This window comes from Kosakonia sp. YIM B13588, from assembly GCF_042788165.1.
Taxonomy (GTDB): Bacteria; Pseudomonadota; Gammaproteobacteria; order Enterobacterales; family Enterobacteriaceae; genus Kosakonia; species Kosakonia sacchari.
This window is the reverse complement of record NZ_JBHZPO010000009.1, coordinates 1-114263: the sequence shown is the minus strand read 5'-3', so window position 1 is coordinate 114263 and position 114263 is coordinate 1. Positions and strand designations below refer to the sequence as shown.

The following is a 114263-nucleotide window of genomic DNA, read 5'->3' as shown; positions in this document are numbered from 1 at the left end:
TTAAACGCCCGGAGCCCCGGTAGCTGGTTTCACCGTGATCCGGCACAGGTTTCATTTTGCTGGCAAGACCCGGTGCGGGCTGCGGTTGTTCGACAAACGGAGGAGTAGGATAGTGCGGTGCTAGCGTGGTTTTTGGGCTTTGCTCTGCCATGCTTTCTCCTTCAGACGTTGTTATACACGTCATTAAGCCTGGCATAGATGTGAGCGTTGTCACGCTATCAAGCGGCAAACCGGCATTGAGAATAGTCTGTAAACAGCGGGAAAAAGAGGGGCAACGACGAAATGTGTTGGTGTTGCCCCTCTTGTATAGCGCAGGGTTTAGTCGAGATCGGCCCCGTTGCTGGCGATCACTTTCTTGTACCACCAGAACGATTTTTTACGGCTGCGTGCCAGCGTACCGTTCCCGGCATCATCGCGGTCAACATAGACAAAGCCGTAGCGTTTGCTCATCTCGCCGGTTGATGCCGCCACCAGATCGATACAGCCCCAACTGGTGTAACCGATAACCGGAATACCGTCTTCAATGGCGTCGCCCATCGCACGGATATGCTCGCGCAGATAGCTGATGCGGTAATCATCTTCCACTTCGCCGTTGGCGTTCAGCTCATCTTTCGCGCCCAGACCGTTTTCCACCAGGAACAGCGGTTTCTGGTAGCGGTCGTACATCATGTTCATGGTGATGCGCAGACCCAGCGGATCGATGCCCCAGCCCCATTCACTGACCTCAATGTGCGGGTTGCGCAAGGATTTCACGATGTTGGCGGCGCTGGTGTTGTTGGCGTTCATATCCGCCGACGCACAGCGTGAAGCGTAATAACTGAAGGAGACAAAATCGACGGTGTTCTTCAGGATTTCGTCGTCACCGGCTTCTTTGACAATAGTGACGCTTTTTTCGCGGAACACGCGCGCGGAATAGGCCGGGTAGCTGCCGCGCGCCTGCACATCGATAAAGAACAGGTTTTCACGATCTTTTTCCAGCGCCGTCCACACATCGGCCGGTTTACAGGAGTAGGGGTAGAAATTCCCGCCCGCCAGCATGCAGCCCACCTGATTTTGCGGGTTCACTTGATGGGCGATTTTCGTTGCCAGCGCGCTGGCAATCAGCTCATGGTGCGCCGCCTGGTATTTCACCTGATCCTGATTCTCACCCTCTTCGAACACCAGTCCCGCGCCGGAGAACGGGCTGTGCAGCATGATGTTGATCTCATTGAAGGTCAGCCAGTATTTCACCAGCCCGTCAAACTCTTCAAAGCAGGTGCGCGCGTAACGGGTGAAAAACTCCACCATTTTGCGGTTACGCCATGAGCCATATTCAATGACCAGATGCATCGGCACATCGAAGTGGCACAGCGTGACCAGCGGTTCGATATTGTACTTTTTGCACTCTTCAAACACCGCGCGGTAGAAGGCGATCCCTTCCGGGTTCGGCGTCAGCTCATCGCCTTTCGGATACAGGCGGCTCCAGGCAATCGAGGTACGAAACACCGAAAAACCCATCTCCGCCATCAGCGCGATATCTTCTTTGTAGCGATGATAAAAATCGATCGCCTCGTGGCTTGGGTAGAATTCGTCATCACGTAGCGTAAAGCGTTTTTCCTGACCCAGTTTCACTGGCAGACGGTTCGCGCCGTGCGGGATCATATCCACGGTGGTCAGCCCTTTGCCGCCCTCCAGATAACCCCCTTCCGACTGGTTGGCGGCAAGCGCGCCGCCCCATAAAAATCCTTGCGGAAATACTGACATGCGTTACCTCGCTTTCTTAAATCAGGCTCGTGCTTCTTTTACAGTGGCCGGCCCGGCCGCTTGCGGTTTGTTCTCGGTTTCCACGGGAATATCTTCAAACCCGAGCAGCAGCGTCAACACAAATGACAACACTACCGCCAGCGCCATTACGCCGAATACCCACACAATGGACATCGGGTTAGCCGGATCGAAGAACTGCACGCTGGTAAATAACCCCGGTGCCGCCATCGAGTGGCTGGCCAGCCCGGCGATACCGGCGACCGCGCCGCAGACAAAACCACTAATTAAACTCGCAATCAGCGGGCGTTTCAGGCGCACCGCCACACCGTAGAGCGCCGGTTCTGAGATACCGGCCAGAATCGCGGAAGCTGCTGCCGCCATCGCGGTCTGGCGCAGTTCCGGGTTTTTGGTTTTCCATGCCACCGCCAGCGAAGAGCCGCCGAGCGACAGGTTCGCACCGATTTCCGACGGCATGACCATGCCCTCTTTGCCGGTTTCCGCGATGGTTTGAATAATGGTTGGGGTAAACACACGGTGCATACCGGTCATTACCAGCAGCGGCCACAGTGCGCCCATAATGGCAACCGAGAGCCAGCCGAGATAGCCGTGAATGGTATAGACCAGCGCGGAAATCGCACTACCGATCCAGATACCGAGCGGGCCAATCAGCACAATCGCCAGCGGCGCGGCAATCAGCACGATCAACATCGGTTTTAAGAAGTTTTTCGTCACCGCCGGTGTAATACGATCCACCCAGCGTTCGATATACGACAGACACCAGGTCATCACCAGCGCCGGGATCACCGTATAGGTGTATTTCACTGCCGTCACCGGGATCAGCGCGAACTCAACGTGCTCGCCCTGCGCGGCTTTCGCCATCAGATCGACAAAGCTCGGATGCACCAGCACACCGGCGATGGCGATCGCCAGCGACATATTGGTTTTGAATTTCACCGCCGCAGACGCTGCCACCATCAATGGCAGGAAGAAGAATGCGCCGTCGCCAATCACCGTCAAAATCGTCAGCGTGGAAGAACCTTTTGGCAGCACACCGGACATCTCCAGCACCATCGCCAGCAGTTTCACCATCGACCCGCCGATAATAGCCGGGATCAGCGGCGACATGGTGCCGATCAACGCATCAAGAATGCCCGCGCCAATGCGGCGCAACGTCAGTTTTTGCTTCGTCTGTACTTCAACCGGCTGCATATCTTGCGGCAGCAGGCTGACCACTTCGCGAAACGCCTGGGAAACGGTGTTGCCGATGATCACCTGGCACTGATTGTCGTTGCGTACCACACCCATTACGCCGCTGACGCTTTTAAGTGTTGGTGCGTCGATACGGGTTTCGTCTTTCACTACAAAACGCAGGCGTGTCATGCAGTGCGTGACGGCGGCGATATTCTCGGCTCCGCCCAGCGCGTCCACCACCGAGTGGGCCAGCGCGGCATAATTCTTTGCCATCAGATTTTATCCTGTTTTATCAATAAGGTACTGTTTCATCGCCACGCCCTGGCGGCCATGAAACATGAAATAGGTAACCGGTTCCACAAAATCATGATGAGTTTTATTGTGTGAAACAATATGTAAAACGCGGTTATTTTTATAATCGTGATGATGATCACTTAATGTCGTGCGTACGAAATGTTCATCTGTTGGGGTTAAGTGTTCCCATCATCGCAACGCCTGAAGTACACTTCGGGTCACGATTTTTGAGGGGTAGGATCGATGGCGACAATGCAGGAAGTAGCAAAGCGGGCCGGCGTGTCGAAAGCCACCGTTTCCCGCGTGCTGACAGGCAAAGGGTATGTCGGCGAAGAGACGAAAGCGCGCGTTTTTCAGGCCATTACCGAAAGCGGTTATCGCCCGAATTTGCTGGCGCGCAGCCTGGCTTCCAGCAAAACCCAGACCTTAGGGCTGGTGGTCACCAACACCCTCTATCACGGGGTTTACTTTAGCGAGCTGCTTTCGCACGCCGCGCGCATGACCGAAGATAAAGGCCGCCGATTGCTACTGGCAGATGGCAAACACAGCGCCGAAGAGGAGCGCCAGGCGATCCAGTACCTGCTCGATTTGCGCTGCGACGCGATCATTATTTATCCGCGCTTTCTTAGCGTCGATGAACTCGATGAGATTATCGATAACCACTCGCAGCCCATCGTGGTGCTCAACCGCCGTTTGCGTAAACACGCCAGCCACTGCGTTTACTCTGACCAGAAAGCCTCCAGCATGAACGTGGTGTCGCGGCTTATCTCCCGTGGTCACCGTGATATTGCGTTTATTACCGGTTCGCTGGATTCGCCCACCGGTATTGAACGCTTATCGGGCTATAAAGACGCGCTAGCGCAGCACGGGATTGATGTGCGTAATGAATTGATAGCCGAAGGAAAATGGACGCCAGCCAGCGGCGCGCAGGGCGTGGCGGAGCTGCTTTCCCGCAAGGCGACCTTCACCGCGCTGGTGGCGAGCAATGACGATATGGCCATCGGCGCGATTAAGCAGTTGCATGAAAGCCAGCTCGCGGTACCCCGGCAGGTGTCGGTGGTGGGGTTTGATGATATCGCCATTGCGCCATTTACCGTGCCGGCGCTCTCCAGCGTGAAAATCCCGGTCACGGAGATGATCAAAGAGACGATTAACCGCTTGATCTTTATGCTTGATGGCGGCGATTTTCACTACCAGCAAACCTTTCCCGGCGAGCTTATCACTCGCGATTCCATCATTAACGGCCCGCACGCCTGATCTCGTCAGCTGTCATCGTCACTTTTGTCGATGACAGCCCCTGATTTTATAAAATCCCTTTAATTACAATAAATTATAATTCTGGCACGCTTTGTGAATACTCCGGCAGGATATCGCCTTTTTCCGGAGGAATTCATGAACCGATTTATTATGGCTGACGCTGCAAAATGCATCGGCTGTCGCACCTGTGAGGTCGCCTGCGTGGTGTCTCATCAGGAAAACCAGGATTGCGCGGCGCTCACCCCTGAGACGTTTCTGCCGCGTATTCATGTCATCAAGGGTGTCAATGTGTCGACGGCGACATTGTGCCGTCAGTGCGAAGACGCGCCCTGCGCGAATGTCTGCCCGAACGGCGCCATCAGCCGCGACGAAGGGTTTGTACATGTGATGCAGGAGCGCTGCATTGGCTGCAAAACCTGCGTAGTCGCGTGCCCGTACGGCGCGATGGAAGTGGTAGTGCGCCCGGTTATTCGCCACAGCGGCGCAGGCCTGAATGTGCGCGCTGAGAAAGCCGAAGCCAACAAATGCGATTTGTGCCACCACCGCGAAAGCGGCCCCGCTTGTATGCAGGCCTGCCCGACCAACGCGCTGGTGTGTGTCGATCGCAACTTACTGGAACAGATGAGCGCGGAAAAACGTCGTCGCGCCGCGCTGGATGGCGCCGTTTCCCTGGTGTTCTAAACAATCTGAATTTCACTTTTAACAGGTCTGTTACTGATGAAAAAAATTACGAGCGTATGCCCTTACTGTGGCGCTGGCTGCAAACTGAAACTGGTCGTGGATAACGGAAAAATCATCCGTGCGGAAGCGGCCAACGGCCACACTAACCAGAACGAACTGTGCCTGAAAGGCTACTACGGCTGGGATTTCCTCAACGACACCAAACTGCTGACGCCGCGTCTGACCCAGCCGATGATCCGCTACGAAAAAGGTGGCAAACTTACGCCGGTCAGTTGGGATGAAGCGATCCGCTACACCGCCAAACGCCTTAGCGATATCAAAGCGAAATATGGCCCGCGCGCCATTATGACTACCGGCTCGTCACGCGGCACGGGCAATGAAACCAACTATGTCATGCAAAAATTTGCCCGCGGCGTGCTCAACACCAACAACGTCGACTGCTGCGCGCGTGTTTGCCACGGTCCGTCTGTTGCGGGTTTACAGGAAACGCTCGGCAACGGTGCGATGAGTAACTCTATCGGCGATATCGAAAACTCCAGTTGTTTGCTGGTGTTTGGCTATAACTGTGCCGATTCACACCCGATCGTCGCGCGCCGGGTGATCAAAGCCAAACAGAAAGGGGCGAAAATCATTGTTTGCGATCCGCGCCGCATCGAAACCGCGCGCATCGCCGACCAGCACCTGCAACTGAATAACGGCTGCAACATGGCGCTGGTCAACGCTTTTGGTTATGTGCTGCTCGAAGAAGAACTCTACGACAAAGATTATGTTGCCAGCTTTACCACCGGGCTTGAGGCGTATCGCGAAACGGTAAAAGATTACGCACCGGAAGCGGTGGAACACATTACCGGCGTGCCGGCAAAACAGGTACGCCAGGCGATGCGCACCTATGCCGCCGCGCCATCTGCCACCATTATGTGGGGCATGGGCGTAACGCAGTTCGGCCAGGCGGTGGACGTGGTGAAAGGGCTCTCCAGCCTGGCGCTGCTCACCGGTAATCTTGGTCGTGAACATGTTGGTGTTGGCCCGGTACGCGGGCAAAACAATGTGCAGGGCGCGTGCGATATGGGCGTGATCCCCAACCAGTTTCCTGGCTATCAGGATGTGGTCAACCCGGAAGTACGCGCTAAATTCGCCAAAGCCTGGGGCATCGACCCGGCGGTGATGGACGATAAAGTGGGCGTACGCATTACCGAAGTGCCGCACCTGGCGCTGGAAGGCAAAGTGAAAGCCTATTACATCATGGGCGAAGATCCATTGCAGACCGAAGCGGATTTGGGCCTGGTGCGTAAAGGCTTTGAAGCGCTCGATTTCGTGGTGGTGCAGGACATCTTTATGACCAAAACCGCCGAGCAAGCCGATGTGCTGCTGCCCGCCACCTCCTGGGGTGAGCATGGTGGCGTGTTTACCTGTGCCGATCGCGGTTTCCAGCGTTTTGAAAAAGCTATCGAGCCGAAGTACAACGTCAAGCGCGACTGGGAAATCATCAGCCTGATTGCCACGGCAATGGGCTACCCGATGCACTACGACAACAACCAGCAAATCTGGGATGAGCTGCGCGAGTTGTGCCCGCTGTTCTACGGGGTGACCTACGAAAAAATGGGTGATATGGGACACGTTCAGTGGCCTTGCCCGACGCTGGATCACCCCGGCACGCCATATCTGTATCAGAACAACAAATTCGATACGCCGGACGGCAAAGGTCATCTTTTTGCTGCCCAGTGGCGTGCGCCAGCGGAACGCCCGGATGATGAGTTCCCACTGGTGCTCTGCACGGTGCGTGAAGTCGGTCACTACTCATGCCGTTCAATGACCGGCAACTGTGCGGCGCTGCAAACCCTCGCCGATGAACCCGGTTTTGTGCAGATTAACCCGGACGATGCGGCGGCGCTGGGCGTGCAGGATCGTCAACTGGTGTGGGTTGAGTCGCGCCGTGGCAAGGTGATCACTCGTGCGGATGTCAGCGAGCGCATCAATCACGGCAGCGTGTATATGACTTATCAGTGGTGGATTGGTGCGTGTAACGAACTGACGCAGGATAATCTGGATCCGATTTCAAAAACGCCGGAGACCAAATATTGCGCAGTTCGGGTGAGTGCGATCAACGATCAGCGCTGGGCCGAAGAGTACACTCAGAGCACTTATCAACAGATGAAGAGTCGATTGCTCAATGCAGCAATGCAATGATGACACGGCCAACAGCAACGGTGTCTGTTTGCGCGTGTACGGAAAAGTACAAGGGGTGGGCTTCCGCCCCTTTGTCTGGCAACTGGCGCAACAGCTCGGGCTGAAAGGCGATGTCTGTAATGATGCGCAGGGCGTGGAGGTTCGCCTGCTCGGCAATGAGCGCGAATTTCTCGCCCTGTTGCAGCAACAGTGCCCGCCGCTGGCGCGCATTGATATGGTGACCAGTGCGCCGTTTTGCTGGTCCGTTTTACCGCTTGATTTCGCCATTCGCCACAGTGCGGGTGGCGCAATGAATACCCAAATTGTTCCCGACGCGGCAACCTGTCCGGCTTGCCTTGCGGAGATGAACGACCCTTCTGAACGCCGCTATCGCTACCCATTTATTAACTGCACCCACTGCGGGCCGCGCTTCACCATTATTCACGCTATGCCTTATGACCGGCCTAACACCGCGATGGCACGTTTTCCGTTGTGCCCGGTTTGCGAAGCCGAATACCGCGATCCGCTGGACCGGCGTTTTCACGCTCAGCCCGTCGCATGCCATGAATGCGGCCCCGCGCTTGAATGGCGCAGCGGCGAACAGCATGCACATGGGGAAGCGGCGCTACAGGCGGCAATCGCGCTGCTAACAAGCGGCGGCATTGTGGCGGTAAAAGGCATTGGTGGTTTTCATCTCGCCTGCGATGCAACGAACCAGGCGGCGGTGATGCATCTGCGCGCGCGAAAACATCGCCCGGCAAAACCGCTGGCGGTGATGTTACCCGGCGCGGAAGGCGTGACGGCGCAGGCGCAGCGCTTACTTGCGACGCCCGCCGCACCGATTGTGCTGGTGGACAAAAATAGCGTTTGCGAGCTGTGCGAGGCCATTGCGCCCGGTCTTGATGAAGTGGGCGTTATGCTGCCTGCTAATCCGCTGCAACACCTGCTGGCGCAAGAATTACAGCGCCCGCTGGTGATGACGTCCGGCAACCTCAGCGGCAAACCGCCTGCAATCAGCAATGACGAGGCGTTGAGCGATCTGGCGGAGATCGCCGATGGCTTTTTGCTGCACAACCGCGATATTGTTCAGCGCATGGATGACTCCGTGGTACGCGCGAGCGGGGAGATGCTGCGCCGTTCGCGCGGCTATGTGCCGGATGCGATATCGCTGCCGCCGGGGTTTAACGATCTTCCATCGCTGCTCTGCCTTGGCGCGGATCTGAAAAACACCTTTTGTCTGCTGCGCGGTAACAGTGCGGTGCCGGGTCAGCATTTTGGCGATCTCACCGATGAAGGCGTCGAAGCGCAGTGGCGCAGTGCGCTGCGCCTGATGCAGGATATTTATGACTTCCACCCGGAGCAGGTGGTGGTGGACGCTCATCCGGGTTATCGCACGCATCAATGGGCCAGCAGCTATGGCCTGCCGGTGCAGACGGTGCTGCATCACCACGCCCATGCCGCTGCCTGCCTTGGTGAACACGGCTGGCCGCTGGAAGGCGGCGATGTGATTGCGCTTACGCTTGATGGCATCGGGATGGGCGAAGGCGGTGAGCTGTGGGGCGGTGAATGTCTGCGGGTCAATTACCGCGAGTGCGAACACGTAGGCGGGCTACCGGCAGTGGCGCTTCCCGGTGGTGATTTAGCCGCGCAGCAGCCGTGGCGCAACCTGCTGGCGCAGATGCTGGAGTTTGTCCCTGACTGGCAGCGCTACCCGGAAACCGCCGATATCCAGCGGCAGAACTGGCCAATGCTGGCGCGCGCAATTGAACGCGGGGTTAATGCGCCTAAAGCCTCATCCTGCGGGCGTTTATTTGATGCCATCGCCTGTGCGCTAGGCTGTGCGCCGCTGCACCTCAGTTATGAAGGCGAAGCGGCCTGCCAACTGGAAGCGCTGGCGGCGAGTGTGGAGTCCGTTGAACATCCGGTTCAGATGCCGCTTTGCGGAACCATGCTGGATTTGGCGGCGTTCTGGCAAAGCTGGTTGAACTGGCAGGCCACACCCGCCGGGCGCGCATGGGCATTTCATGATGCGCTGGCGCAGGGCCTGGCAACGCTGGCGCGGCAGGAAGCGACATCGCGTGGGATTCATGTGCTGGTGTTCAGCGGCGGCGTAATGCATAACCGCCTGTTGAAAAAACGCTTACAGCACTATCTTGCGGAGTTTACTTTGCTGTTTGCGCACCAGCTCCCGGCCGGTGATGGCGGTATTGCCTTCGGCCAGGGTCTGGTAGCGGCAGCGCGGGCTATACCGCCAGCGCTTTAAGCAGGGCAAACGCCTCCTTCATTCTGTCTTCGCTGACCACAAACGCGCGCAGTTTATCTTCTGCGTCGAGCCCTTTTGCCACCATGCCATCGGCCTCGGTGGCAATGTGCCAGCGCAGATCGGTGCGGTGCGTTTCCCCGGCCAGATGCAGCGGCATCAGCGGCGTTTTCACCTTCACCAGCATCGCAGGCAGCACCAGTTGCGTGCTATTGCCGGTGAGGTTTTTCGCCAGCGTCATCGCGCTCAACTGGATTGGTTGTAGGAACGGCAGCACCTGACCGTTGATCTGCGCGCAATCGCCGAGTGCGAAGATGTGCGGATTGCTGGTTTGCAGCGTGCCGTCCACCACGATCCCGCGTCCAACCTTCAGCCCGGCGTTCTGCGCCAGCGACACCTGCGGCGACAGCCCGGTGGCGGCAACGACCACATCCGCATCGATGTAGCGATCGTCATCCAGTTGCGCACGCACCCCCTGTTCATGCTCGTCGAGTTGCATTAAACGCGATTGCAGCAGCAGGCGTACGCCCAGCGCCGTCAGGCAGTGTTGCAGGCGGCCACTCACTTCCGGCGGCATTAACGAAGGCAGAATGCTGGCGGCGTTATCCAGCACGGTCACGGTTTTGCCCGCGCGGCGAAAATCCATCGCCAGCTCGCAGCCAATCAGCCCGGCACCTACAATCAGCACGCGGCTGGCATCGCGCAGGGTGGTTTCACAAGCGTGATACTCCTGCAAGCTATTGAGCGTGAGCATTTTTTCGCGCCCCGGCAGCGGCGGAACGAACGCCTTTGCCCCGGTCGCCAGCACCAGTTTGTCGTATTGCCACTGTTTGTCGGCGCTTTTCACCACCCGCGCTTGCGTGTCGATGGCGCTGACGAAGGTGTACGGGAACAGCCGCAGATTATATTGCTCAGCGAACTCGCCCGCCGACTGGCGAATCAGATCCTCGGCGCGTTGCGCCTGGCTAATCACATGGCTGAGATCCGGCTTGTTGTACTCTTCCATGCCATCGGCGGCAATCAGCGTCAACGGTATGGTGCTGTCAAGTTTGCGAATGTTTTTCACCAGCGTCCGGGCGGCGAAGCCTGAACCGATAATGACAATACCTGCGCTCATTTTGCCTCCGTTGCCAGTTCGTCAAACACCTCTTTACCAAGGGAACATTCCGGGCAGAGGAAGTTGTCCGGCACCTCGCGCCACGGCGTACCTGGTGCGACATCCTGCATCGGCTCACCTTTTGCCGGATCATAAATCCACTGGCACACACTACACTGCATGGATGGGCCGAGATCCGCCGCGGCTGCGGCTGCGCAGGCACAGGTTTCTTGCGTGCTGGCGGCTGATGTGTTTACTGGTTCCGGCAGCGGCGACAGCGCCCACTGGCGGGCAATATCGCGCCCGTGCTGGCGGCACACTTCCAGCGCGTCGATATCCGGTCGCCATTTTGCTTTCAGGCTGACAGACATCTCAAAACCGGCGTCCTGTAAACGGGTTGACAGGCGGTCAACCGCGCCGCCGCTCCAGCCATGGGAGCCAAAAGCGCTGGCGCGTTTATTGCGAAAACGCAGGCCGGTAATCTCTTCAACCAGCCCGGCGATTTTCGGCATCATCACGTTGTTCATCGTCGAGGTGCCGACCAGCACGCCTTTGGAGCGGAACACATTGGTCAGAATGTCGTTTTTATCGCTGCGGGCGACGTTGAAGATTTTTACCGCCACGCGCGGGTCGACTTCATTAATGCCTTGCGCAATGGCGTCGGCCATCATGCGGGTGTTGTTGGACATGGTGTCGTAGAAAATCGTGATGCGATCTTCCTGGTAATCCGCCGCCCATTTCAGATACAACTCAACGATTTGCGTCGGGTTATCGCGCCATACCACGCCGTGTGAAGTGGCAATCATATCGACAGGCAGGTTGAAGCCGAGGATCTCGGTAATTTTCGGCGTCACCAGGCGGCTGAACGGTGTGAGGATGTTGGCGTAGTAGCGCTGGCACTGCTCAAACAGTTCCGTTTGATCCACTTCATCATTGAACAGACGTTCATCGCAGTAGTGCTGGCCAAAAGCGTCATTACTGAACAGCACGGCATCGCCGGTCAGGTAGGTCATCATGCTGTCCGGCCAGTGCAGCATCGGCGTTTCGACAAAAATAAGCTGTTTACCGTTGCCGATATCCAGCGTGTCGCCGGTTTTCACCACGTTGAAATTCCATTCAGGGTGGTGATGGTGGCCGTTAATCGAGTCGATGGCGTTATTGGTGCAGTAAATTGGGGTGTTGGGGATATACGACATCAGCTCGGTCAGCGCACCGGCGTGATCTTCCTCCGCATGGTTGATAACGATGTAGTCGATCATCTGCAGATCGATTTCGCTGCGCAGGTTCTGCACGAACTCACGGCTAAATTTATGATCAACGGTATCGATCAGCACGTTTTTGCCTTCGCGGATCAGATAGCTGTTGTAGCTGCTGCCGCGCAGGGTTTTATATTCGGTGCCGTGAAAGTCGCGAACTTCCCAGTCACGTTGTCCAACCCAGTGAATGTTGTTTTTTACATGAATAGCCATATCAGTTGTCCTGTGCAGTTTTCTCAATTCGATGTATGGCTAATATCAAGTTACGTGCCAACTTTTTATTGTATTGATTTATAAGTTTTTTATTGATTTCTTGAAAAAATAAATTGTCATTATGACTATGATAAGTACAGTCAATATGACACTATGAATTGTCAAAACGACAGTGAGGTAGGTATGAGTTTTTCGCTGAATGTACTGGCGGGGATCGCCATAGAATTGCAAAGCGGTATCGGCCATGCGGACCGTTTCCAGCGGCTGATCACCACTCTGCGTCAGGTGCTGGAGTGTGATGCTTCGGCATTGCTGCGCTACGACGCACGGCAGTTTATTCCACTGGCGATCGACGGACTGGCGCAGGATGTTTTAGGCAGGCGTTTTACGCTGGAAGGCCACCCACGGCTGGAAGCGATCGCCCGCGCCGGTGATGTAGTGCGTTTTCCCGCCGATAGCGATTTGCCCGATCCTTACGATGGCTTGATCCCCGGCCAGGAGAGCCTGAAAGTGCACGCCTGCGTTGGGCTGCCGTTGTTTGCCGGGCAAAACCTGATTGGCGCGCTGACGCTCGATGGCATGTCGCCGGATCAGTTCGACACCTTTAGCGATGAAGAGCTGCGGTTGATTGCCGCGCTGGCGGCAGGTGCGCTGAATAACGCGCTGCTGATAGAGCAACTGGAGAGTCAGAATATGCTGCCTGGCGCACCGGCGGCGTTCGAACAGGTAACGCGCAGCGAAATGATTGGCCTGTCGGCGGGCATGGAGCAGCTAAAAAAAGAGATCGAGATCGTTGCCGCTTCCGATCTGAACGTGTTGATCAGCGGTGAAACCGGCACCGGTAAAGAGCTGGTGGCGAAAGCTATCCATGAAGGTTCACCGCGCGCTATCAATCCGCTGGTCTATCTCAACTGCGCCGCGCTGCCGGAAAGCGTGGCGGAGAGCGAGCTGTTCGGCCATGTCAAAGGTGCCTTTACCGGCGCTATCAGCAACCGCAGTGGCAAATTCGAGATGGCCGACAACGGCACGCTGTTTCTGGATGAGATTGGCGAGCTGTCCTTGTCGTTGCAGGCGAAATTACTGCGCGTGCTGCAATACGGCGATATTCAGCGCGTCGGCGACGACCGCAGCCTGCGTGTGAATGTTCGCGTACTGGCCGCCACCAACCGCGACCTGCGCGAAGAGGTGCTGGCCGGGCGTTTTCGCGCCGATCTCTACCATCGGTTGAGCGTGTTTCCGCTTTCTGTACCGCCGCTGCGCGAGCGCGGGGAAGATGTTGTTCTGCTGGCGGGCTATTTTTGCGAACAGTGCCGTTTACGGCTGGGGCTGGGGAGAGTGGCGTTAAGCCCCGGCGCGCGCGCGCATTTGCTGAGTTATGGCTGGCCGGGCAATGTGCGCGAACTGGAACATGCCATTCACCGCGCGGTGGTGCTGGCGCGCGGTACGCGTAACCGTGATGACGTGGTGCTGGAAGCGCGGCATTTTGCGCTTAGTGATGAACCAGCGCAGCCATCCAGCCCGGTAACGCCGCTGCCCGTGGAGCAAAATCTGCGTGATGCGACAGAGGATTTTCAGCGGGCATTTATTACCCGCACGCTGGAAGAGCAGGGCGGTAACTGGGCGGCCTGCGCGCGCGGTCTGGAGATGGATGTCGCCAACCTGCACCGGCTGGCGAAACGTCTGGGGCTTAAGCGTTAAAGGATTTCTGCCTGCCAGAGATGGGTAAAGTGACGTCGCCAGCCTGCACTGGCTGACGAAGCACCTGGACGAAAGGACTAAACAATGCCTGCCAGAGATTTGCAGATTGGCGTCGCCAGCCTGCACCGGCTGACGGAGCACCTGGACGAAAGGATTAAAGAATGCCTGCCAGAGATTTGCAGATTGATGTTGTCAGCCTGCATTGGTTGGCGAAACGTCTGGGGCTTAAGCGTTAACGTATTCCCGCCTGCCAGCGATCGTGCCGCATGACGTCGCCAGCCTGCACCTGCTGGCGAAACGTCCGGGATTGAAGCGTTACAGAATGCCAGCCTGGTAGAAATCTTGCAGGTTGATGGCACCGACCAGTAAACCGGCGTCATCCACCACCGGGGCGGCGGCAATTTTGCGCTGCATTAAGCGCTCTTTAGCGTCCACGGCGCGGCTGCCCGCTTCCAGCGTGATACCACCGGGCGTCATTGCTTTATCAACCTGCGCGGTTAGCGCTCCGCCTGACACCAGCCAGCGGCGAAGATCGCCATCGGTAAATACACCTTTTACATGGCGCTGGTTGTCGCAGACCGCTACCAGACCCAAACCGGTGCGGCTCAGTTCCAGCATCGCGTCCATCACGCTGGTGGTAAATTGCACCTGCGGGATCTGTTCCTCTTTGCGCATCAGATGATGCACTTTATTGAGCAACCGCGCGCCAAGCGCGCCTGCCGGATGAGAGCGGGCAAAATCCTCTTCATCAAACCCGCGCGCCTGCATCACCGCCATCGCCAGTGCGTCGCCCATCATCAGCGTGTTGACGGTGCTGGAAGTCGGCGCCAGGTGCATCGGGCAGGCTTCGCGTTCAACCGAGATATCCAGCACTGCCCGTGCGGCGAGCGCCAGCGGGGAGCGCGGTTTGCCGGTCATCGCCAGCAGGGCGACGGATTTCTCTTCAAGACGCGGCAGGATCAGATCCAGCTCTTTGGCCGAACCGGAGTAAGAGATAAACAACATCACGTCGCGGCTTTCGATCATGCCCAGATCGCCATGCAGTGCTTCCGCCGGATGGACGAAAAATGCCGGTGTGCCGGTGCTGGCAAGCGTCGCGGCAATCTTTTTGCCAATATGGCCGGATTTGCCGATCCCGGAGACGATGATTTTCCCCTCGCAGTGCAGCACGGTTTCGGCGGCGCGCACAAACGCCTCACCGAGGCGATCCGGCAGACGGCTGGCTTCCTGAAGCTCCAGCAGCAGGGTTTGCCGTCCGGCGTTAATTAATGACTCACTCATGTTTTTCTCCGGCAATGATCACTTCAACCCCTTTGGCTTCCAGCGCGGCGCGCACGTCGGCGGCGATCCCGGAATCGGTGATCAGCTTATCCACGCTCTCCAGGCTACAGACCACGTTCGGGCTTTTACGGCCAAATTTGGAGGAGTCCGCCATCAGGATCACTTCCCGCGCGGCGTTGCACATCGCTTTGCTGACGGTGAATACCTCGTTAAAAGTGGTGACGCCTGCGTTCAGATCGATGCCATCGGTGCCCATAAACAGCTTGTCGAAGCTGAAATGCTCAAAGGCGTTTTCCGCCAGTTGGCCGTGGAACGAGGCCGATTTCTTACGGAAGGTGCCGCCCGGCATCAGGATCGTTTGCTCGTTATCCAGCTCAGATAGGGCATTAACGATATGCAAACTATTGGTCATCACCGTGATGTTATTGAAGTGGCTGAGCAGCGGTACCATTTGCAGCACCGTACTGCCCGCATCAAGGATGATCGAATCGCCGTCGTGGATGTAGGTCACTGCCGTTTCGGCAATCAGCCCTTTTTGCACGGTGTTGATAAGCGTCTTGTGATCAATCGGGGGATCGGCTTCATCTTTGTTGAGCACCACGCCGCCATAAGTGCGGATCACCGCGCCGGAATGTTCCAGCGCGACGAGATCTTTACGTATGGTCGTCCCTGTGGTGTCGAAGTAAGCTGACAGCTCTTCAACAGAACACTTTCCCTGCTTTTGCAGATGCTCAAGAATAGCCGCCTGACGCTGACGTGGTTTCATAGGCGCTGATATCCTGCGTTACGTTGCGAAATGATAATTTCGCAAGCTATTAGCGTTCACAACGAAATTATCAATGTTTCATTTTAAGCGCTAATGATAGAGCATTCTGACAGCTCGGATCATGGGGAAAGATCACATCAGGCTCTAATTCCTCTCTTTTTATCCCCATTACGTGGTCGATTTTTGTTGGTCGGGCAAAAACGGTCAGGCCGCGCATCAGCAGGGTGTCGGTCACGCGGTCTTGTTGATCAAACGCGACGGCCAGCACCACGCGCGGTTTGAAGCGCCCGCCGGAGCGCCCAACGCCGACGCGCCCGCGCTGGCACAGCGTATCAAACGCTTTGTTAAACTGGCGGATTTGCCAGCCGCCAAGCGCCATCTGGCAAAGCCAGGCGATGGCGGCAACGGTAATCAGGGCTGAAACCATAGCGATCTCCTTTTAAATCAGGCCCCCGCGCGGAGGGCCATGCGGATCAGAACATCACCTGGCCGCCGGTGACATTAATTGACTGGCCGGTGCAGTAAGAGGCTTTGGGGCTGGCGTAAAACATCAGCACGTTCAGCACATCCTGGTAATCGCAGCCGCGCTTGAGCGGCACTTTGTCGACGTAATATTGCTCTACTTCGTCCGCCGCGATGCCCAGTTTGCTGGCATATTGCGGGATAAGTGACTGGAACATCGGCGATTTCAGCAAGTTACCCAGCATCAACGAATGCACGGTAATGCCGTACTCTGCCAGATCCAGCGCCAGTGATTGCGTTAAGCCCACGCCGCCGAACTTCGCCGCGCTGTAGCCGGAGTTGTGTTTGCTGCCCACTTTGCCGGATTTGGAGTTGATTTGGATGATGCGCCCCTGAATGCCGTCGCGAATCATCAATTTCGCGAACTCACGTGCGCAAAGGAAATAGCCCACCAGGTTCACCTGCAAAGAACGGTCGAAATCACCGAGCGCAAAATCGCTGATAAATGCCGCTTTGGCGATACCGGCGCTGTAGACCAGCAAATCCGCACGGCCAAAAATCTCATCCACGCCGCGCGCCAGCGCCAGCACGCTGTGCTCGCTGGTGGCGTCCGCGCCAAAGCCGTAGGCCATCCCTTCGCCAAACTCGCTGTTGATCTCCTGGGCGACATTTGCCGCTTTATCACTTTGAATATCCACTACCGCCACGCGGTAACCTTCTGCGGCAAGCCCACGGCTAAGGAACGCCCCAAGGGTTTGTCCTCCACCAATGACAACGGCAACCTGTTTCATACTCTTCTCCTTACGACTTAAGCGACAAATTTCAAAATGCAGCCGGGGGCGATACCGTCAGGCACCGGGCCTGCGACGTGTACCGTTCCGGGGTATTCCGCCTGCGTTTGTCCATCGAAACGCAGGGTGATATGACCCAGTTCACGCAAATTCTGCTCGGCCACGTCGCCTACAGCGGTGACCGGGTAGCGGCGTTCGCCCAGTTCAAACTGCGCACCGGGTAACAGCGCGCCCGAAAGCGCACCGTGGTTATGGATAAAGCAGAACTCGGCAACATCCGCAGGCGCGCCTTCGCGGAAGGTGATCAGCATGTTGTCGCTCAGCGCGTCCGGGGCGCTTTCACCGATGTGGGTAATGGTGGTTTGATAAATCACACTCATAAAACACCCCTTATTGATAAATGAAACCGGAGACAAACCAGGCGACTAACACCGTTGGCGCACCGGTTAAAAATCGGCTGACCAGCACGGAGGGGACGCCGACGCGCACCGTATCCTGACGCGCTTCCGCCAGTGACAAGCCCACCGGAATGAAGTCGCACGCCGCCTGGGCGTTAATGGCGAACAGCGCGGGCAGGGCAAGGTGCGGCGGAATATTGCCGAGGCCGATCTGTACACCAATCAGTACCCCGATAACTTGTGCAATCACCGCACCTGGGCCGAGGAAGGGTGACAGCAGCGGGAAGGAGCAGATGAGCGCCAGCGTCACCAGCCCAAGCGGATGGCTGGCAAGCGGCGCGAGCCCGTGGGCAATCCAGTCGCCAAGCCCGGAGGCCATGATGATGCCGATCAGCGCCGAGACGAAGGCCATAAACGGCAGAATGGTTTTCAGCACCGTGTCGATGGTGTCGCGCCCGGCCTGGAACAGCACCGCGACCGCCGAGCCCATGCCCATGCCGACTTTCGCCAGCAGGCCATCGCTCTGCTCGGTGATCTTTTTGCTGGTGTCGTAATCCTTTGTCACCGTGCGTTTTGGCGTGACGGTCGGCGCTTCACCGTGCAGATGGATATTTTCCTCTTTCACGCCAGAGACATAGATATCCTCCAGGATGTACTGCGCCAGCGGGCCGGATTTCCCGGTGGCGTGGATATTCACCGTTGGGATGCGGCGTTTCGGATAGATGCCGCAGCGCAGCGTGCCGCCACAGTCGATCACCGCGACGCCGATCTCCTCCGCTGGCGGTTCGCCCTCTTTAAAGCCGTCTACCGCCTGCCAGCCGGTGAGTTGCGCCAGCTTGTCGACAATTGCCGGACGGGTGCCTGCAGTGATATAGACGATTTTTTTCTCAGTGCTGGCGTCGATTTCCAGCGGGCCGCCCCAGCCGCTGGCGCCTTTTTCAATCACTATGCGCGTCATGATGTTGCTCCAGCGAGTTGGACTTTTTGTTCAAGCTGAATGCCCATTTTCTTCTCGAAAATGGACGTGGTCAGGTCGGTGACCCAGCCGCGGAAGAAGTTGGTCACCAGGCCGACCAGCAGGTAGCTCACCGCCAGCGGGCCGAGCGGCAAGCCCAGTGTTGTCAGACCGTTGGCAATCCCCAGATAAACAAACAACTCGCCAGGGTTGATATGCGGAAACAGGCCATTCATCGAGTGGCAACTGTAGGAGGCGGCAGCGTAATAACTGGGTTTGTACTTCTCTGGCATAAAGCGCCCGAGGCTCAGCGTCATAGGGTTGCAGAAGACAAACGTGCCGACGCAGGGCAGCAGTAAATAACGGGCAAGCGGATTGCCCGCGCAGCGCTGGGCAAATTTTTCGATACGGTGTTGGCCAATAAAATTAATCAGTGCGTTCATGATGACCAACAGGCTTATCAGTAGCGGCAAAATACCGGTCACCATGCCGGTGAACACTTCGCCGCCTTTCTGAAACAGCCCGATGAACCATTCGGCACCATGCGTAATGGTTTCCATTGTTCTCTCCTGTAGGGTTGTCGTTTTGTTGTTTAACCGTGCACTATCATAATCATTATGAAAGGTTGAAATGTGTTATTTAGGTCTCGTTATGAAAGAAAAAATGATCATTGTGAAAGTTTTTGCAAGGATGAGCGGAATTAAATGAACGCGTAATGGAAAGTGAAAAAGTGAAGTGAGATCGCGTGCGCAGGCGTTACGGCGCTTCCTTGTCGGTACGCAGATGCTTTACCATACTTGCTCCTGGCTGATTCGTTTAAAATGGAAGTCCCATGTTGAAGCGTTGTTACGCAGCATTACTGCCTGCGTTTGTTGTGCTCTGTGCCTGTAGCAGTAAACCCCCGCTTGCTGAAACCCCGCAAACCGCGTCGCCCGCGCCTTCCGGCGGTTTCCTGCTTGAGCCGCAGCACAATGTTCTGATGACCGGCGGTGACTTTGCCAATAACCCGGCGGCGGAGCAGTTCATCAATATGATGGTCAGCAAGCACGGTTTTGACCGCCAGCAACTGCATGAAATTCTCTCGCAGGCCAAACGCCTGGATTACGTGTTGCGCCTGATGGATAAGCAAGCGCCGACGACAGCGGGGCCAACCGGGCCGAATGGCGCCTGGCTGCGCTATCGCAAGCAGTTCATCACCCCGGACAATGTGCAAAATGGCGTGGCGTTCTGGAATCAGTATGAAGATGCGCTTAACCGCGCGTGGATGGTTTACGGCGTGCCGCCGGAAATTATCGTTGGCATTATCGGCGTGGAAACCCGCTGGGGCCGCGTGATGGGCAAAACGCGTATTCTGGACGGGTTAGCGACGCTGGCCTTCGCTTACCCGCGCCGCGCGGAGTATTTCGCCAGCGAGCTGGAGACGTTCCTGCTGATGGCGCGTGATGAGAGCGATGATCCGCTTGATCTAAAAGGTTCTTTCGCTGGCGCAATGGGTTATGGACAATTTATGCCCTCTTCATACAAGCAGTACGCCGTCGATTTCAACGGCGACGGGCATATCAACCTGTGGGATCCGGTGGATGCCATTGGCAGCGTGGCGAACTACTTCAAACAGCACGGCTGGGTGAAAGGCGATGTGGTGGCGATCCCGGCCAACGGCCAGGCGCCGGGGCTGGAAAATGGCTTTAAAACGAACTACAGCGTCGGGCAACTGGCTGCTGCGGGCTTAACGCCACAGCAGCCGCTGGGCGCGCACCAGCAGGCGAGCCTGCTGCGACTTGATGTCGGCACCGGCTATGAGTACTGGTACGGTCTGCCGAACTTCTTCACTATCACCCGTTATAACCACAGCACACACTACGCGATGGCGGTCTGGCAGCTCGGCCAGGCGGTTTCACTGGCGCGCGTTCGCTGATCTCTCTCCCCTCCTGCGGGAGGGGAACCTGAAACATTTCGATGCACTCCCGTTACGCATAGCGATTTACTTAATCATTCATACTGATTATTGTTACGTTATAACATATGAGGTATGTGAATGATTCCCGTAACGCTGTTTTCCCTTTCCGGCACCATCCGCTTAGTGCTGGCGGCCGCGCTATTAGCGGTGCTTTGGCTCCTGACAAGCTGGGCGGTTGCGCTGCCATGATTGAACTTGACCATTTGGTCGCAGGCTACGATCGCCTCGCGATCACGCCGGCGCTGTGCGGCACGCTGGCGCGCGGCAGCATGACGGCGATTGTTGGCGCGAACGGCTGCGGCAAATCGACACTGTTAAAAACGCTGGCCGGATTTTTACCGCCGGTGAGCGGCGTTCTGCGCTGGCAACCGGCGCGACCAGTCATCGGCTGGCTGGCGCAGCGCCACGCGCTGGAATCACAATTTCCGCTCACCGTGCAGGACGTAGTGAGTATGGGCTGCTGGCCGCGCGTTTCGCTGTTTCGCGGGTTGAACCGCGATGCCCGCAGCCGAATCGCTCAGGGACTGGAGCGCGTTGGGCTGGCGGCAATGGCGCACGAGACAATTGATACGCTTTCCGGCGGGCAGTTTCAGCGCATGCTGTTTGCCCGCGTCTGGGTGCAGAACGCGCCGCTGGTCATGCTCGACGAGCCGTTTACCGGTATTGATGAAGCCACATCGCAACTGTTGATGGAGCAGATTGTGGACATGCATCGCGGCGGGCAAACCATTCTTGCCGTGCTGCACGATAGCGAGCGCGTGTCTCGCTATTTCCCGCAAACATTACGCCTCGACGAACGCGTGGCGCAGTGGGGCACGACAGTGCATTTCGCGGCAAAAGATGAGGTGTGCAGCGCATGATCTGGCATCTCTTTTTTCAGCCGTTTATCGAATTTGGCTTTATGCGCCGCGCACTGGTGGTGTGTCTGGCGCTCTCCATCAGTACCACGGCGCTGGGCGTTTTTTTGCTGCTGCGGCGCATGAGCCTGATGGGTGATGCGCTGTCGCACGCCATTCTGCCTGGCGTGGCGGTGGGCTATTTGCTAAGCGGGATGTCGCTGCTGGCGATGAGTATCGGCGGTTTTGTCGCAGGTATCACCGTCGCGCTGGTGGCAGGCTGGGTAAGCCGCCGCACGCCGCTTAAAGAGGACGCCAGCTTTGCCGGTTTCTACCTCGGGTCGCTGGCGCTCGGCGTCACGCTGGTGTCGCTGCGCGGCTCCAGTGTCGATCTGCTGCATCTGCTGTTTGGCTCGATTCTGGCGGTCGATCGCGATTCGGCGCTGTTTGTCGCGGGTGTGGCCAGCCTGACGCTGCTGGTGCTGGCGTTTTGCTATCGCGGCATGGTCAGTGAAGCGTTCGACAGCGCGTTTTTGCAGGTTAACTCGCCGCGCGCGCCGGGCCTGCTGCACGGGCTGTTTCTGGCGTTACTGGTGCTCAATCTGGTGGCCGGGTTTCAGGTGCTCGGCACATTAATGGCAGTGGGCGTGATGATGCTCCCCGCTGTGGCAGCGCGTTGCTGGGCGCGGACATTACCCGGATTGTTGTTGCTGGCGGCCAGCATTGGCGCGCTGTGCGCCTGGCTTGGGTTAAGTCTGTCGTGGATGGCGGGGTTGCCCGCCGGACCGGCGATTGTGCTGACCGCCAGTATTGTCTTCTTTTTTTCCATTTTATTCGGCACGCGCAGTGGGCTGGCTCACAGCCTGCGCGCACTTTTAACGTAGCAAGGGGAAATGATGAAACGGACAGGGCTTATTCTGGCGCTGGCGCTCGGCCTGGTGGCGCAGGGCGCAATGGCAAAAACAGTAAATGTGGTCGCCAGCTTCTCGATTCTGGGCGATATCACCCAGCAGATTGGCGGCGATCACGTCAAGGTGACGACGCTGGTGGGGCCGGATGGCGATCCGCACACCTTTGAACCATCGGCGAAAGACAGCGCGCTGCTCAACAGCGCCGATGTGGTGGTGGTGAACGGCCTGGGGCTGGAAGGCTGGCTGGATCGTCTGGTGAAAGCCTCTGGCTTTAAAGGTCAGCTTGTCGTCGCATCAACCGGTGTTGCAACGCATACGCTGGAAGAAGATGGCGCAACAGTGACCGATCCCCACGCCTGGAACAGCGCCGCGAATGGCGCGCTGTACGCAAAGAATATTCTTGCCGCGCTGGTGAAAGCTGATCCGGCTGATGAAGCCGCGTTGAATGCTTCCGGTCAGCGTTATATCGATCAGTTAAACAAGCTGGATAGCTGGGCAAAAGAGCGCTTCAGCGCGGTGCCGCAGGCGAAACGTAAAGTGCTGACCAGCCACGATGCGTTTGGCTATTTTGCTCGCGCTTACGGCGTTGATTTCATGGCGCCGCAAGGCATCTCTTCTGAAAGTGAAGCCAGTGCCGCACAGGTGGCCTCGCTTATCAAACAGATTAAAGCCGATGGCGTGAAAGTGTGGTTTATGGAAAACCAGCTGGATCCACGGCTGGTGAAACAGATCGCCAGTGCAACCGGCGCGCAACCGGGTGGCGAGCTTTATCCGGAAGCGTTAAGCGCCAAAGGCGGGGTGGCAGATACCTATCAAAAAGCCTTTCGTCACAACGTCGACACTATCTATAACAGCATGAAGTAACAGGTAATAAGCCACGCAGGCCAGCGCTCGCTGGCCTTTTTTCGGAAGCCTCCTCGTAAATTCGCCATCCCGTCCCCATCTTTTCGCGGAAAGTGGTATCTTTTCCGCCACAGTTTTTAGACGCACGGGAGCCATCATGACGGACAATGAATTAATGCAGCTCAGCGAACGCATCGGGCTGGCGCTTAAGGCGCGCGGCGCGACGCTGACCACGGCAGAATCCTGTACCGGCGGCTGGGTGGCGAAGGTGGTAACCGATATCGCTGGCAGTTCCGCCTGGTTTGAACGCGGGTTTGTTACCTACAGTAATGAAGCGAAAGCCCAAATGATTGGCGTACAACCCGCCACGCTGGATGCGCACGGCGCGGTCAGCGAGCAGGTGGTGGTCGAGATGGCGATTGGTGCGCTGAAAGCGGCGCGCGCCGACTATGCGATTTCTATCAGCGGTATCGCCGGGCCGGATGGCGGCAGCGACGAGAAGCCGGTTGGCACCGTCTGGTTTGGCATTGCCAGCGTCAGCGGGGAAGGGATCACGCGGCGTGAATGCTTCTCAGGTGACCGTGAAGCGGTGCGCAGACAGGCTACCGCCTATGCCCTGCAAACCCTTTGGCAACATTTTCTACAAAATGCTTGATACTGTATGACCATACAGTATAATTGCGACAACAGAACAGTAATTCACCGCGGAGCGTAACGCGCTTCACTCTGCATGAAGGAGTAATCATGGCTATCGACGAAAACAAACAAAAGGCGCTTGCAGCCGCACTGGGTCAGATCGAAAAGCAATTCGGTAAAGGCTCCATCATGCGTCTGGGTGAAGACCGTTCCATGGATGTGGAAACCATCTCTACCGGTTCGCTCTCGCTGGATATCGCGCTGGGCGCTGGCGGTTTGCCGATGGGGCGTATTGTCGAAATTTACGGGCCTGAATCTTCAGGTAAAACGACGCTGACCCTGCAGGTCATTGCCGCTGCACAGCGCGAAGGTAAAACCTGTGCGTTTATCGATGCTGAACACGCGCTGGATCCGGTTTACGCTCGCAAGCTGGGCGTTGATATCGACAATTTGCTCTGTTCTCAGCCGGACACCGGTGAGCAGGCGCTGGAAATCTGTGACGCGCTGGCGCGCTCCGGTGCGGTTGACGTGCTGGTGGTCGACTCCGTTGCGGCGCTGACGCCGAAAGCGGAAATCGAAGGCGAAATCGGCGACTCTCACATGGGCCTTGCGGCGCGTATGATGAGCCAGGCGATGCGTAAACTGGCCGGTAACCTGAAACAGTCCAATACGCTGCTGATCTTTATCAACCAGATCCGTATGAAAATTGGCGTAATGTTCGGTAACCCGGAAACCACCACTGGCGGTAACGCGCTGAAATTCTACGCCTCTGTGCGTCTGGATATTCGCCGTATCGGTGCGGTGAAAGAGGGCGATAACGTGGTCGGCAGCGAAACCCGCGTAAAAGTGGTGAAAAACAAAATCGCTGCGCCGTTCAAACAAGCTGAATTCCAGATCCTCTACGGCGAAGGCATTAACTTCTACGGTGAGCTGGTCGATCTTGGCGTGAAAGAGAAACTGATTGAAAAAGCGGGTGCCTGGTATAGCTACAACGGCGACAAAATTGGTCAGGGTAAAGCGAACGCAACAACCTGGCTGAAAGAAAACCCGGCGGCGGCAAAAGAGATCGAGAAAAAGCTGCGCGAAATTCTGCTCAGCAACCAGAATTCTTCCGCTGAATTCACTGCCGATGGCAATGACGAAGGCGTTGAAGAGACCAACGAAGATTTCTGATAGTTTGAATGGTAATCAAGGGCTGCTGATGCAGCCCTTTTGCTTTTCTACGCACACAGGATCAAGCTATGTCTGAAAACCCTTCTCGCCGCTCCGCCGTTTCCCGCCTGCGTGACAGAGCTATACGGATTCTGGCGATGCGCGATCACAGCGAAAAAGAGTTTCGTCGCAAATTAACCGCGCCAGTAATGAGTAAAAACGGCCCGGAAGAACTGGATATCACGCCGGAAGAGGTCGAAGAGGTCGTTGCGTGGTGTCTGGAGCATAACTTTCTTGATGACATGCGCTTTGTGCGCCAGTTTATCGCCAGCCGTGCGCGTAAAGGTTATGGTCCGGCGCGCATTCGACAGGAATTAAACCAGAAAGGGATCTCGCGCGAAGACAGTGAAAGCGCGCTACGCGAATGCGATATCGACTGGGTGGAGAGTGCCCGTGCGCAGGCGCAGCGCAAATATGGTGAACCGCTACCGACTGAATATACGGCGAAAGTAAAAGTGCAGCGTTTTTTACTCTATCGCGGCTTTATGCAGGAAGATATTCAGGAAATATGGCGAAATTTTGCCGACTGAGCGCATACGGGATTTTACTTCGCAGTAAAGAAAACTTATCTTATTCCCACTTTTTCCAGTAGCTGGCGCGTTTTCCATGTATGGCAACCGCCGGTTACCACATTTCGTTAGCTTGATTTCAGGATAATTATGAGCAAGAGCACCGCTGAGATCCGTCAGGCGTTTCTCGATTTTTTCCATAGTAAGGGACATCAGGTAGTTGCCAGCAGCTCCCTGGTACCGAATAACGACCCGACTCTGCTGTTTACCAACGCCGGGATGAACCAGTTCAAGGATGTATTCCTTGGGCTCGACAAACGTAATTATTCCCGCGCTACCACAGCACAGCGTTGCGTTCGTGCTGGTGGTAAACACAACGACCTGGAAAACGTCGGTTACACCGCACGCCATCACACATTCTTTGAAATGCTGGGCAACTTTAGCTTCGGCGACTACTTCAAACATGATGCTATTCAGTACGCATGGGAACTGCTGACCGGTGAGAACTGGTTCAACCTGCCGAAAGAGCGTCTGTGGGTGACGGTATACGAAACGGACGACGAAGCGTACGAAATCTGGGAAAAAGAAGTGGGCGTGCCGCGCGAGCGCATTATCCGCATCGGCGATAACAAAGGTGCCGCTTACGCTTCTGACAACTTCTGGCAGATGGGCGATACCGGTCCGTGCGGCCCGTGCACCGAGATTTTCTACGATCACGGCGACCATATCTGGGGTGGCCCTCCGGGCAGCCCGGAAGAAGACGGCGATCGCTATATCGAAATCTGGAACATCGTTTTTATGCAGTTCAACCGCCAGGCCGATGGCACCATGGAACCGCTGCCGAAGCCGTCCGTGGATACCGGTATGGGCCTGGAACGCGTTGCCGCGGTGCTGCAACATGTGAATTCCAACTACGAAATCGACCTGTTCGCGAAGCTGATTCAGGCGGTAGCAAACGTGACCGGCGCGACCGATTTGGGTAACAAATCCCTGCGCGTAATCGCTGACCACATCCGTTCCTGTGCCTTCCTGATCGCCGATGGCGTTATTCCGTCGAACGAAAACCGTGGCTATGTGCTGCGTCGTATCATTCGTCGTGCGATTCGTCACGGCAACATGCTGGGCGCGAAGGACACCTTCTTCTATAAGCTGGTTGGCCCGCTGATCGAGGTGATGGGTTCCGCCGGGGAAGATCTGCAACGCCAGCAAGCTCAGGTTGAGCAGGTTCTGAAAACCGAAGAAGAGCAGTTTGCACGTACGCTGGAGCGCGGTCTGGCGCTGCTTGACGAAGAGCTGGCAAAACTGAAAGGCGACACGCTGGACGGCGAGACCGCTTTCCGCCTGTACGACACTTATGGCTTCCCGGTGGATTTAACCGCCGATGTCTGTCGTGAGCGTAACCTGAAAGTTGACGAAGCAGGTTTTGAAGCCGCGATGGAAGAGCAACGCCGCCGCGCACGCGAATCCAGCGGTTTCGGCGCAGATTACAACGCAATGATCCGCGTTGATGGCGCGTCAGAATTTAAAGGCTATGACCATCTGGAACTGAACGGCAAAGTGACAGCGCTGTTTGTCGACGGTAAGCCGGTGAATGCGATTGCCGCAGGTCAGGAAGCGGTGGTTGTTCTCGATGAGACGCCGTTCTACGCCGAGTCTGGCGGCCAGGTGGGCGACAAAGGCGAACTGAAAGGTAATGGCTTTGCCTTTGCCGTACAGGATACGCAGAAATACGGTCAGGCGATTGGTCATCTCGGTAAGCTGAATAGCGGTTCGTTGAAAGTCGGCGACGGTGTGAAAGCGGAAGTCGATGAAGCGCGCCGTGCGCGTATTCGTCTGAACCACTCTGCCACACACCTGATGCATGCCGCGCTGCGCGATGTGCTCGGTACGCACGTTGCGCAGAAAGGCTCGCTGGTAAACGACAAAGCGCTGCGTTTTGACTTCTCCCATTTTGAAGCCATGAAACCATCGGAAATCCGTGCGGTAGAAGATCTGGTGAACGCGCAAATTCGCCGTAACCTGCCAATCGAAACCAACATCATGGATCTGGAAGCGGCAAAAGCGAATGGTGCAATGGCGTTGTTTGGCGAGAAATACGAAGATCGCGTGCGCGTGCTGCGCATGGGGGATTTCTCGACTGAGCTCTGCGGCGGCACACATGCTTCCCGCACCGGTGATATTGGTCTGTTCCGTATTGTGTCTGAATCCGGCACGGCGGCGGGCGTGCGCCGTATTGAAGCGGTAACCGGTGAAGGCGCGATTGCCAGCCTGCATGCGCAAAGTGACCAGTTGCATGATGTCGCGCAGTTGCTGAAAGGCGATAGCCAGAACCTCGGTGATAAAGTGCGTACTGTTATTGAACGTACTCGCCAGCTGGAAAAAGAGTTGCAGCAGCTTAAAGAGCAGGCCGCGGCGCAGGAGAGCGCTAGCCTGTCCGGAAAAGCGATTGATCTTAACGGCGTCAAACTGCTGGTTAGCGAGCTCGCTGGCGTCGAGCCGAAGATGCTGCGTACCATGGTGGACGATCTGAAAAACCAACTGGGTGATTCAGTGATTGTGCTTGCCACCGTGGCGGAAGGAAAAGTTTCCCTGATTGCGGGTGTGTCGAAGGGTGTGACCGACCGTGTGAAGGCCGGGGAATTGATCGGTATGGTTGCCCAGCAGGTTGGGGGTAAAGGTGGCGGACGTCCGGATATGGCGCAAGCCGGCGGTACTGACGCAGCCGCACTGCCTGCCGCTCTCGCCAGTGTAAAAGACTGGGTAAGCGCTAAACTGTCATAATTACAAAGCGAAAGCAGACGCCATAACCTTGCGGTTATGGCGTTGTTGCCACTACGCTATTGATAACGATAAAGTCAGGTTAAAGTCTTGTATATCGGCTAAACTTAGGTTTAACAGAATGTAATGCCGTGACTGCTTACACTTAGGTGTTTGTCATCGCTTACTTTTTGGCGTTATATGATGGATAATGCCGGGATACAGAGAGACCCGACTCTTTTAATCTTTCAAGGAGCAAAGAATGCTGATTCTGACTCGTCGAGTTGGTGAAACCCTCATGATTGGGGATGAGGTCACTGTGACTGTATTAGGGGTTAAGGGTAACCAGGTTCGTATCGGCGTTAACGCCCCTAAAGAAGTTTCCGTTCACCGTGAAGAGATCTACCAGCGTATCCAGGCTGAAAAATCACAGCAGTCGAACTACTGATGCTATTATCGCGTCTCGCTGTTTCCCGGCGAGACGCAACACCTCCTCCTGATTTTCCCCTCGTTACGTTTCCTTTTTATTGCATACTCGCTGTTTTCCTCTGTTACGCGCTTTTGGGCCGTGCATGTGTTTGCAATTTTTCTGCAGCGGAACGGCAGAAATTTTGCTGATAAAACATCCTTTTTGGCCTTTTTGCAGGCTAATTGCCTGCGAAGTGTGCAAACGATTCAGGGGCTGGAAAAAGTGTTTGACTTATAAGTCCCAGAAAGTAATATGTGCGCCACGCAGCGACGATGAGCCCTTAACAAGTTCTTCGAAGCACTCGAAAGAGGCGCGTGTGGTGAGGTGGCCGAGAGGCTGAAGGCGCTCCCCTGCTAAGGGAGTATGCGGTCAAAAGCTGCATCCGGGGTTCGAATCCCCGCCTCACCGCCATTTTGCATCCGTAGCTCAGCTGGATAGAGTACTCGGCTACGAACCGAGCGGTCGGAGGTTCGAATCCTCCCGGATGCACCATCTTGCTCAGTGTGGCGAGGTAACGCAGCACTGAATCAGCGTTGTAAAGTAAGTTTCCCGATGCATCCGTAGCTCAGCTGGATAGAGTACTCGGCTACGAACCGAGCGGTCGGAGGTTCGAATCCTCCCGGATGCACCATTCTTGCTCAGTACGCCGATGATATGCAGATATGAATCAGCGTTGTAAATAGCATTTCCCGATGCATCCGTAGCTCAGCTGGATAGAGTACTCGGCTACGAACCGAGCGGTCGGAGGTTCGAATCCTCCCGGATGCACCATCTTCTTCAGTGTGGCGAGGTAACGCAGCACTGAATCAGCGTTGTAAAGTAAGTTTCCCGATGCATCCGTAGCTCAGCTGGATAGAGTACTCGGCTACGAACCGAGCGGTCGGAGGTTCGAATCCTCCCGGATGCACCATTTTTGCTCAGTACGCCGATGATATGCAGATATGAATCAGCGTTGTAAATAGCATTTCCCGATGCATCCGTAGCTCAGCTGGATAGAGTACTCGGCTACGAACCGAGCGGTCGGAGGTTCGAATCCTCCCGGATGCACCATCTTCTTCATACACCAGACTATTTATTCTGTCAGTTTCGGCGAACATAATTGCCGGAATCAGAAAGGGCAGCGCTGTTTCAGCCACGGTCTGAAGGCGAGATGAATCCGAGTTATCTTCCCGGATTTGTTTGGTCATGAAGTTCTGAATCTGTAGCGTAAAACTTTTCCCGATGCATCCGTAGCTCAGCTGGATAGAGTACTCGGCTACGAACCGAGCGGTCGGAGGTTCGAATCCTCCCGGATGCACCATCTTCTGCAATACCCCCGTCGATTTATTCTCTCAGGTTTAGTGCATGTTTCTGCTGATACCAGCAAGAATAACGCAGCTCAGGCAATACCCTACAAGTTAAACAAAGCCATTCTCCAGACCGCATCGCCTGTGCAAAACACAAAACTTCGTCTCACCGGTACCCCGTCAAAATCATGCTTAACACAATGCTTCTCACTCGCTGGCAGCGACAAAAATCACTGTTTACGTTAAAGTAACTGTTTGTTATCCGCTTTGTGAGAACATGATGTACGAACGTTACGCTGGTCTGATTTTCGATATGGATGGCACTATTCTTGATACAGAGCCAACTCACCGTAAAGCCTGGCATGAAGTGCTCGGGCGTTATGGGATGCGTTTTGACGAACAGGCGATGATTGGGCTTAACGGCGCTCCAACCTGGCGTATCGCGCAATCCATTATTGAAGCTAACCAGGGCGATCTCGATCCTCATCTGTTGGCTCAAGAAAAAACGGCAGTTGTAAAAGCAATGCTGCTGGACTCTGTTCGCCCATTACCGCTTATCGAGGTGGTGAAAGCGTGGCATGGTCGTCGTCCGATGTCTGTGGGAACGGGCAGCGAAAGCGCGATTGCGGAAGCGCTGCTGGCACACCTTGGATTGCGGGAATATTTTGACGCTGTTATCGCAGCCGATCATGTTAAACATCATAAACCCGCGCCCGATACTTTCCTGCTTTGTGCGCAAAGCATGGGGGTGGAACCGACGCAATGCATTGTTTTCGAAGATGCAGATTTCGGGCTTCAGGCGGCGCGTGCAGCCGGTATGGACGTCGTGGACGTACGCTTATTGTGAGCGACACGCTGTCGCTGTTGTCACTGTTTTCCAGCAGCTTTCTCAGCGCCACGCTGTTGCCTGGTAATTCTGAGGTCGTGCTGGTTGCAATGCTAATTTCTCACGTTAGCCAGCCCTGGCTTCTTGTTGTAATAGCAACAATGGGTAATAGCCTTGGAGGGCTGACTAACGTTATTCTTGGGCGTTTCTTCCCGCAGCGTAAAACATCGCGCTGGCAGGAAAAAGCGACTGACTGGCTTAAACGATACGGCGCGGCAGCGCTGTTGTTAAGCTGGGTGCCTGTAATAGGCGACTTGCTGTGCCTGCTGGCAGGATGGATGCGCTTGTCGTGGGGGCCGGTAGTGATTTTTTTATGCCTTGGCAAAGCGTTGCGCTATCTGGCGATCGCCTTTGTGACGCTGCAGGGTATGACGTGGTGGCACTAATTGGACTGAGTGAGTGACCTTTAATCGTCAACCATTACAATTATGCTTAATAAAATGATTATGACAGGCGGGAGGTCAATTTGATCCCGGACGTATCACAGGCGCTGTCCTGGCTGGAAAAACATCCTCAAGCTTTGAAGGGGATACAACGCGGTCTTGAGCGTGAAACGCTGCGCGTAAATGCGGATGGCTCTCTGGCAACTACGGGTCACGCGGCTGCGCTTGGCTCAGCACTGACCCATAAATGGATCACCACCGATTTTGCTGAAGCGCTGCTGGAATTTATCACTCCGGTAGATGGCGATATCGATCATATGCTGACCATCATGCGTGATATTCACCGCTACACTGCGCGCCAGATAGGCGACGAACGCATGTGGCCGTTGAGCATGCCGTGCTATATCAAAGATGGTCAGGAGATTGAGCTGGCGCAGTATGGCACGTCCAATATTGGTCGCCTGAAAACGCTCTATCGCGAAGGGCTGAAAAATCGCTATGGCGCGCTGATGCAAACCATTTCCGGTGTGCATTACAATTTTTCGCTGCCGATGGCTTTCTGGGAAGCGAAAAGCGGCAGTACGGATAAAGAATCGGTATCGGAAGGTTATTTTCGCCTCATCCGCAATTACTACCGGTTTGGCTGGGTGATCCCGTATCTGTTTGGCGCTTCGCCAGCAATTTGCTCGTCGTTCCTGCAAGGGAAACCGACAACGCTGCCGTTTGAGAAAACGTCGAACGGTATGTACTACTTGCCGTATGCGACCTCATTACGCCTGAGCGATCTTGGGTACACCAATAAATCGCAAAGCAATCTCGGTATTACCTTCAATAACCTGCATGACTATGTGGTGGCGTTGAAGCGCGCCATCAAAACGCCTTCTGAGGAATACGCCAAAATTGGTCTGAAGAAAGAGGGCAAATACTTACAGATCAACACCAATATTCTGCAGATTGAAAACGAGTTGTATGCACCCATTCGCCCGAAACGTGTAACCCGTAGCGGCGAAACACCCTCGGATGCGTTGCTGCGCGGCGGCATTGAGTACATCGAAGTGCGTTCCCTGGATATCAATCCGTTCACCGCCATTGGCGTTGACGAGCAGCAGGTGCGTTTCCTCGATCTGTTTATGGTCTGGTGCGTGCTGGCTGATGCGCCGGAAATGAGCAGCGATGAACTTCTATGCACCCGTACTAACTGGAATCGCGTGATTCTCGAAGGGCGTAAACCTGGTTTGACGCTCGGAATGGGCTGCGAAACCGCACAGTTCCCGCTCGCTCAGGTCGGTAAGGATCTGTTTAGCGATCTGAAACGAGTAGCGCAGACGCTGGATGGCGTGTACGGTGGCAAAGAGTACGAAAAAGTGTGTGACCAGTTGGTTGCCAGCTTCGACGATCCGGAATTGACATTCTCAGCGCGCATTCTGCGCTTAATGATAGATAATGGTATTGGCGGCACAGGGAAAGCCCTGGGCGATCAATACCGGTCGCAGTTGCGTGAAGAGCCACTGGAAATTTTGCTTGAGGAAGATTTTATCGCCGAGTGCAAAGCGTCGCTGGCGCGTCAGGCAGAGGTTGAAGCCGGAGATTCGGAGTCATTCGAGGCGTTACTCGCGCGCCACGCCTGATACAAAAGAAAAAGGCCACATCTCTGTGGCCAAAATTTCATCTCTGAAGTTCAGGGATGATGATAACAAATGCGCGTCTTTCATATACTCAGACTCGCACGGGAAAAAAGAGTTCATTTTATTTTTTAAAAATCACTGTCGGAGGTGACTAAATGCCATTATTGGATAGCTTCACTGTCGATCATACCCGTATGGAAGCGCCAGCAGTCCGTGTTGCCAAGACTATGGACACGCCGCACGGCGACACCATTACCGTATTCGACCTGCGTTTCTGCGTACCTAACAAAGAAGTGATGCCGGAAAAAGGTATCCATACGCTGGAGCATCTGTTCGCCGGTTTTATGCGTAACCACCTCAACGGCAACGGCGTTGAGATCATCGACATCTCTCCGATGGGTTGCCGCACCGGTTTCTACATGAGCCTGATCGGTACGCCGGACGAACAGCGCGTCGCCGATGCCTGGAAAGCGGCGATGGCAGATGTCCTGAAAGTAAAAGAGCAGAATCAGATCCCGGAACTGAACATCTATCAGTGCGGGACATACCAAATGCACTCTCTGGAAGAAGCGCAAGAAATCGCGCGTCACATCCTCGATCGCGATGTTCGCGTTAACAGCAACGAAGAACTCGCCCTGCCGAAAGAGAAATTGCAGGAACTGCACATCTAGTTTCCCCATGCCGCCTTTCTGCCTGGAAGGCGGCATTATTATTTTATCCGCACATTTTCATATTCTATTCATTCAGTGAAAGTATTGTATTTCATTAATTATAATGAAATCATGATGCGTCAATAATATCCATTCCGGCTATGTGGCTTCTTGTTGTTATTTAAATTCTGGCGTGATAGTTTTCACCCCTGTTGTTATTTGACGGATATTTCACGTTTAATTTATTTATTAACTGAATGTAATTCAGTGAAATGATATGCCTGAATGATGAGGATATTATGCGGCGTTCACACTCTTATCTTTTATGTCTCTCCCTCGTTTTACCCTTTACATTAGCGGGTTGTGTTAAATCAACGGTGCCCTCCGTGGTGAAAGATGCGCCACAGAAACAGCAGACGCAACAATGTTACGAGCTTCTGACTGCCTTAAAAGGCCTGGATAATTCCGCATTTGAAACTTACAAACAGCAATTTAATACGATTAATAAAAGTTATGAAGTCTATAAGCGAAATCGACCAATAATTGATAAGAATTCTGCGGAAATAATGAAATCCGAAATTGATAGTAAGATTGAAGTGGTTTGCTCGCGTGTGCGCAGCGCGGTATTCACTAATATGTCCAGTCGCGCAAATGCCCTGAAACAGTTATGAGAAAACTATTTTATTCATCTGCTGTGCTGTTATCGGCTATATCATCATCAGCCACCAGCGCTGAGCCTGCCTCATTACTCGACCGACTAAACGAGGAACACATAATATCAGCCGAGCCGCAGTCTCCGTTTACGGCGGACCACACTAGTACAGGCTCAGCTGCTACGTCTTCATCACAGGCTGCTGCTAAACAGCAGACCGCGCCAAAAAAAGCATCAAGTGATCAAGAAGTCAGGTTACTGAAACGCAAACTCGTGGAGTTGCGGCGTGAAGCAGAAACGCTGCGCAAAAAACAGATCTCAGCAACGCCCATACAGCAAAAAAATAACGCAGGCGACGATAGCAAACAGCCGCCGCCGATCATTAGCAGTGAAAATAAGCAGCTACAACAACAGCTGCAGGCCAGCGAGAAGCAACTTGCCGAAGCGAATAATAAACGTGAAGAGGCAAATAATAACCTTGATGCCGCCGCGAAAAAGATGAGTGAGCAGGCGCTAAGTATTACGACATTGAAAGATGAGTTGCAGCAGCGCAGCGAAGAAAAATCACAGGCGGAACAGCAGCTGGCGGAAGCGAAAAAGCAGGGCGCAGATCTCAGTGCGAAGCTGCAGCAGGTGGCAACGAAAACCGCTGAGCAGGAAAAGCAACTTGCCGCGCTGGAAGCGACGCTGAAACAGCGCAGCGAAGAAAAATCGCAGGCGGAACAGCAACTGGCGGAAGCGAAAAAGCAGGGTGCGGAGCTCAGCACAAAGCTGCAGCAGGCGGCAACGAAAACCGCTGAGCAGGAAAAGCAGCTTGCCGAGGCGAATAAAAAACGCGACGAGATAACCAGCCAGCTCGCTGCCGCCACGAAACAGGCTGGCGGGCAGACATCCCACATCGCTACGCTGGAAGCGACGCTGAAACAGCGCAGCGAAGAAAAATCGCAGACGGAGCAGCAACTGGCGGAAGCGAAAAAGCAGGGCGCGGAGCTCAGCGCGAAGCTGCAACAGGCGGCCACAAAAACCGTAGAACAGGAAAAGCAGCTTGCTGAGGCGAATAAAAAGCGCGACGAGATAAGCAGCCAGCTCGCTGCCGCCACAAAACAAGCCGCAGATCAACAAAGCCAGCTTGCCGAGGCGAATAAAAAGCGCGATGAAATAACCAACCAGTTCGCTGCTGCCACCAAACAAGCGGCAGAGCAGACATCGCACATTGCCGCGCTGGAAGCGAAATTAAAGCAGAGCGGCGAAGAGAAGGCGCAAATGGAACAGCAACTCGCTGCTGTGAAGAGTGCGCCAGCTGCGGCGGAAAATGGGGCGGGTAAAGCGAATTCACCGGCATTCTCGCTGGCGGCGGATAAGTCTGAACTTGCGCGCGTCAACTATGCGTGGGGCGTCTGGTTTGCGGCAAAAGTTCAGCTTGAAAGCGAAACGCTGAAAGACATTGGTCAACAATTTATGCCGCAGGCTTTTCTGCAAGGCTTGCAGGATAAATTTGCGGGCAGTCTGCAAATGCCGAATGCCGATCTTGAAAAGGTCCTCACTACGCTCAACAAGCAGGTAGACGATGCGCGGCAACGCGAAATAACCCGCAACAAGAAGCAAGGGCAGCAGTTGTTGGCCGATGCGGCGAAGCTAAAGGGCGCGGTGCGGGCAGATAACGGCGTGGTCTATTTGGTTGAAAAACGTGGGCCAGGCGCCGCTATTGGCGATACCGATGTCATCCGTTTCAAAGTGGATGAAAAGGTCAGCTCCGGGCAGGTTCTCGCACAGAACGAAGTCAATACGGCGCGCGTGAGCGAACTGCCGATGGTGATGCGTGCTGGCGTAAAAAAACTGGTCGTGGGTGGACGAGTGAAGATTTATGTTCCCACCGAGTTGGCTTACGGTGAGGAAGGAATACCTGGCGCGGTGCCGCCCGGCGTGACTTCCGTCATGACGCTGGAAGTCCTCGGCATTGAGAAGTAAAACAAGCAGTCAAAAAATCGCCTCCATTAAGGAGGCGATTTGCTTTTAGGTTAATGCGCGCCGCCGCCGCCCGCGCCAAATGGCGGTTTGGCAAACCACACCAGCCCCAGCAAGATCAGGAACACCCCCGCAGAGAACCAGAAAATCTCATTGGCCGAGATAATCAGCCCCTGATTGGTTATCTGCTGCGCTATCCAGCCGGAAGCCTGTTGCTGCGACATGCCCATCCCCTGCAGCTGGTTATAGATTTCCTGCGAGTTCGGATTGTACGGGTTGACCGACTCCGTAAGCTGCGCATGGTGCATCGATTCCCGGTTCGTCCACAGCGTCGTGGTGATCGAGGTTCCGATCGAGCCCGCCAGCGTACGCGCAAAGTTCGACAGGCTCGACGCTGCTGCCAGCCGTTCCGGTGGCAAACCGGAAAGAGTAATAGTCGTCAATGGCATAAAGAAGCACGCCACCGCGAAACCCTGAATGAACTGAGGCCACGCCGAAGCGCCGAAATCCATGCCCGGCTCGAAGGTATACGCACGCCAGTAGAAGCACACCGCGTACATGATAAAGCTGAACGTCACCAGACGGCGCATATCCAGCTTATGCGCGAAGCGGCCAATAATTGGCGACAGCAGCACCGGTATCACGCCAACCGGCGCGGAAGCCAGCCCCGCCCAGGTCGCGGTATAGCCATACACTTCCTGCAACAGCTGCGGTAACAACACAATCGCGCCGAAATAGAGCATATAGGCAAGGCTGATACACAAACAGCCGATGGTAAAGTTGCGCGACTTAAACAGCGACAGATCGACTATCGGGTTATCGTCGGTCAACTCCCATACCACCAGGAAACTTATCGACACCACGGCGACAATCGTCAGCACGACGATCTCCGTCGAGTTAAACCAGTCGAGCTCTTTACCCTGGTCGAGCATCACTTGCAGGCTACCGATACCGACGACCAGCAGCGCCAGCCCTACGCCATCAATGCGCCGCTGCTCGGTACGCGTTTCGCGCCCACGCAGGCTTTGCAGCGTCAGCAACACCACCAGCGCACCGATCGGTACGTTGATAAAGAAGATCCAACCCCAGTGGTAGTTATCGCTGATATAACCGCCGAGGATCGGCCCACAAATCGGCGCGACGATCACCGTCATTGACCACAGCGCCAGCGCGATAGAGCGCTTGGCGGGCGGATAGTTGCTGAGCAACAAGCTCTGTGACAGCGGGATCAGCGGTCCGGCGACGATACCCTGGATCACGCGAAAGAAGATAAGCATCCCCAGGCTGTTGGAGACGCCGCACGCCCAGGAGGCGATAGCGAAGGCGACGGTAGACCAGAGAAACAGCTTCACTTCCCCAACGCGTTTCGCCAGCCAGCCGGTGATCGGAATCGAGATGGCGTTCGCCACCCCGAACGAGGTGATCACCCACGTACCCTGGCTCAGCGAGGAGCCAAGGTTTCCGGCAATAGTCGGAATAGCAACGTTAGCGATGGTCGAGTCCAGCACCTGCATGAAGGTCGCAAGCGACAACGCAATGGTCATAATGACCAGCTGCGCGCCTTCCAGCGGTTTCTGTTGCATTGCACTCACCTCAGATTAACCGGCGTTGGCTTTCACGATGTTTTCGATCAACGTGTTGACCGGCTCAAGGCTGATTTCCCGGGCGTTGCTTTCATAAGCCGGGCTGGTGCGCACCTGGCTTGCCAGCACCTGACCTTCACGATCGGCGGTATCCACTTTCACCAGCGTGGAAAGACCAATACGCAGCGGATGATCGGCAAGCTGTTTGGCATCCAGCTCAATACGCACCGGCAGACGCTGAACCACTTTGATCCAGTTACCGGTGGCGTTTTGCGCAGGCAGCAGCGAGAACGCACTGCCGGTTCCCATATCCAGACCGACCACTTTACCGGTGTACTTCACTTCATCGCCGTAAATGTCGCTGATGATGGTGGCACTCTGGCCAATACGCATATGCGCAAGTTGCGTCTCTTTAAAGTTCGCATCCACCCACAAATTGCTGGCTGGAACGACTGCCATCAGCGCGGTCGAGGTGGTGATCTGCGCGCCAGGCTGTACGGCACGGCGGGAAACGTAGCCGGTGATTGGGCTGACGATTTTCGTCCGTTGCAGCGCCAGCCAGCTATTGCGAACTTCGGTCGCTGCTTGTTTTACCGCCGGTTGATCTTCCAGACGGGTATCAAGCACGATGGCCTGGTTAGCGTTGTATTGCTGAATGGCGACATCCAGCTCTGCTTGTGCGCTGGCCACGGCGTCACGGGCGTGTTGCAGCTCTTCGCGGCCAATCAGGTTGGCACTGCCGAGCGGCACGCGGCGGTTAAAATCGCTCTGCGCCTGGGCGAGGGCGGTTTTTTTCAGCTCAATGCTCGCCTGCAGCTGTTTGCTGTTGATGATTGACTGGCGGGTCTGGCGCACGCTGCTTGCCAGCGCGGTTTGTGCTTTTTCAAACGCCTGCTGCGCATCTGTCGCGTCCAGCGTCACCAGCACATCACCCTGTTTAACGAAATCGGTGTTATCGGCCCAGACTTTCGTCACGCTGCCGGACACCTGCGCCATGATTTGCACCTGGTTCCCTGCCACGTACGCGTCATCGGTCTCCTCGACGTGACGCAGTACCAAAAACCAATAAATCCCGTATGCCACGGCAATAACAATAAAGAGCAAGGTCAGCAGAAGAAGGGTACTTTTACGTTTGCCTTTCTTTTTGACCGGTTGCTGCGGGGTTTGACTCTCCGCATTTGCGCTCATGCTTTTCTCCACGATCTTCTTATTTTCATCCCGGCAAACGCCGGCCTGTTTTTGCCAAAAAAGCCAGTAGATACTGGCTCTTCAGTATTTTTATATCCTGGATATTCGAGCGTCTTATCGCGTTAGCGCAACGCCTCGAGAATGACGTCGTCTTCTTCCATCTGGTCGAGACGCGTCAGGAGTTTTCGGGTGATATGCTCAAGCTGATCTTTTTCGCCAACGCTCAGCGAAGACCAAAGTTGATGCAGGCAGTTATGCTGCGGGGGCAGAACCTGGCGCAGGAACTCATGACCTTTATCGGTCAACTGCAGGTGCAGACAGCGGCGATCGTTATCGCTTTCGCGACGCTCAATCCAGCCGCGCTTTTCCAGCTCATCGGCAATGCGTGTCGCATTGGTACGGGATGATCCCAGCGCGCTACTCAGCTCAGAAGGCTGAATACTGTGATTTTCCTGAGATTCCAGGGTAATCAGCGCCATAAACAATGTCTCGTTAATGCCCTGCGCTTTCAGCATCTTATTGCGGTTTTCCAGCAGCTTGCCTTGCATATGCATACACAGGCGGGTTAACAGAATTTCCTGAAACGGGAAATCTTCATAGCGGCTGGCGCGAAACTTAAGCATTTGTTCAATGGGCGTAAACGAACTATCCATTTGGGTATAACCTCATTAATTGCAGTCGATATAGTAACGACAGTGACAAATAAAGTAAATGTATTATTTGTAGTAATAAATTTGCCTTATCTATGCTTCTGTCAGGAGTTTCCAGACGATTCCGTACGCGAAAGCGCTCAGTAGCGTGGGGAGAATAATGCTGCGTGTTTTCCAGAAGCTCACGCCGAGTACGGCGAAACCGGCAAGCGTTGGCAGCAGGCGGCGACTGTCGGCAGCGATTTCCGGCACGCAGGAGACCACCAGCAGCGCGCAGATAGACGCAATGCCAATGGTGTCCAAAAATACACCGCTCACGCCGCGTTTCGCCGGGCGCGACTGTCCGGCGCGAAGACGCAACGGCAGATAACGGAATAAAAAATTGACGCAGCCCACCAGCAGGCCGAGCAGCAGCACCTCATTGCGCATCAGGTGCTCCTTGATAAAACGCCTGTACCAGCGCGGCCAGGCAGCCGGCGAAAATCCCGGTCAGAATCGCGGCAGGAATAGAAAACAGCGTGACGCCCGCCAGTGCACCGAGCAGTGCTGCCGTGACGGTACTTAGCTGGCGACGCTGGAACGAGGCGAGCAGGAAACTCATAAATAGCGCGGGCAACATAAACCCTAACGCCGATTCCACCGCCGGGTAACCATCCAGCAGTCCGTCGCCGGAAAACGCGCCCAACAGCGTGCCCGCCACCCAGGAAAGCCAGGAAAATAAGGCGATGCCGATCATCCAGTTTTCGCTCCATCGGCGGTTATCACGCACCAGCTTCGCGGTGGCGGCGGCAAATACCTCATCCGTCAGGCCAAAAGCCCAGACGGCCGTTTTGCGGTTTTTGAGCGGTTGCAGAATACGGCTGCGCAGCGACGGGCCATAAAGCACGTGGCGAACATCCATGGCCATTACGGTCAGCGCGGCAACCCATAATGCGCTACCTGCGGCAAGCATGGTGGTGATGACGAACTGACTGGCACCCGCATAAATAATGCAGGAGAAGAAAACGCTTTCGAGTGGGGTAAAACCGAGTTTGGTGGCATTCATGCCAAAGGCAAACGCAACGGGGACGTAGCTCAAAACGATGGGAAGGCTGTCTTTGATACCTTCCAGAAATGTCGCGCTCTGGTCAGACGTGCTCTTTGTTGCGGTTACTGAACTATCCATATCCATAATGTTTGTTATATATCACCCACGTTAATATAACCGGGATAAACAAGTCCCATAACCTTAACAGACTGAGGGACTCGTTAACACCCCGGTGTTCCTACGAAACGTGCAAACGTGGGTGGTTGTTTACATTGCCGCCTCCTGGCGGTGAAATCCTCGCCACCAAACCAGCAGATTCAGCAGCGCCAGTACGCTACCCGCGAGACAAACCCCAGTCCAGCCTGCGTGTTGCCAGGCGGAGGCGGAGATCAGCGAGCCCGCCGCGCCGCCAATAAAATAGCTGGTCATATACCCGGCGGTCAGGCGGTTTCGCGCGTCCGGTTTCACGCGATAGATAACCGTCTGGTTGGTGATATGCACCCCCTGCACGGTGAGATCCAGCACGATAATGCCAATAATCAAGGCGATAACCGAGCTGTGTCCAAGCCAGATAGCCACCCAGGAGAGCAGCAACAGAATCAGGCCGCCGGTGGTGGTGAGATGGGAATGACCCCGATCCGCCAGCCCACCGGCCTGCCGCGCACCGAGTGCGCCTGCTGCGCCCACCAGGCCAAACAGGCCGATCGTCGCCTCGGAGAACTGAAACGGCGGTGAAGCCAGCAAAAACGCCATTGAGGTCCATAAAATGCTGAAGTTCGCAAAGCTCAGGCAGCCAAGCATTGCCCGGGTACGTAACAGTTTGTCGCCGGCAAACAGGCCAAATACCGAACCCAGCAGTTGCGGGTAATTAAGGTGATTCTCTTGCTTGATTTTCGGCAGTCCGCGCCACAGCGCCAGCGCCATCAGCACCATTAACACACTGGCGACCCAGTAAACCGTGCGCCAGCCGCCGAGGCTTGCGAGTAAGCCGGCAACGGTGCGCGCCAGCAAAATGCCGAGCAGCAGACCGCTCATAATCGTGCCCACCACTTTGCCGCGTTTGTCCGGGGTTGCCAGCGTGGCGGCCAGCGGTACGAGAATTTGCGCCACCACGGAAAACAGCCCGGTCAGCGCGGTGCCGAGGATCATCAGACCGAGCGATGAACTACTGGCGGTGATCAACATGCCGCCTGCCGACAGCAGTGTCATCAGCACAATCAGCGAACGTCGTTCGAACATATCGCCAAGCGGCACGAGAAATAACAGCCCAGCGGCGTAGCCAAGCTGGGCGGCGGTGACGATAAATCCGGCCTGGTTGGGCGTGAGTGAAAAGGCGTGGGCGATGGTATCGAGGAGCGGTTGCGCATAGTAGTTGCTGGCAACGGCGAGGCCGGTGGCAACGGACATCAGCGCAATCAGCGCCGGGCTAAGGCCCTGGTTCGGTGTGGTCATTGGCGTTGTAAGTCAGGTATGTTTTTCCAGACAATCATCATAGCCAATAGATTGAATTTTGTGAGGAAGATCGCGTGTCGGAACGTGCGGTGACGTACCCTGTCAGGCGAACAGGCGAACAGGCGAACAGGCGAACAGACGGGCAGAGCCTGAATAAGCAAAAGCGCCATCGGCAAAAACCGATGGCGCTTTGGGAAGGCTTATCGCAACAGGTTATTTCTGCGCGGCAAGCGCCTCTTTGATCCAGCCGTCGAACTGCTGCTGGTGCGCTTTGATCCAGCCATCAACGTGACCCTGAATATCCGCTTCAGACGATTTGCCCGCATGCATCATGGCGTTTTCGGCATTAATATCGGCCAGCGGCAGTTTCATCACCGCGAAAAGTTTTGCAGCAGCCGGGTTTTTCTCAGCCCAGGCTTTGTTGGCAACAATATGCATGGTGTTCACCGGGAAACCGTAGTTCATGCCGTTTGGCAGTTTGGTGTCGATATCTTTCTGTTCCCCCGGTAGAGAAGAGAACGGGACCTGAAGCCAGACCACATCTTTACCCGGTTTCAGCACGTCGCTTACCCAGTACGGTGTCCAGGTGTAATAGAGCACCGGTTTGCCCTCTTTGAAGCGGGTAATGGTATCCGCCATCATCGCCGAGTAGTTCCCGTGGCTAACGGTGACGGTGTTTTCCAGACCGTAAGCCTGATGCTGGTGGTTAATAACTGCTTCGCAGCCCCAGCCCGGTGAGCAACCCATCATGTCGGCTTTGCCGTCGCCGTTACCGTCAAACAATTTGGCGATTTTCGGATCTTTTAGCTGCTCAATGTTGGTGATGTGATATTTCTCGGCGGTTTTCTTATCGATCAAATATCCTTGCGCCGCGCCGGTGACATAGGTGCCTTCACGGTAGAATTTTTTGTCGCCCCCGGCGGCGGCATACATGTCGTCATGCAGTGGTTGCCAGTTGACGGCGGTAAAAGTCACATCGCCCGCCGCCATTGAGGTGTAACCCACGTTGTAATCCACTTCGTCCGGGGTATTCACGGTATAACCGAGTTTTTCCAGAGCGCGGCTCACCAGCAATGTCTGGAAGCTCTCTTCGGCGATAGTGCTTTGAAATGGCTTGACGGTGATGCCTTTGCCTGGCAGTTCTGCGTCCGCAGCAAATGCACTGGTAGAGACAAGGGTGGCAAACGCTGTGGCAAAAAGTACGCTATGTCGCATCGTTGTTCCTTATTGTTCAGGTGGGATACTGCTGCCCGGCGAGTTGCCGGGCGACAGATTATTTAGCGAAAGGGCGGGTCAGCAGACCCAGCGGGCCGGTTTGATACCAGCGACGATTTCCGCGGCTGCGGGAATCGCGACCAACAGCCTGCGTCAGGCGGTCGAGAATGATGGCGAGGATAACAATCCCCACGCCGCCAACGGTGGCAAGCCCCATATCAAGGCGGCCAATGCCGCGCAGTACCATCTGGCCAAGCCCGCCAACGGCGATCATTGAGGCGATCACTACCATGGAGAGGGCAAGCATCAACGTCTGGTTAATTCCCGCCATAATGGTGGGCATGGCCAGCGGTAACTGTACTTTAAACAACATCTGGCGCGGGCTTGCGCCAAATGAGCGCGAGGCTTCAATCAAATCGGCCGGCACCTGGTTAATGCCGAGAATGGTCAGGCGCACCACCGGCGGCAGGGCGAAGATAATGGTCACTACCACGCCCGGCACATTGCCGATACCAAACAGCATCACAATCGGCACCAGGTAGACAAATGCTGGAGTCGTCTGCATCGCATCCAGCAACGGGCGAACGATTTTCGCCGCGCGCTGACTGCGTGCCAGCCAGATCCCCATTGGCAAGCCGATCACCACGCAGAACAGCAGCGCGGTCAGCACCAGCGCTAATGTCACCATCGCCTGCGACCAGGCACCGATGGCGCCAATGGCAATCAGCGACACCAGCGTGGCAATGCCCATTCCGGCGCTACTCATCTGCCAGGCGATCAGCGAGAAAAGAATAATCGCCACCGGCGCGGGCATGCCCAGCAGCATCTGCTGGAACGCACTGAGGATGTAATCCACCGGTACGCGAATGCCCTGAAACAGCGGGCGGAAGTGCATCACCACCCAGTCGATCGCCTGCGTTACCCAGCTATCGAGCGGGATCAGCGTTTTATGGAACGGGTCCATAATATTGAAGTGTTCCGGCGCGGGCGTTGGTGCGCTGTGCAGCCAGTCTGCGCTGCTGCCATCGGTTGGTGCGCTACTGCCGCCGCCCCAGGCATCCGCAGACTGCGCGGCGTTGTCGGTTGCTGGTGCGCTATCCCACGGGTTGTTTTGATCAGCCATTGTTTGCCCCCTCGCGATCTAAAGCCTGCAGCAGCATCCGTTTGGAGATGATGCCCACATACTGTTGCTCTTCACCGACCACCGGCACGGCGCAGGGCGCTTGCCCAACGTGGGAGAGCAATTCGCTGAGCGGCGTTTCGGCATCCACCGCAAGCGGGGAGTCGATTAACGCCGCCTCGATCCCCTGGCTTTGACCGAGCGCCTCTTTCAGGGAGTCGATGGAGACAACGCCGACAAATTTATTGCCGCGTTCAATCACATAACCGAATTCACGGTCTTCATCCTGCAACAGTTTCAACGCCGAACGCGGGCCGAAGCCGGGCGTTTTGCGAATTAGCCCGACAGGCGTTCGACGCGCAATATCTTTGGCGCTAAATACCTGACTAATATCCACGCCGCGGAAGAAGGTGCGCACATAATCATTAGCCGGATTATTCAATATTTCATCCGGCGTGCCGACCTGTACCACTTCACCGTTTTGCATAATGGCAATTCTGTCGCCAATACGCATTGCTTCATCGAGATCGTGGGAAATAAATACAATGGTGCGCTGGTGTTTGGCCTGAAGCTTTACCAGTTCATCCTGCATTTCGGTGCGAATTAATGGATCGAGCGCGGAGAAGGCTTCATCCATTAATAAGATATCGGGGTTGATGGCTAATGCGCGCGCCAGACCAACACGCTGGCGCATACCGCCAGAAAGTTCATCCGGATAACTGTGTGCATAATTCTCCAGCCCAACCTGACGCAGCGCGTCCAGCGCTTTTTCCTGGCGTTCTTGCGCCGGAATACCGGCCAATTCCATGCCAAAGGCGGCATTATCCAGCACCGTCATATGGGGCATTAGCGCAAATGACTGGAAGACCATCGCAATCTTTTTCCTGCGCACCTCGCGTAATTCGGCGTCTGATATTTTGGCGATATCCACGCCGTCAATCAGCACCTGTCCGCGGGTGGGTTCAATCAGGCGATTGAGAAGGCGTACCATAGTGGATTTACCCGATCCGGATAACCCCATGATGACAAATATCTCGCCTTCTTCAATGGCCAGACTGGCGTCTTTCACGCCAAGCGACAGACCCGTTTTTTCCAGAATTTGTTCTTTCGAAAGTCCTTTTTCAATATATTTGAAAGCCCGCTGGGGATGCTCGCCAAATATCTTATAAAGGTTTTTAACTTCTAATTTAATTGCCATGCAATAATAGAGTTCCTGTTATTTATTGTGTCGATATCGTACCTGGTGAGAATAATTGACTGGATATACCCTAGCATACTCAGAATCTGAGACAACCCTGAATTTCCCGTCTTTAAGAATTTGCTTAAGCGATAATTGCCGCCATTTCCCATGAAATAAGGGCTGGCGGCAGATGAGATTTTTTTGAAATTCATCGGGAAATCGCACCTGAATAGTGCTGATTCAGATGAAAATGACGAGACAATTACAGTGTAGAAGCTGAAGGGATATTGTGCCGGGAAATCGCGAAGGCATTATTGAAATAATAATATCCTTTTTTCGTGGCGGGTTATTTTAAATGCAATATTTACGGGAATATCCCTCTCCCGATGGGGAGAGGAGATAAAGATCAAAAGTTCCAGTCTTCGTCTTCGGTTTCGACGGCTTTACCCATCACATAGGATGAGCCGGAGCCGGAAAAGAAGTCGTGGTTTTCATCGGCATTTGGCGAGAGCGCGGACAAAATTGCCGGGTTGACGTCGGCCATTTCCGGTGGGAATAACGGCTCGTAACCGAGGTTCATCAGCGCTTTGTTGGCGTTGTAACAGAGAAACGCTTTTACATCCTCGGCCCAGCCGCTATCGGCGTACAGATCGTCGGTGTAACTGAGCTCGTTCTCGTAGAGATCCATCAGCAGATCCAGCGCGAAAGTTTTCAACCCCTCGCGTTTTTCTGCGCTCACTTTTTCCAGCCCTTTCTGATACTTATAACCGATGTAGTAGCCGTGCACCGCTTCATCGCGAATGATCAGGCGAATCAAATCAGCGGTATTAGTGAGCTTGCCGCGGCTCGACCAGTACATCGGCAGCCAGAAACCGGAATAGAAGAGGAACGATTCCAGAAACACGCTGGCGATTTTCTTTTTCAGCGGCTCATCGGCGTGGTAATAATGCAAAATCAGTTGCGCTTTGCGCTGCAATGCGGGGTTTTCTTCGCTCCAGGCGTAGGCGGCATCGACATCTTTGGTCTGGCACAGCGTAGAGAAAATAGAGCTGTAAGAGCGGGCGTGCACCGCCTCCATAAAGCTGACATTCGACAACACCGCCTCTTCGTGCGGGGTTAACGCGTCCGCCATCAACGCGGGTGCGCCGACGGTGTTCTGAATGGTGTCGAGCAACGTCAGACCGGTAAACACGCGGATGGTAAGCTGCTGTTCTGCCGGGCTTAGCGTCTGCCAGGCGGGAATGTCGTTCGACAGCGGCACCTTTTCCGGCAGCCAGAAGTTGCTGGTCAGGCGGTTCCACACTTCCAGGTCTTTATCGTCCTGGATTTTGTTCCAGTTCACCGCGCTGACGCGTGATAGTTGGCTCATCCTTTTCTCCTTACAACGCGCAGGACACGCAGCCCTGGATTTCGGTGCCTTCCAGCGCAAGCTGGCGCAGGCGAATGTAATACAGCGACTTGATGCCTTTTTTCCAGGCGTAAATCTGCGCTTTGTTGATATCGCGGGTGGTGGCGGTGTCTTTAAAGAACAGCGTCAGCGATAACCCCTGATCCACATGGCGCGTGGCTTCGGCGTAGGTATCAATGATCTTTTCCGGCCCGATGTCGTAGGCGTCTTCGTACAGCGCCAGGTTGTCGTTGGTCATAAACGGCGCCGGGTAGTAAACGCGCCCGATTTTGCCCTCTTTGCGGATCTCAATTTTCGACACAATCGGGTGAATGCTTGATGTCGCGTGATTGATATACGAGATCGATCCGGTGGGCGGCACCGCCTGCAAGTTCTGGTTATAGATCCCGTAGCGCATCACATCGTCACGCAGTTGTTGCCACATCTCACGGGTTGGGATGGTGATGCCAGCACGTGCAAACAGCGCCCGCACTTTTTCCGTTTTCGGTTGCCAGTCGCCTTCAAGGTACTGGTTGAAATACTCGCCGCTGGCGTAGCGCGAGGCCGGGAAACCGGCAAAATGCTGACCGCGTTCGCGGGCGATCATCATTGAGGTATGCAGTGCATGCCAGGTGATGGTGTAGAAATAGAAATTGGTAAAATCGAGTCCTTCCGGGCTGCCGTAGGCGATGCCTTCGCGCGCCAGATAACCGTGCAGGTTCATCTGTCCAAGCCCGATGGCGTGCGAGGCGGCATTGCCGTTTTCCACCGAGGGCACCGAGCGGATATGGCTCATGTCGGACACGGCGGTTAAACCGCGAATGGCGGTTTCCACCGTGCGGCCAAAGTCCGGGGAATCCATGGTGTGCGCAATGTTCAGCGAGCCAAGGTTACAGGAGATATCGCGCCCGGTGTCGGCGTAATCGAGGTTCTCATCAAAGGTCGAGGCGCTGTTCACCTGCAAAATTTCCGAGCACAGGTTGCTCATGTTAATGCGCCCGGCAATCGGGTTGGCACGGTTAACCGTATCTTCAAACATGATGTACGGGTAGCCGGATTCAAACTGAATTTCCGCCAGCGTCTGGAAGAAATCACGGGCGTTAATGTAGCTTTTACGCACGCGTTCGTCGGCCAGCAATTGCTCGTACATCTCGCTGATAGCAACGTCGCCGAACGGTTTACCGTATAAACGCTCGACATCATAAGGCGAGAACAGCGCCATTTCGGCGTTCTCTTTCGCCAGACGGAAAGTGATATCCGGGATCACCACACCCAGCGACAGGGTTTTGATACGGATTTTCTCGTCGGCGTTTTCGCGCTTGGTGTCGAGAAAACGCAGAATATCCGGGTGATGCGCGTGCAGATAGACCGCGCCTGCGCCCTGTCGTGCGCCGAGCTGGTTGGCATAGGAAAAGGCATCTTCCAGCATTTTCATCACCGGGATCACCCCGGAAGACTGGTTTTCAATGCGCTTGATCGGTGCGCCAGCTTCACGCAAGTTGGAGAGCAGAAATGCCACGCCGCCACCGCGTTTGGAAAGCTGCAACGCGGAATTCACCGCGCGGCCAATCGACTCCATATTGTCTTCAATGCGTAACAGGAAGCAGGAGACCAGCTCGCCACGCTGCTGTTTGCCGCAGTTGAGGAACGTTGGCGTCGCGGGCTGAAAACGACCCGAGAGGATCTCGGTAGTTAACTGGCGCGCCAGCGTTTTATCGCCCTGCGCTAGCGTCAGTGCCACCATGCAGGCGCGATCTTCGAAGTGTTCAAGATAGCGTTTACCATTGAAGGTTTTTAGCGTGTAGCTGGTGTAAAACTTCCATGCACCGAGAAAGGTCTGGAAGCGGAAACCGCTGGTATGCGCATCGGCAATCAGATCGACGACGAACGCACGGTCGTAACGGGCTAACACGCTGTCGTCGTAATAACCTTCTGCCACCAGCCAGTTCAGACGTTCATCCTGGCTGTTAAACGTCACGGTATTCGGGCGCACATGGGTTGCCATAAAGGCGTCCACCGCCTCGCGGTCTTTATCAAACTGAATGCGGCCGCCTTTATCATAAAGATTCAGCATCGCATTCAGCGCGTGGAAATCGGGCGCGGATTGCATCACGCGCTCTGCGGTTGTCGTAGCCAAAATTCGCTTACTCCTTTACGCACGTTGTCGATGTCCTGTTGGGTGCCCATCAACTCAAAACGATACAGATACGGCACGGCGCATTTTTGCGATATCACATCGCCTGCGCGACCAAATGCTTCGCCGAAGTTACGATTGCCGGAGGCGATCACGCCGCGAATCAACGCGCGGTTGTGCGGATCGTTTAAAAAGCGGATCACCTGGCGGGGAACTGCGCCTGCCGTGCCGCCGCCACCATAACTGGGCACCACCAGGATATAGGGTTCGCCTACCTGGATGCGCTCACGCTCATTAAGCGGAATACGCACGGCCGGCAGCCCGAGACGCGCGATAAAACGCTGCGTGTTTTCCGAGCTGCTGGAGAAGTAGACGAGGGTGCTCATGCGCTGGCGACGCTCGGCGCGGCGTGTAAGCGGTTAATCATATCCGGGCGGAAACCGGACCATGTTGTTTCCCCGGCGACAACCACCGGTAACTGACGAAAGCCCATCGCACGCAGCTCATCTGCCGCTTCCGGCACGTGGTCAACGTTCACCATTTCGAACGCCAGACCACGGCTTTCCATCGCGCGTTTGGTGGCGTGGCACTGAACACAATCATTTCGAATGTAAATGGTAATGCGCATAATTCGTATTTCCGTCTAAAATGGATTGGCGGCGCGAAGGTTCGCGTCAGTTAGTGTGTGTGTTACCGATCTGAATACTAGATGTAGTTATTTAAAGATGCAACCACACAATATATAGGAAATTGTCATAGGCTTTGCCCGGAGGATAGAAACAATGGGTAAGGGCAGTGTGTACGCGTTTCGTACAAAAAAGGGCGATGTGCAGGCAAATAAAAACCCCTGCGGGGGAAACCGGCAGGGGTTGAGTCGTGCGGAAATCCGTTAGCGTCGCAAGCTCAGCAGCGCGCCAAGAAAAATACCGACCGCGGCGGCAGCGCCAACGCTGCACCAGGGTTTGTCTTTCACAAACGTATCGGCACAACCCACGGCATCTCTCGCCGCTTGTTGCACACGGCTGCGGCCATGCATGCGTGCACGGGTCTCTTTCAGCAAGGCCTGTGCTTTACGGCGGGCGCTTTCCGCTTCGTCTTTCGCGTCGCTGCCCCAGGATTTCAGCACGGCTTCAAGGCTGTCAGCGAGCTGGTTAACATCGTGGTTAATATCCTCAACACCTTCATCTACGTCACGGCGATTCGGTCTGTTAAACATAGGATCCTCCCTCGTTTTCGATGTGAATTTTAGTTTAGACCATAATTTTCAAGGCCAGACGGCAATCACGCCTTTCAGGTTCGTTTGTGGAATTTTCTGAGTCACGGTCCATGCTCAGTCATGTAAGGTGGCGAGGCTTTGGAAAGATGACGAGGAAAATCTATGTATTTAAGACCCGATGAAGTGGCGCGCGTGCTGGAAAAAGTGGGATTCACCATGGATGTGGCCACGCCGAAAACCTATGGTTATCGCCGTGGTGAAAATTATGTGTATGTTAACCGCGAAGCGCGTATGGGACGCACGGCGCTGGTGATTCACCCCACGTTGAAAGAACGCAGTTCGTCGCTTGCGGAACCCGCCTCGGACATCAAATTGTGCGATCACTACCAGAATTTCCCGCTCTACTTCGGCGGCGATGCGCAGGAGCATTACGGCATTCCGCACGGCTTTAGCTCGCGCGTGGCGCTGGAAAAATTTATTACGGGATTATTTGGCGAAGCGCATTAAAAAGGCGGCAGACCAAAGCCTGCCGCCCGCCATCAGGCCTTGGCCTGATGGTAGTTGCTCACCCGGAACAGGCGGCGGCAATAATCGAGGAAGTAACCGTACACTGCGCCCATCATCATCGACAGCACAATATTGGAGCTGACTGCGGCGATAATCTGGTGCCAGTCGGCACCGACTCCCCACAAAATCGCGACATACACCGGAGACTGAAAGGTCACGTAAGCCAGCACATCGGCCAGATTTTTCATCCAGCCAGACGGGCTAATACGGCGGGCGTAACGCATAAACGCATCGCGGTACATACCATAAGGCCAGGCAATAATAATATTCACCGGAATAGCCACCAGCCGCGATGAAAGTGACTGTTCAAAGCTCATTCCGGAGAGAAATATTTCAATCAACATGTTCACTACCGAACAGTAGACAACCATAGCAAAGGTGTCCGCAGCGGCGTGACGCAGGCGAGACTGCGAAGAGAACATGGTGGTGCTCCTTGATAATTAATAAACGGGCTAATGAACGGTCGTGTTAGCGTTTTGAAACGGCTGGTTTGATGTGTGTAGATTATCTGTCTGCATTGAAACGCACAACTAGCGATAAATTTTTATTTTCTTTTCTTTGTTGGATAAAGTGCTCTGCGTTTGCGTGAATTTTACGCATTTCATTATTTTTGTTGGGTTGGTTGTAAAATCTTTTATTTATCAATTATTTGGATTTTATATGTGATGTAGAGCACTAACTGGCTGGTGACAAATTGGGCGGGTTTCAGCGCGCTATGCTTCCAGGAAGAAAATAAAACATTGGGCAGCATTTTTTATGCTAAATAAGCATGAATGGTAGTGTTTAGTGCTGAAAATGAGGTTGCTTGTTTATGCGGTTTTTTTGAATGGAAATGAAGTTTTAAGCGGTGGGAGAACGCCCACCGCTACCGATTAGCAGACGCCAAAATCACCGTCTTCTTTATACAGCGAGACATCTTCCGCTTTCAGCGTGATTTTTGCTGCCTGCTCGTCGTGGGCCGGAACCGCGACAATCTGATCCTGATGGACTTCCAGTACTTTCAGTTTTGGCCCGCCAATACGTGGCTGCACAATATCACCGACAGAAAACATGTTTTGCTCCTTTTGTAATGAGTTTGTGAAGATAAACATAGCCTGAACGTCCGCCTGGGTACAGCGTAAAAGAGGGTAAACACGGCCAGTGAAAGTGGCAGGTGCAGACAAAGTGGCTAATCTTAAAGGGATTGTCTTTCTTTTCAATCAACTGGAATGACGTTGCACAGGAGGTTTATATGGGTTTCTGGCGAGTTGTATTTACTATTATTCTGCCGCCGCTGGGCGTGCTGCTTGGCAAAGGCTTCGGTTGGGCATTTATCATTAACATCCTGCTTACACTGCTGGGCTATTTCCCTGGCCTGATCCACGCGTTTTGGGTGCAAACCCGCAATTAACCCCTGTCGGGCGGGTCTCCGCCCATTATTAAAACTCACGAGATAACACCCCAATTTATGGTGGTTTTGCGTGAATTTTGCGCAAAAAAGTAAAGAACTGTTGCCGCGCCGACGATAACCGACTGATGAACGTCAATTCTACGGAGAAGATATGAACATTCAGGATGTTGGTTCGGCTGCCGCGTCACAGACGTTGCCCGAAGTACGTCAGTCAAAAACCATCACTTTTGCCGGAAAAGAGATCGTCACGGAAAGCTCAATTTCCGTCAATATCTCAGCAGAAGCGCTGGCGAAGGGCATGGAAGGGCACACTGCGCCAACCAAAGAGGAGAGTGAAAAGGTGGCGCAGGCAATGGCGGTGGTTCGCAATACCAACATGGCCACGTATTCGCGTGGGCCAAGCCTCGCCAGCGCGTTCTATTCCGATCCGCAAAGTGCGGGTGATGCGGTGAAGTTTATCGACTTTTTCCAGCACTCTTCCGTTAACGCTGATGACATGGCTGCCGCGCTGCATCAGGCGCTCGTCTCACCGCAAGCGAGTGGCGATTACACTACCAGTGCGATGGATCTGTCGATGACCCAGGCGAAGCTCAATGAGGTGGTATCAAAGTACATCTCTGCTGATTATCAGCAGCAGGCCAGCGCGTTTGTCGTCAGTTTTATTGCCGAAAAAGCCGATCAGGCCGATCAGATGAACCGCGTGGTGCTGACGCAGGCGTCGAATCTGGCGCAAAGCCTGGGCAATACGGCACAAGCCAGGCAACATCAGCAAGCGATTGAGCAACTGAGCGCGGGCACACATGCATCCCAGACGGTACGCAATCAAATGCTGAGTATCACCGCCAGCGGTACTGACAGCGATAGCTGGTTCACGCAGTTTAATCAGTCAGTGGACAATAGCGGAACGCTGCCGTTTATTCGTGATATCGAGAAAAACCACATCGGCGCGCTACAACAGCAATGGCAGCAGTTTGCGGTCTTTTTGCAGACGGCAAAACAGAGTGATGCAGCACAAGAGCGTGGCAATCAGTAACCGCGACAGCGATGTAAACGGCATCATGAAAGGAAGAAAAGCCAGCGCGACAAGCATATCGCGCTGGCTTTTTGCGGGGGTTAGAACGTTTCCCAGTTGTTGTCACTGCTTGATGACGCTGCGGTAGCGACCGGGCGCAGCGGCGTGGCTTGCGGTTTGCCCGGTTTTGCATTCAGTAGCGCGTTGTGTCCGTTAACACGGAACACGGCAACCGCCTGGCGCAACTGCTCGGCTTGCTGCTCCAGCGCGGCGGAAGCAGCGGCGGATTCCTGCACCAGCGCGGCGTTCTGCTGGGTTACGCTGTCCATCTGCGATACCGCAAGGCTCACCTGTTCAATTCCCTTGCTCTGTTCTTCAGAGGCGGAGGCGATTTCGCCCATAATATCCGTCACGCGCGTAACGGCATTGACGATCTCTTTCATCGTATCGCCCGCTTCCGCAACCTGCGTGGTTCCCGAGTTCACCCGGTTCACGGAGTTATCAATCAGGGTTTTGATCTCTTTAGCCGCCTGCGCGCTGCGGCTTGCCAGCGTACGGACTTCCCCTGCCACCACCGCAAAACCACGGCCCTGTTCACCGGCGCGCGCCGCTTCTACCGCAGCGTTGAGCGCAAGAATATTGGTCTGGAAGGCAATGCCGTCGATCACGCTGGTGATATGGGCGATTTGCTGCGAACTATCGGAAATTTCGCTCATCGTGCGCACCACGTTATTCACCACTTCGCCACCGCGCGCGGCGGTATCGGAGGCGTTTTTCGCCAGATGCGATGCCTGACGGGCGTTATCGGTGTTCTGTTTCACCGTTGCCGTTAACTGTTCCATGCTGGCGGCGGTCTCTTCCAGCGAGGCGGCTTGTTGCTCGGTACGCGACGAGAGATCGTTGTTGCCGGTGGAGATTTCGCTGGCGCCGGTGTAAATCGAATCGGAGCTGTTACGCACCGCGCTGACGGTTTTCACCAGCGACGTTTGCATTTCATGTAAACCGGCGGCGAGCTGGCTCATTTCGTTACGCCCTTCAGCCGAAATGCGCATCGTCAAATCGCCCCCGGCGATAGCGCGAATATGCCCCATCACGCTGTGAAGCGGGCGCAGAAGCAAGTGCTGCAAACCCAGCCAGATAACGGTCATTACCGCAATTACCACCAACAAAATTACGCCCAGCGTCCACTGCATGCTGGTAAAACTGCTCTGGTTTTGCTGTGCGGCGGCTTGCAGGAAGGTGTTGTTTTCCGCCCGCCATTTGGCGTAGCTGGCATCCATATCATCCTGCGCTTGCTGCGCGTCGAGGTTGCCATAAGCCTCGTAGTTATTGGCGCGCAGGAAGGCGATCGACTGCTGCAACACATCGTGCATTTTGGTGATGTTCTGCGCCACTTCGTCGGCTAATGCAGCGTCCTGCCCGGCAACGCGCGGTGTGCTTTTGTAGTTGTTGAAATACCCTTCGGACTTACCTAGAGAATCTGCCGCCGTCGTGAGCAGTTTTTCAATGCTGGCCAGCGATGCCGGATCGCGCTGGTTTTTCAAAAAGCGGATTGCCACGCGGGTAACGGTAACGCGTGTTTTGATAAGCGTGTTCACGCTGTCGCCAAGATTTTCTTGCTGCGCGTTCAAAACGCCAGTGTTCTGAAAGTTGACCCTGTCGTTATTGACCGCCGAGTAGAAAAGACCCCCAGTAACCAGTTGAAGAAGACAAAATACTGAAAGAGCAATAATGATGCCTGTAATAACCCGTATATTTTTAAGCATGGCCATAGTCCGTGAAAGAGTCGGGATTGCACCACTAATATCGACCTGGCCAGCATTAACTTTATGATCACTTTTTAAACACTTAAATAAGACTTAAATAAGTGCCGGCGCCTTGTGCGCCGGGAAAGTGTTTTAGATTTTTTTGCGCCGTTTTACGGCGAGAGCAATACGGGGTTCCAGCAGTTTTGCCACGGCGGCGAAGACGGGAACGACAACCGAGTTACCAAACTGGCGATAGGCTTGCGTATCGGAAACCGGAATGCGAAATGGTTTTTCGCCCACTTTTTCAAACCCCATCAAACGCGCACATTCATACGGTGTCAGCCGTCGCGGGCGACGAGCCTGATTTTCCGCATTGGCAAAATCGACCTCGCCGAGTGCTTTATCCCAGCCGCGATCGATAAGAATTTCTGATCCATCTTTGTGATAACGCGCCGAAAGGGTGCGCGCCACGCTATCGGCGCGGGTTGGATCAACCAGCCCGAAGCCAAAACCATTGCCTTTCGCGGCGTGCTTTTTCGCGTAGCGATAGAGATAATCCCACAGCTTATGCGACAACACATATTTGCTGTCGACGGTCGGCTCCAGTAGCTCACCGAATGCGGGCCGTTTTGTCGGATAAAAACGGTCGATATCGCGCAGGGTAAAACCGTCGGCGAGATCTAAATCGCGGCGAAAACCCACCAGCACAATGCGCTCGCGGTGCTGGGGTAAGAAGTGTTTGCCATCGATGATTTTCGGGTCATCTTTGCCATTTAGCGCGGCGTCAGCAACGTCATAGCCCAGTTCATCCAGCGTATTCATGATCACGCTAAAGGTTTTGCCTTTGTCGTGGCTCTTTAAATTTTTAACATTTTCCAGCACGAAGATGGCCGGGCGACGGGCTTTGATAATGCGCGCCACATCGAAAAACAGCGTGCCCTGCGCTTCGCACTCAAAGCCGTGTGCACGGCCCATGGCGTTCTTTTTACTCACGCCCGCAAGGCTAAAGGGCTGGCAGGGAAAACCGGCGAGCAAAACATCATGGTCGGGGATCGTTGCGGCGATATGCGCGTAGGCGTCGGCTTCGGAAACGTTCGGGTTGCCGCTTAACGTCACTTCGCGAATATCCTGATTGAAGGTATGCGTGGCGTGATCGTTGTACCAGTTAGCTTTATAGGTGCGTACCGCGTTTTTATTCCATTCACTGGTAAACACGCATTGCCCGCCAATGGCTTCAAACCCGCTGCGAATACCGCCGATACCGGCGAAGAGATCGATAAAGCGAAAACGATAGTTCGGGTGATGGGCGGGCGGGGTGGGTAGCAAGCTGCGAAGCTGCGCTTCTTCGGCGGTGGTGAACGTTTTCGCATTGCCTTTGCCGTTAACCCAGCGGTTGAGCGATTCGCGGCTCCACTCGGCTTTACCCGCTTTTTTTAACTGCTCCGCCACATATTTCTGGCCGTAAATTTCCAGCACCTGATCCAGTAGTACCCGGTCCCGTTCCTGCTGTCGCTGCTGGTCAGTATCTGCCTGCGCCAGCAGATCCTGCGCAAGTGAATCAAATTCTGCCATGACGTCTCCTTGGGGTTAGGCCCTGAAATATATCACTCATTTGACCCAGAGGATAATCGGCAGGTGCGGGCTTTTTTACTGCGCAATAAATGACGGCGGTACAGATTCGGTGAGCCACACGCCGTTATCAGCTTGATAGAAAACAAAGCCCTGCGTCTGCATCTCTCCTGCGTTAATCCGCAGCACCACCGGTTTCCCATGGCGCTGACCAACTGCCGTTGCTGTGACTTCATCGGCGGATAAGTGCACATACTGGCGCGATTTTGCTTCAAGCCCTTGGGCGAGAATGTCGTCAAGGAAGCGGGTTGCCGTGCCGTGATAAAGCGTTTCTGGCGGCGCTTTCGGTTGATAGGAAATATTGACCTGCGCGGTGGAATGCCCCTGCGCGGCGCGGATTGATGCACCATCGGCAGATAAGGTGAAGCGCTTTTTATCGCTGGTCTCGACAATCTGGCGGATCAGCTCGTGGGTAAACGTATAACCTTGCAGTGCAGCACCCGCGATCAGCGCATCGATATTCGCCCAGCCTTCCGCATCCAGCGCCAACCCAATTGCCTGGGGTTCATGGCGTAAGACGTAGCTTAAAAACTTGCTCATCTCACTCTGTTTTTTGTCCATCAATGATTCTCCGTTTGAAAGCGCCATTATCTGGCGACTTTTCTGTGTGGGCAATTACCCACTTCTGGCGGCGCAAACCTGTCTAACTGCGGTTCCACGGCATTTTCGCCAACAGCAACGCCATGCCGCACCAGCCGCTCAGGCCCGCGAACAGCAAACCCGCGCCAACAAAACCCGACAGCAGGAAGAAATTGGGGTGAAGCGCAAAACCGAGCACCACACCGAGCAGGATCAGGCTGCCTGCCACAATCTGCACCTGCTGCATCAGCGGGCGCGGCTGGCGTTTATCCTGCACCGTCGGCAGCTTTTCGCGCTTCCAGTTATTGAGCCCACCGTCGAGGATCATGACTTTTGCGGGCGCAGCCGCGCGCACTAATGCGTCGGCGTTTTGTTGCGTGCGCATGCCGGACTGGCAATGGAAAATAACCGTTTGGTTCGGCGAAATTTGCGTAATGGTTTGTCCGGCAAGCAGGTCGTCCAGCGGCAGGGAAACCGCGTCGGGTAAATGTTCGCGACGAAATTCATCCACCTGGCGAATATCAGCAATCAGCGCGCCGTTTTGCTGCTGCGCGCTGGCTTCTTTGGGGCTGACGAGGGTGTATTGCATGGCTATGCCTCCGGGCAATAAAGGGTTTTCAGCGTATGGACCAGCGTGCGGATCGCTGGCGCTTTAATGAAGTAGTTCACCCGCTGCGCCTGGCGCTGGCTTTCGATCAACCCTTCCTCCTTCATCCGCGCCAGATGCTGCGACGTGGCGGAAGGGCTAAGGCCGGTGATCGCGCTTAATTCCCCGGCAGACGTACCGGGCGCATCGCACAGCATGCAGAGGATCAGTAAACGATGCGGGTTACTCATCGCTTTCAGCAGGGCCGACGCTTTCTCGGCCTGCGCTTGCAGTAAGGTGATATCGGGACTGGTCATTGTATTTTAGTGTTATCTAAATTTAGGTAACTCTAAAGTAAGTGGCGAGGGAAAAGCAACTGGCATGAATAAATTACTCACACTTTCGGTTTGAATTCTGGCCGCCAACTTCGTTTACTGACGGCTAACATCCCGCTATCTATGGAGAAAAACGTGAAAGTTTGCCGCCATTTCAACTATGCGATTTGCGCCCTTACTATGTGGGTCAACGGCGCGAACGCCTGGAGCAACGCGTTGCCGGTTGGGCCTGCGGCAGGTGATCAAACGCTTTCACCGTTTTATATCTGGGATGGCGCGTTACCCGCTAAACCCGGCGTGATGCTGCGTGAAGAGCCGATTCCCGGTCAGCCTGATATTACCGATGCCAGCCAGATCGCGCGCATTCTTTATACCTCACAGGATAAACGCTGGAATGCTGGCATCGTGCCGGTCAGCGGTACGCTGTGGTTGCCGAAAGGGCAAGCGCCAAAAGGCGGCTGGCCGCTTGTTGCCTGGGCGCACGGCACGCTGGGCGTTGCAGATAGCTGTGCGCCTTCCTGGACTAACCCGACCCCGCGCGATGCGCACTATATCAACCAGTGGCTGAAGCAGGGTTTTGCCGTCGTCGCCACCGATTACCAGGGGCTTGGCGGGCCTGGCCCGCACCCGTACATGAACTGGGAAGCAGAAGGGCGTTCGGTGCTGGACAGCGTGCGCGCTGTGCTCAGCAGCACGCCGCAATTGGCAAATAATCTGGTGATCAGCGGCCAGTCGCAAGGCTCTGGTGCATCGCTTGGTGCCAGCCTGCTCGCGCCGGATTACGCACCGGAACTCAAGCTGCGCGCGACAATAGCCACCGGTGTGGTTGCCACTTTTCCGGAGGGTCCGATCAAACCGGGGCCTGCGCGGCCAGGGCAGCGCGATCCCGCCCGCTTTACGCTGCTGCGCATCATTGGCGGTTCGTTGCCGGACGGCGCACCGGCAGCGGAAAAATGGGTGACGGATAAAGGCGCGAAGATGCTGGCGCTCGCCAGAACATCCTGTATGCCGGAACTGGGGCGTTACGAGCGGCGGGAAAAACTCACGGGTGACACGGTGTTTATCGGTGGTACAAAACAGGTGGAATCAACATTGCTTGCGGTAACGGATATGCCGGTGAAAACTTTTCCCGCACCGCTGTTTACCGCAACCGGGCTTGCCGATCATACGTTGTCACCGCATCACCAGTACGCCGCCATCGCCGCGCTCTGCGCCGGTGGCAATGCGGTGGAGTGGAAGACCTACCCCGGCATTACGCATAACGGTGTGGTTAACGTTGCTTTCGACGACGAGCTGAAATTTGTGCGCGGCGTGATGGAAAACGCCCCGCAGCCCAACAGTTGCGGTTCGTTACAGGCACCGGGGAAATTGCAGCAACCATTAGAGGGCGTGCCGTTTAACCGGTAGCACATCGGGCAAACCGTACACTCACCACCTAAACGGCAGCAAGTAAAAGGGAGAAGTCGGTGCCTGGTGATGTCGCACCGCCAGGCCACGATTGTCGATAACCGACACCGATGGGGTTTTGCTGAACAGTGATGTGCTCATTATTCTCTCCTGTTTGTGTGATGCCGCCAGTAAGGCTGCATGATTAAAAATAGAGCAAACAGGAGAGGGGGGATTCTTATGAAGCGGGGTGGCGAACGCGCAGCGTTGCGGGCAGCACACGCTGCGGTGAAGCCGGTTCATTGCCTTCTATCATCTGGGTGATGATATCAAAGCAGTCCTGCGCGAGGCGCGGGACATTCTGCTCAACCGTATCAATCGGCAGCGTCAGCGAATCATATAAATAATGATCGTCAAAGCTGGCGATATGAATATCGCTCTCCAGCATATGGTGCTGGCTCATATAACGCAGAACCCCTTCCAGCAGGCCGCAGGCGGCGGTGAACAGCGCTTTGGGCGGGCGGCCCAGTTTTGCGCACAAGGCGGCGAACATCTCATAACCGCTGCTCGGATGGTAATTACCGTGAATGATCCACTCCGGGCGCGGCGTAACACCGGCGCGCTCCAGCCCTTGCATAAACCCGGCAAGGCGGTCTTTGGTGGGTGACAGGCGTGGTTGCCCGCCAAGAAAGTAAACTTCATCCGGGTTGGCGCGTGCCAGACGTTCGACCAGATCGGCGGTCGGCGTCAGTGAATCGGTGATCACTAACGGCAACTGCGTGTCATTGATATGGCGGTCAAACAGCACCACCGGCAACTGCTCGCTGAGCTTCACATAGTCGGCGTCGTTTTGCATGCTGGAGGCGACAATCAGCCCGTCCACCTGGCGCGCAACCAGATTGTTGACCACCACCGTTTCCTGGCTGGCGTTTTCATCGGTACAAGAGATAAGCAGTTGCAAACCGGCTTCGCGGCAGAGATTTTCCAGTTCGTGAGAAAAAACAGCGAAACCGTAGTTGGTGATTTCCGGCACCACCAGCCCCAGCGTATGGCTGCGGTTTTCACGCAGCAGGCGGGCGTGAATGCTGGGCTGGTAATGATGCTGCTGGGCGATGGCCTGTACGCGATCGCGCGTCTCCTGCGCCACGCGCAGCTCTTTACCGCGGCCGTTAAGCACCAGGCTGGCGGTGGCTTTCGACACACCCGCCAGCGCGGCGATATCACTGATGGTAACGCGTTTTGTTTTTCTCACGGTTGTGCATCGGTTAAGGAAACAAGCACTTATTCTACCATGCAAGCACGTAACGACCAGTAGCTGGCCTGCACTTCTGCGTCTCCCGTCAGGGTTATTTGCGCCGGATGAACAGGGAAGTAGCGGCTGCTCATCACCCCTTCGCCATCATTGATAAAGATCTCAACGCTTGAGTGGTCGCAAAGGATCTGCAACTTATGCGCGCATCCGTTCCAGTACCGATACAGCCATGCGCCGTTCTCCAGGCTGCGGCGTGAAAGGCGCAGTTCATCGTGATGCCATTCGAGGATCAGCGTATCGGCGAAATTCAGCGTTACGCCACCTGCACTTTCCAGTACCAGTTCCAGGCGCTGCGCATCCAGCGCGGGTAACTTGTGCGCCACGCCGCGATACTGTTGCTGTTCACCGCGCAGCGCCTGCAACTCCTTGACGGGTTGCTGGTAGAGTTTTCCATTGCGGGAGGTCAGCTCGCGCAGGCAGGTCATCTGGTGGATCCACCCATTGGCAACGGTCGGCTGGCGCATTTCTTCACCGTCCGGCACGCCCATCCAGCCCACCAGCAGGCGGCGTCCGTCGGCGCTGAGCGTGGTTTGCGGGGCATAAAACTCAAACCCGGCGTCCAGTTCGTGAAATTCACCGTGCTGGTAGCTCGCACTTGCGTAGTCGAGCTGGCCGCTTAAGTAAGCGCTTGGGTAAGTGTTCAGATAACGCTTCTCTTCGCGTGCCACGCCTTGCGGACAGCAGATTAAAAATGTACTGCCGTTAAGCGTGAACATGTCCGGGCACTCCCACATGTAGCCCGCATCACCCAGACCACCCAGCCCGCTACCGGCGATTTCGCCGAGGTTTTGCCAGTTCCACAGGTTTTCGGAACGCAGCAGTAAAACTTTGCCCTGTAATTGCAGATCCTGCGCACCCAGCACCATGTACCAATAATCACCGTGCCGCCACACCTTCGGGTCGCGAACGTGACCGGTGTAGCCGTGCGGCAGAGGGATCGCCGGGCCGAGCTTGTCGAAGCCGCCCGCGCTGTTGTGCACCGCCAGGCACTGCCACGCGGTGCGCGTGCCGTCATCAAATTTCACATTGCCGGTATAACAAAGCGTCAGGACGCCATTGTTATCGACGGCGCTGCCGGAATAACAACCGCTGCGGTCGTACTCTTCATCAGGCATCAAGGCGATAGGTTCATGCTGCCAGTGCACTAAGTCCTCTGAGCTCCAGTGCGCCCAGCACTTGTGCAAATGCTGGCAGCCCAGCGCATTCCACTGATAGAACAGGTGGTAGCGCCCGGCAAAGTGGATAAACCCGTTCGGATCGTTGAGCAGCCCGGTGGTCGGCGCCAGGTGCCAGCCAGGGTAGTGGCTGTCATTTAGCGCCTTCGGTTGACCTTTCATCACCGCCTGTAAAATGGCGGGTAGCAGCGGTTGTGAAGCCATTATTCAGAGTCCGTTTTGTATTTCAGCAGGTAAGAGATAACAAAGGCGACGCTAAAGGCGATAGCCATGCCGATAATATAATTCAGCAGCGAGCTGGCCTGCACAATCGCCATCCCTGGTAGGCCGGTCAGGCCAACCGCCGTCATATAAACATGCACCGACACCACCCACGCACCGCCAACCGCGCCGCCGATAAGCGCAGCGATAAACGGTTTTACAAAGCGCAGGTTGATACCGAAAATTGCCGCCTCGGTAATGCCGAGCAGGGCAGAGAACGCCGAGGGCAGGGTAATTGCTTTAATCTTCGCGTCTTTGGTTTTAAACCATACCGCCAGGCACGCGCCGCCCTGCGCCACGTTTGCCATCGCCCAGATCGGCAGCAGGAAGTTAACGCCAATCGACGGGTTACCCAACAGCCCGGCTTCAATGGCATGGAAGCTGTGGTGTACGCCGGTAATGACAATCACCGAATACAAGCCGCCGAACAGCAAACCGGCCAGCCATCCGGCATGGGTGATAAGTGTGCTGAGCACAAAGGAGATGCCGTCGCCGAGCGCGCGACCGGCCGGGCCGATAATCAGCATCGCGACAAAGCCGGAGATAATCACCGTCAGGAATGGGGTGAGGATCAGATCCAGCGCATCCGGGATCACCCGGCGCAATTGCTTTTCCAGCAGGCTCATAAACCACACCGCCAGCAGCACCGGGAATACCGTGCCCTGGTAGCCGATCATCGCCACTTCAATACCGAAGAAATTCATGGTGTGGAAGCCTGCCGCCACGCCCCAGGCGTTGGTCAGCGCCGGGTGGGTCAGAATGCCGCCAAGCGTAGCGCCAAGGTACGGGTTACCGCCAAATTCGCGCGCGGCAGTAAAACCAATCAGGATCGGCAGAATGATAAACGCCGCCGAGCTGAACATGTCGAGCATGATATAGAGCGCGTTGTCGGCGCTCACCCAGCCATAGGTTTTCACCATCCCCAGCAGGCCCATCAGCAGGCCGGAGGCGACAATCGCCGGGATAATCGGCACAAAAATGTTGGAGAGCAAACGGGCGATACGCTGGAACGGATTCAGCTTACGCGCGGCAATATCCGCCGCTTCTGATTTGCTGGTTTCGCTGATCCCGGCTTCGGCGATAAACGCGGCGTAAACTTTGTTCACTACGCCTGTGCCAAAGATAATCTGCAACTGACCGGCGTTACGAAAGCACCCTTTTACACCGTCGACTTTGCCAATCGCGGCAGTGTCCGCTTTGGCGTCTTCCACCAGCACCAGACGCAAGCGTGTCGCGCAGTGCGCGGCGCTGGCAATATTGTCCTTGCCTCCCAGTAGCGGCAGTAGCGACCGGGAAATTTGTGCAAAATCCATAAAAACCTCTGTTTTATCGTTTTTGTGGGACTAACCGGCAAAAATGGCTCCCGAAGGAGCCGTTTCGTCAGAACCAGGTTTCCATTTGTACGCCGAAATTCCATTCGCCGCCGGCCTTGAAGCCGTCGCTGCCAAAGGCATCGGAGCTCGCATATTTATCCAGACGATGATCCCAGTCCATCCAGGTGGCGAACAGGCGGATTTCCGGGCGTTTGAGGAATTCACCCACATCGCTGGCTTTCAGCGTTGGGGCGACGGTAAGTTTGTAGAAATTGCCGCTGACGGCGTTGCGGCTGTTGTAACCTTCCGGGCGCAGATCCATGTACTGATAGCTGCCTTCGTACTGCATCTCGAAGTTTTCGGTAAAGCCCTGAATCAGGCGCACGTTAGCGGTTGCCCATTGATAGCTGTCGCCTTTGACATAGCGATCTTTGCTGGTCTGCGCCAGCAGTGCCGGGGCAATATGCCAGCCGCCGCCGAGCGGCGTAATGCCGTAGCTGGCAAGACGCCAGGTGTTGGCTTCCGACAGCAGCGCGCCGTCGGAACCGATGGATTTCACTTCCGCGCCCAGGCCGTGACCATACAGCAGCGCGGTTTTCGCTGAGCCTTCGCGCAGGCCGTAGAAGCTATCGTTATGCAGGCCGAGCAGTGCGTGTACACCGGTGTTCGCCGCATCGTTCTTCACTTTGTTGCCGTCGAGATCGAGGCGGTCGTCGTTGTCTTTGGCGCGCATCCCGCTGACCATCAACTGTACCGGACCGTAGAAGTTATTCAGCGAGAGAATGTAGTTCTGCGCGGTATTTTCGCTGTTTTCGATATCACCGAAGGTGCGCCCGTAAATTGAGACGTTGCTGCGCGCATTGTCGCCCCACTTCATGTCGTAAACGCCCGCGCCGGTCCCGGCGAGAAACACCACGTCAGAGTCTATCCAGTGGATGTCGAAGTTGTCGCGGTCAAAACGTTTACCGGCCCAGACGGTAGAGTCTTTAAACGCGCCGCTAAAGCTTGGCAGATGGCCGATTTCGGTAAATGCCTGGCGCAGGTTGAGATCGCTTGAGGAGGCCGTCCAGTCGTTATAGGTTTTCTGCCCGTCGGCGAGCATCACTTTAAAGCGCGTGGTCGCACCGTTCGCCAGCGTCTGTTTATGCTCCAGGTTCATCTCAACATACGTATCCGGCTCATTCCCCAGACGACCAACGTGACCGCCGGTTTCTCCGGCTGGCGTCACCGTTGGGCCACCCTGCGTTTTGGCGGCCGAGTTGTTCATCAGCAGGCCAGAACGGGCGTAGCCGTGGAATTCAAAACCGCCTTCGTCAGCGGCTTTTTGTTCCAGTTTGGCGATGCGCTGCTCAACCGGGGCGGTGGTAGTCTGGTTTTTTTGCTGGGCGGCAGCCAGTTGCTGTGCCTGTTTTTCGGCGGCCTGCGCACGGTTTTCGGCGGCATTAGCGCGTTGTTCCGCGGCTTGCAGACGCTGTTCCAGTGCGGCGAGACGCGCTTCAATGCTGCTCATGCTGGGGTCGGCGGCGTGAGCGGCCCCGGCGCTTAATATCAAACCAAGGGTTACGGCGAGCGTGCTTTTTTTCATCTTTTTGCATCCCTAAGGAAGAGCCATCATCACAGAGTTATTTTGCTAAACCGGTTTAGGCCTCGAATCATAATCAAGGCCAATTTCTCCGCGCAATGAAATTTGCTAAACCGGTTTAGTGATTGTGAGACGGCTCGCAAAACGAAGCGGCAGGCGCGCCAAATCAGCGGCATTGTTCCATAAGCTGGTGGTGATACGGCAGGGCGGTCATCGCACCTTTGGCGGTGGTCGCCAGCGCACCGCAGATCTGCGCACTGGCAAGTCTCGCGGACAACTGCGCTTCGCAGTCCGGCAGGCCGTGTTCCGCCAGCCCCCACAACAGCCCGGCGACAAACGCATCGCCCGCGCCGGTGGTATCGACACTCACCACCGGCAACGTGGGGTAGTGGAAAATTTGGCCGCTGTGCCAGGCGGTAACGCCCGCTTTTCCTTGTGTCACCAGCAATAGGCTGATGGCATAACGCGTCGCCATGGCTTGCATGCTGGCTTCCAGCTGTGTGGAACCGGAAAAAAACGCCAGCTCCTCTTCAGACAGTTTCACCACATCGGCCAGCGTTAAGGCCTGGCTCAGGCACTGGCGAAGCTTTGTGGCGTCTGTCCAGAGATCCTGGCGGATATTGGGATCGAAGCTGACAAAGCCGCCCGCACTGCGCACCCGCTGCATGGCAGAGAAGGTGGTGGATCGCGACGGTTCTGCCGCCAGCGCAATCGAGCAGCAGTGTAGCCATTCGCCGCGCTGGAATTCTGGCAGGTCTTTTTCGGCAAGAAACAGGTCGGCGCTGGGGCGTACCATAAAGGTAAACGAACGTTCACCGTCATCGTCCAGCGCCACTACTACGGTGGAGGTGCGCTGCGCCGGATCGGCGCGCATAAACGCGATATCGACCTGTTCTGCGGACAGCGTTTGTTGCATAAAACGACCAAACGGATCGTCACCGACGCGGCCAATAAAGCCGCTATTTCCCTGTAACCGCGCAACGCCGACCGCAACATTCGCCGGCGCGCCGCCGGGACACTGCATTAAATGACCCGGTGCTTCCGGCAGTAAATCCACCACGGCATCGCCCAGACACCAGACTCTGGCTGACATGCTTTTCTCCTGACAAATAGTATTGCTAAAAATTAACTAAAACGGTTTAGCATATCAACTGACTTTGCGGATTTCTGTGCCCTATCTTTAAGTTGTCATCTTTTTTTGGCACGCTGGCGCGTTGAAACCTTAGCCAACGGGACGCGATAATGCCGCAGCCGCTTTATGTTTTCGACCTCGATAATACGTTGATTCACGGTGACAGCAGTACGCTGTGGAGCCGCTATCTAGTGCGACAAGGCTTTACCGACAACGCGACGTATTTATTGCAGGAAGAGCGTTTAATGCTCGATTACACGCGCGGGGAAATGGATCTGCATGAGTACGTGGCGCTGACCATGTCGCCGCTGGCTGATATACCGGTTGCGCTGGTCGACAGGATGGTCGCGCTGTGTGTGGCAACGGAGATTGTGCCGCGTATTTACCCGCAGGCGCTGGCGTTGATTGCGGAACTGCGCGCACGTAACCAGGCAATGTTGATTATTTCGGCTTCTGTCAGTTTGCTGGTGAAAGCGATTGCTCCGGTGCTGGGTATTGAACATGCGATTGGCGTGGAAGTAAAAATTGATAACGGGCGTTACACCGGCGTGATTGACGGTACGCCAAGTTACCAGCAGGGCAAAATCACCTGCCTGAATCACTTTCTTGCCAGCCACCCGCAGTACGACGGGGAAGTGACTTTTTATACCGACTCAATTAATGATTTACCGCTGTGCGAACGCGCCGACAGGGTGTTTCTGGTTAACCCGTGCCAGAAGCTGGCCGCGCACGCGGAACCCTTGCGCTGGCCCATGCTTAACTGGCAACTTACTCCGGCTTGAAAAGCGGCACTGTCTTGCCGGTAATATAGCGTCGGCGCAGCCAGGCCGACGCGCTATCCATTAACATCACTACCATCACCAGAATCACGGTGATAAACATCACCACATCCCAGTTCCACAGCCGCATATTCTCGGCATAAATCAAACCAATCCCGCCCGCGCCAACAAACCCAAGCACCGCTGCCGAGCGGGTATTGGACTCAATTTGATACAGGCTCAGTGCCAGAAACGTCGGGAAAGATTGGGTAAATGTGCTGAAGCGGTGTTTCTGCAGGCCGCCCGCGCCCACGGCGGTTAAGCCGCGTCCTGGCGAGCGATCCACCGCTTCGTGGCTTTCGGCGTACAGCCGCCCGAGCAGGCCGGTGTCCTGCATAATGATCGCCAGCACCCCGGCAAGCGGCCCAAGCCCGACGGCGCGCACAAAAATCAGCCCCCAGATCGCCATATCAATGCCGCGCAGCATATCGAACAGGCGGCGTACGAAAAAAGCGATAACGCCCGCAATGCCGCCTTTCATGATGTTGCGGGCGGCAAAAAACGACAACAATAGCGCGAATACTGTGGCGGTCATTGTGCCGGCAAAGACAATCGCCAGCGTAATGCCAATTTGCGTGAAGTAGTAGCCAAACGGCCAGTTGAGAAAATCGTGCCAGACGAACATGCGCAAAATATAGCGGCCGATTTGCTGCATGCCGGTCAGCGCCTGTTCAGCAGGAATGCCGAACTGCATAAAGAACCACACGTAATAGAGCAGCACGGCAAGGGCGATAAGCCCGAGGCGGCGCAGATAACGCCCCTGCGCCTGGAACAGTTTTCGGTTTAATTTGCGGCTCAATTCCACATTCGGTACGGCTTGCCAGTTGGTCACTTTTTCCCCTCCAGCACCCACTGGCGCAAGCGGCCAGAGAGCGTATCAAGCAAGAAAACGACGATAATAATCAGCAGCAGCGTGATGCTGACCTGATCGTAACGGTCGAGTTTTATGTTGGTCATCAGCTCCTGACCAATGCCGCCCGCGCCGACCAGGCCAAGAATGGTCGAGGAACGAAAGTTAATTTCAAGGCGCATAAAGCCATAAGAGAGAAAAATCGGTTTCACCTGCGGCCACAAAGCGAAGCGAATGCGTTGCAGATGGGTCGCGCCGCAGGAGGCCAGCCCGCGTACCGGTCTGTCATGCGTGCTCTCAACCGCTTCATAAAACAGCTTGGTCAGGCTGCCAACGGTGTGCAGCGCCAGCGCCAGAAAACCGGGGATCGCCCCGATGCCAAATGCCATTACGAAGATCACCGCCCACGCCAGCTCCGGCATAGTGCGCAAAAAAGCGACCAGCGTCCGCACGGCAAAGCGTACCGGCGGCGGAGACCAGGTGTTGCCCGCCGCCAGAAAGGCCAGCACGATAGCGATAGCGAATGAGAGCAGCGTTGCGGCCAGCGCCAGTTGCAGAGTTTCCCAGATCAGCGGGAGCTGGATCGGCAAGCGGTAACCCCAGTACGCCAGCGAGCCTTTGGTGTGGCTGTCGGCAAACAGCACCGGCCAGTGCAGCGTCGGCACCGTTTCCAGCATGTAATCCATAAAGTTTGGCAGCGAGTGCCAGATGGTGGCGAGATTAAATTCCGCCGCGTTCCCGGCGGCGAAATAGAGCGCCAGCAGCACCAGCGACCAGGCGACGGTGTCGCGTTTCTGGCGCATTCTGACTTGCTGATAGTAGTGCTCAAACTGCGTATTCGACATCTTCATGCGTAGCGGGAGATCCTGTATGACCATCGAATAAAAGCCCCTGGTTTTACGCAGGGGCCGGAGAATCGATGCGGCGAAGGATTAACGTGCGGTAACCAGTTCGCGTTTCATCTCGATAATCTGTTTAAAGTCATCCACGCTGCCCGGACCGATATGCTGCGTGCCGCCCATCGCCTTCACGAAGCAGGCGTGGTTGTCGGTATCCAGTTTCTTAATGGCAGTGACCACTTTGGCTTTGAAATCGGCTGGCAGACTGTTGCTCACCAGAATCGGGCCGTTCGGGATCAGCGGCGATTCCCAGATGATGCGGATCTCTTTCATCAGGTTCGGGTGATCCATACGGATCAGGCGGTTAAACGCCCCGACGCTGTAACCTGTGTTGTAATCGCCCACCATCGAAGTCCAGGTTACGGCACCCGCGAACTGGCCGTTCAGCACGCCGAGGATGTCCTGCTCGTGGCCGCCGGAGAAGGTGACGCTGGAGAAGTAATTGTTGTATTTATTGTCCGCATTACCGCCAAACTTCTGTTTGAACGCGTAGTTCGGGATCAGGTAACCGGAAGTGGAGTCCGGATCGGCGAAGCCAAACGCTTTGCCTTTCAGATCTTCCAGTTTTTTGTACGGGCTGTCGGCTTTTACGATCACCACCGAGTGGTAACCGCGCGACTTGTCTTTGTCATCCACCGCGATCCCGACGATATCCACGGCTTTCGGGTTATTGATATACACGGATGCGTAAGAAGAGGGCGACATGCTCAGCACCACATCGACTTTTCCGCCCAGCAGGCCCTGAATCACGCCCGAATAGTCAGACGAGTTGCGCAGCTTAGTATCCACGCTGAGCTCTTTATCCAGAAACTCTTTCACGCACTGGTTATCACCAATTTGTTGGGTTGCGTTCTGGCCGCCCAAAATCCCCAGATTTAATTCCTTCGGCTGCTCAGCGGCAGCCGCCTGCCATGCCAGCAGAAAACCTGTCATCAATGCCGATAAACGTAATGCGCCAGAAATATGCTTTTTCATTGTCATTGCCTGTGTCGTCTCATTGGAAGGAATAATTAATGCAATTGACTGATTTCATCGCCGTACAACACCTGCAGCACGTCCTGCGTTAACCGGGAGGGATGATCGTCAAAAATAATCCGTCCCTGGGAAACGCCAATAACGCGGGTGCAATACTCTTTCACCAGCTCCACGGAGTGCAGGTTCACCATCACGCTGATGCCTTGCTCGCTCACTTCGCGTAACACACCCATGATGCGCTGGGTATTTTTCGGATCCAGCGAAGCGACAGGTTCGTCCGCCAGTAAAAGGGAGGGGTTTTGAATCAGTGCGCGGCAAATCGCAACACGCTGCATCTGGCCGCCGGAAAGCGTTTCTGCACGCTGCAAGGCATGCGGCAGCATGTTCAGCCACTCCAGCAAGGCGATTGCTCTGGCGCGGTCTTCATCGGTAAAGACTTTAAACAGGGATTTCAGCGTTGACGTCTGGCTCAGCCTGCCGAGCAGCACATTAGTCAGCACGTCGAGGCGCGGCACCAGGCAGAAGTCCTGAAAAATCATGCCGCACTGGCTGCGCCACTGATTAAGCGCACGACCTTTCAGATGCGTGACATCGCGCGGCGTACCCACTTCCGGGAAACTTAAAATCTCGCCAGAAGTGGCGCTGTGCGTACCATTAAGCACATGCAGCAATGTGGATTTCCCTGCGCCGGAGCGTCCAATCACACCCACCATCTCGCCGCTGTGCAGATCAAAACTGATGTCGTGCAGCACGGTCTGGTGCGTGTTATAGGCTTTGCGTAAGTTCTTCACGCTCAGCACTTTTTGCTTCGGCACCGTGTTTAATTGATGCAGAGACGAAAAGTGGTCTTCAGAGAGTTCTGCCAACGCGCTGTTCATAAGTCTTCCGGATTTTTCATTAAACTGGCGACCATTAAGAGCACGGGTGATGATCGTTTTATGACGAAAAAGCGAACAAATAATGAACGTGGATGTTTGGCTTAGGCGCTCGCGCGTGCGGACCTTTATTTTACGCAATCGACGGTGAGGTATTTTTTCCAACCCGGTGCGCGATGAACGGCTGGTGGATCGGCAAAGAAAGGAAAACGCAGACGGGCGGCAAGGGATATTTTTACCCTCCATTCGGCCTCGCCGAGGAAGCGAAAGGTTATTTCCTCCTCGTTGACTGACAATTTTTCAAAATGCCCGCTTGCCCACGCCTGACCAATACGCACAATCTCTTTCACGCCATGATTGATATCTATCAACACCATGGTCAGCCACTCTTCAAAAATAATATCGTCGGTCAAAAAAAGTAGAGAGTGGCAGGCATCTATTTTGACTGCGGCTTCCAGTACTAGTCCTGGCACGATGATATTTGTGGCGATACCTGCAATTTCTACCTTCGACTGCGCTTGCGAAAACGGGGTTGCTTCACGCACAGTGATGAGTGCTACGTTATTGGCTTCTTGCATGGGCTACCCCGCGATGCTGCGTATTATTTTATCTTCAGATTATTCTTATCTATAAGCCGGGCAAAGTGAGTATTCTGTGTAAACTTTTGTGTATAAAACAGCGAAATAAATACCTGGAACCTTTAGCTGAGCATTATATAAATTAATGTAATAACGGTTTGGTATTTTCTTGTTGCCAATTTATTGTCATCTCAATATCACTATTAAAAAGCGCAGCGGACGATGTGAGAGAAGATGCGATCTTCACTTAACAGATGAAAAGTAAAATCTTGATGCACTGCAAATGGTAAACATCGTAGCTGCGCCAAAACTTATATAACCGGAAGAGTTAGTATAAAACACCCCCGTATATTTGTGTTTTTATCATCACAATTATGCGGGAGTGTTTTTATAAGGGCATGTAAATTTCAGCTTCGCCGGTAATCACTTTTGAATTTCCTACTTTGCAGTAGGTGTTAAAAAATATACGTCGCTTTTCAATGTCGATATCTTTAATCTCAACTGTAGCAACAACAGTATCTCCGATATAAACAGGTTTCCTGAATTTAGTGTTTTGAGCTACGTAAACGCAACCCTCTCCAGGAAGTTTAGTTCCGAACAGTGCAGAAAAGAAACTTGTGCTGAACATACCGTGCGCGATACGTTTTTTATAACGAGAAGATGCTGCATATTCTTCATCCATATGCACGGGGTTACGATCTCCTGACAGGGCGGCAAAACTCTTAATGTCAGCGTCAGTAATAGTCTGTGAGTAGGATGCAGACATTCCCACTTGCAAATCTTCAAGTTTGTACATTTAATTTACTTCCTTGAGCCATTTTTCAACGACTTCCTGAGGGTAGCCTCTGAAGAAATGCTTTCTCCAGGGATAGGCAGGCTTGCGAGACCCATCTTTAAGTTTCAGCTTGCTTGCTGGTCCAACGCAACGAGCGGGGTTTCCCACATAAATCATGTCAGCTTCGGTTTTGCCTGATAGGCAGGAATGAGCACCGACTAAGCAGCCCTGAGCAACATGCGCTCCCGGTAAGATCACCGACATGGTTGCAATTACAGCGAAATCCTCGAGAGTGACACCCAGTAAAACTTCACTTGGCGGATGTGGATCATTGGTAAGAACGACATAAGGGAAGATCCAGACATAATTACCAATCTTACTATGTTGACCAATATGAACATTGCTATGAGTTCTTACGTAATCACCAATCTCACAGTGTCCCTGGATATCGGAAAGCGTGCCAATCTGAAAACCTTTACCTGCCTTAGTTTTTTCACGAACAGTAACCCGATGCCCAGTCATTAAACCATCATCGAATATAGACCCTTCATAAAAAATACTGTGCGAACGGATGTATGAGTTTTTACCGATTCTTAATTGTTCGCCGCCTGATAATTTATTAGCAACACCTATTTCACAATAGGATTCAATGACGGTGTTTTCTTCAATAATCACATTATCATGAATGGTCACAAAGTCACCGATTGACACGTTTTCACCGATAACAGCCTTATCAGAAATGATACAATATTTCCCTACCTTCATTATCGACCCTCTTACATCAAACAGTCTGTTTTGTATAGGGGGAATCAAATACCATAGAACACCTATAACGACAAGGTTTTTGGAAAAACCATTACACGTTGCGGAAGTAACAAAATATCCTCCCACCATGATGTTGAGGAGGGGAATAGATGGCAGTCATTGTTTTTATCCACGTATCAACAATCCACCAAAACAGCGATGTGTAACTTAATGCACTCACAAGCGCGAGTTGTTACCCCTTTTTTGAAGACGGCATAAGCAAAAGCTGCCAGCTGTACTGGCTCTAAACGCGTTTAAAGTGCGTTAATAGCGAATGCGAGGAAACCGGGCAGGCTGTGACGCAGCGTAAAGAACTGGATAGCACTGATATCAGAGTTAACATGAATGTAGTGCCACTCTTACTCTTTAACAGATGCTTTTGATATCAGCAGTGACATGGGGCCTTCTTTTTCCATGTCATGTCAGCTCTGGCGGAGATAGAGCGCGAGGTGATCGTCTAACGGAGACTTACTTGACTGGCAGCGGCGAGAGCATAGGGAAGCATAGGTGGAAGCTCCAACGCCTTAAAGTCGCATGTGCGAGAGCAGAATGGACGGCTATTAGCTAAAGTACACACCCGGCAACAGTTGGTAATTATATACGATGTTCAATTATTGACGCTTTACCGGCGCTTTCCCATAGATAGTCAAAGGAAGGCGCGCGCTGTGCATCTACAGCATTTGGAAAGAAAATGCGCCGCTGGATTACAAACAGGTTGGGGTTTTACTAGAGTCCGGAGCGTTACGGTGGAGTTCTAAGGCTCTGATGTTAATAGTTTAAAATGATGGAGCAGTAAAATGGAATTCAGGTGGATGTATCTCGTTTGTCTCATTATCGCTATTGTCGCCCTGGTAGCATTTCTGCTCTATCATGCGCTGCGCTGGGTTCGCCAGTCATTTATCGAGGCCCATGTGATGAAACATGGGATCGGTGCGAATGCCGATATTATTGCCCTTAAGCGCACCAACTGGATGGACAGGCGCTCTGTCTATTGTGAACTGGTGTTGCGCTTCAAAACCCGCGAGGGGCAGGTGGTGCAGGCGAGCGTGTTTCAGTTCCTGGATAGCCGTGAAATTGTGCGCTTTGCCGAGGGTAACGGCACAACCGTGAAGTATTCGCCGCAAAATCCAAAGCATATTGTGCTGTATGATCGTCCGCTGATTTTAGGTGATTAATATCCCTGTTATCGATCGAGTAAGCGTTATACATAAAAAAAGATATCGCCTGCGTTAATTCTTTTTCGTTCTCGCTTCGTCTTTCTAATAAATCTTTTTCATTCCGTGATGAAAACAGGAACAGATCTATCTGGCTGATCTGTAACGTTTTAACGCATCTATGTGCGCAAACCTGCAACCTCAATAATTAAATCCCGCCAGCGTCACAAAACCTGGAAAAAACAAGCCACTGCGTTGCACCGGGTGAAATGCACGCTATATGTTAAATTTGTGTTTAAAAAAATGATACCAAAGGGGTTTGTTCATGGATAAGAAATTCACTGTTCTGGCCGTGGCGCTGGCGGCGCTCTTTTCCGGCACTGCGCTGGCTGCCGTGCCTCAGGGGTACCCGGCGGATTACCAGAAAATCGTAGACGCCGGAACAAAAGAAGGCAAAGTCGTTATTTACTCCACTACCGATACCAAAGCCGCAGGCCCGTTGATTAAGGGTTTTGAGGCGCAATATCCGGGCATTAAAGTGGAATATAACGATATGAACAGTACCGAACTGTACAACCGTTATCTTAGCGAACAGGCTTCCGGCGGTGGCAGCGGCGACGTGGTCTGGAGCTCCTCAATGGACACCGCGCTGAAACTGGCCACTGACTATGCCGCTGAATACGCTTCACCCGAGCTGGATAAACTGCCCAAGTGGGCGGTCTGGGAGAAAAAAGCCTACGGCACCACCTATGAACCGGTGGTCTTTATCTATAACAAACGCCTGATCCCGGCGGGCGACGTGCCAGATTCGCACACCGCGCTTGGCAAACTCATCGCCAGCCAGACTGACAAATTCAAAAGCAAAGTCACCACTTACGATATCGAAAAATCGGGGCTTGGCTTTATGCTCGCCGTGGAAGACAGCAAACACGACAAAGACTATTTCACCCATCTGGCGGACGTGGCGAAGGGCGGTTTAACGGTGCAATCCTCCACCGGTACCATGATGGAACGCGTCTCTTCCGGCGAAAACCTGATTGGCTACAACATCCTGGGTTCGTACGCCGAAGCCCGCGCGAAGGGGGATAACTCGCTGGGCATCTCCTATCCGAAAGATTACGTGCTGGTGCTGTCGCGCGTGTCGTTTATCAGCGCTGAAGCGGAGCACAGCAACGCCGCGAAATTGTGGTTTGACTATGTACTGTCGGAAAAAGGGCAGAGCATCCTTGCCAGCCAGGCGGATATCCCCTCGCTGCGTAACGATATTGAAGGCAAAAACGACATCGACGGCTTGACCAAACAGCTCGGCGACGCGCTGAAGCCGATTGCGGTGGATGAGTCGCTGCTGGAGTATCTGGAGCCGAAAAAACGTCTGGAATTTATTAAACAATGGCGCGCTGCTGCCGCTAAATAACGCCCTGACTGGTTGTGCGCCGATTTTGCGCACAACCCTTTTCTCAGCCAGCGGGTTGGCGTGAGGTTCCTGACCAAAGGGATGATGTATGAATAGTGTGCGCAGAAAATGGCAGGGGTTGCCGCGCGGCGTCATTGTGTTAATCACCGCGCTGGTTATCTATATCCCGCTGTTATTTATTGTGGTGCAGAGTTTTCTCTCGGCGCCCTTTTTTGTCCGTTCTAAGGAACTGAGTCTCGAAGCCTTCGAATTTATCTTTACCGATCCGGATTTCTATCTGGCGCTGAAGTCCGGCTTTATCCTCGCGTTTGGCCTGGTGTTTATCGCTATCCCACTGGGCGGCATTCTGGCGTTTTTGATGGTGCGCACCGATTTACCGGGCCGCCGTTTTATTGAGCCGCTGATCTTGGTGCCCATCTTTGTCTCGCCGATGGTGCTTGGCTTTGGTTATGTGGTGGCGGCCGGACCGGTGGGCTTTTTCTCGCGCTGGGCGCAGGAGTTAATCGGCTTTGTGCCGTGGAATATCTACTCGATGTTCAGCATCGTGGTGATTGCCGGGCTCACGCACGTTCCCCACGCTTATCTCTATATCTCTTCGGCGCTGCGCAGTGTTGGTTCCGACGTGGAAGAAGCCGCGCGCACCGTTGGCGCATCGCCATTACAGGTGATGACCGCCGTCAGCCTGCCGATGGTGCGCCCGTCAATTTTGTACGCCTGCGTTCTGCTGTTCTTCCTTGGGCTGGAGGTGTTCGGCCTGATGCTGGTGCTGGGCGACCCGGAAGGCAACATGGTGCTGGCGACCTACCTGTATAAATTAACCAACAAATTGGGCACGCCCTCTTATCACCTGATGGCAGCGGTGGCGGTGGTGCTGATTTGTATCACTATTCCGCTGGTGATGCTGCAACGCCGCCTGATGCGCACCGCCAACCGTTTTGTCACCATGAAAGGCAAAGCCTCGCAGGCGCGGGCGCTGCCGCTGGGTAAATGGCGCTGGGTCGCTGGTGCGGTAGTGGTGGCGTGGCTGACGGTTACCATCGGCGTGCCGCTGATTGGCGTCGTGTTGCGGGCATTTATCTCCAACTGGGGCGTTGGCGTTTCCTTGTGGGATGAAGTGTCGCTCGATACTTTCCGCAATATCTGGCAGCAACCCAACCTGCTGCGCGCCATCGTCAACTCAATGGCGATTGGCGTTTTTGGCGGCGCGCTGGCGGTGATCTGCTATCTGTTTGTCGGCATTGCCATGCACCGCAAGCAGGATAACGTGACGCGGTTTCTTGATTACAGCGTGCTGGTTCCCCGTGCCGTGCCGGGGCTGCTGGCCGGGCTGGCATTTTTGTGGGTGTTCCTGTTTTTACCAATGTGGCTCGATCAGTCGCTGAAAAACGGCTGGCTTTCCGGTTTGCCGGTGGCCGAGTGGCTGCGCGAAAACCTGATTGTCTGGCTGCGATCGCTGCGTAACACCATCTTCAGCGTCTGGCTGGCCTACACCGTGGTGTGGATGGCCTACGGCTTACGGCTTATCTCCTCCACGCTTTTGCAGGTCGGGCCGGAGCTGGAAGAAGCGGCGCGCAGCACGGGGGCGACCAGCGGACAAGTAACGCGCCACGTGACGGTGCCGCTGTCGCGTTATGGCCTGATTGGTTCCTGGCTGCTGATGTTCCTGATTTTTGAGCGCGAATACTCAACCGGGGTTTATTTGCTTTCGCCCGGGACGGAAACCATCGGCTCGATGCTGGTGTCGCTGTGGGCGGCAGGGGCGATTGATATTGTCGCCGCGCTGTCGTTTATCAATATTCTGCTGGTGGTCATTGGTCTTGGTGTGGCCCTGCGCTTTGGAGTGAAATTACATGATTGAGCTGGCGGTAGAAAACCTGCATCTGACCTACGGTGACAACGCGGTGCTAAAAGGCGTCTCGATGGATCTGAAACGTGGCGAAGTGGTGTCGCTGCTTGGCCCTTCCGGCAGCGGAAAAACCACATTGCTGCGCGCTGTCGCCGGGCTGGAAAAACCAACCCAGGGGCGGATAACCATTGGTAATAACGTGATGTACGACGGTACGCCGCGCAGTGAAGTTCCGGCAGAGGAACGCAATCTTGGCCTGGTGTTCCAGTCTTACGCGTTGTGGCCGCATAAAACGGTGTTCGAGAATGTTGCTTACCCGCTCAAACTGCGCAAAGTGGGAACGGCGGAAATCAACACCCGCGTGCAAACCGTGCTGGATCAGCTTGGACTGGGCACGCTTGGCAAGCGCCATCCGCACCAGCTTTCTGGCGGCCAGCAGCAGCGCGTGGCAATTGGCCGGGCGCTGGTCTACAACCCGCCGGTGATTTTGCTCGATGAACCGCTCTCGAACCTCGATGCCAAGCTGCGTGAAGAAGCGCGGGTCTTTTTGCGCGAACTGATTGTTAAGCTGGGGCTGTCGGCGCTGATGGTGACGCACGACCAGAATGAAGCGATGGCGATTTCCGACCGCATTTTGCTCCTCAACAATGGGGTGATTGAGCAGCAAGGTACGCCGCAGGAGATGTACGCCACGCCGTCGACGCTGTTTACCGCCGAGTTTATGGGCAGCAATAACCGGCTGCACGGCAAGGTGAGCGAAGTCAGCAACGGCAGAGCGAGGATCGAAGGGGCGAACTGGGCGCTGTGGGGCGTTCCCGGACCGGGCGTGCGCACAGGCCAGGATTGCACGGCGGTGATCCGCGTCGAAAGCCTGCGGCTGGCGGACTCGCCGCAGGATAACTCACTTGATTTGCCGATGCTCACCAGCATGTATCTGGGCGATCGCTGGGAGTACTTATTCCGCACCTCCGGCGATGATTTCGCGATCCGTGTTTACGGCACCCAGCAGCGTAGCCAGCAAAATTACCGTGTGGTGCTGCCTGCTGAACAGCTGTGGATCTTCCCGCAAAAAAGCTAAGTGTGTAAGCACGTACTGACTGTTCAGTACGTGCTGTGCATTACGGTAGTGACACCCATTTGTAACCCAGCGCTATCGTCGCCAGCACAATGGTGCTGAAGGCGGCGATATGCAGCATCAAATCCGCCACGCTGATGTGCGTCGGATGGCAAAGGGCAAGCAACGTCAGCGCCATGCAGGCGACGCCCGCGCCCGCCGCCGCCAGGCTGCGCGCCGGGAACAGCGTGCGTGTGCGGCGCAGGTAAGCAATCACTATCAATACCATCGGCGTGCTGACCGTCACCATAAACAGGTAACAGTTCGGCCCTTCGACAGCTGTACTTACCGGCAACACGCGGTGCAGATGCAGGTTACTGAGCGTACCTGCCAGCCACAGCGCCGCCAGCGGCGTAAACCACTTCCAGCTCAGTGCGTTGCGCCCGGCGATACTCAACAGAAACGCGTTACGCACCGCCAGCGTCCCGGCGATAAACGTCAGCAGCAACTGCATCTGCGCCCACCACGCGCCAGGCTGCGACCAGTCGGTGAGCGTGCGGTTGAGCACGAAACCCGCTATAACCCCGCAGGGCAACGCGAGAGCCACCCAGCTTAGTACCCGCCAGCCCGGCTGGAAGGGGCGTTTTACCGGTTCGGCACAGCGCCCCAAATGTTCAATTAACAGTTCATGATCGGCCATGATGTGCTCCTAACCGACGAAGATTGCTCAGGGCGCGATGCAACAGCGATTTCACGGCGGCGACCGTCAAATTTTGCTGCGTCGCGGTTTCTGCCAGCGTCATTTCGCGCAGGTGGACATGTTCAACCACCTCCCGCTGGCGCGCAGGAAGCTGATTCAGCAGCGTTGCCAGCTCGTCGTGTGATGGCGCTTCCATGCTGGTGGCAAGCAGGGGAATATCCACTTCGCTTGCGACTTCGCGCTGCTGGTGGCGGCCGCGTTTACGCAGGGCATCCACCGCGCGGGCGTTGGCAATCGCCATTAGCCACGGCAGAAAAGGCGCGCCCGGATCGTAGGTATGCCGCACCCGGTGCACGGTGAGCAGCACATCCTGAATCACATCTTCCACCAGCACCTCATCGGCGATGTGTTTGCGCGCAAGCGATCGGATAACCGGCACCAGCGCTTTGAGCAGCCGCGTGTAGGCCTGACTGTCGCCGGACTGCGCCAGCGCCATCAGCCGCGGCCATTCGTCGCGCGCGGCCTCATTTTTTTCCATATCCCGCCTTCAGGTTTTTTTACCACTGGCCTGCGTGAGCGCGTTGACCACAATTGAGGGGGTCAGCACCTGCGGTAAAATGTGCGGTGCGCTGCCGTCCGCCGGGTAGACCACATACAGCGGTAAACTGCCCTGGCCCAGCTCGTTCAGCGCGTCATCAATATCAGCATTAAATTTGGTCGAATCCGCCACCATATACAGCGTGTTGGTTTTTACCAGCGCCTCTTTCACGGCTTGTGTCGAGAGCGATGTCTTTTCATTTACCTGGCAGGTTATGCACCATGAGGCGGTGAAATTGACAAAGATAGCCTTGCCGTGGCCGCGATTATCCGCCACGGTTTGCGGCGACCATTTGACCTCTTCAATCGTATTGCTCGCCGCCAGCGGCGCGCCGCTTTGCACTATCGACGGCAGCGGAACTATGGCCGCCAGCAGTAGCGCTGCAGTCAGTGCAAACAGCACCTTATGACCGCGCCCGGCAAACCGACGCTGCTGCGCCATGCCGTAAAGCCAGGCAGCGAAACTCACTACCACGGCAGCCGCCAGAATAGCCGCCAACGCCGTGGTTCCTGCTTGTTGCGCCAGTACCCACACCAGCCAGCCGAAGGCACCAAACATTGGAAAGGCCAGCCCGCGTTTTAAGGTGTTCATCCATGCGCCGGGGCGCGGCAGCCATTTGCCGAGCGCCGGAAACAGTGAAATCAACGTAAACGGCGCGGTAAAACCGAGCGCCAGTGCGACGAATATCGCCAGCGCCACGGCGGGCGGTTGCACCAGCGCGTAGCCGATAGCACCCGCCATAAAGGGAGCGGCACACGGGGTGGCGACAATGATCGAGAGCGCACCGGTCAGCGCCGCACGCAGAAATGCCCCGCGCTCTATGGTTATCTCGCCGGCGCGTTGCACCGACAGACCGACCTCAAACACGCCGAGCAAATTGAGTGCTGCGCCAAGAATCACCAGCGCCAGAAAAGCGATAACCAGCGGCGATTGCAACTGAAAGCCCCAGCCCACGGCGGTTCCCCCGGCGCGTAACGCCAGCAAGACGCCCGCAAGCGCCAGCATGGTCAGCACACAGCCGAGCAAAAAACCGAGCCCCTCTTTGCGGGTTTGCGCCGGGCTTTGCGTGTGGCGCAACAACCCCAGCGCTTTCAGCGAAATAATCGGAAACACGCAGGGCATAAAGTTGAGAATAATGCCGCCTGCGAAGGCGGCGAGCATGGCGGTTAACATAGTGATTCTCTGACAGATAAAAAACGATTAACGGCCTGTTTACGAATGCGCGTTCGCATACTGTTTCACCGCTTCCATCGTTTTCTGAATATGCGTCTCCGGGTTTCTGTCAGTGTAGCTCAGCAGGATTTTGCCATCCGGGGCGATGACATACGAGGTGCGATCCGAGAGGGTTTTGCCGTTCATCTTCATCAGTGTGTCGTACTGCGCCGCGACTTTCGCGCCAGGATCGGCGGTGACGGTGAATTTATCGCGACACTCCAGTTTTGAAAATTCATCGACCTGGTCGGTGTTGCCAGCGGTAACGCCAACCACCGTCGCACCCAGTTTTTTGAAATCGTCCGTCGCTTCGGCGAAGGCGTGTGCTTCAATAGTACAACCCTTGCTGAACGCCGCCGGGAAGAAGTAAAGCACCACCGGACCTTTTTGCAGTGCTTGTTGTAACGAGAAGGTGAGCGGTTTTCCGGCTAGCGCGCCTTGTAATTTAAAGTCCGGTGCTTGCGAACCGGTGGGCAGGGCGGCGTGGGCAGTAGCGATGTTCAACAGTGCAGCGGCGGTGAGGCTGAGGGCGAGTTTTTTCATTGGGATCATGTTGCGCTCCTGTAGGGAAGTTTATTGATGCTCATACACAGTTCGTTCGCGGGCAGACAAAAGTTTCGCCTGATTAAAAAAAAGAAAATGCCAAACCGTAAAGCAGATTAATTATCAACCACAGGAAGGTTTAACGTACTCAGGAAATTAAAATCAGTGATTAATCTGAATTGGTAAAAATGCTGAAATAAGGGTGGGTTTCGAACAAAAGTGAGTAATTTATCCTTTTTTATCATGGTATTATTATTTTCTTTGGCGGGTAGAAAGTGCGAGATATTGGGTGGAAACGATTCTGCTTATTATCCCATATGCTACATTTAATAGGCTTGCCTCTGGCCCCGTGGCCCACCTTTCAACTGCCTTGCGTTACGCTGGTAAATCTTAATGCTCTATAATTCTGCCGTTAAAAAAGGTAGTTTGCTGCGCCGTTATAATCGGTTGCTCTCTCGCTATAGCACCCATCGCCACGAAGTGTCGCTGGCGCAAATTGCCGATACGTTAGCCTGCACCTCGCGCTATGCGCGCTCTTTGCTCCACGAAATGCAGGAGGAGGGCTGGCTGGTGTGGAATTCCCGCCCGGGGCGCGGCGCACTTGGTGTTCTGCAATGCCGCATGAATGCGGCGGCGCTGGAAACGCTGGTGGCGGGTGAGTACCCGGCTTCGGAAACCGAAATGGCGACCGTGCAGGCGCAACCGCACTATTCCAGCGATGGCTTTCGCTATTTTATCTCTTTCTATCGGCCGCTATTGGCGCCTATTCCTTCCATCCACACCGATCGCGCCGGGCGGCATATTTTGCAAATGGTACATGCCGGTCTGGCGCGCCATATTCCTGAGCAAGTTGCACCGATTCCCGGCCTTGCCCATACGATCACTTGCAGTGAAGATGGATTGCGCTGGCGTTTTATTCTGCGTCGCGGCCTGGTCTGGCATAACGGCGAGCCTGTCGCGCCAGAACAATTACGCTCCACGGTGGAACGCTATGCCGGTGGGCCGGGGCTGCCGCATGTTATCGAGGTGAAATGCACGGATCATGTCCTGACGATGCTGCTGGGTCAACGCGACAACATGCTGCTTTACCGGCTGGCAAGCCCGGTTTATGCGCTACCGCATCCGCGAAACGGCTCCATTGGCCTTGGGCCATTTAAGGTGAGCGAGCACTCAAGCAGCCAACTGGTGCTCACCCGATCAGCTTCCTGGTATGGTGAAACGCCGCAGGCGTCGGAGATTGTTTACAGTACGCCGCTCAGTGTCGCGCCGTTGCCCGCGCTGGTGCGTCTGGATACGCCGCACTCATTGATTGCGCCGGAAGCCATGACCGAACGGGATAATGCCGACGCGTTCTACTATGTCACCTTCAACCAGGCGCGCGGGCGGTTAAGCGCGCAGCAGCAGTCGTTTATCCGGCGTATTGCGCTCTCGCTCAGCGCAGGATTGATTGAGCGGGAAGATACGCTGGCTCCGTTGCCGGAGTGGCTGCAACCCGCAGCCGAGCCGGAAGTGCAGGCGTTATTACCGGATAGCCTGAATCTCGTCTATTTCCGCTCAACGGAAATGCGCAAGCTGGTGGATGAGCTGGCGAAAAGCCTGCGCTATCGCGGCTGTAAAGTGACACTGACGCCAATCAGCGTAACGCACTGGCTGTTGCAGGATAAAAACTGGGCCGAGCATGATTTGTGCATGGGGTTTCTGCGTTTTGAGCAGCATGATGTATTCAGCATGGAAGAGCGCTTCCGCCACAGCGTGATGTGGGCCTGGTTTTGGGGAGAAGCGGTCTGGCGGCGCGGGATTGGTATTCTTGATCGTATTAACGCCGGGCCTGCGGAGCGCTACAGCCAGCGTGTCAAAAGGTTGATGCGCTTTCTCAGCGATCGCCGCTGGATCGTGCCGTTGCTTGCGCAGCGCTACCGGCTGGTGACGCCCGCCAGCGTGCAGGGGGTTTTTTGCTATCCGCAGAGCTGGCCCGATTACACGCGGCTGTGGACGGATGAGGCGCAGCCTGCTCAGATCATACAACCCCACCACGAGTAGCTTCTTCTGGTAAAAAATATTGCCATTTTCGTTTTTTGTGGTGTTTAAAATCGGAAATTGGCGGGGAAAATTAACGCTGGCAATAGTTACTGCTGCCTTGCTGCGCTTTCTTTTCTGGTTTTTGCCATAAAACTTAAAAATAACAGTAGGTTGCGGTTTTAACATCGCCAGCGGCGGAAACTGGACGATTAAAAAAGATACGGTAGAATACGCCTTCACAGCCATTACAAAACAAGCTGTTTTCTATTTCTTTTCACTAATCAGATAAAACTGTCAGAATATATCCGTTAAAAAATAAATGGCTATTTTTATGATGCGTTATATCGTGTGTTTTTGAATGACAGCGATTCCCATTCCTTATATTTCTCTTTTTTTATAATTCCTTTACGTATTTTCATTTTTCAGCCTGAGTGTTGAAAAAATATCAAAATCTTTCCATTCCTCCCCGTGTCTCTTGCTTTTTTGCTTGCTATTTTTTCTTAACTGCATGAAAAAAAGGCAAAAAAAATGCCACTCAAGGTGGCAATCGAAATAGTGGTTTTACATCACATATGACAACTAATGTACTGTTTAATTGCCACAGTAATATAGTTTAGTCACCAGGTTTCCCGACATGTGGCAACTAAAGAACACGCCTTTCATCGAGAGGGTATTTAAGCAAGGCACCATTCAGAATGAACCGGTAAAACGTCCTGTTGCATTGCTTGAATGTATTTTCGCTATTTTTGATGCGTTCGTAAATAGCCTTTTTTCTGCCGATTGATTTATTGAGGGGAGAAAAATGAGCACAATAATTCCATACTAAAAAAGAGCCAATTATTTACTCTGACCTTCCCCCGCTCAGGCAGCATTTTTAACCGGAAAAAAAGGATCAAAATCAGCGCTTTTGATTTTTAATGCGACTGACCTCACACTCACCGCCAAAAATTACGAAACATTTAGAAACATTTTTGTTAGGGGCAACGCTGAGGAGGGCATTCTACGCGGGGTTATCGCTAAGACTAGTACGAAGATAGCCAACGCTGATGGTCAAATAAACCGCACAGAGGATTGTGCTATGGGTGAAGGCCATAAAACAGAGCCGAAGCGCGCGGCGGTCAACCCTCAGTCGTCCAGCCAATCGCTGAAGACAAAAATGGATGCCATGACGCCACACAGAATAAACCACCGAAACTAAACGCCAGCTAACAACACAGAAGAAAAGTGCAGGTTTAAGCGTCCGAACGCCACGCAGAGTAAACCACCGAAACTAAACGCCAGCTAACAGCACAGAAGAAAAGTGCGGGTTTAAGCGTCCGAACGCCACGCAGAGTAAACCACCGAAACTAAACGCCAGCTAACAGCACAGAAGAAAAGTGCGGGTTTAAGCGTCTGAGCGCCACGCAGAGTAAACCACCGAAACTAAACGCCAGCTAACGGCACAGAAGGAAAGATCCTGGTTTAGCCATCGGCAACACGCATAACGCCACGCAGAACAAATCACCGGAATAAAGCCGCAGACGTCAGCCCGCAAGAAAGGCCGGTCACGACGTAGGTACGCTACGCAGAACGGATACAGGAAAGGAGGCGTGAAAAACCACGCAAAGCGCGCTCAGAGAATACGCGTCAGGAGAAATGCGAGAAGCCCAGGAAGGACATACACACCAGGCACGGAAGCAGAGAATAACTTCCTAACCTGGCGCGTGGAACAACACGGGCGCGAAAAACGCCATAACTTCGTGTTAATGCTGAATGCTGTACAGAGAAGAGGCCGCATTAAACGGAAATGCGGTAAACATTACCCGAAGCATCATTGCTGCGGTTTCCGCTTTCACCATAAAGCTGCGCGGTTGTGGTCGTCTGGCTGACAATCTTTTTGAAGTCGTTCATCTTCTTCATATGCATGTTCAGCAACTGATAGCTCTTTTGATTGAGCTCAGCAGATTTTCGCACCACCACGGTAATACGATCCCAAAGCGTAGCCAGTTCGGAGTGACGCGGGTAGGGAAACGTCAGCTTGTGCTGTTTCTCTTCCTGCTTGCGCTGCTCATCATAAAAGTTAATCGCCGACAACAAACGGCTCTTGTTGTCGGAGATCACTTGCAGCGACACCGGGTTTATCTGGGCGCGGCTAAGCTGGCCAATTTCTTCTACCAGGGTCGCTTCAAGTTCACCCAGCAGCTTATACAGTTTGTTCAGAATTACGGGTAAGTTTTCCATCATTCACGTGCATGTTGAGATTATGAGAATCGAAAGATGTCGCGTACCAATGCGCTGGCGATTTTATCGCTGTCCAGGTGGAGTTCACCTGCATCCATCTTCGCTTTAATGGCGGCAAGACGTTCCGTATTAACATCACGGCTGCCGTCATTTTTAATTTGCTGCGTCAGCTGGCTGAGTTTGACCTGCGTGCCGGCCTGCTGGGCGTCTGTTTTCCCCGATTGTGCGGATTCATCATTCATTACCTTCGTCTCAACGGGCTGTTGTTGAGTGCCGGTTGCCTGAATGGGAGTGGCCTGGCGGGTGCGTTCAATGTTCATACGGATCCTGGTTTTCTATGCGGTGGCTCTGTATTAAAGATATCGGCACGGGGAAAATAAAACTGAAATCAGTTCGACAGGCTAATGCTCACTTGTCCTTGTCCTGTTACGGTGGCGACCACGACCTGGCCGGTGCGCGTCTGTACTCTGACGCTTTCATCGAGTGCGGCGTTATCCAGCGCTTTACCTTTGGCGTGGATCAGAAAACCGTCACCCGGCGCGGTGATTTCGACGGTGCGATTAGCAATCACCGCCCAGCTACGACGCAACTGATTCTCCGCCAGCGGCGACCCCGGCTGAATAATGCGCGTGGGCGTGCTGCCAACGATGTTTTGCGGATCAAGCAATAAACCGGCCGGTAAACGATCCAGTTCACCGCTTACGGGCTGGATATCCTCTGCGCCAATAATCTGCCCCGGTTTCAGCGTCTGCGCTGCCACCCAGTACCTGCCGGTGGCACTAATCTGAATCTGAATGAAATGCTGTTTTTTACCGCATTTGGCGATGACGCTGCGCCGGCCTGTCAGGCGCACGGAGCGGCCAGAAAGACGCAAATCTGGCTGCGCGCATAATGCGGCGAGTTTGGCCGCGGGGGTAAGAATGTTAATGCTCAGCTGCGGCTGATTCTCTGCTTCTTTAGTGTCCGCAGCCAGCAGAGTGGCGATCCGGGCTTCGAGATCGCTGTTTTCGGGTGCGCTGGCAAAAGCCAGTGAGAACGGGCAGCAGAGCGCGAAAATCACGATAAGCGACCTGATAAAGGACTGCGGCATAATGAGATAAACCTGCCTTATAATATAAAGAAGCAATAGGATTAATATTTTTTTATTGTAATTCAGGATGGCTATTTTCTTATCTATTAAATACCGTCAGTTTTGACGGCATTTCACTGTATTGTTTTTTCAATTTTTAAATATAAGCTTCTTTTCGGCAAATTAAGCGAAAGTGAATTGGCTAAATGCGTCTACTTCTGTCGGATTTTTAAGGTATAGATTTATTAGGTTGTCTCTTAGACTATGCCCCGTAATCAATTTTCGAAGTAAGCGAGTCATTTCATGTTTGATAAACTTGATAATGAATTGCGTTTCCAGCAGCAGGCGTTAAGCCTGATGTCGCGGCGGCAGGATATTTTAGCGTCCAATATCGCGAATGCCGATACGCCGGGATACAAGGCGCGAGATATTGATTTTTCAAAAGAATTGAAAAATGCAATGCAGCAGGAAACGCGTCATCCATTAACACTAAGTTTAACAGCCGGGAAACATATTCCTGGCGTAGCGCCGAAAACGGACAATCGACAATTACTTTATCGTATTCCCGATCAGCCAAGAGCTGATGGAAACACTGTCGATATGGATCGTGAACGCGTTAATTTTGCTGACAACAATGTCAAATATCAGACGAGTCTAACGATTCTCGGCGCTCAAATAAAAGGTTTAACGAGCGCCCTTAACCAAGGTCAATAATTTTCATGTCGCTGTTTAGTGTTTTCGATATTTCAGGGTCGGCAATGGCCGCCCAATCAAAAAGACTTAACGTCAGTGCCAGCAATATGGCGAACGCCGACAGTATTGCCGGCCCGGATGGCAAACCGTACCGCGCGCGTTCAGTGGTTTTTAATGTCGATAACGTCGCCGGTGAGGAAATTGGTGGCGTGAAAGTGAGCGGCGTTACGGAATCCACCGCGCCGGACAGACTGGTTTATGAACCTGCAAACCCACTGGCGGACGACAAAGGTTATGTCCATATGCCGAACGTCGATGTGGTGGGTGAAATGGTCAACACCATTTCCGCATCCCGCAGCTACCAGGCCAACGTCGAAGTGATGAACTCAGCGAAGAGCCTGATGCTGAAAACGCTGACTCTGGGCCAGTAAGGATAAAAAAATGGCAATTTCACCGGTTATGCCGCAAAGCGCTACGACGACGAAAACCACCTCTTCGTCGGGCACAAGTAACACCAATACCACCAGTTCTTCCAGCGTCGGTACCGGCTCCAGCGCCGATGACCTGCTGAATAACTTTATGACGCTGCTGGTTGCGCAGATGCAAAACCAGGATCCCACCAGCCCAATGGACAACAACCAGCTGACTGCTCAGCTGGCACAGTTCAACACGGCGGCGGGCGTCGAGCAGCTCAACAGCACCATGAACAGCATGGGCACGCTGGTTGCCAGTATGCAGCAGATGAACTCCGCTGACTGGGTAGGCCGCGACATCATGGTTGAAGGCGAACCTTCTGTTTCCACCGCCACGGACGGAAACCAGAAAGTCGGGCTTTCCCTGAACAGCCCGGCGGATGAAGTCACCGTCACGCTGACCGATCCGGCCGGTAACGCCTATACCGCGAAGCTGAAAAATGTCGAAGCGGGCGTGCATCAGTACTCGCTGGATGATTTTGAAGATTTCCAGCCGAGCGATCCGCGCTTGCAGGCCGACACGAACTTCAAAGTGTCGTTCTCCGCCACCAACGCCGACGGCAGCACGCCAACCATTACCGCGTTGAAACCGGCGAAAGTGCAGAGCGTCTCCTTCACCAACTCAGGCGCGGTGCTGCAACTGGGTGTTAATGGTACCGCCTCGCTGAGTGACGTTTACCTCATCGAGTAATTTTTAGTTTGGATTTTGCGCACCCCGCGCACAGGAATTTATCACATGGGTTTTTCTCAAGGTCTTAGTGGATTAAACGCCTCTTCACAGGCGCTGGATGTTGTAGGTAACAACATCGCCAACTCACAAACGGTCGGTTTTAAATCAGGTTCTGTTGCTTTCGCCGATGTGTTTGCCGGTTCTCAGGTCGGCATGGGCGTGCAGGTTGCTGGTGTGAACCAGAACTTTAGCGATGGCGTACTTGGCGCAGGCAGCAGCCCGCTGGATATGGGTATCCAGGGCAATGGCTTCTTCCGCATGGTGACCGAAGCGGGTCGCGTATTTTACAGCCGTAATGGCCAGTTCCAGACCGATGAAAATGGCTACGTCGTGAATAACCAGGGCATGCGCCTGACCGGTTATATGGCAACGGGTACACCTCCTGCGATTCAGCAGGGCGCGCCGGTAGGGCCGATTCAGATCCCGACCGGGCAGATGCCTGCGCGTGCGTCTGACGCCGGTTCCATTTCCGGTAACCTGGATTCAGGCAACGAGATTGTCACGGTAACGCCTTTCGATCCGGCTAATGGCGACTCTTATACCTATTCCACTCAGGTCAACGCTTATGACAGCCTGGGCAACGAGCACGCGATCAACGTCTATTACGTGAAAACGGCCGACAACCAGTGGACCGCCTACTCCGTCGACTCCACGTCGCCGGGCACCACCAGCTCTGTCAACCTGACGTTTGATACCTCCGGCAAGCTCACCACCAACCCGGCAGAACTGGCCGTGCAGGGTGCGGCTTACCAGGGCGGCGCGGCGCTGAATTTCAACCTTGATCTTTCCGGTCTTTCTCAGCAGGCGTCGGAAAACACCATGGACAGCCCGAGCACCACCGGTTACCCGCCGGGACTGATGAACGGCTACACCGTGGGTGATAACGGCCAGATCATCGCTTCCTACAGCAACGGTGAAAACCAGCTGCTGGGCCAGGTTGTGCTGAGCAACTTCACCAACCCGGGCGGTCTTGAATCTGCAGGTAACAATTGCTGGTCGGAAACTCCGGAATCGGGCCAGCCGGTCATTGGTATTGCCGACACCGGTAACCTGGGTTCACTGCGCGGCAACATGCTGGAAGGCTCCAACGTGGATCTGAGTAAAGAGATGGTGAACATGATTGTTTACCAGCGTAACTACCAGTCCAACTCTCAGACCATCAAGACCCAGTCTGAGCTTCTGCAAACGCTGGTTAACCTGGGCTAAGAGTAGCGCTTCATGGATCACGCGATTTATACCGCAATGGGAGCCGCGAACGCGGCCCTTAACCGCCAGGCGGTGACCTCTAACAACCTGGCGAATGCTTCTACCACCGGTTTTCGTGCGCAGATTGCGGCGTTTCGCGCCATCCCGGTGCAGGGTCCGTCGATAGAAACCCGCACCATGGTGGCGGAATCCACGCCGTTTAGCGACAACACCATGGGCGCGATGCAGGCCACCGGGCGCAGCCTGGATGTGGCCATGCCGCAAAACGGCTGGCTGGCAGTGCAGCTGCCCGATGGCAGTGAAGGCTACACCAAAGATGGCAACATCGAAGTGGATGCCGAAGGCCAGCTGCGGGTGCGCGGTATGCCGCTGCTCGGTGATGGCGGCCCGGTAGCCGTACCGCCGCAGGCGGAACTGACTATCGCCGCGGACGGCACCATCACCGCGCTGGGCGCAGGCGATGAGCCTTCAGCGCTGGCGCAGGTGGCGCGCCTGAAAATGGTCAACGCCACTCCGAACACGCTGAAACATGGCGACGACGGTCTGTTTCATGTCGCCGATCCGGCTGCGGCACAAGTGCTTCCCGCTGACGCGGATCTGCGCCTGATGCCCGGCATGCTGGAAGGCAGCAACGTCAGCCCGGTGAAATCGATGGTGGACATGATCGCCACCGCACGCGGTTTTGACATGAACATGAAAGTCATCACCACCGTTGATGATAACGAACAAAAAGCTAACCAGTTACTGAGCGCCGGTTAAGCCCCGGTAAGGAGAAAAACACCATGATCCGTTCTTTATGGATTGCGAAAACCGGCCTCGAAGCCCAGCAAACCAATATGGATGTGATTTCCAACAACCTGGCGAACGTCAGCACCAACGGCTTTAAACGCCAGCGTGCGGTGTTTGAAGATCTGATTTATCAGACCTTACGCCAGCCGGGCGCGCAGTCTTCCGAGCAGACCACCATCCCTTCTGGTTTACAGCTGGGTACCGGTGTTCGCCCGGTCGCGACCGAGCGCATTCACAGCCAGGGCAGCCTGACGCAAACCAACAACAGCAAAGACGTCGCCATTCAGGGCAGCGGTTTCTTCCAGGTACAGTTGCCGGATGGCACCACCGCCTACACCCGCGACGGTTCGTTCCAGTTTGACCAGAACGGACAGCTGGTGACCTCCAGTGGTTACCAGGTGCAACCGGCGATCACCATCCCGCAGGACGCGCAAAGCCTGACTATTGGTAACGACGGTATTGTCAGCGTGACCGTGCCGGGGCAGACCGCGCCGCAGCAGGTTGGTCAACTGACGCTGAGCTCGTTTATCAATGATTCCGGCCTCGAAAGCATTGGTGAAAACCTGTATCGCGAAACGCAATCGTCAGGCGCACCGAATGAATCCACACCGGGTTTAAATGGCGCGGGAACCCTGAAGCAGGGCTACGTCGAAACCTCGAACGTTAACGTCGCAGAAGAGCTGGTCAACATGATCCAGACGCAGCGCGCCTACGAAATTAACAGTAAAGCGGTGTCGACATCCGACCAGATGCTGCAACGACTGACTCAACTTTGATCCCTGGCCGCGGGCGCTGCTCGCGGCTGCTTTACCTGTAGTGAATGAGATGACCAATCACCCTTGCTCTGTACGTACGCTTTGTCGTTTTGCAACGACCTTAATGCTGATTTCCGTGGTTACCGGCTGCGCCTATATTCCGCAAAAACCGTTGGTTGGAGGCGAAACCTCTGCCGTGCCTGCGCCGGTCGCCGCCGCTACCGCGAATGGCTCGATTTTTCAGACAGGGCAGGCGATGAATTATGGTTATCAACCGATGTTTGAAGACCGCCGTCCACGAAATGTGGGCGATACGCTGACCATTGCGCTGCAAGAAAATGTCAGCGCCAGCAAAAGTTCCTCAGCGAGTGCTTCGCGTGACGGTTCCACCGATGTTGGTGTCGCTGGCGTTCCCGGTTTTATGGCCGGTCTGGTGGGCAACGGCAAAGCCGATGCGTCGATCAGTGGAACGAATGACTTCGCCGGGAAAGGCGGCGCGGCGGCGAAAAATACCTTTAGCGGCACCATCACCGTGACGGTGAAACAGGTGCTGGAAAACGGCAACCTGGCGGTTGTCGGCGAAAAACAGATTGCGATTAACCAGGGGACTGAGTTTATCCGCTTCTCCGGCATCGTGAACCCACGCACGATCAGCGCCAGCAACACGGTTATCTCCACCCAGGTGGCGGACGCGCGCATCGAGTATGTCGGTAATGGCTATATCAACGAAGCGCAGCAAATGGGCTGGCTGCAGCGCATGTTCCTTAACCTTTCTCCTTTTTGATTGATGATGAAAACGAATTTCTTAACCCGCTGCCTGGCGCTGCTGTGCTGTCTGTCTGCGCTGGTGGCCGGGCAGGCCAGCGCGGAGCGGATCCGCGATTTAACCACCCTGCAAGGGGTGCGCGGCAACTCCCTGATGGGCTATGGCCTGGTGGTCGGGCTTGATGGTACCGGTGACCAGACCATGCAGACACCGTTCACCACCCAGAGCCTGAACAATATGCTCTCGCAGCTCGGTATCACCGTGCCGGCGGGCGTGAATATGCAGCTCAAAAACGTCGCTGCGGTAATGGTGACGGCGGAACTGCCGCCGTTTGCGCGCGCCGGTCAGCAAATTGACGTGGTGGTTTCCTCCATGGGTAACGCGAAAAGTCTGCGCGGCGGCACGCTGTTGATGACCCCGCTGAAGGGCGCGGATAGCCAGATCTATGCGCTGGCGCAGGGGAATCTGTTGGTTTCCGGCGCAGGCGCGCAGGCCGGTGGTAACCGGGTGCAGGTCAACCAACTCAATGGCGCGCGCATTAGCGGTGGCGCAACAGTTGAACGTGAAGTGCCGTCGAACTTTGCCGGACAAGGCTCGCTCAAGCTCCAGCTTAATGAAGATGATTTCACCGTGGCGCAGCAGATAAGCGATGCCATCAACCGCCGTTTCGCGGGTGCCGCGTTTGCGGAAGATGCTCGCAGCATTAGCCTGCGCGCACCTGCCGACAGCGCCGCACGTGTGCGTTTCCTTGCGGCAGTGCAGGATATTCCGCTGCGCGTTGATGCGGGCGACGCCCGAATTATCATCAACTCGCGTACCGGATCGGTGGTGATGAACCGCCATGTTTCCCTTGATTCCTGTGCGGTTGCGCAGGGCGATCTGACGGTAGAAGTCGCCAACAACACTCAGGTGAATCAGCCGAATACGCCGCTGGCGGGCGGGCAAACGGTGGTCACGCAGAACACGCAGCTTTCGGTACGTGAGCAAAACGGTTCTCTGCAACGCGTAAACACCAGCACCGATCTGAACAATGTGGTGCGTGCGTTAAATAACCTTGGCGCAACGCCGAATGATTTGATGGCAATCCTGCAATCGATGAAAACCGCAGGCTGCCTGCATGCTCGTCTGGAGATTAACTGATGATCGGCCCGGCAATGACGCAGGGGGCGGCGTTTGACGCGCACAGCCTCGATAAGCTGAAACTGGCCGCCCGCAACGACTCTCCGGATGCGTTAAAGGCGGTAGCGAAGCAGATGGAAGGGCTGTTCGTGCAGATGATGCTCAAGAGCATGCGCCAGGCCTCCTTCAAAGACGGACTGTTTAATACGCAACAGTCCGAGATGTTTACCTCGATGTATGACCAGCAGCTGTCACAGAACATCGCCGATAAAGGAAAAATGGGCTTTGCCGATCTGATGGTGCAACAACTGACCGGCAAACCCGCTTCCACGGCGGAGAATGTCACAGCGACGCGTGAAGTGCCGCTTAATATCAGCCCGGCACGCTTTATTAGCGTGCCGCTGCGTTTGCAGCCAGTCGACCCCGACGAACAGCAGCAGGCGGAAAAAGCCGCCACGGCGCAGGCGGAAATACCGGCGGTTCCGGGCGGCAGCTTTATTTCCCGCATGATGGCACCTGCGATGGCGGTCGCGCGTTTAAGCGGTATTCCGCATCAATTAATTATTGCGCAGGCGGCGCTGGAATCCGGTTGGGGTAAACGCGAAATTATGACCAGCGATGGCAAACCCAGCCATAACTTATTTGGCGTGAAAGCCACGGCGGATTGGGATGGCGAAACCACAGAAATTACTACCACGGAATATGAAGGTGGCGTCGCGCAAAAAATAAAAGACAAATTTAAAGTCTATTCCTCCTATGCCGAGGCGCTGGAAGATTATACGTCGTTAATTAGTCGTAGTCCGCGTTATAAAAATGTTGTGAAATCTGAATCGCCGGAAATAGCGGCAAAAGCGTTGCAGTCTGCCGGGTATGCAACCGATCCTGCATATGCGAAAAAATTGATTAGCATCATTCAGCAGGTGAAGAATAACGTTAATCAGGCGACTGAAGCCTACTCTTCAGATTTTTCTTCATTATTTTAACCGTCAGGCTTTAGTGAAATTTTATAAGGCCGATAAATATAAGAGAGCGCTACTTTTATCAGGGGCGTCTTACCTCCTCCTCTGGTTAGGATCGATAACATATGAATTTAATCAATCTGGCCCAGAATGGGCTTAACGCTGCGCAGAATGCATTGAATGTGGTGGGGAATAACCTGTCAAATGCGACCACAGCGGGATATAGCCGCCAGAATATTGTTCTGGGCGAAGCAGGTGGTAAATCCACCAATTATGGTTTCTTCGGCTACGGCGTAAAAGTAGGCGACGTCCAGCGTGCTTATAATGGTTTTATGACCAATCAGGTGCGCGGCGCGGCAACGGAATTTTATTCCCTTAATAGCCGTTACGAGCAGGTTAGCCAAATTGATAACATGCTCGGCGATAGCACCAATAATATTTCCGTGACCATGGATAATTTATTCGAAGCCATGGAATCGGTAAGTAAAGACCCGGTTGACCCAGCGGCTCGCCAGGGCGTTCTGGCTGAATTCAACGCCATTGCTAACCAATATCGCAGCAACAGCAAAACATTAAATGGTCTGGAGCAGAGCACCAACACGCAAATTAATCAGACTGTTGATGATATCAACTCCTATACCAAACAGCTGGCGTCGCTGAATAAGCAAATTGAAAAGATCCACGGTCAGACCGGCGGTATGCCTGCGGATTTACTCGATCAGCGTGACCAATTATTAAGCCAGTTGAGCGAAAAGATCGGTATTAAGGTGTCAGAAAATACCGATACCGGCGCGGTGAACGTTTCCATGCAAAACGGCATGGCGTTGGTCAGCGGCGGCAAATCCTATGAACTGCAGGCCAGCGCGTCTGAAAGCGACCCGGCAAAAACCGTGGTGGCGTACGTTGACGCTTCGGGCAACGCCTTGCCGCTCGATGAGGGGAAAACCACCGGTGCGCTGGGTGGGCTGTTCAAATTCCGCAATGAAGATCTGGTCTCCGCGCGCGATCAACTGAACCAGCTGGCACTGCAAATGGCCAATAAGTTCAACGAAGCGAATGCCCAGGGTTACGACCTCGACGGCAACGCGGGCGGCGATATTTTTAACATCGGCAAACCGCAAGCGGTCGGCAACATCAATAACACCGGTACCGGTTCACTGGATGTCAGCTTTACTGACATTCCGTCTGTGAAATCGGAAGACTACGAGCTGACCTTCAACGGCCCGGGCAGCACCGACTGGACCATCACCACCGCTGACGGCCGCGCTATCACGCCGACCATTGGTAGTAATGGCGAACTGGAATTTGAAGGGATCTCCATTACTCCTGGCGGCACACCGCAGCCGGGCGACAGCTTCACGCTGAACCCGACCGACGGCGCGGCAGATAACATCACCGTGGCGATCACCGATGGCGATCAGATTGCGGCGGCGAAATCCCCCGATCCTGACGACCAGAGCGATAACGAGAATATCCTGGCGATGATTGGTATCAAGGACGAAAAAGTAGTGGATGGCATGACGCTGTCTGGCGCTTACGCAAGCCTTGTCAGCTCCGTCGGTTCCTCGGTGAGCGCGCTGAAAGCGGACATGACCACCTCGGCGAATGTGTATGACCAGTGGGCGCTTCAGCAGCAGTCGGTTTCGGGTGTTGATATCACTGAAGAGTACGTCAATTTGCAGATGTTCTCTCAGTATTACCAGGCGAACGCGCAGGTTTTACAGACTGCGAACACCCTGTTCGACACGTTGTTAAGTATTCGCTAAGTACGCCCGGTTTACCGGGCCACTCAATGAAAAGTCAGGAATAAACGATGCGTCTTAGCACCAGTTATATGTTTCAAAACCGTATTGATAGCCTGTCAGATGCGATGACCGGTTATAACGATTTGTCCACGCGTCTTTCTGCCGGGCAAATGCTGCTGAAGCCTTCCGACGATCCGTCGGGCGCGTCGCAGGCGGTTATTTTGCAGAACGCGTTATCCAGAATGAGCCAGTACGACACCGCGCGCACCTACGCGCAGGATGCGCTGGGCCAGGAAGATAACACGCTGGATTCTATCTCTAATCTGCTGTCTGAAAATTTGTCGCAGAAAATTGTCGCTGGTGGTAACGGTGCGTATTCCGATGAGGATCGCGCGGCGCTGGCGCAGGAGCTGCAAGGGATCCGCGATAACTTGCTGGATCTGGCGAACACCAAAAACAGCGACGGTCGCTACATTTTCGCCGGTTACAAAACCGGGGCGGCGCCTTTCCAGAAAGACGGCACTTATGTCGGTGGTGACACCGCGATGACGCAGGTGGTTTCCGACAGCACCGAAATGCAGGTCGGTCATACGGGCGACGATGTCTTTTTGAGCGGCTCGCCGGACGATCTGTTCAAAGCGCTGGACGCGGCCATTACGCAACTGCAGCAGCCGGTCACTAACGATGCCGATCGTCAGGCTTTGCAGGCGACGCTGGATAGCACCAACGTCAGCATCAAGAAAAACATTGATAACCTCGGTAAAGTCCGCGCCACTGTTGGCACCAATATGCAGCAGATTGAAGCCCTGGGCTTCAGCTCTGAAGCGCAAAATATCAATGTGCAAAGCCGGTTGCAGGAAACATTGGGATCGGACTGGGATTCGATGATTACGCTGTTATCGCAATCAAAGATGTCGGAGTTCGCGCTCAATTCGTCAATGACTGTATTTCAGTCGATGCAGCAACTGTCGATTTTTAATTTCGTGGGTTAACCCCATTCAGGCCCGTCATTATTGACGGGTTTTTATTCATCTCGCATGTGTGCTTGAAATATCTGCAAAAGTTATTTCGCCGTGTTCTCAATTATTTAGGTTTCGTTATGTTTAAAGACTTAAAAATATCCACCGGGATTAATATCCTGTTTGGGTTGTTAATTGCTTGTGTTGTTATGGTATCTACCTATGCGTTAATCAGTAGCCGCTCAACGGCGGATAACTTCGATGATGCGGTAATGACCAATAACAACATCGATATGCTGAATAGCGCGATTGTCGGCATGACCGGCGGTATTGCGCAGATTAACGGCGCAATGCTGGCAACCATGATCAACCAGCCGCCGGAACAGGCAGACATCGATAAAGCGAAAAAAATGCTGACGGCTGCGGAAGCGCAGATGGACAAATTCATGTCCACGCCGTTCCAGACCGAGGAAGAACAGGCGATTGCCGCCAATATTAAGAAGCGTTTTGATGCGGTTTTGGCAGGCGCAATGCGCAAGGCAACGTTTATTAAAAACCCGACGACGTATGACCGCGATGTGGTTGATGAAGCTAAAAACCGTATTGCGGCACAAGAGGCGGCTGAAGAGTATCTCGCTTATGCCGCGAAATTGGTTAACACGTATAGCGATGTATCACATGACGATACCCAGCGTATGAGCTTCTTCGCGTTCTTTGCGCTGGCGTTGGCGGTGATTAGCGCGGTGGTTTCCCGTGTCTGGCTGAAACGCACTATCTTCAGCCGTCTGGAACAAGCTATCGTCTCCTTCCAGGCTATCGCTGAAGGTAACCTGAGCAGCAAAATTGACGCGGGTGCGCAGAACGAAATCGGCAAAATGTTGCAGGAAGTTGAGCATATGCGCCAGTCGCTGACCGACACGGTTTACGGCATCCGTCGCGGCGTGAAGCAGATTTACTCCAACGCCCAGGAAATCGCCACCAGCAACAACGATCTCTCTTCGCGTACTGAGCAGCAGGCTTCCGCGCTGCAGGAAACCGCGGCCAGCATGGAAGAGCTGAAAATCACCGTTCGTCAGAACGCCGACAACGCCCACAGTGCGCAGCAACTGGCAGAAAGCGCCAGCGTCAGCGCGCAGAAAGGCGGCGAAGTGATGACCAATCTTGATAAGATCATGACGGAAATTACGGTGAACTCCCGTCAAATTGCCGACATCAACAGCGTGATTGATAGCATTGCAAACCAGACCAACATCCTGGCGCTTAACGCGGCGGTTGAAGCGGCGCGTGCCGGTGAGCAAGGTCGTGGTTTTGCGGTTGTTGCCGGTGAAGTACGTAACCTGGCGAAACGCAGCGCCGATGCGGCGAAAGAGATCCGCCAGTTGATCAACACCTGTGTTGCCAATATGAATATCGGTTCCCAGGAAGTCGAACTGGCCGGTTCTTCGATGCAGGAAATTGTGAAATCCGTTATTCAGGTAACCGACATTATGGCGGAAATTACTTCAGCATCGGATGAACAAAGCACCGGTATTAACCAGATTGCGCAGGCCGTTAATGAAATGGACCTGGTAACGCAGCAGAACGCCAGCATGGTAGAGAATGCCGCGCGAACTGCAACCAGCGTGGAAGAGCACGCCAGCGATCTGGAACAAATTGTTGCCCAGTTTACCGTTAATGAAAGCCATGTGTCTGCCGTTACCCGTGAACGAAATAACAGCGAGAAATTGCGTCCTGTTATTACCGCAGCCAAGCGAGATTATGTTCCTGCCAAAAAAACTGAAGGCGACTGGGAAACGTTTTAATTAGCTGTGGGTTTCGTGGGGAAATAAAGTCACGATATGTTCCACTTTCCGATTGCTTATCATGCTATTTGAATTGGCGATAATCGATAATAATTTTAGTCAATTATTATCATCCCGGAAATTGTAATAGTGAATGGATTATATAGCCCTGATGGGTCAATTCAGAAAGACCAGTTGTGGACCAAGTACGGTTATTTAGTTCGCTACGAAGCGTTAAAGATGCAGTCTAAATTATCGTCAAGTGTTGATATTGACGATCTTATTCAGGCGGGTGCCATTGCGCTTCTGGATGCAATCGAACAGTTTGACCCCAAAAAAGGGGTCAAACTCACGGTGTATATTGCGCAGCGTTTACGTTGGGCGTTTATGGATGAATTACGCGAACACGATTGGGTACCTCGCCGCGTTCGCCGTAAAACCCGTGAAGTTTCTTCTGCCATTATGCGCGTTGAGCAACGTGCCGGTGGCGTGGCAAGTGAGTCGGACATTGCTGCTGAATTAGGGATGAGCTTGCAGGAATATCAGCAAGTATTATCCGATACTAATACCAGCATGCTCTGTTCACTCGACGAGCTACAGGAATTACTGGCAGATGGTGTTGAGCTGTCAGAAATGGAACAGGATCATCTTGACCCGCTCAACGATATTTTACTGGGCGATTTGACAAAACAGATCAGTAAGGAGATCAGAGAACTTCCTGAGCGCGAGCAGATGCTACTCAATTTATATTATCAACAGGAGTTGAATATGAAAGAGGTCGGTTCACTGCTGGGTATTACCGAAACGCGCGTCAGCCAGTTGCACAGTCAAACGATCAAACGTTTACGTGCGCGTCTGGAGGGAAGGGGCTGGGAATAATAAGGCATCAGGAAAATCTTGCACCGATTAAAATTCGACCAGGCCGGCTTTCCTTATTATGTTCATTATTTCCGTTTAACCTTGATTTCTTATATTAAAAATTTGGCATTAAACTTGTTACATCTTGGTTACACAATAAGGACGGTAATTGCAGTTTGAATTACCTTGTACAGGGGGAATTGTAATGAACGTAACAAACTTTAATGAGCCGACACAGTGTATTCGGGACTTGAATCTTTCCTATTTGTTATTGGCGCAACGTCTCATTCACGAGGATCGCTTTACGGCAAAATTTCGCCTGGGCTTAAGTGAGTCCACTATCGATATTGTGAAAGGATTGACGTTTCCGCAGCTTATTAAGCTTTCGTCAACCGGCCAGCTTATTTGCCGGTTACGCATAGATAACGAAACAGTGATTGACTGTTTGACCAAAGATTCCCGTATTGATGCTTTGCAAAGTCTCCATACCGGAATCATTTTATCCACTGATTTGCTTAATTCTCTTTCTGGGGAAGAGCCTTCGAGATCCTGACAGCGGAGTTTGTGATGTGTGAAAAAAGCATAATGTCAGAAATCAGGGATGCGCAAATTGCCATGGAATTGATTTCTTTTGGCGCAAGGATGCAGGTTCTCGAAAGTGAAACCAATCTTAGCCGCAGAAGATTATTAAAACTGTATAAAGAACTCAAAGGCTGTTCGCCGCCGAAAGGCATGTTACCGTTTTCCACCGACTGGTATATGGCGTGGGAACAAAATATTCATTCGTCAATGTTTTATAACATTTATTGTTATCTGCAAAAGACCGAATCGGGTCGTCCCGTTGAGATTATGCTCAAAGGCTATCGCCTGTATCTGGAAAATAGTCTGAATGGTACAGAGAAAAAGCCAGTTTTAGGTTTAACGCGCGCCTGGACGCTGCTGCGATTTATTGATTGCGGCATGGTTAAACATACTGAGTGCAGCACGTGTGGCGGGCGTTTTATTACCACGCCGGAAAATACTAATACCAATTTTACTTGCTGTTTGTGTTTTCCACCTTCGCGGGCAATTAAAAAAGCCACTCCTGATCTGGCGCGTTCTCATCGGCGACAGTAACAGATGCTGCGGCATTTTCACCGCGCGGCCTGATATCAGAGTTGCGGAATGATTACTGGATTATTAAGGAGTTGAAGTGTTAGTCATTATTGGCTATATCGTCGTTTTCGCGACCGTATTTGGCGGCTTTGCGCTCAGTGGCGGCAATCTTGCGTCACTGTTTCAGCCTACCGAATTTTTAATTATCGGCGGCGCAGGCGTAGGGGCTTTTATTGTCGGAAATAACGGTAAAGCGATCCGGGCCACCTTAAAAGCATTTCCTGGTTTGTTTAAAGGTTCCCATTTCACCAAAGCGTTATATATGGATCTGCTGGCGATGATGTATCTGTTGCTGGCGAAAGGCCGCCAGAACGGTCTGGTATCGCTGGAAAACGATATTGAAGATCCGCAAAACAGCCCGATTTTCTCGGCCTATCCACGGCTGATGGCCGACAGTGAAATCATGAATTTCATCACCGATTACCTGCGCCTGATGGTGAGCGGTAATACCAACGCCTTTGAAATGGAAGCGTTGATGGATGAAGAGATTGAGACCTGCGAACACGAGCATGAAGTGCCGGCGCATAGCCTTAATTCCGTCGGTGATGGGTTGCCTGCATTCGGTATCGTGGCGGCGGTAATGGGGGTGGTTAACGCCCTGGCAGCCGCCGATCGCCCGGCAGCGGAACTGGGCGCGCTGATTGCCCACGCCATGGTCGGTACCTTCCTCGGTATTTTGTTGGCTTACGGCATGGTGCTGCCGCTGGCGACGCTGCTGCGTCAGCATAGCGCGGAACATCTGAAAATGCTTGAGTGCATCAAGACCATGCTGCTTTCCAGCATGAATGGTTATGCGCCGCAGATCGCCGTTGAATTTGGCCGTAAAACCCTCTTTTCCACGGAACGTCCGAGCTTCGCGGAACTGGAAGATCACGTTCGCGAAGTGCGTACTTCAAGCTCTTCATCCTCTTCGGGTGAGTCGACATGAGTAAGAAGTCTGCCACTACCATTGTTGTCCGCAGATCCATCAATAAAAAGCATGGTTCACACGGCGGTTCCTGGAAAATCGCCTATGCGGACTTTATGACCGCGATGATGGCGTTTTTCCTGGTGATGTGGCTGCTCTCTTCTTCCAGTCCGGAGCAGCGCCAGCAGATCGCTGAATATTTCAAAATGCCACTGAAAACCACGCTGGCGCAGGGCGATAAAGCGAGCCTTAGCGACAGCATGATCCCCGGCGGCGGCGGCGATGTCATCAAACAAGATGGCGAAGTTTTCAAGCGGACGTTGCAGACACTGGACGCGAAGAAGAGTGAAGTCAACCTGAAGCGAGCGAGGGAGAAGCTGGAAAGCCTGATCCAAATCGATCCGCGTTTGAATAACTTCACGTCCAACCTGCGGCTTTCGCTGACCGATGACGGATTGCTGATTCAGATCACCGATAGCGCGGATCGCCCAATGTTTCAAATCGGTCGGCCAACGCCCGAAAGCTACATGGTGAATATTCTGCAGGCGCTGGTGCCGGTGTTAAACGACATGCCGAACCGCATCATTATGACCGGCCATACGGATTCACTGCCTTACGCCAACGGTGAGCAGGGCTACAGCAACTGGGAGCTCTCTTCCGATCGTGCCAACGCGGCGCGGCGTATCCTGGCCGGTGCCGGGCTTGCCAGCAATAAATTTATCAGGGTTATCGGTACAGCGGACACCATGATGCAGGACGGTTCCGATGCGGCCGATCCCATTAACCGCCGGATCAGTATCCTGGTGCTGAGCCAGCAGAAAGAGAAACAAATCATGCAAGAAGATGTGCTTTTGCGCGACACGCTGGTTGCATCCCCGGCGAGCCAGAGTGCATCAGCCACCGATGCGCCGCCGCTAAGCAGCGCAGTGGCAGTTGAACCTACGGTAAAAAGCGGTCCTGAGGAGATTAAGTAAGTGGACATAAGCGATTTTTATCAGGCCTTTTTTGACGAGGCGGATGAGCTGATGGCGGATATGGAAAAGTATCTGCTGGAGCTGGATCTCGACTCACCGGACAGAGAAGTTCTGAATGCGATTTTTCGCGCTGCGCACTCGATAAAAGGCGGCGCGGGCACCTTTGGTTTCACTGTGTTACAGCAAACCATGCACATCCTGGAAAACCTGCTGGATGATGTACGCAGCGGTACGTTGACGATTACCGGCCCTATTCGCGATCTGTTTTTGGAGAGCAAAGATATTATGCAGGATCAACTGGATGCCTATAAAGCTTCAGCCGAGCCCGACGAGGAGACGTTCCACTATATCTGCGAAGCGCTGCGCCAGATAGCGCTCGACGGTGCGGCTCCTGCTGCGGTTTCCACAGACGTTGCCGCGCCGGTTGCTGCCGAAACAGTGATAGCAGAAGCGGTTGCGGCACCGGTAGCGAAACCCGCAGAGGACGGCCAGCGACTGCGCATCGTGCTGAGCAAAATTAAAGAAGACGATCGCCAGCCGCTGATTGATGAAATGGGCAATTTAGGCCGCGTGAGCCATTTGCAGGCCGAAAATGAGAGCCTGCAACTGACGCTGCACACCACGGCATCCCCGGACGATATTCTGGCGGTATTGTGTTTTGTGCTCGAACCGGAGCAGATCTCCATCGCTCCCGCACCGGCTGAAGATGAACCCGTTGCCACCGCCGACGAGCCTGCGGCATCCACGCCTGCACAGGTTAACGCCGTGGCGGCACCGGCAGCACGTGCGACACGCCCGGAAAATAATCGCCAGCGCCCGCAAGCGACAGAAGCCAGCAGCATTCGCGTGGCGGTCGAGAAGGTCGATCAGATAATCAACCAGGTAGGCGAGTTGATCATCACTCAGGCCATGCTCTCGCAGCTTTCCGGTGTGCTTGATTCAACCAACCACGACACGCTGATTAGCACCATTGCGCAGCTCGAACGTAACGCGCGCGACTTGCAGGAGTCGGTGATGTCGATTCGCATGATGCCAATGGAATATGTCTTCAGCCGCTTCCCGCGGCTGGTGCATGACCTGGCCGGTAAGCTCAATAAAGAAGTGGAGCTGACGCTGGTCGGCGGTTCTGCTGAGCTGGATAAACGTCTTATCGAACAGATCGTCGATCCACTGACGCACCTGGTGCGTAACAGCCTCGATCACGGTATTGAACCGGTCGATGTGCGCCGCGCCAACGGTAAAGCTGACAAGGGGAACCTGGTGCTTTCGGCGGAACACCACGGCGGCAATATCATTATCGAAGTGACCGACGATGGTGCCGGGCTGAACCGCGAGAAGATCCTGGCGCGTGCGCAACTGCAGGGCATGGCGATCAGTGACAACATGAGTGATGAAGATGTCTGGATGCTGATTTTCGCGCCGGGCTTCTCCACGGCGGAAAAAGTGACCGATGTCTCGGGTCGCGGCGTGGGTATGGACGTGGTGCGCCGTAACATTCAGGAAATGGGCGGGCATGTGACCATCCATTCCGAACAGGGGCGCGGCTCGAAGATCCGCATTATTCTGCCGCTGACGCTGGCGATCCTTGATGGAATGTCGGTGCGTGTGGGTTCAGAAATCTACGTTCTGCCGCTCGGCAGCATGATGGAATCACTGATGCTTTCCGAAAACATCCTGCACCGGATGACCGGCGGCGAGCGCATGTTGCAGGTGCGCGAAGAGTATTTACCGCTGGTCGAGCTGGGCACGCTGTTTGGCATTCACGACGAAAATTACGATATCAGCGAAGGGATTGCCGTCATTGTGCAGAGCGCGGGTAGCCGTTATGCCTTACTGGTGGATCAACTGATCGGCCAGCACCAGGTAGTGGTGAAAAATCTTGAGCAGAACTACCGCAAAATTCCGGGTATTTCGGCGGCGACCATCCTCGGCGACGGCAGCGTCGCATTGATTCTGGATGTCGCGGTGTTAACGACGCTGGCAAAAAGCGCCAGGGCGCACTGAAACGCAGCCTGACGTCAGTTTTTAGAAAGGTTAAAAAATGAATTTATCTAACACAGACAAGCAGTTAACCGGTGACAACGCCGGTAATGAGTTCCTGGTTTTTCGCCTGGGCACAGAAGAGTACGGCATTGAGATCCTCAAAGTGCAGGAGATCCGTGGTTACGATCGCGTCACGCGCATTGCCAACACACCTGCGTTTATTGCCGGTGTGACCAATCTGCGCGGCGTGATTGTGCCGATTGTCGATCTGCGTGTGAAGTTTGAACTGGCTTCCGCTGAGTTTGACGACAACACGGTAGTAATTGTGCTGAGCCTCGACAGCGGCCGCGTGGTCGGGATTGTGGTTGACGGCGTTTCTGATGTGCTGGCGCTCAATGCCGATCAGATCAAACCCGCGCCGGAATATACCGTTACGCTCTCCACGCAGTATCTGCTCGGTCTTGGCTCGCTTGATGAGCGCATGCTGATTCTGGTGGATATTGAAAAGCTGCTGAACAGCGAAGAGATGGAGCTGATCGAACGCGTGACCGAGGCCTCTTTTAATTAATTTTGTTTTACTTTTAATACGCGCTGTACCTTACAGGCCTTTCCCTTACGGGAAAGGCTTTTTTTTGCCTTTTCGCAAGGCGATCACCAGGTGATATAAACCCGAATCGTTCTACCCAACTGGCTTTTCAGATACTGGTGCATTTTGTAGGCATCATTGCTGGTATTAACGTCGTCAAAGACAAAACGAACTTGGTTTCCACTCGTCGCGGCAAAAGTGTAAGCCTTGAAGTCATGAGACATGTCATAAACTATATCGGCAAGTAAGACCTTTATTCCTGCAACATTAAGTTCAGCCGCTAATTGCTCATCATTTTCCAGATTGGGTAAAGAATATGCTGAAATCGCATTGAGCGGGAGTGAGTTCAGGTAAGTACCACGTACGGAAATTCGCGACATTAGCAATCAACTCAGGTGCCTGAATAATCGTTACATAACTTTTAGCTGCATATGTTTCTCCATCTCCTCCAGTGAGAACGACAACCTCCCTGTCACATATCGTTTTCCCGTTGTCGCCAGACTCTCCAGCAACACGTCAGTCCGTCGCTTCCCTGTCTTCCTGCGTCGCAACCCAGGGAAAAAATCCAGTTGTCCATTGCATAACTCGATATTAGGCAAGACGTTAAATGCCGTACCCACGGCGATTCCTGCCGCCGCACGCCAGTCATTTTCAACCACCACCTGCTCTGTTAAGCCTGGGTTTCTGACGAGGTACATTCCTGCATCATGCCATAGGCTTCTGCTGACCCGGTTACAGGGAGTAAAAATGATCCGGTAGACGCAGACCAAAAATACTGAAAGATTTTGCTAAACGTACTTTTTAAGGAGATATTTTGTCTGATAAAAACGAATTGTGTTCATGTGATGCTGAATGCACGGATGCTTTTTTCTCAATGGTTAAAGATCAGGTGCAGAACATGTATTCCTTGCTTCATCAGGAAAAAAGACTTACCAGCGAAGAGGAAAAAAGACGAGTAAAACAATGGTTCCGGGATGCCTTGAGTGATATGAGGGGGTGGAGCCGAGAATCTAAAACCAGAATTGTTAATGGGAAGGTGAATGATTGTTACGAGCAGTCTCACCTTATGGTCGGTGTTTTCGGAAAGGATATTGATTGTTACCTAGATGCTGCCGGAATCCTTTTCTGGTGGGGGCAATATACATGGAAGAGAGGTGGTCTGGGAGAAGGTATTCGCGCCATGCTGCGAGCAGCTCACTGCCTGGGGGCATGGCAGGGAGCCCATAATCAACTCGATAAGGAAGAGGTGCGTGGGTCACTCAGTGAAGTGCGTAGAGAGGCTGGAAAAAAAGGGGCAGATTCTAAAAGAGCGTTGTTTGAACCAGTCAAAAAAGAATTCTTATCCCTGATTGAGGAGCATAAGCCCGCCGAAGGTTGGAAAAGCAGGGCTCAGGCAGTAGAGCGTGTTGAGTCTAAGTTACGTGAATTCATCGCCGGACTGAAAATAATGGGTAAACCGAGTGAAATTGATCTGGAACGTCTGATTGGTGACTGGTGTAGGGATAAGAAGTCGCCTGAATTTGGCAACCAGGTTAAGGAACTTTTAAAAAGGCCCGGAATTTAATTGTGTCGGGTGTAAGTATCCCTGCAAGCGACTGAAACAGTCCTGAGCCTCGCAACATCAGGATAGCCAATCCTTCACTGTCCTGAGTGCGCAAGGCGAGTTCGCGCAAACAACTGCTCTTGCCGCTCCGTGCTGCACCTTCGATGATCGAGAAGGTCGTTCCGGTTTGCGCTGATTTAATTGTGGTGAAGGTACTGAGGCGAGGGGAATCACAGAAGCTCGGCAAAGGCGTTAACAGACTGGCCGGGTGGGTCTGTCATCCCGGCCAGAAGTTTTGCAGTTGCAGATCGCACGATAGGGATCCAGACCAGACCCCGGTTTCCCGACCCATCAAATCTTCAGCTGCCCACCGCATATCCGCCGCAGCCAACTTAGCGGCATTGGTAAGCAGACAGGCTACCGAATTGGCGGCGCCTTGCTCGCCGGACCAAAGTTACTCTGTATTGGCGTCGTAGATGCGGGTATCGCGCCCATTCGTGACAACGACAAGAGGAGATCGTGGCGTCAACTGATTCGCGTAGCTTTGCGTTTGCTCATAGCCAGCATGAGTCAGTACAAGATCCTCTCGCTTAAGTTCCACCACAGCCAGCGGCCGTCCACAATGAAAGATGAGTACATCCGCTCGCCCAGCTTTCTCCCACTGGGCAGCGCTGTCGAACTCAAGTGTCTCGTGACCGAGGCGCACGGTGAAGCGCCGTTGTTCCACCAGTTGCTCGCGGGGAATATTGGGAAAGGCTGCGGACAGCTCTGCTGCCATTCGGCTCTCCAATTCGGCCTCGGGACGAACGGATGGTGACACTTGCTAATCTTGTTTTGTACTAGGCATTGCGACGACTCCTTAAGCCCAATTCCGCAGCGACTTGACTGCAGCATCCATTTTTTTTAACAGTGAACGCAGCGGCGGGCAGTCGGGGTAGTGCTGGTTCAGCAGCGTCCTTGCTTTCGTTAGACTTTCAGCATGGCGTTCCCGCTCAATTTCAGGGAGTGATCGAGAAAACGTTGAGCCGGACTCGTGATAATACAACTCGAAAAACTGCTCGTTCGGCAGTTCTGCGTAGTTGTATTCACGCTGCACCCATTCGTCGAGTTCGCAGCGGATCGCACTAACACGGTTGTAGACACCCTTGCGGTGATAGGTGGCCACCAGAACTGATTTCAGCAGCCGTCCGACTTCAGCATGCGCTTCGATCGACATCCGTCCCTTCGGGCGGCGTTGCGGACCGACAAAGGTCTGCACGTAGCCGACCGAATTGCGTTGGCCATTCGACTTAGGCGGTGTTTTCTGCTTGTCCTTCTTGGTTTCCGCCTTGGCGATGGTACCGGGACTCACGAAATACGGCAGCGTTGGTGCGGATTCGCCTCCCCATGCAGATTCCACGATAGGTGCTGGCAATCTGTCCAGCGCAGCGGCGATGGGCTGCAGCGGGATGCCCTTCGTCTCATCGGCAACTAAGTAGAGGCGCGAGCCGCCATCTGGTGCGTACATACCGGCCCATTCAGGCTTGACGATGGTGAAGCCGTGCCGCTGTGCCCAATCTTCGCGCTCCTGGACCTTGTTCTCGACGGCCTTCTCGTAAGGCTCATCCGCAAACAGATAACACTTCGTCTCGCGGTCATACCAGATGCTGTAGTGATCGTGGCCGGGGATAGCGTTGCTCGAACGACCACCTGGAAAGGCTCGGCTGTGGCTCTTGGATGGACGCAACTTCGTTGCGTCCATGAAATGCAAGGCACGTGCCGCAGCGCAAACTGTGCGCCGTGCCTCGGACTGAGTACGCAGCAGATGCTCGCGTGCTAGATGGTCTGGCCCCTCTGCACGGAAATTCATCAATGCGCGATGATTCTGGAGTTGAAGAGGGATAATCAGCTCAGCCCAAGGCGCGGTCAACCAGATGGTCAACGTCTCACGTCCGCTTCCATTGCTCTTGCGGTCCTTCCAGTATGCGGTCAGGAAGGTACAGTAGCCGGGGCGTGGGCGCTCCGCTTTGGGGGCTGCTGCTCGCAGCACATTGCTGGCATGACGAAAATTCTGGAATCCCGCTGTCTGTGCGGCATAGTCCAAAGCTCGGAAGTGTTGGATACCCTGCTCGCTCTTGAGCGATTTGGCAAGGCGTTTGATACCGTCCAGGGTGGACGGTCGAATAGCTTCACTCGACATGACAGTTCTCCCGGTTCATGACGAAACGTCACCCGTCTGCCGCTTCTCGAACCTGAACGTGACATATACAGGAAGAGAGGGAAGTACCGGCAGTGCTGTCAACAGCTTTGCTATGACGGGTGGCAGGCTTCTGCCCGAAGCCTTGCCATTAGTATCCCACAAACCCGGGCAATTGGCGAAAGCTAAATATCATGGTAATGTCAAAACTGGTTGCAGTCCCTAGCCGTATGAGCCCTTCGGGGTACGACGAAGACGGAGTATTTCTGTGCCATACCCATTCCATGTTTGATTTCTTAGGTGGCCCGCAAAGCCTGCACCGGCTCGACGCCCGATGGAGATCAATCTATGGACACCCAGCAGCTCAAGGAGTTTGCGGAGCGCTTATGCGCTTACCCCGTACCTCGCAACATCATCCTCAAGCGTAGCTAGGCTCTCGATTTGATTGACGCCATTCCCGGCCTGCACAATTGGCCCGAAGTCAATGCCTTTCCTGCAAACGTCGCTACTGCGCAGCGGGATGACTACTCGGTTAACCGGCTTGCTCAATGCATCAAGAAACGGTATAGCCTGAGCCTGCCGATTGATGAATTGCTCTCAATACTGGACCCGGAATCCGCCAGTGGGCTGTCCCAGTCCCCTGCCATTGATATTCTGTTCCGCGCTCTTCAGGCTGCACTACTCAGCGCCGTAAAAGGCGTTGGAGCGGCGACTGTTGCCGTGCTACTTGCAGAAGTTCCAGAGCTTGGATCTCTGTCACGTCGTGAAATCAGTGCGCTAATTGGAGTTGCGCCAGTCAATCGTAATTCTGGAACAATGTGTGGCCGACAAAAAGTATTTGGAGGACGAGCCTCATCCGTACGGCCCTGTATATGTCAGCGCTGGTAGGAGCCCTACACAATCCTGGAATTAAAGAGTTTTATGAGCGCCAAGTTGCTACCGGAAAGCCTAAAAAGGTCGCATTAACAGCCTGCATCAGAAAACTACTGACCATTCTGAATGCAATGCTTAAAAAGAATGAAGCATGGGATCCTTCGTTTCATCGCCATGCTTCGTAATAAGCGGCTAAAGACAGTTGCTATGCTCAAAACTATAAGGCAGGGCCGTCTACCGGGGAGCAGTCCAGTCCACCTATTCTTTTTGCGGTCTATTTTCAATAGAACTTTAAATTACTCATATTTACTTTTCTATTGCCGATAACTTTAGTATCAAATTCACGTCATAAAAATACTGATGCCTGGCAGGCAAGGGATAACATGGAACTGATCGATTACGATAAAAATGCACTTCAGCAAATTCGCGACTGGAAAAACCCACAGCGCGGTTTTCTGGCTAAATCATTTGAATTAATCAGTAAACCTCTAAACAACGCCGGAGAGTTGGTTCTTTCAACACCTGTCGTCGGCGAAGCCATTCAATCTTCTGTGCAGGGGCTAGTGGGAGTTTGTAACGATGCCGCGCTGTGGTCAGTGCGACCAGAAGCGATTTTCGAAGAGTTCCGTAACGACGGCCATATCCATATCAATCACTACGAAGATATTGAAACGTTGCGTCTTGAGGACATCGATAAAACCGTCGGCTGGCTGGCAGCCAAATACAAGGGCATCGCATTGGCGGAAGGCGCAGGCGCTGGCGTGATGGGGATTGCAGGAATGGCCATCGATATACCTACCCTCATTACATTGAATCTGCGAGCCATCGGGGAATATGCAACGTATTACGGTTTCGATATCACCCGTCAGGAAGAACGACTTTTTGCCTTTAACATATTGGGGCTCTCTTCTGCTTCATCAACTATGGCGAAAAACGTCGCCATGGCGCAACTGGTAAAAATATCGCAGCAAGTCGCCAAGAAAGTAGTCTGGGAAGAATTGGAAAAACAAGTATTTGTGAAGATTATTAAGCAAATTGCCAACAGCCTGGGGATTCGTCTCACCAAAGCAAAACTGGCCCAAGCGATTCCTATCGCAGGGGCGGGCGTTGGCGGTGGTTATAACGCCTATTTCACTAGTAACGTCTGTGATGCGGCCTACCACCTTTATCGCGAGCGTTTCTTAGCAATAAAATACGATCCGTCTGTGATTGATGTCACGGTAAAACCTGCGGATGGTTTTTTTCCCGGCGATGGCGAGCCGGCTTTCGAATGAGTAAAAACGGGTCGTCCTTCGACCCATTTTACCGTCTCAAAGCCTGATTTCAGAAACGATAAGTGAATCTGGATAGCCACGGGTTTAGCAGACACATCATCAATCATCTTTCAACTTGTTGGCGAAAAATACCAACTTCCGTTTTTGGCACGAAGCGGACCAGGTAACTGAGCTAAAGGTCTGCTCTGAGCGAAGAGCAGACATTTACTTAACTGGATGGCAATAGACTTCATACTGCAGCTCATCCATCATGGTTGATTTGAAATGCCAGATAATTCAAGCAGCGAAGTTGACCGTCATCTTACAGATGGTTGAGTCGGGAGTTTTCAGGAATGGAAAGACATCACCCACATGGTCGTACCGTAACCACATTAGAAGCAGATGTACTTTGTGAAATTTGGTTATTTCAACCTATCAGTTTTGAAGATTTGATTAAAAAAATATTCAGGAATTTGTTAGTTATTAGAGACAAACATGCATGGACAATCTGTGTTACTTTCATACAGAATGAAGCAATATGATAAAAGTACACTAACTTTAGTGAGTAAATTCAGGAGATTGCGATGTTTAACTTAATCATGGCCGGAGAACCGGACGTTTTTGACCGCTGGCCGTGTATGGATCCTGAGCTTAAAGAAGGCGAGGAAAGCTTCTCGATGTCCCGCATGCTGGAAGGCACCCCAAGCGATATTTACAGTAAATTAATACCATTAAGACCCAATACCTTAAAAGCACTCGCCAAGCTACCGGTGTTGTTCATGACCGAAACTTATATGAAAGATGATGAAAATGATAAAAATAGGTACATCAGGGTCAGGCTTGGGGAAATAAGTAATTTACGTAAAGATGGTGACGATATTTTATTTTACTTCAAGATTAATCATGATTTTGGAGAAATAAGAAACCCCAAATCGGCATTATATAAAGAAGCCTTGGAGTTAGGATCTTTCGGGTTAAGTCGTACGCATTGGGCAGTAAAAAATAAGGATTTGAATATTGTTCTGGAATGGCTTGGTTTAGACAAGAAAAACAACCGCCTTAAAGGTACAATCAAATTAAAAAAACAAACATACCAGGTGGTTAAGAATGTCAGGGATTATCTTGATTTTATTAAAAAAAACACCCAAGATGGTCTCGTTACCTTTTATCGTGGACACTCTAAAAGCTCATATGAGCTTGTCCCCTCTCTTTACAGAAAGAATGAAAACGGGACGTATAGGCATCTTGCTTCAGAATCTGACTTAGTACGTGAAATACTGAGTGCAAGACCTAATGAATTTAAGGAGGATAAATTCACGATTGATAAACTTGTCCGCATGCAGCATTATGGCTTGCCTACGAGACTTTTGGATATCACTTCTAACCCACTGATAGCATTATATTTTGCTTGCAGTTCGAATCCTGATGAAAACGGGCAGGTGATTTCGTTCTCAACAAATAGAAAGAAAATTAAATATTTCGACTCAGATACAGTGAGTTGCATAGCAAACTTATCAGTTTTATCTTACGAAGAGCTGGAAAAATTGTCTTCCATTGATGTCAAAAAAAATACTGTAGAGCTATCTGAACTCACTGATAAACTTGCAGACCTTATACAGAATGAAAAATCATATTTCAGAAACAGAATAATCTCCGATGATTTAAAAAAAGTTGTTTTCCTTAAGGCTAAAATAAATAATGAACGCATACAGTCTCAGGCAGGCGCTTTTCTTTTGTTCGGACTTGATCCCATTTTACCGGAAACAGATGCTGATTTTCCTCTTAACAGAGTGGAGATAACAAACAAATATAAAATTCTGGAAGAGTTGGCGCAGCTTAATATATCCGAAAGCACTGTATATCCCAGCATGGAGAAAACGGCAGCGGAAATTGCAAAAAAGTATTTATCGATATCATAAAGGGATAAACTAATGGCAAAAAAAACTAAGACTGCGCAGTCTTCAGGTGGAACTGCTCATCGGGGACGGTTTCAGGCTCAGGGTCAAAAACTGGAAGTTTCAGTGGCCTGGGCTGCGCTCATACCTCCTTCAAAAGAAGAGGGACATATAATGCTTCAGAAATTAGAATCCAAACTGCAACGCGGGGATGCCAAAAAACGCGAAACAGCCTTTAATGATGCAAGGAACTATATTCAGGCAGCTTACGAAGCAGGTGGAGCATATGCACAAATAAATAAAACCTTCATCGTCCGGAGCACCCGAAAAGAAAGGGTTGATTTAGAAATCAATGGTGGTTTGGCTTTTAAAGTGGTGAGAAATGCATGAATAACGACTTCAATGAGTCAATCGTAATGCTTGACGATAAATCCGCAGTTCACAATTTCTGGTATGAAAAAATAAAGGAAATTTTACGTGATCGTGTAAAATCGATGGAATATGACAGGGAAATAGAAAAGTTAGTTCCTCGGGTTTCTCCTATATTAAAAAGGTACCCAGTTGAACATCATCGAATGAATCGAGTAATAAACTTAGAGAGCCGATGGGATAGTACTGATGGTAATCCAATATTTTATGGATATTTACCATACTTACGCAAGGCTATTCGAATAATTCAGTCGCCGCCTATTGATGACACTAATCAGTTAAGCGCCTGGGTCGAGAAATCATTTACTAATTTTAAGGGGGGGGGGAATGCTGAAAAATCGGATGAACTTGTCATTTATATTGAACTAAATCCAACTACTTATCACTATGCCATGTTGTTTATTTACTTTTGGGTAACACGTCGTGCTGTTCGGGAAAGTATTCAGGAACTTCTTATTCAGCGAATTTATGATACAAAGATTCGTGGTGAACACTCACTGGACTAGTCAGGGTCATTGTTTGTCAGTGATTAAAACAAACGACGTAACTGATACCGTAGGCCATATTGGCGCAAGATAAGGTACAAATAGGGTTTCAGGCAGAAAATCCAACAAAAAAGGCTCCTTTAAAGGGCCTTTAGTACAGATTATTATATTGGGCCTGCCTACTCTCTCGAAGCGATATTGTACCTAGAAGCCTTCGTCATTGGTTACACGTATCAGGCGAATTTTCCGGCAGACTTAAGAAAGTGTGCAGGTTACTGCTGCAAGCCGCTGAGCAGGTACCGGGCAAACTATCCTCTTGGTTCAGACGAAACAAACCACCTCTAATTATGGTGTTTTGGAATCCTGACCTGCTCCCTATAAATTAACATATCTCAATGTTATCAATGTCTGCTCCTGGCACGGAGCGGAAATGCCAGTAGGACTTTGGGGGGCCGCTGTGAGCGCTCGGCGGAAGCTGGCAACGGTTCTGACCAATGATGATGGAATTGCTAAAATCGCGGTGC

111 protein-coding genes, 7 tRNA genes and 2 pseudogenes (1 of these 120 running past the window's edge) are annotated in these 114263 nt (G+C 53.8%); 64 read left to right on the top strand and 56 right to left on the bottom strand.

Translation table 11 applies throughout. The features are described 5' to 3' along the window. The 3 genes from ACFX4U_RS16240 to ascF form a co-directional block, all read right to left on the bottom strand. Positions 1 to 151, bottom strand: the 5' end (the start) of a protein-coding gene (locus tag ACFX4U_RS16240) for an SDR family oxidoreductase (RefSeq protein ID WP_313510017.1). 743 nt of this gene lie to the left of the window's left edge; only the first 151 of its 894 coding nucleotides appear in the window; its start codon is at positions 149 to 151; its stop codon lies off the left edge, out of view. A 167-nt stretch (positions 152 to 318) separates the two neighbouring features. Next, positions 319 to 1743, bottom strand: a complete 1425-nt coding sequence (locus ACFX4U_RS16235; RefSeq protein ID WP_313510020.1) for a 6-phospho-beta-glucosidase — start codon at positions 1741 to 1743, stop codon at positions 319 to 321. A 21-nt stretch (positions 1744 to 1764) separates the two neighbouring features. Then, the gene (ascF, locus tag ACFX4U_RS16230) at positions 1765 to 3207 is read right to left on the bottom strand and encodes a PTS cellobiose/arbutin/salicin transporter subunit IIBC (protein WP_305735201.1); all 1443 of its coding nucleotides are present in this window, start codon (positions 3205 to 3207) and stop codon (positions 1765 to 1767) included. A gap of 264 nt (positions 3208 to 3471) precedes the next feature. On the opposite strand from ascF, the gene ACFX4U_RS16225 reads away from it, so the two are divergent. The 4 genes from ACFX4U_RS16225 to hypF all read left to right on the top strand — a co-directional run bounded on the left by ACFX4U_RS16225 (position 3472) and on the right by hypF (position 9595). Beyond that, on the top strand, positions 3472 to 4485 hold the full coding sequence (locus ACFX4U_RS16225; protein ID WP_313510025.1) for a LacI family DNA-binding transcriptional regulator: 1014 nt from the start codon (positions 3472 to 3474) through the stop codon (positions 4483 to 4485). Positions 4486 to 4620: 135 nt separating this feature from the next. Then, entirely contained in the window at positions 4621 to 5166 is a 546-nt protein-coding gene (gene hydN, locus ACFX4U_RS16220) for an electron transport protein HydN (RefSeq protein WP_020454941.1), read from the top strand. 36 nt (positions 5167 to 5202) lie between these two features. Beyond that, positions 5203 to 7353 carry a formate dehydrogenase subunit alpha gene (gene fdhF / locus ACFX4U_RS16215; RefSeq protein WP_305735203.1) on the top strand — a complete coding sequence of 717 codons (2151 nt, stop codon included), beginning with the start codon at positions 5203 to 5205 and terminating at the stop codon, positions 7351 to 7353. Then, positions 7337 to 9595, top strand: coding sequence for a carbamoyltransferase HypF (gene hypF / locus ACFX4U_RS16210; protein WP_313510030.1), 2259 nt, complete (start codon positions 7337 to 7339; stop codon positions 9593 to 9595). The genes fdhF and hypF overlap by 17 nt, the downstream gene beginning before the upstream one ends. Here hypF and norW read toward each other — a convergent pair. Both norW and norV read right to left on the bottom strand, forming a co-directional pair. Further along, the gene (gene norW, locus ACFX4U_RS16205; RefSeq protein WP_313510031.1) at positions 9576 to 10709 is read right to left on the bottom strand and encodes an NADH:flavorubredoxin reductase NorW; all 1134 of its coding nucleotides are present in this window, start codon (positions 10707 to 10709) and stop codon (positions 9576 to 9578) included. The two genes, hypF and norW, sit on opposite strands and share 20 nt — an antisense overlap. Beyond that, positions 10706 to 12157, bottom strand: a complete 1452-nt coding sequence (gene norV / locus ACFX4U_RS16200) for an anaerobic nitric oxide reductase flavorubredoxin (protein ID WP_305735206.1) — start codon at positions 12155 to 12157, stop codon at positions 10706 to 10708. The genes norW and norV overlap by 4 nt, the downstream gene beginning before the upstream one ends. A gap of 183 nt (positions 12158 to 12340) precedes the next feature. Here norV and norR point away from each other — a divergent pair, with 183 nt between their 5' ends. Both norR and ACFX4U_RS16190 read left to right on the top strand, forming a co-directional pair. Further along, positions 12341 to 13855: a nitric oxide reductase transcriptional regulator NorR gene (gene norR / locus ACFX4U_RS16195; protein WP_313510035.1), complete on the top strand. Its 1515-nt coding sequence runs from the start codon at positions 12341 to 12343 to the stop codon at positions 13853 to 13855. Positions 13856 to 13939: 84 nt separating this feature from the next. Then, positions 13940 to 14125: a hypothetical protein gene (locus tag ACFX4U_RS16190; RefSeq protein WP_313510038.1), complete on the top strand. Its 186-nt coding sequence runs from the start codon at positions 13940 to 13942 to the stop codon at positions 14123 to 14125. A 45-nt stretch (positions 14126 to 14170) separates the two neighbouring features. On the opposite strand, the gene gutQ is transcribed toward ACFX4U_RS16190, so the two are convergent. From gutQ to srlA, 7 genes are all read right to left on the bottom strand, one after another. Next, a complete protein-coding gene (gutQ, locus tag ACFX4U_RS16185) occupies positions 14171 to 15136 on the bottom strand; it encodes an arabinose-5-phosphate isomerase GutQ (protein WP_313510039.1) in 966 nt (321 codons plus the stop codon). Then, a complete protein-coding gene (locus ACFX4U_RS16180; RefSeq protein ID WP_065370234.1) occupies positions 15129 to 15902 on the bottom strand; it encodes a DNA-binding transcriptional repressor in 774 nt (257 codons plus the stop codon). The genes gutQ and ACFX4U_RS16180 overlap by 8 nt, the downstream gene beginning before the upstream one ends. A gap of 70 nt (positions 15903 to 15972) precedes the next feature. Next, positions 15973 to 16329, bottom strand: coding sequence for a transcriptional regulator GutM (gene gutM / locus ACFX4U_RS16175; RefSeq protein WP_313511147.1), 357 nt, complete (start codon positions 16327 to 16329; stop codon positions 15973 to 15975). Between the two features lie 46 nt (positions 16330 to 16375). Next, entirely contained in the window at positions 16376 to 17155 is a 780-nt protein-coding gene (gene srlD / locus ACFX4U_RS16170; RefSeq protein WP_200552538.1) for a sorbitol-6-phosphate dehydrogenase, read from the bottom strand. A gap of 17 nt (positions 17156 to 17172) precedes the next feature. Next, complete coding sequence (gene srlB, locus ACFX4U_RS16165; RefSeq protein ID WP_097401482.1) at positions 17173 to 17535, bottom strand: PTS glucitol/sorbitol transporter subunit IIA; 363 nt, start codon at positions 17533 to 17535, stop codon at positions 17173 to 17175. A gap of 10 nt (positions 17536 to 17545) precedes the next feature. Further along, positions 17546 to 18511: a PTS glucitol/sorbitol transporter subunit IIB gene (locus tag ACFX4U_RS16160; protein WP_313511151.1), complete on the bottom strand. Its 966-nt coding sequence runs from the start codon at positions 18509 to 18511 to the stop codon at positions 17546 to 17548. Further along, on the bottom strand, positions 18508 to 19068 hold the full coding sequence (gene srlA, locus ACFX4U_RS16155; protein ID WP_017459307.1) for a PTS glucitol/sorbitol transporter subunit IIC: 561 nt from the start codon (positions 19066 to 19068) through the stop codon (positions 18508 to 18510). The genes ACFX4U_RS16160 and srlA overlap by 4 nt, the downstream gene beginning before the upstream one ends. 272 nt (positions 19069 to 19340) lie before the next feature. Here srlA and mltB point away from each other — a divergent pair, with 272 nt between their 5' ends. The 22 genes from mltB to ACFX4U_RS16045 all read left to right on the top strand — a co-directional run bounded on the left by mltB (position 19341) and on the right by ACFX4U_RS16045 (position 36088). Then, on the top strand, positions 19341 to 20423 hold the full coding sequence (gene mltB / locus ACFX4U_RS16150; RefSeq protein ID WP_200552541.1) for a lytic murein transglycosylase B: 1083 nt from the start codon (positions 19341 to 19343) through the stop codon (positions 20421 to 20423). A gap of 227 nt (positions 20424 to 20650) precedes the next feature. Continuing rightward, positions 20651 to 21325, top strand: a complete 675-nt coding sequence (locus ACFX4U_RS16145; protein WP_313511153.1) for an ATP-binding cassette domain-containing protein — start codon at positions 20651 to 20653, stop codon at positions 21323 to 21325. Continuing rightward, positions 21322 to 22185 carry a metal ABC transporter permease gene (locus ACFX4U_RS16140; protein WP_305735212.1) on the top strand — a complete coding sequence of 288 codons (864 nt, stop codon included), beginning with the start codon at positions 21322 to 21324 and terminating at the stop codon, positions 22183 to 22185. The genes ACFX4U_RS16145 and ACFX4U_RS16140 overlap by 4 nt, the downstream gene beginning before the upstream one ends. A gap of 12 nt (positions 22186 to 22197) precedes the next feature. Next, a complete protein-coding gene (locus tag ACFX4U_RS16135) occupies positions 22198 to 23076 on the top strand; it encodes a metal ABC transporter substrate-binding protein (protein ID WP_313511155.1) in 879 nt (292 codons plus the stop codon). Between the two features lie 136 nt (positions 23077 to 23212). Further along, positions 23213 to 23710, top strand: coding sequence for a nicotinamide-nucleotide amidase (gene pncC, locus ACFX4U_RS16130; protein WP_200552544.1), 498 nt, complete (start codon positions 23213 to 23215; stop codon positions 23708 to 23710). 89 nt (positions 23711 to 23799) lie between these two features. After that, positions 23800 to 24864, top strand: coding sequence for a recombinase RecA (gene recA, locus ACFX4U_RS16125; protein ID WP_349350433.1), 1065 nt, complete (start codon positions 23800 to 23802; stop codon positions 24862 to 24864). Between the two features lie 68 nt (positions 24865 to 24932). After that, positions 24933 to 25433: a recombination regulator RecX gene (gene recX / locus ACFX4U_RS16120; protein ID WP_349350434.1), complete on the top strand. Its 501-nt coding sequence runs from the start codon at positions 24933 to 24935 to the stop codon at positions 25431 to 25433. A gap of 129 nt (positions 25434 to 25562) precedes the next feature. Then, on the top strand, positions 25563 to 28193 hold the full coding sequence (gene alaS, locus ACFX4U_RS16115; protein WP_349350435.1) for an alanine--tRNA ligase: 2631 nt from the start codon (positions 25563 to 25565) through the stop codon (positions 28191 to 28193). Positions 28194 to 28431: 238 nt separating this feature from the next. Continuing rightward, positions 28432 to 28617 (top strand): carbon storage regulator CsrA, encoded by a 186-nt coding sequence (csrA, locus tag ACFX4U_RS16110; protein WP_007370562.1) that lies wholly within the window; start codon positions 28432 to 28434, stop codon positions 28615 to 28617. 339 nt (positions 28618 to 28956) lie between these two features. Continuing rightward, positions 28957 to 29049, top strand: a tRNA-Ser gene (locus ACFX4U_RS16105). A gap of 4 nt (positions 29050 to 29053) precedes the next feature. Then, positions 29054 to 29130, top strand: a tRNA-Arg gene (locus tag ACFX4U_RS16100). 62 nt (positions 29131 to 29192) lie between these two features. Further along, positions 29193 to 29269 (top strand) — tRNA-Arg (locus ACFX4U_RS16095). A 63-nt stretch (positions 29270 to 29332) separates the two neighbouring features. Beyond that, positions 29333 to 29409: transfer RNA gene (locus ACFX4U_RS16090), tRNA-Arg, on the top strand. A 62-nt stretch (positions 29410 to 29471) separates the two neighbouring features. Continuing rightward, positions 29472 to 29548 (top strand) — tRNA-Arg (locus ACFX4U_RS16085). Positions 29549 to 29611: 63 nt separating this feature from the next. Further along, a tRNA-Arg gene (locus ACFX4U_RS16080) sits at positions 29612 to 29688 on the top strand. Between the two features lie 173 nt (positions 29689 to 29861). Then, positions 29862 to 29938: transfer RNA gene (locus ACFX4U_RS16075), tRNA-Arg, on the top strand. 266 nt (positions 29939 to 30204) lie between these two features. Next, positions 30205 to 30771: a fructose-1-phosphate/6-phosphogluconate phosphatase gene (yqaB, locus tag ACFX4U_RS16070; RefSeq protein ID WP_305737561.1), complete on the top strand. Its 567-nt coding sequence runs from the start codon at positions 30205 to 30207 to the stop codon at positions 30769 to 30771. Then, positions 30768 to 31196 (top strand): YqaA family protein, encoded by a 429-nt coding sequence (locus tag ACFX4U_RS16065; protein WP_017459318.1) that lies wholly within the window; start codon positions 30768 to 30770, stop codon positions 31194 to 31196. Before yqaB ends, ACFX4U_RS16065 begins: the two co-directional genes overlap by 4 nt. Positions 31197 to 31276: 80 nt before the next feature. Then, on the top strand, positions 31277 to 32821 hold the full coding sequence (gene gshA / locus ACFX4U_RS16060) for a glutamate--cysteine ligase (protein ID WP_313508499.1): 1545 nt from the start codon (positions 31277 to 31279) through the stop codon (positions 32819 to 32821). Positions 32822 to 32973: 152 nt separating this feature from the next. After that, positions 32974 to 33489 (top strand): S-ribosylhomocysteine lyase, encoded by a 516-nt coding sequence (gene luxS / locus ACFX4U_RS16055; RefSeq protein ID WP_249880928.1) that lies wholly within the window; start codon positions 32974 to 32976, stop codon positions 33487 to 33489. 365 nt (positions 33490 to 33854) lie between these two features. Continuing rightward, positions 33855 to 34139 carry a hypothetical protein gene (locus ACFX4U_RS16050; protein WP_305735217.1) on the top strand — a complete coding sequence of 95 codons (285 nt, stop codon included), beginning with the start codon at positions 33855 to 33857 and terminating at the stop codon, positions 34137 to 34139. A 254-nt stretch (positions 34140 to 34393) separates the two neighbouring features. Further along, entirely contained in the window at positions 34394 to 36088 is a 1695-nt protein-coding gene (locus ACFX4U_RS16045; protein WP_313508501.1) for an FKBP-type peptidyl-prolyl cis-trans isomerase N-terminal domain-containing protein, read from the top strand. A gap of 50 nt (positions 36089 to 36138) precedes the next feature. Here the strand turns inward: ACFX4U_RS16045 and emrB are convergent, their stop codons facing one another. The 14 genes from emrB to ACFX4U_RS15975 form a co-directional block, all read right to left on the bottom strand. Next, positions 36139 to 37668 (bottom strand): multidrug efflux MFS transporter permease subunit EmrB, encoded by a 1530-nt coding sequence (gene emrB, locus ACFX4U_RS16040; RefSeq protein WP_313508502.1) that lies wholly within the window; start codon positions 37666 to 37668, stop codon positions 36139 to 36141. Between the two features lie 15 nt (positions 37669 to 37683). Continuing rightward, complete coding sequence (gene emrA / locus ACFX4U_RS16035) at positions 37684 to 38928, bottom strand: multidrug efflux MFS transporter periplasmic adaptor subunit EmrA (protein WP_340223696.1); 1245 nt, start codon at positions 38926 to 38928, stop codon at positions 37684 to 37686. 50 nt (positions 38929 to 38978) lie between these two features. Continuing rightward, on the bottom strand, positions 38979 to 39509 hold the full coding sequence (mprA, locus tag ACFX4U_RS16030; RefSeq protein ID WP_200552553.1) for a transcriptional repressor MprA: 531 nt from the start codon (positions 39507 to 39509) through the stop codon (positions 38979 to 38981). A 90-nt stretch (positions 39510 to 39599) separates the two neighbouring features. Beyond that, positions 39600 to 39935 carry an L-valine transporter subunit YgaH gene (gene ygaH / locus ACFX4U_RS16025; protein ID WP_305735221.1) on the bottom strand — a complete coding sequence of 112 codons (336 nt, stop codon included), beginning with the start codon at positions 39933 to 39935 and terminating at the stop codon, positions 39600 to 39602. Next, positions 39925 to 40671: an AzlC family ABC transporter permease gene (locus tag ACFX4U_RS16020; protein ID WP_313508504.1), complete on the bottom strand. Its 747-nt coding sequence runs from the start codon at positions 40669 to 40671 to the stop codon at positions 39925 to 39927. The genes ygaH and ACFX4U_RS16020 overlap by 11 nt, the downstream gene beginning before the upstream one ends. A 129-nt stretch (positions 40672 to 40800) precedes the next feature. Further along, positions 40801 to 41985, bottom strand: a complete 1185-nt coding sequence (locus ACFX4U_RS16015) for an MFS transporter (RefSeq protein WP_200552556.1) — start codon at positions 41983 to 41985, stop codon at positions 40801 to 40803. 213 nt (positions 41986 to 42198) lie between these two features. Beyond that, positions 42199 to 43200 carry a glycine betaine/L-proline ABC transporter substrate-binding protein ProX gene (proX, locus tag ACFX4U_RS16010; RefSeq protein WP_065370247.1) on the bottom strand — a complete coding sequence of 334 codons (1002 nt, stop codon included), beginning with the start codon at positions 43198 to 43200 and terminating at the stop codon, positions 42199 to 42201. A gap of 58 nt (positions 43201 to 43258) precedes the next feature. After that, on the bottom strand, positions 43259 to 44323 hold the full coding sequence (gene proW / locus ACFX4U_RS16005; protein ID WP_313508505.1) for a glycine betaine/L-proline ABC transporter permease ProW: 1065 nt from the start codon (positions 44321 to 44323) through the stop codon (positions 43259 to 43261). Further along, entirely contained in the window at positions 44316 to 45518 is a 1203-nt protein-coding gene (gene proV / locus ACFX4U_RS16000; protein WP_086873714.1) for a glycine betaine/L-proline ABC transporter ATP-binding protein ProV, read from the bottom strand. Before proV ends, proW begins: the two co-directional genes overlap by 8 nt. A 388-nt stretch (positions 45519 to 45906) precedes the next feature. Further along, a complete protein-coding gene (nrdF, locus tag ACFX4U_RS15995; protein ID WP_313508507.1) occupies positions 45907 to 46869 on the bottom strand; it encodes a class 1b ribonucleoside-diphosphate reductase subunit beta in 963 nt (320 codons plus the stop codon). Positions 46870 to 46879: 10 nt separating this feature from the next. After that, positions 46880 to 49024 carry a class 1b ribonucleoside-diphosphate reductase subunit alpha gene (gene nrdE / locus ACFX4U_RS15990; RefSeq protein WP_313508508.1) on the bottom strand — a complete coding sequence of 715 codons (2145 nt, stop codon included), beginning with the start codon at positions 49022 to 49024 and terminating at the stop codon, positions 46880 to 46882. After that, positions 48997 to 49407 (bottom strand): class Ib ribonucleoside-diphosphate reductase assembly flavoprotein NrdI, encoded by a 411-nt coding sequence (gene nrdI / locus ACFX4U_RS15985; RefSeq protein WP_017459335.1) that lies wholly within the window; start codon positions 49405 to 49407, stop codon positions 48997 to 48999. The genes nrdE and nrdI overlap by 28 nt, the downstream gene beginning before the upstream one ends. After that, a complete protein-coding gene (gene nrdH, locus ACFX4U_RS15980) occupies positions 49404 to 49649 on the bottom strand; it encodes a glutaredoxin-like protein NrdH (protein ID WP_313508510.1) in 246 nt (81 codons plus the stop codon). The genes nrdI and nrdH overlap by 4 nt, the downstream gene beginning before the upstream one ends. Before the next feature lie 261 nt (positions 49650 to 49910). After that, positions 49911 to 50237, bottom strand: a complete 327-nt coding sequence (locus tag ACFX4U_RS15975; protein WP_017459337.1) for a DUF883 domain-containing protein — start codon at positions 50235 to 50237, stop codon at positions 49911 to 49913. 162 nt (positions 50238 to 50399) lie between these two features. Between ACFX4U_RS15975 and ACFX4U_RS15970 the strand changes: the two genes are divergently transcribed. Then, complete coding sequence (locus tag ACFX4U_RS15970; protein ID WP_017459338.1) at positions 50400 to 50744, top strand: DUF2002 family protein; 345 nt, start codon at positions 50400 to 50402, stop codon at positions 50742 to 50744. Between the two features lie 32 nt (positions 50745 to 50776). Here the strand turns inward: ACFX4U_RS15970 and alaE are convergent, their stop codons facing one another. After that, a complete protein-coding gene (gene alaE / locus ACFX4U_RS15965) occupies positions 50777 to 51226 on the bottom strand; it encodes an L-alanine exporter AlaE (protein ID WP_313508512.1) in 450 nt (149 codons plus the stop codon). 450 nt (positions 51227 to 51676) lie between these two features. Further along, positions 51677 to 51856: a hypothetical protein gene (locus ACFX4U_RS15960; protein WP_020454900.1), complete on the bottom strand. Its 180-nt coding sequence runs from the start codon at positions 51854 to 51856 to the stop codon at positions 51677 to 51679. A gap of 179 nt (positions 51857 to 52035) precedes the next feature. Between ACFX4U_RS15960 and ACFX4U_RS15955 the strand changes: the two genes are divergently transcribed. Both ACFX4U_RS15955 and ACFX4U_RS15950 read left to right on the top strand, forming a co-directional pair. Beyond that, entirely contained in the window at positions 52036 to 52194 is a 159-nt protein-coding gene (locus tag ACFX4U_RS15955) for a YqaE/Pmp3 family membrane protein (protein WP_017459341.1), read from the top strand. Between the two features lie 151 nt (positions 52195 to 52345). Then, positions 52346 to 53227, top strand: coding sequence for a hypothetical protein (locus ACFX4U_RS15950; protein ID WP_313508513.1), 882 nt, complete (start codon positions 52346 to 52348; stop codon positions 53225 to 53227). A gap of 80 nt (positions 53228 to 53307) precedes the next feature. Here the strand turns inward: ACFX4U_RS15950 and ACFX4U_RS15945 are convergent, their stop codons facing one another. The 5 genes from ACFX4U_RS15945 to ACFX4U_RS15925 all read right to left on the bottom strand — a co-directional run bounded on the left by ACFX4U_RS15945 (position 53308) and on the right by ACFX4U_RS15925 (position 58065). Next, positions 53308 to 54972, bottom strand: coding sequence for a methyl-accepting chemotaxis protein (locus ACFX4U_RS15945; protein ID WP_313508514.1), 1665 nt, complete (start codon positions 54970 to 54972; stop codon positions 53308 to 53310). A 132-nt stretch (positions 54973 to 55104) separates the two neighbouring features. Further along, the gene (locus ACFX4U_RS15940) at positions 55105 to 56526 is read right to left on the bottom strand and encodes a DNA cytosine methyltransferase (protein WP_313508516.1); all 1422 of its coding nucleotides are present in this window, start codon (positions 56524 to 56526) and stop codon (positions 55105 to 55107) included. 75 nt (positions 56527 to 56601) lie between these two features. Next, complete coding sequence (locus tag ACFX4U_RS15935; RefSeq protein WP_313508518.1) at positions 56602 to 57144, bottom strand: RNA 2'-phosphotransferase; 543 nt, start codon at positions 57142 to 57144, stop codon at positions 56602 to 56604. An 82-nt stretch (positions 57145 to 57226) separates the two neighbouring features. Then, on the bottom strand, positions 57227 to 57751 hold the full coding sequence (locus ACFX4U_RS15930; protein ID WP_313508520.1) for a rhodanese family protein: 525 nt from the start codon (positions 57749 to 57751) through the stop codon (positions 57227 to 57229). Positions 57752 to 57753: 2 nt separating this feature from the next. Then, positions 57754 to 58065 carry a metalloregulator ArsR/SmtB family transcription factor gene (locus tag ACFX4U_RS15925; protein ID WP_313508521.1) on the bottom strand — a complete coding sequence of 104 codons (312 nt, stop codon included), beginning with the start codon at positions 58063 to 58065 and terminating at the stop codon, positions 57754 to 57756. Positions 58066 to 58218: 153 nt separating this feature from the next. Here ACFX4U_RS15925 and ACFX4U_RS15920 point away from each other — a divergent pair, with 153 nt between their 5' ends. Continuing rightward, the gene (locus ACFX4U_RS15920) at positions 58219 to 59490 is read left to right on the top strand and encodes a lipase family protein (RefSeq protein WP_313508522.1); all 1272 of its coding nucleotides are present in this window, start codon (positions 58219 to 58221) and stop codon (positions 59488 to 59490) included. A 217-nt stretch (positions 59491 to 59707) separates the two neighbouring features. Here the strand turns inward: ACFX4U_RS15920 and ACFX4U_RS15915 are convergent, their stop codons facing one another. The 5 genes from ACFX4U_RS15915 to ACFX4U_RS15895 form a co-directional block, all read right to left on the bottom strand. Further along, a complete protein-coding gene (locus ACFX4U_RS15915) occupies positions 59708 to 60721 on the bottom strand; it encodes a substrate-binding domain-containing protein (RefSeq protein WP_175273717.1) in 1014 nt (337 codons plus the stop codon). 29 nt (positions 60722 to 60750) lie between these two features. Beyond that, positions 60751 to 62160 (bottom strand): sucrose-6-phosphate hydrolase, encoded by a 1410-nt coding sequence (locus ACFX4U_RS15910; protein ID WP_313508523.1) that lies wholly within the window; start codon positions 62158 to 62160, stop codon positions 60751 to 60753. Next, on the bottom strand, positions 62160 to 63530 hold the full coding sequence (locus ACFX4U_RS15905; protein ID WP_020454890.1) for a sucrose-specific PTS transporter subunit IIBC: 1371 nt from the start codon (positions 63528 to 63530) through the stop codon (positions 62160 to 62162). Before ACFX4U_RS15905 ends, ACFX4U_RS15910 begins: the two co-directional genes overlap by 1 nt. Before the next feature lie 67 nt (positions 63531 to 63597). Continuing rightward, positions 63598 to 65115 carry a carbohydrate porin gene (locus tag ACFX4U_RS15900; protein WP_313508524.1) on the bottom strand — a complete coding sequence of 506 codons (1518 nt, stop codon included), beginning with the start codon at positions 65113 to 65115 and terminating at the stop codon, positions 63598 to 63600. 163 nt (positions 65116 to 65278) lie between these two features. After that, positions 65279 to 66205, bottom strand: a complete 927-nt coding sequence (locus tag ACFX4U_RS15895; RefSeq protein ID WP_313508526.1) for an aminoimidazole riboside kinase — start codon at positions 66203 to 66205, stop codon at positions 65279 to 65281. Between the two features lie 149 nt (positions 66206 to 66354). On the opposite strand from ACFX4U_RS15895, the gene ACFX4U_RS15890 reads away from it, so the two are divergent. After that, complete coding sequence (locus tag ACFX4U_RS15890) at positions 66355 to 67026, top strand: HAD family hydrolase (protein WP_313508528.1); 672 nt, start codon at positions 66355 to 66357, stop codon at positions 67024 to 67026. On the opposite strand, the gene phnE (ACFX4U_RS15885) is transcribed toward ACFX4U_RS15890, so the two are convergent. The 7 genes from phnE (ACFX4U_RS15885) to ACFX4U_RS15855 form a co-directional block, all read right to left on the bottom strand. Then, positions 67013 to 67894, bottom strand: a complete 882-nt coding sequence (phnE, locus tag ACFX4U_RS15885; protein ID WP_305735243.1) for a phosphonate ABC transporter, permease protein PhnE — start codon at positions 67892 to 67894, stop codon at positions 67013 to 67015. The genes ACFX4U_RS15890 and phnE (ACFX4U_RS15885) overlap by 14 nt on opposite strands. Beyond that, positions 67891 to 68763: a phosphonate ABC transporter, permease protein PhnE gene (gene phnE, locus ACFX4U_RS15880; protein ID WP_305735244.1), complete on the bottom strand. Its 873-nt coding sequence runs from the start codon at positions 68761 to 68763 to the stop codon at positions 67891 to 67893. The genes phnE (ACFX4U_RS15885) and phnE (ACFX4U_RS15880) overlap by 4 nt, the downstream gene beginning before the upstream one ends. A gap of 81 nt (positions 68764 to 68844) precedes the next feature. Continuing rightward, positions 68845 to 69786 carry a phosphonate ABC transporter substrate-binding protein gene (gene phnD, locus ACFX4U_RS15875; RefSeq protein ID WP_313508529.1) on the bottom strand — a complete coding sequence of 314 codons (942 nt, stop codon included), beginning with the start codon at positions 69784 to 69786 and terminating at the stop codon, positions 68845 to 68847. 35 nt (positions 69787 to 69821) lie between these two features. Next, positions 69822 to 70664 carry a phosphonate ABC transporter ATP-binding protein gene (gene phnC / locus ACFX4U_RS15870; protein ID WP_313508530.1) on the bottom strand — a complete coding sequence of 281 codons (843 nt, stop codon included), beginning with the start codon at positions 70662 to 70664 and terminating at the stop codon, positions 69822 to 69824. A 125-nt stretch (positions 70665 to 70789) separates the two neighbouring features. Further along, a complete protein-coding gene (locus tag ACFX4U_RS15865; protein WP_313508531.1) occupies positions 70790 to 71239 on the bottom strand; it encodes a hypothetical protein in 450 nt (149 codons plus the stop codon). A gap of 388 nt (positions 71240 to 71627) precedes the next feature. Beyond that, on the bottom strand, positions 71628 to 72035 hold the full coding sequence (locus ACFX4U_RS15860; RefSeq protein WP_313508532.1) for a MaoC family dehydratase: 408 nt from the start codon (positions 72033 to 72035) through the stop codon (positions 71628 to 71630). After that, entirely contained in the window at positions 72036 to 72779 is a 744-nt protein-coding gene (locus tag ACFX4U_RS15855) for an N-acetyltransferase (protein ID WP_313508533.1), read from the bottom strand. Positions 72780 to 72928: 149 nt separating this feature from the next. On the opposite strand from ACFX4U_RS15855, the pseudogene ACFX4U_RS15850 reads away from it, so the two are divergent. The 5 genes and pseudogenes from ACFX4U_RS15850 to ACFX4U_RS15830 form a co-directional block, all read left to right on the top strand. Further along, positions 72929 to 73483: pseudogene (locus ACFX4U_RS15850) on the top strand (recombinase family protein); the annotation flags it as partial. A gap of 132 nt (positions 73484 to 73615) precedes the next feature. After that, positions 73616 to 73993 carry a DUF3592 domain-containing protein gene (locus tag ACFX4U_RS15845; RefSeq protein WP_313508534.1) on the top strand — a complete coding sequence of 126 codons (378 nt, stop codon included), beginning with the start codon at positions 73616 to 73618 and terminating at the stop codon, positions 73991 to 73993. A gap of 304 nt (positions 73994 to 74297) precedes the next feature. Continuing rightward, positions 74298 to 75386, top strand: coding sequence for an ABC transporter substrate-binding protein (locus ACFX4U_RS15840; RefSeq protein ID WP_313508535.1), 1089 nt, complete (start codon positions 74298 to 74300; stop codon positions 75384 to 75386). A gap of 88 nt (positions 75387 to 75474) precedes the next feature. Then, on the top strand, positions 75475 to 77244 hold the full coding sequence (locus ACFX4U_RS15835) for an iron ABC transporter permease (protein ID WP_017459364.1): 1770 nt from the start codon (positions 75475 to 75477) through the stop codon (positions 77242 to 77244). Beyond that, positions 77237 to 78310: an ABC transporter ATP-binding protein gene (locus tag ACFX4U_RS15830; RefSeq protein ID WP_305735252.1), complete on the top strand. Its 1074-nt coding sequence runs from the start codon at positions 77237 to 77239 to the stop codon at positions 78308 to 78310. Before ACFX4U_RS15835 ends, ACFX4U_RS15830 begins: the two co-directional genes overlap by 8 nt. Positions 78311 to 78350: 40 nt before the next feature. Here ACFX4U_RS15830 and ACFX4U_RS15825 read toward each other — a convergent pair whose 3' ends face one another. From ACFX4U_RS15825 to ACFX4U_RS15810, 4 genes are read right to left on the bottom strand one after another with little or no spacing between them, the layout of a single operon-like run. Then, on the bottom strand, positions 78351 to 78986 hold the full coding sequence (locus tag ACFX4U_RS15825; RefSeq protein WP_313508537.1) for a DUF1109 domain-containing protein: 636 nt from the start codon (positions 78984 to 78986) through the stop codon (positions 78351 to 78353). Next, positions 78973 to 79524, bottom strand: coding sequence for a sigma-70 family RNA polymerase sigma factor (locus ACFX4U_RS15820; RefSeq protein WP_313508539.1), 552 nt, complete (start codon positions 79522 to 79524; stop codon positions 78973 to 78975). Before ACFX4U_RS15820 ends, ACFX4U_RS15825 begins: the two co-directional genes overlap by 14 nt. A gap of 9 nt (positions 79525 to 79533) precedes the next feature. Further along, a complete protein-coding gene (locus ACFX4U_RS15815) occupies positions 79534 to 80757 on the bottom strand; it encodes a cytochrome c biogenesis protein CcdA (protein ID WP_313508540.1) in 1224 nt (407 codons plus the stop codon). A 39-nt stretch (positions 80758 to 80796) separates the two neighbouring features. Beyond that, entirely contained in the window at positions 80797 to 81348 is a 552-nt protein-coding gene (locus ACFX4U_RS15810) for a peroxiredoxin (protein WP_017459369.1), read from the bottom strand. A 384-nt stretch (positions 81349 to 81732) separates the two neighbouring features. Between ACFX4U_RS15810 and ACFX4U_RS15805 the strand changes: the two genes are divergently transcribed. Next, a complete protein-coding gene (locus ACFX4U_RS15805; RefSeq protein WP_313508542.1) occupies positions 81733 to 83379 on the top strand; it encodes an SgrR family transcriptional regulator in 1647 nt (548 codons plus the stop codon). A gap of 1755 nt (positions 83380 to 85134) precedes the next feature. Here ACFX4U_RS15805 and ACFX4U_RS15800 read toward each other — a convergent pair. The 3 genes from ACFX4U_RS15800 to flgA all read right to left on the bottom strand — a co-directional run bounded on the left by ACFX4U_RS15800 (position 85135) and on the right by flgA (position 86668). Next, entirely contained in the window at positions 85135 to 85581 is a 447-nt protein-coding gene (locus tag ACFX4U_RS15800) for a flagella synthesis protein FlgN (RefSeq protein WP_249880965.1), read from the bottom strand. A 17-nt stretch (positions 85582 to 85598) separates the two neighbouring features. Further along, entirely contained in the window at positions 85599 to 85898 is a 300-nt protein-coding gene (gene flgM / locus ACFX4U_RS15795) for a flagellar biosynthesis anti-sigma factor FlgM (protein ID WP_175273702.1), read from the bottom strand. Between the two features lie 68 nt (positions 85899 to 85966). Continuing rightward, positions 85967 to 86668, bottom strand: coding sequence for a flagellar basal body P-ring formation chaperone FlgA (gene flgA / locus ACFX4U_RS15790; protein WP_313508545.1), 702 nt, complete (start codon positions 86666 to 86668; stop codon positions 85967 to 85969). 282 nt (positions 86669 to 86950) lie between these two features. Here flgA and flgB point away from each other — a divergent pair, with 282 nt between their 5' ends. From flgB to cheW, 19 genes are all read left to right on the top strand, one after another. Next, complete coding sequence (gene flgB / locus ACFX4U_RS15785; protein ID WP_017459378.1) at positions 86951 to 87361, top strand: flagellar basal body rod protein FlgB; 411 nt, start codon at positions 86951 to 86953, stop codon at positions 87359 to 87361. Positions 87362 to 87366: 5 nt separating this feature from the next. Further along, complete coding sequence (gene flgC, locus ACFX4U_RS15780) at positions 87367 to 87771, top strand: flagellar basal body rod protein FlgC (RefSeq protein ID WP_313509081.1); 405 nt, start codon at positions 87367 to 87369, stop codon at positions 87769 to 87771. A 10-nt stretch (positions 87772 to 87781) separates the two neighbouring features. Next, entirely contained in the window at positions 87782 to 88504 is a 723-nt protein-coding gene (locus ACFX4U_RS15775) for a flagellar hook capping FlgD N-terminal domain-containing protein (RefSeq protein WP_313509083.1), read from the top strand. A 45-nt stretch (positions 88505 to 88549) separates the two neighbouring features. Next, the gene (flgE, locus tag ACFX4U_RS15770) at positions 88550 to 89749 is read left to right on the top strand and encodes a flagellar hook protein FlgE (protein ID WP_313509084.1); all 1200 of its coding nucleotides are present in this window, start codon (positions 88550 to 88552) and stop codon (positions 89747 to 89749) included. Between the two features lie 12 nt (positions 89750 to 89761). Then, positions 89762 to 90508 (top strand): flagellar basal body rod protein FlgF, encoded by a 747-nt coding sequence (locus tag ACFX4U_RS15765; protein WP_020454864.1) that lies wholly within the window; start codon positions 89762 to 89764, stop codon positions 90506 to 90508. 23 nt (positions 90509 to 90531) lie between these two features. Further along, entirely contained in the window at positions 90532 to 91314 is a 783-nt protein-coding gene (gene flgG / locus ACFX4U_RS15760) for a flagellar basal-body rod protein FlgG (RefSeq protein ID WP_017459383.1), read from the top strand. A 103-nt stretch (positions 91315 to 91417) separates the two neighbouring features. Next, complete coding sequence (locus ACFX4U_RS15755) at positions 91418 to 92077, top strand: flagellar basal body L-ring protein FlgH (RefSeq protein WP_254703690.1); 660 nt, start codon at positions 91418 to 91420, stop codon at positions 92075 to 92077. Positions 92078 to 92080: 3 nt separating this feature from the next. Next, positions 92081 to 93199, top strand: a complete 1119-nt coding sequence (locus ACFX4U_RS15750; protein ID WP_017459385.1) for a flagellar basal body P-ring protein FlgI — start codon at positions 92081 to 92083, stop codon at positions 93197 to 93199. Continuing rightward, the gene (gene flgJ, locus ACFX4U_RS15745; protein WP_313509089.1) at positions 93199 to 94161 is read left to right on the top strand and encodes a flagellar assembly peptidoglycan hydrolase FlgJ; all 963 of its coding nucleotides are present in this window, start codon (positions 93199 to 93201) and stop codon (positions 94159 to 94161) included. The genes ACFX4U_RS15750 and flgJ overlap by 1 nt, the downstream gene beginning before the upstream one ends. A gap of 101 nt (positions 94162 to 94262) precedes the next feature. Beyond that, positions 94263 to 95903, top strand: coding sequence for a flagellar hook-associated protein FlgK (gene flgK, locus ACFX4U_RS15740; protein ID WP_313509091.1), 1641 nt, complete (start codon positions 94263 to 94265; stop codon positions 95901 to 95903). Positions 95904 to 95950: 47 nt separating this feature from the next. Next, positions 95951 to 96874, top strand: a complete 924-nt coding sequence (flgL, locus tag ACFX4U_RS15735) for a flagellar hook-associated protein FlgL (protein WP_349350437.1) — start codon at positions 95951 to 95953, stop codon at positions 96872 to 96874. A gap of 107 nt (positions 96875 to 96981) precedes the next feature. Further along, positions 96982 to 98643, top strand: a complete 1662-nt coding sequence (locus tag ACFX4U_RS15730; RefSeq protein WP_313509094.1) for a methyl-accepting chemotaxis protein — start codon at positions 96982 to 96984, stop codon at positions 98641 to 98643. A 129-nt stretch (positions 98644 to 98772) separates the two neighbouring features. Further along, the gene (locus tag ACFX4U_RS15725) at positions 98773 to 99501 is read left to right on the top strand and encodes an RNA polymerase sigma factor FliA (protein WP_249880975.1); all 729 of its coding nucleotides are present in this window, start codon (positions 98773 to 98775) and stop codon (positions 99499 to 99501) included. A 184-nt stretch (positions 99502 to 99685) separates the two neighbouring features. Beyond that, positions 99686 to 100033: a flagellar transcriptional regulator FlhD gene (flhD, locus tag ACFX4U_RS15720; protein ID WP_131408953.1), complete on the top strand. Its 348-nt coding sequence runs from the start codon at positions 99686 to 99688 to the stop codon at positions 100031 to 100033. A 14-nt stretch (positions 100034 to 100047) separates the two neighbouring features. Then, the gene (gene flhC, locus ACFX4U_RS15715) at positions 100048 to 100596 is read left to right on the top strand and encodes a flagellar transcriptional regulator FlhC (protein WP_313509099.1); all 549 of its coding nucleotides are present in this window, start codon (positions 100048 to 100050) and stop codon (positions 100594 to 100596) included. 76 nt (positions 100597 to 100672) lie between these two features. Further along, complete coding sequence (gene motA / locus ACFX4U_RS15710; RefSeq protein WP_249880977.1) at positions 100673 to 101563, top strand: flagellar motor stator protein MotA; 891 nt, start codon at positions 100673 to 100675, stop codon at positions 101561 to 101563. Further along, positions 101560 to 102516 carry a flagellar motor protein MotB gene (gene motB / locus ACFX4U_RS15705; RefSeq protein WP_380218730.1) on the top strand — a complete coding sequence of 319 codons (957 nt, stop codon included), beginning with the start codon at positions 101560 to 101562 and terminating at the stop codon, positions 102514 to 102516. Before motA ends, motB begins: the two co-directional genes overlap by 4 nt. After that, complete coding sequence (gene cheA / locus ACFX4U_RS15700) at positions 102517 to 104520, top strand: chemotaxis protein CheA (protein WP_313509105.1); 2004 nt, start codon at positions 102517 to 102519, stop codon at positions 104518 to 104520. A 37-nt stretch (positions 104521 to 104557) separates the two neighbouring features. After that, a complete protein-coding gene (cheW, locus tag ACFX4U_RS15695; protein WP_313509107.1) occupies positions 104558 to 105067 on the top strand; it encodes a chemotaxis protein CheW in 510 nt (169 codons plus the stop codon). A gap of 83 nt (positions 105068 to 105150) precedes the next feature. Here the strand turns inward: cheW and ACFX4U_RS15690 are convergent, their stop codons facing one another. Together ACFX4U_RS15690 and ACFX4U_RS15685 are read right to left on the bottom strand one after the other, a co-directional pair. Next, on the bottom strand, positions 105151 to 105465 hold the full coding sequence (locus ACFX4U_RS15690; RefSeq protein ID WP_313509110.1) for a hypothetical protein: 315 nt from the start codon (positions 105463 to 105465) through the stop codon (positions 105151 to 105153). A gap of 30 nt (positions 105466 to 105495) precedes the next feature. Further along, entirely contained in the window at positions 105496 to 105783 is a 288-nt protein-coding gene (locus ACFX4U_RS15685; protein ID WP_313509113.1) for a hypothetical protein, read from the bottom strand. Positions 105784 to 105899: 116 nt separating this feature from the next. Between ACFX4U_RS15685 and ACFX4U_RS15680 the strand changes: the two genes are divergently transcribed. Beyond that, positions 105900 to 106649: a hypothetical protein gene (locus ACFX4U_RS15680; protein WP_313509116.1), complete on the top strand. Its 750-nt coding sequence runs from the start codon at positions 105900 to 105902 to the stop codon at positions 106647 to 106649. Positions 106650 to 107082: 433 nt separating this feature from the next. Here ACFX4U_RS15680 and ACFX4U_RS15675 read toward each other — a convergent pair whose 3' ends face one another. Both ACFX4U_RS15675 and ACFX4U_RS15670 read right to left on the bottom strand, forming a co-directional pair. After that, the gene (locus ACFX4U_RS15675) at positions 107083 to 107406 is read right to left on the bottom strand and encodes a type I restriction enzyme HsdR N-terminal domain-containing protein (RefSeq protein WP_313509119.1); all 324 of its coding nucleotides are present in this window, start codon (positions 107404 to 107406) and stop codon (positions 107083 to 107085) included. Positions 107407 to 107487: 81 nt separating this feature from the next. Then, entirely contained in the window at positions 107488 to 108807 is a 1320-nt protein-coding gene (locus ACFX4U_RS15670) for a DUF5623 domain-containing protein (RefSeq protein WP_313509121.1), read from the bottom strand. A 675-nt stretch (positions 108808 to 109482) separates the two neighbouring features. On the opposite strand from ACFX4U_RS15670, the pseudogene ACFX4U_RS15665 reads away from it, so the two are divergent. The 5 genes and pseudogenes from ACFX4U_RS15665 to ACFX4U_RS15645 all read left to right on the top strand — a co-directional run. Further along, positions 109483 to 109862 (top strand): annotated as a pseudogene (locus ACFX4U_RS15665) (transposase); the annotation flags it as partial. 198 nt (positions 109863 to 110060) lie between these two features. Further along, a complete protein-coding gene (locus ACFX4U_RS15660) occupies positions 110061 to 110951 on the top strand; it encodes an EcsC family protein (RefSeq protein WP_313509123.1) in 891 nt (296 codons plus the stop codon). 563 nt (positions 110952 to 111514) lie between these two features. Further along, positions 111515 to 112849: an FRG domain-containing protein gene (locus tag ACFX4U_RS15655; RefSeq protein ID WP_313509125.1), complete on the top strand. Its 1335-nt coding sequence runs from the start codon at positions 111515 to 111517 to the stop codon at positions 112847 to 112849. A gap of 12 nt (positions 112850 to 112861) precedes the next feature. Continuing rightward, entirely contained in the window at positions 112862 to 113215 is a 354-nt protein-coding gene (locus tag ACFX4U_RS15650; protein ID WP_313509127.1) for a hypothetical protein, read from the top strand. Beyond that, entirely contained in the window at positions 113212 to 113760 is a 549-nt protein-coding gene (locus ACFX4U_RS15645) for a hypothetical protein (RefSeq protein WP_313509129.1), read from the top strand. The genes ACFX4U_RS15650 and ACFX4U_RS15645 overlap by 4 nt, the downstream gene beginning before the upstream one ends. Positions 113761 to 114263 lie beyond the last annotated feature (503 nt).

Excerpts from the sequence above, each read along its gene's own strand:
- ascF (WP_305735201.1), bottom strand. The coding sequence starts at position 3,207 with ATGGCAAAGAATTATGCCGCGCTGGCCCACTCGGTGGTGGACGCGCTG.
- flgG (WP_017459383.1), top strand. The coding sequence starts at position 90,532 with ATGATCCGTTCTTTATGGATTGCGAAAACCGGCCTCGAAGCCCAGCAA.
- flgB (WP_017459378.1), top strand. The coding sequence starts at position 86,951 with ATGTTTGATAAACTTGATAATGAATTGCGTTTCCAGCAGCAGGCGTTA.
- ACFX4U_RS16190 (WP_313510038.1), top strand. The coding sequence starts at position 13,940 with ATGCCTGCCAGAGATTTGCAGATTGGCGTCGCCAGCCTGCACCGGCTG.
- flgL (WP_349350437.1), top strand. The coding sequence starts at position 95,951 with ATGCGTCTTAGCACCAGTTATATGTTTCAAAACCGTATTGATAGCCTG.
- nrdI (WP_017459335.1), bottom strand. The coding sequence starts at position 49,407 with ATGAGCACCCTCGTCTACTTCTCCAGCAGCTCGGAAAACACGCAGCGT.
- ACFX4U_RS15930 (WP_313508520.1), bottom strand. The coding sequence starts at position 57,751 with ATGCAATACACCCTCGTCAGCCCCAAAGAAGCCAGCGCGCAGCAGCAA.
- ACFX4U_RS15865 (WP_313508531.1), bottom strand. The coding sequence starts at position 71,239 with ATGCAAGAAGCCAATAACGTAGCACTCATCACTGTGCGTGAAGCAACC.
- ACFX4U_RS15830 (WP_305735252.1), top strand. The coding sequence starts at position 77,237 with ATGATTGAGCTGGCGGTAGAAAACCTGCATCTGACCTACGGTGACAAC.
- flhD (WP_131408953.1), top strand. The coding sequence starts at position 99,686 with ATGAACGTAACAAACTTTAATGAGCCGACACAGTGTATTCGGGACTTG.
- srlB (WP_097401482.1), bottom strand. The coding sequence starts at position 17,535 with ATGAGTGTGATTTATCAAACCACCATTACCCACATCGGTGAAAGCGCC.
- ACFX4U_RS15950 (WP_313508513.1), top strand. The coding sequence starts at position 52,346 with ATGAACATTCAGGATGTTGGTTCGGCTGCCGCGTCACAGACGTTGCCC.
- ACFX4U_RS15690 (WP_313509110.1), bottom strand. The coding sequence starts at position 105,465 with ATGTCGCGAATTTCCGTACGTGGTACTTACCTGAACTCACTCCCGCTC.
- ACFX4U_RS16140 (WP_305735212.1), top strand. The coding sequence starts at position 21,322 with ATGATCTGGCATCTCTTTTTTCAGCCGTTTATCGAATTTGGCTTTATG.
- srlA (WP_017459307.1), bottom strand. The coding sequence starts at position 19,068 with ATGGAAACCATTACGCATGGTGCCGAATGGTTCATCGGGCTGTTTCAG.
- ACFX4U_RS16160 (WP_313511151.1), bottom strand. The coding sequence starts at position 18,511 with ATGACGCGCATAGTGATTGAAAAAGGCGCCAGCGGCTGGGGCGGCCCG.
- gutM (WP_313511147.1), bottom strand. The coding sequence starts at position 16,329 with ATGGTTTCAGCCCTGATTACCGTTGCCGCCATCGCCTGGCTTTGCCAG.
- recX (WP_349350434.1), top strand. The coding sequence starts at position 24,933 with ATGTCTGAAAACCCTTCTCGCCGCTCCGCCGTTTCCCGCCTGCGTGAC.
- srlD (WP_200552538.1), bottom strand. The coding sequence starts at position 17,155 with ATGAAACAGGTTGCCGTTGTCATTGGTGGAGGACAAACCCTTGGGGCG.
- ACFX4U_RS16020 (WP_313508504.1), bottom strand. The coding sequence starts at position 40,671 with ATGGATAGTTCAGTAACCGCAACAAAGAGCACGTCTGACCAGAGCGCG.
- nrdF (WP_313508507.1), bottom strand. The coding sequence starts at position 46,869 with ATGAGCCAACTATCACGCGTCAGCGCGGTGAACTGGAACAAAATCCAG.
- ACFX4U_RS15940 (WP_313508516.1), bottom strand. The coding sequence starts at position 56,526 with ATGGCAGAATTTGATTCACTTGCGCAGGATCTGCTGGCGCAGGCAGAT.
- ACFX4U_RS15810 (WP_017459369.1), bottom strand. The coding sequence starts at position 81,348 with ATGATCCCAATGAAAAAACTCGCCCTCAGCCTCACCGCCGCTGCACTG.
- flgA (WP_313508545.1), bottom strand. The coding sequence starts at position 86,668 with ATGCCGCAGTCCTTTATCAGGTCGCTTATCGTGATTTTCGCGCTCTGC.
- flhC (WP_313509099.1), top strand. The coding sequence starts at position 100,048 with ATGTGTGAAAAAAGCATAATGTCAGAAATCAGGGATGCGCAAATTGCC.
- ACFX4U_RS15890 (WP_313508528.1), top strand. The coding sequence starts at position 66,355 with ATGCCGCAGCCGCTTTATGTTTTCGACCTCGATAATACGTTGATTCAC.
- ACFX4U_RS16145 (WP_313511153.1), top strand. The coding sequence starts at position 20,651 with ATGATTGAACTTGACCATTTGGTCGCAGGCTACGATCGCCTCGCGATC.
- ACFX4U_RS15960 (WP_020454900.1), bottom strand. The coding sequence starts at position 51,856 with ATGTTTTCTGTCGGTGATATTGTGCAGCCACGTATTGGCGGGCCAAAA.
- ACFX4U_RS16015 (WP_200552556.1), bottom strand. The coding sequence starts at position 41,985 with ATGACCACACCGAACCAGGGCCTTAGCCCGGCGCTGATTGCGCTGATG.
- ACFX4U_RS15765 (WP_020454864.1), top strand. The coding sequence starts at position 89,762 with ATGGATCACGCGATTTATACCGCAATGGGAGCCGCGAACGCGGCCCTT.
- ACFX4U_RS15820 (WP_313508539.1), bottom strand. The coding sequence starts at position 79,524 with ATGGAAAAAAATGAGGCCGCGCGCGACGAATGGCCGCGGCTGATGGCG.
- ACFX4U_RS15685 (WP_313509113.1), bottom strand. The coding sequence starts at position 105,783 with ATGTACCTCGTCAGAAACCCAGGCTTAACAGAGCAGGTGGTGGTTGAA.
- ACFX4U_RS15840 (WP_313508535.1), top strand. The coding sequence starts at position 74,298 with ATGGATAAGAAATTCACTGTTCTGGCCGTGGCGCTGGCGGCGCTCTTT.
- ACFX4U_RS15755 (WP_254703690.1), top strand. The coding sequence starts at position 91,418 with ATGCTGATTTCCGTGGTTACCGGCTGCGCCTATATTCCGCAAAAACCG.
- phnC (WP_313508530.1), bottom strand. The coding sequence starts at position 70,664 with ATGAACAGCGCGTTGGCAGAACTCTCTGAAGACCACTTTTCGTCTCTG.
- ACFX4U_RS15845 (WP_313508534.1), top strand. The coding sequence starts at position 73,616 with ATGGAATTCAGGTGGATGTATCTCGTTTGTCTCATTATCGCTATTGTC.
- cheW (WP_313509107.1), top strand. The coding sequence starts at position 104,558 with ATGAATTTATCTAACACAGACAAGCAGTTAACCGGTGACAACGCCGGT.
- ACFX4U_RS15650 (WP_313509127.1), top strand. The coding sequence starts at position 112,862 with ATGGCAAAAAAAACTAAGACTGCGCAGTCTTCAGGTGGAACTGCTCAT.
- ACFX4U_RS15975 (WP_017459337.1), bottom strand. The coding sequence starts at position 50,237 with ATGTTTAACAGACCGAATCGCCGTGACGTAGATGAAGGTGTTGAGGAT.
- ACFX4U_RS15895 (WP_313508526.1), bottom strand. The coding sequence starts at position 66,205 with ATGTCAGCCAGAGTCTGGTGTCTGGGCGATGCCGTGGTGGATTTACTG.
- phnE (WP_305735244.1), bottom strand. The coding sequence starts at position 68,763 with ATGAAGATGTCGAATACGCAGTTTGAGCACTACTATCAGCAAGTCAGA.
- ACFX4U_RS15805 (WP_313508542.1), top strand. The coding sequence starts at position 81,733 with ATGCTCTATAATTCTGCCGTTAAAAAAGGTAGTTTGCTGCGCCGTTAT.
- ACFX4U_RS15750 (WP_017459385.1), top strand. The coding sequence starts at position 92,081 with ATGATGAAAACGAATTTCTTAACCCGCTGCCTGGCGCTGCTGTGCTGT.
- ACFX4U_RS15670 (WP_313509121.1), bottom strand. The coding sequence starts at position 108,807 with ATGTCGAGTGAAGCTATTCGACCGTCCACCCTGGACGGTATCAAACGC.
- alaS (WP_349350435.1), top strand. The coding sequence starts at position 25,563 with ATGAGCAAGAGCACCGCTGAGATCCGTCAGGCGTTTCTCGATTTTTTC.
- luxS (WP_249880928.1), top strand. The coding sequence starts at position 32,974 with ATGCCATTATTGGATAGCTTCACTGTCGATCATACCCGTATGGAAGCG.
- flgC (WP_313509081.1), top strand. The coding sequence starts at position 87,367 with ATGTCGCTGTTTAGTGTTTTCGATATTTCAGGGTCGGCAATGGCCGCC.
- alaE (WP_313508512.1), bottom strand. The coding sequence starts at position 51,226 with ATGTTCTCTTCGCAGTCTCGCCTGCGTCACGCCGCTGCGGACACCTTT.
- ACFX4U_RS15970 (WP_017459338.1), top strand. The coding sequence starts at position 50,400 with ATGTATTTAAGACCCGATGAAGTGGCGCGCGTGCTGGAAAAAGTGGGA.
- norR (WP_313510035.1), top strand. The coding sequence starts at position 12,341 with ATGAGTTTTTCGCTGAATGTACTGGCGGGGATCGCCATAGAATTGCAA.
- ACFX4U_RS15900 (WP_313508524.1), bottom strand. The coding sequence starts at position 65,115 with ATGAAAAAAAGCACGCTCGCCGTAACCCTTGGTTTGATATTAAGCGCC.
- csrA (WP_007370562.1), top strand. The coding sequence starts at position 28,432 with ATGCTGATTCTGACTCGTCGAGTTGGTGAAACCCTCATGATTGGGGAT.
- proW (WP_313508505.1), bottom strand. The coding sequence starts at position 44,323 with ATGGCTGATCAAAACAACCCGTGGGATAGCGCACCAGCAACCGACAAC.
- ACFX4U_RS15800 (WP_249880965.1), bottom strand. The coding sequence starts at position 85,581 with ATGATGGAAAACTTACCCGTAATTCTGAACAAACTGTATAAGCTGCTG.
- ACFX4U_RS15645 (WP_313509129.1), top strand. The coding sequence starts at position 113,212 with ATGAATAACGACTTCAATGAGTCAATCGTAATGCTTGACGATAAATCC.
- recA (WP_349350433.1), top strand. The coding sequence starts at position 23,800 with ATGGCTATCGACGAAAACAAACAAAAGGCGCTTGCAGCCGCACTGGGT.
- pncC (WP_200552544.1), top strand. The coding sequence starts at position 23,213 with ATGACGGACAATGAATTAATGCAGCTCAGCGAACGCATCGGGCTGGCG.
- gutQ (WP_313510039.1), bottom strand. The coding sequence starts at position 15,136 with ATGAGTGAGTCATTAATTAACGCCGGACGGCAAACCCTGCTGCTGGAG.
- ACFX4U_RS15905 (WP_020454890.1), bottom strand. The coding sequence starts at position 63,530 with ATGGATTTTGCACAAATTTCCCGGTCGCTACTGCCGCTACTGGGAGGC.
- hypF (WP_313510030.1), top strand. The coding sequence starts at position 7,337 with ATGCAGCAATGCAATGATGACACGGCCAACAGCAACGGTGTCTGTTTG.
- norW (WP_313510031.1), bottom strand. The coding sequence starts at position 10,709 with ATGAGCGCAGGTATTGTCATTATCGGTTCAGGCTTCGCCGCCCGGACG.
- ACFX4U_RS15935 (WP_313508518.1), bottom strand. The coding sequence starts at position 57,144 with ATGGACAAAAAACAGAGTGAGATGAGCAAGTTTTTAAGCTACGTCTTA.
- ACFX4U_RS15815 (WP_313508540.1), bottom strand. The coding sequence starts at position 80,757 with ATGTTAACCGCCATGCTCGCCGCCTTCGCAGGCGGCATTATTCTCAAC.
- emrB (WP_313508502.1), bottom strand. The coding sequence starts at position 37,668 with ATGCAACAGAAACCGCTGGAAGGCGCGCAGCTGGTCATTATGACCATT.
- proX (WP_065370247.1), bottom strand. The coding sequence starts at position 43,200 with ATGCGACATAGCGTACTTTTTGCCACAGCGTTTGCCACCCTTGTCTCT.
- ACFX4U_RS16135 (WP_313511155.1), top strand. The coding sequence starts at position 22,198 with ATGAAACGGACAGGGCTTATTCTGGCGCTGGCGCTCGGCCTGGTGGCG.
- fdhF (WP_305735203.1), top strand. The coding sequence starts at position 5,203 with ATGAAAAAAATTACGAGCGTATGCCCTTACTGTGGCGCTGGCTGCAAA.
- ACFX4U_RS15910 (WP_313508523.1), bottom strand. The coding sequence starts at position 62,160 with ATGGCTTCACAACCGCTGCTACCCGCCATTTTACAGGCGGTGATGAAA.
- phnD (WP_313508529.1), bottom strand. The coding sequence starts at position 69,786 with ATGAAAAAGCATATTTCTGGCGCATTACGTTTATCGGCATTGATGACA.
- nrdH (WP_313508510.1), bottom strand. The coding sequence starts at position 49,649 with ATGCGCATTACCATTTACATTCGAAATGATTGTGTTCAGTGCCACGCC.
- ACFX4U_RS15675 (WP_313509119.1), bottom strand. The coding sequence starts at position 107,406 with ATGGCAGCAGAGCTGTCCGCAGCCTTTCCCAATATTCCCCGCGAGCAA.
- ACFX4U_RS15655 (WP_313509125.1), top strand. The coding sequence starts at position 111,515 with ATGTTTAACTTAATCATGGCCGGAGAACCGGACGTTTTTGACCGCTGG.
- proV (WP_086873714.1), bottom strand. The coding sequence starts at position 45,518 with ATGGCAATTAAATTAGAAGTTAAAAACCTTTATAAGATATTTGGCGAG.
- ygaH (WP_305735221.1), bottom strand. The coding sequence starts at position 39,935 with ATGCGCAATGAGGTGCTGCTGCTCGGCCTGCTGGTGGGCTGCGTCAAT.
- ACFX4U_RS16225 (WP_313510025.1), top strand. The coding sequence starts at position 3,472 with ATGGCGACAATGCAGGAAGTAGCAAAGCGGGCCGGCGTGTCGAAAGCC.
- yqaB (WP_305737561.1), top strand. The coding sequence starts at position 30,205 with ATGTACGAACGTTACGCTGGTCTGATTTTCGATATGGATGGCACTATT.
- ACFX4U_RS15855 (WP_313508533.1), bottom strand. The coding sequence starts at position 72,779 with ATGAAGGTAGGGAAATATTGTATCATTTCTGATAAGGCTGTTATCGGT.
- ACFX4U_RS16235 (WP_313510020.1), bottom strand. The coding sequence starts at position 1,743 with ATGTCAGTATTTCCGCAAGGATTTTTATGGGGCGGCGCGCTTGCCGCC.
- ACFX4U_RS15825 (WP_313508537.1), bottom strand. The coding sequence starts at position 78,986 with ATGGCCGATCATGAACTGTTAATTGAACATTTGGGGCGCTGTGCCGAA.
- ACFX4U_RS15925 (WP_313508521.1), bottom strand. The coding sequence starts at position 58,065 with ATGACCAGTCCCGATATCACCTTACTGCAAGCGCAGGCCGAGAAAGCG.
- flgM (WP_175273702.1), bottom strand. The coding sequence starts at position 85,898 with ATGAACATTGAACGCACCCGCCAGGCCACTCCCATTCAGGCAACCGGC.
- ACFX4U_RS15945 (WP_313508514.1), bottom strand. The coding sequence starts at position 54,972 with ATGCTTAAAAATATACGGGTTATTACAGGCATCATTATTGCTCTTTCA.
- mltB (WP_200552541.1), top strand. The coding sequence starts at position 19,341 with ATGTTGAAGCGTTGTTACGCAGCATTACTGCCTGCGTTTGTTGTGCTC.
- motB (WP_380218730.1), top strand. The coding sequence starts at position 101,560 with ATGAGTAAGAAGTCTGCCACTACCATTGTTGTCCGCAGATCCATCAAT.
- flgJ (WP_313509089.1), top strand. The coding sequence starts at position 93,199 with ATGATCGGCCCGGCAATGACGCAGGGGGCGGCGTTTGACGCGCACAGC.
- ACFX4U_RS16180 (WP_065370234.1), bottom strand. The coding sequence starts at position 15,902 with ATGAAACCACGTCAGCGTCAGGCGGCTATTCTTGAGCATCTGCAAAAG.
- ACFX4U_RS15730 (WP_313509094.1), top strand. The coding sequence starts at position 96,982 with ATGTTTAAAGACTTAAAAATATCCACCGGGATTAATATCCTGTTTGGG.
- flgK (WP_313509091.1), top strand. The coding sequence starts at position 94,263 with ATGAATTTAATCAATCTGGCCCAGAATGGGCTTAACGCTGCGCAGAAT.
- ACFX4U_RS15835 (WP_017459364.1), top strand. The coding sequence starts at position 75,475 with ATGAATAGTGTGCGCAGAAAATGGCAGGGGTTGCCGCGCGGCGTCATT.
- ACFX4U_RS15660 (WP_313509123.1), top strand. The coding sequence starts at position 110,061 with ATGGAACTGATCGATTACGATAAAAATGCACTTCAGCAAATTCGCGAC.
- norV (WP_305735206.1), bottom strand. The coding sequence starts at position 12,157 with ATGGCTATTCATGTAAAAAACAACATTCACTGGGTTGGACAACGTGAC.
- ACFX4U_RS15775 (WP_313509083.1), top strand. The coding sequence starts at position 87,782 with ATGGCAATTTCACCGGTTATGCCGCAAAGCGCTACGACGACGAAAACC.
- mprA (WP_200552553.1), bottom strand. The coding sequence starts at position 39,509 with ATGGATAGTTCGTTTACGCCCATTGAACAAATGCTTAAGTTTCGCGCC.
- hydN (WP_020454941.1), top strand. The coding sequence starts at position 4,621 with ATGAACCGATTTATTATGGCTGACGCTGCAAAATGCATCGGCTGTCGC.
- flgE (WP_313509084.1), top strand. The coding sequence starts at position 88,550 with ATGGGTTTTTCTCAAGGTCTTAGTGGATTAAACGCCTCTTCACAGGCG.
- ACFX4U_RS15955 (WP_017459341.1), top strand. The coding sequence starts at position 52,036 with ATGGGTTTCTGGCGAGTTGTATTTACTATTATTCTGCCGCCGCTGGGC.
- ACFX4U_RS15860 (WP_313508532.1), bottom strand. The coding sequence starts at position 72,035 with ATGTACAAACTTGAAGATTTGCAAGTGGGAATGTCTGCATCCTACTCA.